Origin of the sequence: Paenibacillus sp. NPDC057967 (assembly GCF_042887015.1) — a bacterium.
In the GTDB taxonomy this organism is placed as follows: domain Bacteria; phylum Bacillota; class Bacilli; order Paenibacillales; family Paenibacillaceae; genus Pristimantibacillus.
Map to the genome: position 1 here is coordinate 457,900 of NZ_JBHVQB010000004.1, position 115,343 is coordinate 573,242.

Annotated in this window: 119 protein-coding genes and 1 other RNA gene (2 of these 120 only partly in view); 16 read left to right on the plus strand and 104 right to left on the minus strand. The window is 51.8% G+C overall.

Features of this window, described 5'->3' with window-relative positions; translation table 11 throughout:
• The 3 genes from ACFVSO_RS12640 to lpdA all read right to left on the minus strand — a co-directional run.
• On the minus strand, positions 1-667 hold the 5' portion of the coding sequence (locus ACFVSO_RS12640; protein WP_387473926.1) for an alpha-ketoacid dehydrogenase subunit beta. Its footprint begins 317 nt before the window's first position; only the first 667 of its 984 coding nucleotides appear in the window; its start codon is at positions 665-667; its stop codon lies off the left edge, out of view.
• The gene (locus tag ACFVSO_RS12645; RefSeq protein WP_387473928.1) at positions 667-1,701 is read right to left on the minus strand and encodes a thiamine pyrophosphate-dependent dehydrogenase E1 component subunit alpha; all 1,035 of its coding nucleotides are present in this window, start codon (positions 1,699-1,701) and stop codon (positions 667-669) included. Before ACFVSO_RS12645 ends, ACFVSO_RS12640 begins: the two co-directional genes overlap by 1 nt.
• A gap of 99 nt (positions 1,702-1,800) precedes the next feature.
• The gene (gene lpdA / locus ACFVSO_RS12650; RefSeq protein WP_387473929.1) at positions 1,801-3,228 is read right to left on the minus strand and encodes a dihydrolipoyl dehydrogenase; all 1,428 of its coding nucleotides are present in this window, start codon (positions 3,226-3,228) and stop codon (positions 1,801-1,803) included.
• Positions 3,229-3,443: 215 nt separating this feature from the next.
• On the opposite strand from lpdA, the gene ACFVSO_RS12655 reads away from it, so the two are divergent.
• The gene (locus ACFVSO_RS12655) at positions 3,444-3,737 is read left to right on the plus strand and encodes a DUF2627 domain-containing protein (RefSeq protein ID WP_387473932.1); all 294 of its coding nucleotides are present in this window, start codon (positions 3,444-3,446) and stop codon (positions 3,735-3,737) included.
• Positions 3,738-3,875: 138 nt separating this feature from the next.
• On the plus strand, positions 3,876-4,040 hold the full coding sequence (locus ACFVSO_RS12660; protein WP_387473935.1) for a hypothetical protein: 165 nt from the start codon (positions 3,876-3,878) through the stop codon (positions 4,038-4,040).
• A 17-nt stretch (positions 4,041-4,057) separates the two neighbouring features.
• Here ACFVSO_RS12660 and ACFVSO_RS12665 read toward each other — a convergent pair whose 3' ends face one another.
• The 27 genes from ACFVSO_RS12665 to ACFVSO_RS12795 form a co-directional block, all read right to left on the minus strand.
• Positions 4,058-5,044, minus strand: coding sequence for a GGDEF domain-containing protein (locus ACFVSO_RS12665; RefSeq protein WP_387473938.1), 987 nt, complete (start codon positions 5,042-5,044; stop codon positions 4,058-4,060).
• A gap of 364 nt (positions 5,045-5,408) precedes the next feature.
• Positions 5,409-6,221 carry a sporulation transcription factor Spo0A gene (spo0A, locus tag ACFVSO_RS12670; protein WP_387473941.1) on the minus strand — a complete coding sequence of 271 codons (813 nt, stop codon included), beginning with the start codon at positions 6,219-6,221 and terminating at the stop codon, positions 5,409-5,411.
• A 250-nt stretch (positions 6,222-6,471) separates the two neighbouring features.
• On the minus strand, positions 6,472-7,800 hold the full coding sequence (gene spoIVB, locus ACFVSO_RS12675; protein WP_387473944.1) for a SpoIVB peptidase: 1,329 nt from the start codon (positions 7,798-7,800) through the stop codon (positions 6,472-6,474).
• A 123-nt stretch (positions 7,801-7,923) separates the two neighbouring features.
• The gene (gene recN, locus ACFVSO_RS12680; protein ID WP_387473947.1) at positions 7,924-9,633 is read right to left on the minus strand and encodes a DNA repair protein RecN; all 1,710 of its coding nucleotides are present in this window, start codon (positions 9,631-9,633) and stop codon (positions 7,924-7,926) included.
• Between the two features lie 33 nt (positions 9,634-9,666).
• Positions 9,667-10,119, minus strand: coding sequence for a transcriptional regulator AhrC/ArgR (gene ahrC, locus ACFVSO_RS12685; protein ID WP_387473949.1), 453 nt, complete (start codon positions 10,117-10,119; stop codon positions 9,667-9,669).
• A gap of 22 nt (positions 10,120-10,141) precedes the next feature.
• Positions 10,142-10,606, minus strand: coding sequence for a hypothetical protein (locus ACFVSO_RS12690; protein ID WP_387473951.1), 465 nt, complete (start codon positions 10,604-10,606; stop codon positions 10,142-10,144).
• Between the two features lie 143 nt (positions 10,607-10,749).
• Positions 10,750-11,580, minus strand: a complete 831-nt coding sequence (locus ACFVSO_RS12695; protein WP_387473953.1) for a TlyA family RNA methyltransferase — start codon at positions 11,578-11,580, stop codon at positions 10,750-10,752.
• Positions 11,581-11,599: 19 nt separating this feature from the next.
• Complete coding sequence (dxs, locus tag ACFVSO_RS12700; protein WP_387473955.1) at positions 11,600-13,498, minus strand: 1-deoxy-D-xylulose-5-phosphate synthase; 1,899 nt, start codon at positions 13,496-13,498, stop codon at positions 11,600-11,602.
• Between the two features lie 114 nt (positions 13,499-13,612).
• Complete coding sequence (locus tag ACFVSO_RS12705) at positions 13,613-14,524, minus strand: polyprenyl synthetase family protein (protein WP_387473957.1); 912 nt, start codon at positions 14,522-14,524, stop codon at positions 13,613-13,615.
• A gap of 2 nt (positions 14,525-14,526) precedes the next feature.
• Positions 14,527-14,781, minus strand: a complete 255-nt coding sequence (xseB, locus tag ACFVSO_RS12710) for an exodeoxyribonuclease VII small subunit (protein ID WP_387473959.1) — start codon at positions 14,779-14,781, stop codon at positions 14,527-14,529.
• Complete coding sequence (xseA, locus tag ACFVSO_RS12715) at positions 14,771-16,135, minus strand: exodeoxyribonuclease VII large subunit (RefSeq protein ID WP_387473961.1); 1,365 nt, start codon at positions 16,133-16,135, stop codon at positions 14,771-14,773. The genes xseB and xseA overlap by 11 nt, the downstream gene beginning before the upstream one ends.
• Positions 16,136-16,138: 3 nt before the next feature.
• A complete protein-coding gene (folD, locus tag ACFVSO_RS12720) occupies positions 16,139-16,999 on the minus strand; it encodes a bifunctional methylenetetrahydrofolate dehydrogenase/methenyltetrahydrofolate cyclohydrolase FolD (protein WP_387473963.1) in 861 nt (286 codons plus the stop codon).
• Positions 17,000-17,089: 90 nt separating this feature from the next.
• The gene (nusB, locus tag ACFVSO_RS12725; RefSeq protein ID WP_387473965.1) at positions 17,090-17,533 is read right to left on the minus strand and encodes a transcription antitermination factor NusB; all 444 of its coding nucleotides are present in this window, start codon (positions 17,531-17,533) and stop codon (positions 17,090-17,092) included.
• Positions 17,534-17,768: 235 nt separating this feature from the next.
• On the minus strand, positions 17,769-17,999 hold the full coding sequence (locus ACFVSO_RS12730) for a DUF2273 domain-containing protein (RefSeq protein ID WP_387473967.1): 231 nt from the start codon (positions 17,997-17,999) through the stop codon (positions 17,769-17,771).
• A 13-nt stretch (positions 18,000-18,012) separates the two neighbouring features.
• A complete protein-coding gene (gene amaP / locus ACFVSO_RS12735; protein ID WP_387473969.1) occupies positions 18,013-18,570 on the minus strand; it encodes an alkaline shock response membrane anchor protein AmaP in 558 nt (185 codons plus the stop codon).
• 100 nt (positions 18,571-18,670) lie between these two features.
• Complete coding sequence (locus tag ACFVSO_RS12740) at positions 18,671-19,075, minus strand: Asp23/Gls24 family envelope stress response protein (protein ID WP_387473971.1); 405 nt, start codon at positions 19,073-19,075, stop codon at positions 18,671-18,673.
• Between the two features lie 117 nt (positions 19,076-19,192).
• Positions 19,193-20,566 (minus strand): acetyl-CoA carboxylase biotin carboxylase subunit, encoded by a 1,374-nt coding sequence (accC, locus tag ACFVSO_RS12745; RefSeq protein ID WP_387473973.1) that lies wholly within the window; start codon positions 20,564-20,566, stop codon positions 19,193-19,195.
• 44 nt (positions 20,567-20,610) lie between these two features.
• Positions 20,611-21,111, minus strand: a complete 501-nt coding sequence (accB, locus tag ACFVSO_RS12750) for an acetyl-CoA carboxylase biotin carboxyl carrier protein (protein ID WP_387473975.1) — start codon at positions 21,109-21,111, stop codon at positions 20,611-20,613.
• 176 nt (positions 21,112-21,287) lie between these two features.
• Positions 21,288-21,902: a SpoIIIAH-like family protein gene (locus tag ACFVSO_RS12755; RefSeq protein ID WP_387473977.1), complete on the minus strand. Its 615-nt coding sequence runs from the start codon at positions 21,900-21,902 to the stop codon at positions 21,288-21,290.
• A 211-nt stretch (positions 21,903-22,113) separates the two neighbouring features.
• A complete protein-coding gene (gene spoIIIAG / locus ACFVSO_RS12760; protein WP_387473979.1) occupies positions 22,114-22,743 on the minus strand; it encodes a stage III sporulation protein AG in 630 nt (209 codons plus the stop codon).
• A 26-nt stretch (positions 22,744-22,769) separates the two neighbouring features.
• Entirely contained in the window at positions 22,770-23,492 is a 723-nt protein-coding gene (gene spoIIIAF, locus ACFVSO_RS12765; RefSeq protein WP_387473981.1) for a stage III sporulation protein AF, read from the minus strand.
• Positions 23,493-23,574: 82 nt separating this feature from the next.
• Positions 23,575-24,804: a stage III sporulation protein AE gene (spoIIIAE, locus tag ACFVSO_RS12770; protein ID WP_387473983.1), complete on the minus strand. Its 1,230-nt coding sequence runs from the start codon at positions 24,802-24,804 to the stop codon at positions 23,575-23,577.
• The gene (gene spoIIIAD, locus ACFVSO_RS12775) at positions 24,801-25,202 is read right to left on the minus strand and encodes a stage III sporulation protein AD (protein ID WP_387473985.1); all 402 of its coding nucleotides are present in this window, start codon (positions 25,200-25,202) and stop codon (positions 24,801-24,803) included. Before spoIIIAD ends, spoIIIAE begins: the two co-directional genes overlap by 4 nt.
• A 9-nt stretch (positions 25,203-25,211) precedes the next feature.
• Positions 25,212-25,415, minus strand: a complete 204-nt coding sequence (spoIIIAC, locus tag ACFVSO_RS12780) for a stage III sporulation protein AC (RefSeq protein WP_119799452.1) — start codon at positions 25,413-25,415, stop codon at positions 25,212-25,214.
• A 15-nt stretch (positions 25,416-25,430) separates the two neighbouring features.
• Positions 25,431-25,949: a stage III sporulation protein SpoIIIAB gene (spoIIIAB, locus tag ACFVSO_RS12785; protein ID WP_387473988.1), complete on the minus strand. Its 519-nt coding sequence runs from the start codon at positions 25,947-25,949 to the stop codon at positions 25,431-25,433.
• The gene (gene spoIIIAA, locus ACFVSO_RS12790; RefSeq protein ID WP_387473990.1) at positions 25,946-26,980 is read right to left on the minus strand and encodes a stage III sporulation protein AA; all 1,035 of its coding nucleotides are present in this window, start codon (positions 26,978-26,980) and stop codon (positions 25,946-25,948) included. The genes spoIIIAB and spoIIIAA overlap by 4 nt, the downstream gene beginning before the upstream one ends.
• A 92-nt stretch (positions 26,981-27,072) precedes the next feature.
• On the minus strand, positions 27,073-27,339 hold the full coding sequence (locus ACFVSO_RS12795) for a YqhV family protein (RefSeq protein ID WP_182914208.1): 267 nt from the start codon (positions 27,337-27,339) through the stop codon (positions 27,073-27,075).
• Positions 27,340-27,474: 135 nt separating this feature from the next.
• Here ACFVSO_RS12795 and comA point away from each other — a divergent pair, with 135 nt between their 5' ends.
• From comA to ACFVSO_RS12810, 3 genes are all read left to right on the plus strand, one after another.
• Entirely contained in the window at positions 27,475-28,302 is an 828-nt protein-coding gene (gene comA, locus ACFVSO_RS12800) for a phosphosulfolactate synthase (RefSeq protein ID WP_387473993.1), read from the plus strand.
• 17 nt (positions 28,303-28,319) lie between these two features.
• Positions 28,320-29,033, plus strand: coding sequence for a 2-phosphosulfolactate phosphatase (locus ACFVSO_RS12805; RefSeq protein WP_387473995.1), 714 nt, complete (start codon positions 28,320-28,322; stop codon positions 29,031-29,033).
• 83 nt (positions 29,034-29,116) lie between these two features.
• Complete coding sequence (locus ACFVSO_RS12810) at positions 29,117-29,578, plus strand: DUF441 domain-containing protein (protein ID WP_387473997.1); 462 nt, start codon at positions 29,117-29,119, stop codon at positions 29,576-29,578.
• A gap of 88 nt (positions 29,579-29,666) precedes the next feature.
• Here ACFVSO_RS12810 and ACFVSO_RS12815 read toward each other — a convergent pair whose 3' ends face one another.
• The 5 genes from ACFVSO_RS12815 to ACFVSO_RS12835 form a co-directional block, all read right to left on the minus strand.
• Positions 29,667-30,920, minus strand: coding sequence for an aspartate kinase (locus tag ACFVSO_RS12815; RefSeq protein WP_387473999.1), 1,254 nt, complete (start codon positions 30,918-30,920; stop codon positions 29,667-29,669).
• Positions 30,921-31,137: 217 nt separating this feature from the next.
• On the minus strand, positions 31,138-31,695 hold the full coding sequence (gene efp, locus ACFVSO_RS12820; RefSeq protein ID WP_387474001.1) for an elongation factor P: 558 nt from the start codon (positions 31,693-31,695) through the stop codon (positions 31,138-31,140).
• A gap of 28 nt (positions 31,696-31,723) precedes the next feature.
• Positions 31,724-32,797, minus strand: coding sequence for a M24 family metallopeptidase (locus ACFVSO_RS12825; protein WP_387474003.1), 1,074 nt, complete (start codon positions 32,795-32,797; stop codon positions 31,724-31,726).
• A gap of 13 nt (positions 32,798-32,810) precedes the next feature.
• Entirely contained in the window at positions 32,811-33,263 is a 453-nt protein-coding gene (gene aroQ, locus ACFVSO_RS12830; protein WP_387474005.1) for a type II 3-dehydroquinate dehydratase, read from the minus strand.
• A gap of 90 nt (positions 33,264-33,353) precedes the next feature.
• Positions 33,354-33,866, minus strand: coding sequence for a YqhR family membrane protein (locus ACFVSO_RS12835; RefSeq protein WP_387474007.1), 513 nt, complete (start codon positions 33,864-33,866; stop codon positions 33,354-33,356).
• A gap of 200 nt (positions 33,867-34,066) precedes the next feature.
• Here ACFVSO_RS12835 and ACFVSO_RS12840 point away from each other — a divergent pair, with 200 nt between their 5' ends.
• Positions 34,067-35,035: a DUF1385 domain-containing protein gene (locus ACFVSO_RS12840; RefSeq protein WP_387474009.1), complete on the plus strand. Its 969-nt coding sequence runs from the start codon at positions 34,067-34,069 to the stop codon at positions 35,033-35,035.
• Positions 35,036-35,051: 16 nt separating this feature from the next.
• Entirely contained in the window at positions 35,052-35,369 is a 318-nt protein-coding gene (locus tag ACFVSO_RS12845) for a hypothetical protein (protein WP_387474011.1), read from the plus strand.
• Positions 35,370-35,433: 64 nt separating this feature from the next.
• Here the strand turns inward: ACFVSO_RS12845 and mntR are convergent, their stop codons facing one another.
• Positions 35,434-35,856, minus strand: a complete 423-nt coding sequence (gene mntR / locus ACFVSO_RS12850) for a transcriptional regulator MntR (RefSeq protein ID WP_387474013.1) — start codon at positions 35,854-35,856, stop codon at positions 35,434-35,436.
• Between the two features lie 226 nt (positions 35,857-36,082).
• On the opposite strand from mntR, the gene splB reads away from it, so the two are divergent.
• Positions 36,083-37,153 (plus strand): spore photoproduct lyase, encoded by a 1,071-nt coding sequence (splB, locus tag ACFVSO_RS12855; protein WP_387474015.1) that lies wholly within the window; start codon positions 36,083-36,085, stop codon positions 37,151-37,153.
• A 17-nt stretch (positions 37,154-37,170) separates the two neighbouring features.
• Here splB and ACFVSO_RS12860 read toward each other — a convergent pair whose 3' ends face one another.
• From ACFVSO_RS12860 to ACFVSO_RS12905, 10 genes are all read right to left on the minus strand, one after another.
• A complete protein-coding gene (locus ACFVSO_RS12860; protein WP_387474017.1) occupies positions 37,171-37,884 on the minus strand; it encodes a cytochrome c biogenesis CcdA family protein in 714 nt (237 codons plus the stop codon).
• A gap of 36 nt (positions 37,885-37,920) precedes the next feature.
• Positions 37,921-38,727, minus strand: coding sequence for a metal ABC transporter permease (locus ACFVSO_RS12865; RefSeq protein WP_387474278.1), 807 nt, complete (start codon positions 38,725-38,727; stop codon positions 37,921-37,923).
• Positions 38,711-39,436 (minus strand): ATP-binding cassette domain-containing protein, encoded by a 726-nt coding sequence (locus tag ACFVSO_RS12870; protein WP_475832703.1) that lies wholly within the window; start codon positions 39,434-39,436, stop codon positions 38,711-38,713. Before ACFVSO_RS12870 ends, ACFVSO_RS12865 begins: the two co-directional genes overlap by 17 nt.
• Positions 39,437-39,599: 163 nt before the next feature.
• A complete protein-coding gene (locus tag ACFVSO_RS12875; RefSeq protein WP_387474021.1) occupies positions 39,600-40,673 on the minus strand; it encodes a metal ABC transporter solute-binding protein, Zn/Mn family in 1,074 nt (357 codons plus the stop codon).
• 196 nt (positions 40,674-40,869) lie between these two features.
• Positions 40,870-42,855 (minus strand): methionine--tRNA ligase, encoded by a 1,986-nt coding sequence (gene metG / locus ACFVSO_RS12880; protein WP_387474023.1) that lies wholly within the window; start codon positions 42,853-42,855, stop codon positions 40,870-40,872.
• 429 nt (positions 42,856-43,284) lie between these two features.
• Positions 43,285-43,530, minus strand: a complete 246-nt coding sequence (yidD, locus tag ACFVSO_RS12885) for a membrane protein insertion efficiency factor YidD (RefSeq protein ID WP_387474025.1) — start codon at positions 43,528-43,530, stop codon at positions 43,285-43,287.
• A gap of 17 nt (positions 43,531-43,547) precedes the next feature.
• Positions 43,548-43,985: a Fur family transcriptional regulator gene (locus ACFVSO_RS12890; protein ID WP_387474027.1), complete on the minus strand. Its 438-nt coding sequence runs from the start codon at positions 43,983-43,985 to the stop codon at positions 43,548-43,550.
• A 74-nt stretch (positions 43,986-44,059) separates the two neighbouring features.
• On the minus strand, positions 44,060-44,284 hold the full coding sequence (locus ACFVSO_RS12895; RefSeq protein ID WP_387474029.1) for a hypothetical protein: 225 nt from the start codon (positions 44,282-44,284) through the stop codon (positions 44,060-44,062).
• Between the two features lie 39 nt (positions 44,285-44,323).
• The gene (locus tag ACFVSO_RS12900; protein ID WP_387474031.1) at positions 44,324-44,524 is read right to left on the minus strand and encodes a hypothetical protein; all 201 of its coding nucleotides are present in this window, start codon (positions 44,522-44,524) and stop codon (positions 44,324-44,326) included.
• Positions 44,525-44,691: 167 nt separating this feature from the next.
• Positions 44,692-45,120, minus strand: a complete 429-nt coding sequence (locus ACFVSO_RS12905; protein WP_387474033.1) for an Hsp20/alpha crystallin family protein — start codon at positions 45,118-45,120, stop codon at positions 44,692-44,694.
• Positions 45,121-45,253: 133 nt separating this feature from the next.
• Between ACFVSO_RS12905 and ACFVSO_RS12910 the strand changes: the two genes are divergently transcribed.
• The 5 genes from ACFVSO_RS12910 to ACFVSO_RS12930 are packed head-to-tail and all read left to right on the plus strand — an operon-like array spanning position 45,254 to position 47,123.
• Positions 45,254-45,487 carry a spore germination protein gene (locus ACFVSO_RS12910; protein ID WP_119799427.1) on the plus strand — a complete coding sequence of 78 codons (234 nt, stop codon included), beginning with the start codon at positions 45,254-45,256 and terminating at the stop codon, positions 45,485-45,487.
• Positions 45,484-45,684 (plus strand): spore germination protein GerPB, encoded by a 201-nt coding sequence (locus ACFVSO_RS12915; RefSeq protein WP_116044940.1) that lies wholly within the window; start codon positions 45,484-45,486, stop codon positions 45,682-45,684. Before ACFVSO_RS12910 ends, ACFVSO_RS12915 begins: the two co-directional genes overlap by 4 nt.
• A 38-nt stretch (positions 45,685-45,722) precedes the next feature.
• Positions 45,723-46,436 carry a spore germination protein GerPC gene (gene gerPC, locus ACFVSO_RS12920; RefSeq protein ID WP_387474036.1) on the plus strand — a complete coding sequence of 238 codons (714 nt, stop codon included), beginning with the start codon at positions 45,723-45,725 and terminating at the stop codon, positions 46,434-46,436.
• Between the two features lie 5 nt (positions 46,437-46,441).
• Entirely contained in the window at positions 46,442-46,663 is a 222-nt protein-coding gene (locus tag ACFVSO_RS12925) for a hypothetical protein (protein ID WP_387474280.1), read from the plus strand.
• Positions 46,653-47,123, plus strand: coding sequence for a spore germination protein GerPE (locus tag ACFVSO_RS12930; RefSeq protein ID WP_387474038.1), 471 nt, complete (start codon positions 46,653-46,655; stop codon positions 47,121-47,123). Before ACFVSO_RS12925 ends, ACFVSO_RS12930 begins: the two co-directional genes overlap by 11 nt.
• Positions 47,124-47,147: 24 nt before the next feature.
• Here ACFVSO_RS12930 and ACFVSO_RS12935 read toward each other — a convergent pair whose 3' ends face one another.
• From ACFVSO_RS12935 to glgB, 5 genes are all read right to left on the minus strand, one after another.
• On the minus strand, positions 47,148-49,109 hold the full coding sequence (locus tag ACFVSO_RS12935; RefSeq protein ID WP_387474040.1) for a glycoside hydrolase family 15 protein: 1,962 nt from the start codon (positions 49,107-49,109) through the stop codon (positions 47,148-47,150).
• Positions 49,091-50,554 (minus strand): glycogen synthase GlgA, encoded by a 1,464-nt coding sequence (gene glgA, locus ACFVSO_RS12940; RefSeq protein WP_387474042.1) that lies wholly within the window; start codon positions 50,552-50,554, stop codon positions 49,091-49,093. Before glgA ends, ACFVSO_RS12935 begins: the two co-directional genes overlap by 19 nt.
• A gap of 73 nt (positions 50,555-50,627) precedes the next feature.
• Positions 50,628-51,740 (minus strand): glucose-1-phosphate adenylyltransferase subunit GlgD, encoded by a 1,113-nt coding sequence (glgD, locus tag ACFVSO_RS12945; protein WP_387474044.1) that lies wholly within the window; start codon positions 51,738-51,740, stop codon positions 50,628-50,630.
• Positions 51,737-52,903 (minus strand): glucose-1-phosphate adenylyltransferase, encoded by a 1,167-nt coding sequence (locus tag ACFVSO_RS12950; protein WP_387474046.1) that lies wholly within the window; start codon positions 52,901-52,903, stop codon positions 51,737-51,739. Before ACFVSO_RS12950 ends, glgD begins: the two co-directional genes overlap by 4 nt.
• Positions 52,904-52,921: 18 nt before the next feature.
• Positions 52,922-54,829, minus strand: coding sequence for a 1,4-alpha-glucan branching protein GlgB (gene glgB, locus ACFVSO_RS12955; protein WP_387474048.1), 1,908 nt, complete (start codon positions 54,827-54,829; stop codon positions 52,922-52,924).
• 684 nt (positions 54,830-55,513) lie between these two features.
• On the opposite strand from glgB, the gene ACFVSO_RS12960 reads away from it, so the two are divergent.
• On the plus strand, positions 55,514-56,410 hold the full coding sequence (locus ACFVSO_RS12960; protein ID WP_387474050.1) for a helix-turn-helix domain-containing protein: 897 nt from the start codon (positions 55,514-55,516) through the stop codon (positions 56,408-56,410).
• 8 nt (positions 56,411-56,418) lie between these two features.
• Here the strand turns inward: ACFVSO_RS12960 and helD are convergent, their stop codons facing one another.
• The 6 genes from helD to ACFVSO_RS12990 all read right to left on the minus strand — a co-directional run bounded on the left by helD (position 56,419) and on the right by ACFVSO_RS12990 (position 63,210).
• Entirely contained in the window at positions 56,419-58,740 is a 2,322-nt protein-coding gene (gene helD, locus ACFVSO_RS12965) for an RNA polymerase recycling motor HelD (RefSeq protein WP_387474052.1), read from the minus strand.
• The gene (locus tag ACFVSO_RS12970; RefSeq protein ID WP_387474054.1) at positions 58,721-61,099 is read right to left on the minus strand and encodes a poly(ethylene terephthalate) hydrolase family protein; all 2,379 of its coding nucleotides are present in this window, start codon (positions 61,097-61,099) and stop codon (positions 58,721-58,723) included. Before ACFVSO_RS12970 ends, helD begins: the two co-directional genes overlap by 20 nt.
• Positions 61,087-61,878 carry an ABC transporter ATP-binding protein gene (locus ACFVSO_RS12975; protein WP_387474056.1) on the minus strand — a complete coding sequence of 264 codons (792 nt, stop codon included), beginning with the start codon at positions 61,876-61,878 and terminating at the stop codon, positions 61,087-61,089. The genes ACFVSO_RS12970 and ACFVSO_RS12975 overlap by 13 nt, the downstream gene beginning before the upstream one ends.
• A gap of 133 nt (positions 61,879-62,011) precedes the next feature.
• Positions 62,012-62,437 (minus strand): hypothetical protein, encoded by a 426-nt coding sequence (locus ACFVSO_RS12980; RefSeq protein WP_387474058.1) that lies wholly within the window; start codon positions 62,435-62,437, stop codon positions 62,012-62,014.
• A gap of 5 nt (positions 62,438-62,442) precedes the next feature.
• Positions 62,443-62,655: a DUF1540 domain-containing protein gene (locus ACFVSO_RS12985; RefSeq protein ID WP_387474060.1), complete on the minus strand. Its 213-nt coding sequence runs from the start codon at positions 62,653-62,655 to the stop codon at positions 62,443-62,445.
• A gap of 54 nt (positions 62,656-62,709) precedes the next feature.
• Positions 62,710-63,210 (minus strand): YpuI family protein, encoded by a 501-nt coding sequence (locus ACFVSO_RS12990; RefSeq protein WP_387474062.1) that lies wholly within the window; start codon positions 63,208-63,210, stop codon positions 62,710-62,712.
• Positions 63,211-63,394: 184 nt separating this feature from the next.
• On the opposite strand from ACFVSO_RS12990, the gene ACFVSO_RS12995 reads away from it, so the two are divergent.
• Complete coding sequence (locus tag ACFVSO_RS12995; protein ID WP_387474064.1) at positions 63,395-65,245, plus strand: S8 family peptidase; 1,851 nt, start codon at positions 63,395-63,397, stop codon at positions 65,243-65,245.
• A gap of 79 nt (positions 65,246-65,324) precedes the next feature.
• On the opposite strand, the gene rnpB is transcribed toward ACFVSO_RS12995, so the two are convergent.
• From rnpB to ACFVSO_RS13150, 31 genes are all read right to left on the minus strand, one after another.
• An RNA gene (gene rnpB / locus ACFVSO_RS13000) (RNase P RNA component class A) lies at positions 65,325-65,729 on the minus strand.
• Positions 65,730-65,796: 67 nt separating this feature from the next.
• The gene (locus tag ACFVSO_RS13005) at positions 65,797-66,918 is read right to left on the minus strand and encodes a Nif3-like dinuclear metal center hexameric protein (protein WP_387474066.1); all 1,122 of its coding nucleotides are present in this window, start codon (positions 66,916-66,918) and stop codon (positions 65,797-65,799) included.
• Entirely contained in the window at positions 66,894-67,667 is a 774-nt protein-coding gene (locus ACFVSO_RS13010) for a tRNA (adenine(22)-N(1))-methyltransferase (protein ID WP_387474068.1), read from the minus strand. The genes ACFVSO_RS13005 and ACFVSO_RS13010 overlap by 25 nt, the downstream gene beginning before the upstream one ends.
• Positions 67,667-68,503 (minus strand): hypothetical protein, encoded by an 837-nt coding sequence (locus ACFVSO_RS13015; RefSeq protein WP_387474070.1) that lies wholly within the window; start codon positions 68,501-68,503, stop codon positions 67,667-67,669. The genes ACFVSO_RS13010 and ACFVSO_RS13015 overlap by 1 nt, the downstream gene beginning before the upstream one ends.
• Before the next feature lie 85 nt (positions 68,504-68,588).
• Positions 68,589-69,722 carry an RNA polymerase sigma factor RpoD gene (rpoD, locus tag ACFVSO_RS13020; RefSeq protein WP_387474072.1) on the minus strand — a complete coding sequence of 378 codons (1,134 nt, stop codon included), beginning with the start codon at positions 69,720-69,722 and terminating at the stop codon, positions 68,589-68,591.
• A 35-nt stretch (positions 69,723-69,757) separates the two neighbouring features.
• Positions 69,758-71,587 carry a DNA primase gene (gene dnaG, locus ACFVSO_RS13025; protein WP_387474074.1) on the minus strand — a complete coding sequence of 610 codons (1,830 nt, stop codon included), beginning with the start codon at positions 71,585-71,587 and terminating at the stop codon, positions 69,758-69,760.
• Between the two features lie 65 nt (positions 71,588-71,652).
• Positions 71,653-72,120 carry a YaiI/YqxD family protein gene (locus tag ACFVSO_RS13030; RefSeq protein WP_387474076.1) on the minus strand — a complete coding sequence of 156 codons (468 nt, stop codon included), beginning with the start codon at positions 72,118-72,120 and terminating at the stop codon, positions 71,653-71,655.
• A gap of 91 nt (positions 72,121-72,211) precedes the next feature.
• Entirely contained in the window at positions 72,212-73,033 is an 822-nt protein-coding gene (locus ACFVSO_RS13035) for a pyruvate, water dikinase regulatory protein (protein ID WP_387474078.1), read from the minus strand.
• A gap of 40 nt (positions 73,034-73,073) precedes the next feature.
• On the minus strand, positions 73,074-75,155 hold the full coding sequence (gene glyS, locus ACFVSO_RS13040; RefSeq protein WP_387474080.1) for a glycine--tRNA ligase subunit beta: 2,082 nt from the start codon (positions 75,153-75,155) through the stop codon (positions 73,074-73,076).
• A 1-nt stretch (position 75,156) separates the two neighbouring features.
• Positions 75,157-76,035, minus strand: coding sequence for a glycine--tRNA ligase subunit alpha (glyQ, locus tag ACFVSO_RS13045; protein ID WP_387474082.1), 879 nt, complete (start codon positions 76,033-76,035; stop codon positions 75,157-75,159).
• Between the two features lie 332 nt (positions 76,036-76,367).
• The gene (gene recO / locus ACFVSO_RS13050) at positions 76,368-77,111 is read right to left on the minus strand and encodes a DNA repair protein RecO (RefSeq protein WP_387474084.1); all 744 of its coding nucleotides are present in this window, start codon (positions 77,109-77,111) and stop codon (positions 76,368-76,370) included.
• Between the two features lie 55 nt (positions 77,112-77,166).
• Complete coding sequence (locus ACFVSO_RS13055) at positions 77,167-77,316, minus strand: YqzL family protein (protein ID WP_387474086.1); 150 nt, start codon at positions 77,314-77,316, stop codon at positions 77,167-77,169.
• Positions 77,317-77,406: 90 nt separating this feature from the next.
• Complete coding sequence (era, locus tag ACFVSO_RS13060) at positions 77,407-78,330, minus strand: GTPase Era (protein WP_387474088.1); 924 nt, start codon at positions 78,328-78,330, stop codon at positions 77,407-77,409.
• Entirely contained in the window at positions 78,327-78,770 is a 444-nt protein-coding gene (locus ACFVSO_RS13065; RefSeq protein WP_387474090.1) for a cytidine deaminase, read from the minus strand. The genes era and ACFVSO_RS13065 overlap by 4 nt, the downstream gene beginning before the upstream one ends.
• 19 nt (positions 78,771-78,789) lie before the next feature.
• Entirely contained in the window at positions 78,790-79,155 is a 366-nt protein-coding gene (locus ACFVSO_RS13070) for a diacylglycerol kinase family protein (RefSeq protein WP_387474092.1), read from the minus strand.
• Complete coding sequence (gene ybeY / locus ACFVSO_RS13075; protein ID WP_387474094.1) at positions 79,155-79,652, minus strand: rRNA maturation RNase YbeY; 498 nt, start codon at positions 79,650-79,652, stop codon at positions 79,155-79,157. Before ybeY ends, ACFVSO_RS13070 begins: the two co-directional genes overlap by 1 nt.
• Position 79,653: 1 nt before the next feature.
• The gene (locus ACFVSO_RS13080) at positions 79,654-81,900 is read right to left on the minus strand and encodes an HD family phosphohydrolase (RefSeq protein ID WP_387474096.1); all 2,247 of its coding nucleotides are present in this window, start codon (positions 81,898-81,900) and stop codon (positions 79,654-79,656) included.
• 17 nt (positions 81,901-81,917) lie between these two features.
• On the minus strand, positions 81,918-82,889 hold the full coding sequence (locus ACFVSO_RS13085; RefSeq protein ID WP_387474282.1) for a PhoH family protein: 972 nt from the start codon (positions 82,887-82,889) through the stop codon (positions 81,918-81,920).
• A 6-nt stretch (positions 82,890-82,895) separates the two neighbouring features.
• Positions 82,896-84,089 carry a sporulation protein YqfD gene (yqfD, locus tag ACFVSO_RS13090; RefSeq protein ID WP_387474098.1) on the minus strand — a complete coding sequence of 398 codons (1,194 nt, stop codon included), beginning with the start codon at positions 84,087-84,089 and terminating at the stop codon, positions 82,896-82,898.
• A 19-nt stretch (positions 84,090-84,108) separates the two neighbouring features.
• Positions 84,109-84,387: a sporulation protein YqfC gene (yqfC, locus tag ACFVSO_RS13095; protein WP_387474100.1), complete on the minus strand. Its 279-nt coding sequence runs from the start codon at positions 84,385-84,387 to the stop codon at positions 84,109-84,111.
• 376 nt (positions 84,388-84,763) lie between these two features.
• A complete protein-coding gene (locus ACFVSO_RS13100) occupies positions 84,764-85,267 on the minus strand; it encodes a hypothetical protein (protein ID WP_387474102.1) in 504 nt (167 codons plus the stop codon).
• A gap of 56 nt (positions 85,268-85,323) precedes the next feature.
• Positions 85,324-86,325 carry a flotillin-like protein FloA gene (floA, locus tag ACFVSO_RS13105; RefSeq protein WP_387474104.1) on the minus strand — a complete coding sequence of 334 codons (1,002 nt, stop codon included), beginning with the start codon at positions 86,323-86,325 and terminating at the stop codon, positions 85,324-85,326.
• Positions 86,326-86,363: 38 nt separating this feature from the next.
• Complete coding sequence (locus ACFVSO_RS13110; RefSeq protein WP_387474106.1) at positions 86,364-87,767, minus strand: NfeD family protein; 1,404 nt, start codon at positions 87,765-87,767, stop codon at positions 86,364-86,366.
• Between the two features lie 116 nt (positions 87,768-87,883).
• Positions 87,884-88,327 (minus strand): GatB/YqeY domain-containing protein, encoded by a 444-nt coding sequence (locus tag ACFVSO_RS13115; protein WP_119799364.1) that lies wholly within the window; start codon positions 88,325-88,327, stop codon positions 87,884-87,886.
• Positions 88,328-88,342: 15 nt separating this feature from the next.
• Positions 88,343-88,516 carry a 30S ribosomal protein S21 gene (gene rpsU / locus ACFVSO_RS13120; RefSeq protein WP_005547957.1) on the minus strand — a complete coding sequence of 58 codons (174 nt, stop codon included), beginning with the start codon at positions 88,514-88,516 and terminating at the stop codon, positions 88,343-88,345.
• Between the two features lie 95 nt (positions 88,517-88,611).
• Positions 88,612-88,956 (minus strand): histidine triad nucleotide-binding protein, encoded by a 345-nt coding sequence (locus ACFVSO_RS13125; RefSeq protein WP_387474109.1) that lies wholly within the window; start codon positions 88,954-88,956, stop codon positions 88,612-88,614.
• 121 nt (positions 88,957-89,077) lie between these two features.
• Positions 89,078-89,368 carry a hypothetical protein gene (locus tag ACFVSO_RS13130; RefSeq protein ID WP_387474111.1) on the minus strand — a complete coding sequence of 97 codons (291 nt, stop codon included), beginning with the start codon at positions 89,366-89,368 and terminating at the stop codon, positions 89,078-89,080.
• 72 nt (positions 89,369-89,440) lie between these two features.
• Positions 89,441-90,055 (minus strand): hypothetical protein, encoded by a 615-nt coding sequence (locus ACFVSO_RS13135; protein WP_387474113.1) that lies wholly within the window; start codon positions 90,053-90,055, stop codon positions 89,441-89,443.
• 42 nt (positions 90,056-90,097) lie between these two features.
• A complete protein-coding gene (gene addA, locus ACFVSO_RS13140) occupies positions 90,098-93,970 on the minus strand; it encodes a helicase-exonuclease AddAB subunit AddA (protein WP_387474115.1) in 3,873 nt (1,290 codons plus the stop codon).
• Positions 93,971-93,974: 4 nt separating this feature from the next.
• On the minus strand, positions 93,975-97,484 hold the full coding sequence (addB, locus tag ACFVSO_RS13145) for a helicase-exonuclease AddAB subunit AddB (RefSeq protein ID WP_387474117.1): 3,510 nt from the start codon (positions 97,482-97,484) through the stop codon (positions 93,975-93,977).
• A gap of 39 nt (positions 97,485-97,523) precedes the next feature.
• Positions 97,524-98,894 (minus strand): class I SAM-dependent rRNA methyltransferase, encoded by a 1,371-nt coding sequence (locus tag ACFVSO_RS13150; protein ID WP_387474119.1) that lies wholly within the window; start codon positions 98,892-98,894, stop codon positions 97,524-97,526.
• 102 nt (positions 98,895-98,996) lie between these two features.
• On the opposite strand from ACFVSO_RS13150, the gene ACFVSO_RS13155 reads away from it, so the two are divergent.
• On the plus strand, positions 98,997-99,977 hold the full coding sequence (locus ACFVSO_RS13155; RefSeq protein ID WP_387474121.1) for a Na/Pi cotransporter family protein: 981 nt from the start codon (positions 98,997-98,999) through the stop codon (positions 99,975-99,977).
• 17 nt (positions 99,978-99,994) lie between these two features.
• On the opposite strand, the gene ACFVSO_RS13160 is transcribed toward ACFVSO_RS13155, so the two are convergent.
• The 16 genes from ACFVSO_RS13160 to spoIIP form a co-directional block, all read right to left on the minus strand.
• Entirely contained in the window at positions 99,995-100,426 is a 432-nt protein-coding gene (locus ACFVSO_RS13160) for an NUDIX hydrolase (RefSeq protein ID WP_387474123.1), read from the minus strand.
• Positions 100,427-100,535: 109 nt separating this feature from the next.
• Positions 100,536-101,927, minus strand: a complete 1,392-nt coding sequence (gene mtaB, locus ACFVSO_RS13165) for a tRNA (N(6)-L-threonylcarbamoyladenosine(37)-C(2))-methylthiotransferase MtaB (protein WP_387474125.1) — start codon at positions 101,925-101,927, stop codon at positions 100,536-100,538.
• Positions 101,928-101,932: 5 nt separating this feature from the next.
• On the minus strand, positions 101,933-102,727 hold the full coding sequence (locus ACFVSO_RS13170; RefSeq protein WP_387474127.1) for an RsmE family RNA methyltransferase: 795 nt from the start codon (positions 102,725-102,727) through the stop codon (positions 101,933-101,935).
• A gap of 17 nt (positions 102,728-102,744) precedes the next feature.
• A complete protein-coding gene (locus ACFVSO_RS13175; RefSeq protein WP_387474129.1) occupies positions 102,745-103,467 on the minus strand; it encodes a site-2 protease family protein in 723 nt (240 codons plus the stop codon).
• The gene (gene prmA, locus ACFVSO_RS13180; protein WP_387474131.1) at positions 103,468-104,457 is read right to left on the minus strand and encodes a 50S ribosomal protein L11 methyltransferase; all 990 of its coding nucleotides are present in this window, start codon (positions 104,455-104,457) and stop codon (positions 103,468-103,470) included.
• A gap of 117 nt (positions 104,458-104,574) precedes the next feature.
• On the minus strand, positions 104,575-104,784 hold the full coding sequence (locus ACFVSO_RS13185) for a hypothetical protein (RefSeq protein ID WP_387474133.1): 210 nt from the start codon (positions 104,782-104,784) through the stop codon (positions 104,575-104,577).
• A gap of 2 nt (positions 104,785-104,786) precedes the next feature.
• Positions 104,787-104,945, minus strand: coding sequence for a YfhD family protein (locus tag ACFVSO_RS13190; protein ID WP_387474135.1), 159 nt, complete (start codon positions 104,943-104,945; stop codon positions 104,787-104,789).
• A 97-nt stretch (positions 104,946-105,042) separates the two neighbouring features.
• Entirely contained in the window at positions 105,043-106,170 is a 1,128-nt protein-coding gene (dnaJ, locus tag ACFVSO_RS13195) for a molecular chaperone DnaJ (RefSeq protein WP_387474137.1), read from the minus strand.
• A 92-nt stretch (positions 106,171-106,262) separates the two neighbouring features.
• Complete coding sequence (dnaK, locus tag ACFVSO_RS13200; RefSeq protein ID WP_387474139.1) at positions 106,263-108,107, minus strand: molecular chaperone DnaK; 1,845 nt, start codon at positions 108,105-108,107, stop codon at positions 106,263-106,265.
• Between the two features lie 182 nt (positions 108,108-108,289).
• A complete protein-coding gene (gene grpE / locus ACFVSO_RS13205) occupies positions 108,290-108,859 on the minus strand; it encodes a nucleotide exchange factor GrpE (protein WP_387474141.1) in 570 nt (189 codons plus the stop codon).
• A 67-nt stretch (positions 108,860-108,926) separates the two neighbouring features.
• Positions 108,927-109,952 carry a heat-inducible transcriptional repressor HrcA gene (gene hrcA, locus ACFVSO_RS13210; protein WP_387474143.1) on the minus strand — a complete coding sequence of 342 codons (1,026 nt, stop codon included), beginning with the start codon at positions 109,950-109,952 and terminating at the stop codon, positions 108,927-108,929.
• Positions 109,953-110,157: 205 nt separating this feature from the next.
• A complete protein-coding gene (locus ACFVSO_RS13215) occupies positions 110,158-110,628 on the minus strand; it encodes an N-acetyltransferase (RefSeq protein ID WP_387474145.1) in 471 nt (156 codons plus the stop codon).
• A gap of 90 nt (positions 110,629-110,718) precedes the next feature.
• Entirely contained in the window at positions 110,719-111,891 is a 1,173-nt protein-coding gene (hemW, locus tag ACFVSO_RS13220) for a radical SAM family heme chaperone HemW (protein WP_387474147.1), read from the minus strand.
• Positions 111,892-111,966: 75 nt separating this feature from the next.
• Positions 111,967-113,784: a translation elongation factor 4 gene (gene lepA / locus ACFVSO_RS13225; protein WP_387474149.1), complete on the minus strand. Its 1,818-nt coding sequence runs from the start codon at positions 113,782-113,784 to the stop codon at positions 111,967-111,969.
• Positions 113,785-113,863: 79 nt separating this feature from the next.
• The gene (locus tag ACFVSO_RS13230) at positions 113,864-114,250 is read right to left on the minus strand and encodes a hypothetical protein (protein WP_387474151.1); all 387 of its coding nucleotides are present in this window, start codon (positions 114,248-114,250) and stop codon (positions 113,864-113,866) included.
• 6 nt (positions 114,251-114,256) lie between these two features.
• Positions 114,257-115,343, minus strand: the 3' portion of a protein-coding gene (spoIIP, locus tag ACFVSO_RS13235) for a stage II sporulation protein P (RefSeq protein WP_387474153.1). Its footprint extends 134 nt past the window's final position; 1,087 of the gene's 1,221 nt are visible here — the last part of the coding sequence; its start codon lies beyond the right edge, outside the window; it ends in the stop codon at positions 114,257-114,259.

Here is a 115,343-nt window from a genome sequence, read left to right on the forward strand (position 1 = left end):
CTTCTGCTGCCTGTTCAACAAATCGCAGCGGCATGCTGTAGCCGATTACTGTAATATCGTCGCCTTCACGCAGCACATTGGCTTTTCCGATCGGTACGATATAATCCTCTTCCGGCACTTCGCCGTTCACAAGCTTGTAGCACTTCTTGTTCTCGAAGAAGATAACAGGATCTTCGTCGCGCACGGCCGCCTTCAGCAGTCCCTTCGCATCATATGGACGGTAAGGCGCAACGATCTTGAGGCCCGGCGTACCGAAAAACACGGATTCCGGACATTGCGAATGATACAAGCCGCCGAATACGCCCCCGCCGATAGGCGCACGGATGACGATCGGACAGGTCCAGTCGTTATTGGAGCGATAACGGATCTTGGCCGCTTCGCTTATGATTTGGTTGGTTGCCGGGAACATGAAGTCCGAATACTGCATCTCTGCGATAGGCTTCATGCCATACATCGCCGCACCAATGGCTACTCCGGCTATGGCCGACTCTGCCAGAGGCGTATCCATGGCGCGCAATTCGCCGAACTGCTCGTGCAAGCCTTTGGTCGTCGTAAAGACGCCGCCTTTCACGCCGACGTCCTCGCCAAGCACGAACACATCCTCATCGCGCTCCATCTCTTCCTTCATCGCAAGCCTGATCGCATCAATATAATCCATGACGGCCATTAGCGCAGCCCCCCTTGCTTGTCATCATTCGCATAGACATGAAGCAGCGTCGACTCCGGCGTCGGGAATAGCGCCTTGTCGCCGTATTCCGTCGCATCGTCAAGTTCCTTGCGTATTGCGGCTTGCATCTCGGCTTCCAGGTCTTCATTCCAAATCCCGCAATCGGTCAAATATTGCTTAAACTGCGGAATGCCGTCCTTCGCCCGATGCTCGTCGACTTCTTCCTTCGTCCGATAAGCCAAATCATTATCCGAGGTGGAATGCGGCGACAAACGGTACATCATCGCTTCGATCAGGGTTGGACCTTCGCCAGCAATGGCGCGCTCACGCGCTTCCTTTACCACGCGGTAGACTTCAAGCGCATCGTTGCCGTCTACCCGGAACCCCGGAAATCCATAGCCGATTGCCCGGTCCGACACCTTGCCGCCCAATTGCTTGTGGACAGGGACGGAGATGGCGTATTGATTGTTTTCGCACATCAAAATAACCGGCAGCTTATGCACGCCCGCGAAGTTGCAGCCTTCATGGAAATCCCCTTGATTGCTGGAACCTTCGCCGAACGTCACAAAGCTGACGAATGATTTCTTCTTCATCTTGCCCGCCAGTGCAATGCCTACCGCATGCGGCACTTGCGTTGTCACTGGACTGGAGCCGGTCACAATGCGCAGCTTCTTATGTCCGAAGTGACCTGGCATTTGGCGACCGCCGCTGTTCGGATCTTCCGCCTTGGCGAATACCGACAGAAGCAGCTCGCGCAGCGTCATTCCTACCGAAAGAACAAATCCGTAATCACGGTAATACGGCAGGAAATAATCCTCCTCGCGATCCAGCGCGTATGCCGCAGCAACCTGTGCGACCTCCTGGCCGATACCCGATACGTGGAAGTTTATTTTTCCTGCACGCTGCAGCAGCAGCATTCTTTCATCAAATTTTCTTGCCTTAACCATTGTCGTATACATATCGATAGCTTGCTCATCGCTTAAACCCAATTCCAAATGGCGAGCCTTTTGACTTGCTGAAGATATTCCGGCCATTCAGGCATTCCTCCTTGTTTGCCAGCTATTATAACCTGGTACTAAGACCTTGTCATACTTATTATAACCGCTTTGCGGGCAAAAAGAAATCCGTCTTCCTTAAAACGCGATTGACTTCCCGTCAACCGCCAGCATCGCTTCCCCTAACGCCTCCGCCAAGGTCGGATGCGGATGCACCATAGCGCCCACTTCCCATGGCGCGGCATTCAGCCAGCCGGCCAGCGATGCTTCCGAAATCAAATCCGTCGCATGCGGCCCAATCATGTGGACGCCCAGAATATCATTTGTTTTGCGGTCGGCGATTACTTTCACAAACCCTTCTGCTTCGCCCAGCACAATCGCTTTACCGATCGCTTGGAACGGTACTTTCCCGATCTTGATCTCATGCCCTCTCGTGCGCGCTCCGTCTTCCGTCAATCCGTATGACGCAATCTCCGGACTGGAGTAGATGCATCTTGGGATCCAATGATCCGCTAACGAATGCGGCTTCCCTCCGCAAATATGGTCAATCGCATTCAGCCCTTCATGGGATGCTGCATGCGCTAACTGCACGCCTCCGATCACATCGCCAATGGCATAGATATGCGGCTCTGTCGTCTGGCCGAATTCATTCACCTCGATAAAGCCGTCTTTCGTCCGGATATCGGTATTCTCAAGTCCGATTCCTTCAACATTCGCGATACGGCCTACGGAAAGGAGCAGCTTATTCGCCGTCAACTCAACATCGCCATCATGAGTCGATGCTTTAATAGAGATGCTTCCATCTTCCGCTGCGAAACTCGATGTATCCAGCTGAACGCTGGTTAAGACGCGCACGCCACGGCGGCGCAGCGCCCTTGTAAGCTCCCCCGACACTTCCGCGTCTTCGCCCGGCAGCAGTCTTGCGCCAGCTTCTACAAGCGTCACGCTTACGCCAAAGTCCTGCAGCATGGACGCCCATTCGACGCCGATTACGCCGCCACCAACGATTAGAATCGACTCCGGCAGCGCATCCAGCTGCAAGGCGTCGTCGCTTGTCAGAATACGGTCGCCGTCAGGCGTCAAACCTGGTAGAGAACGAGGACGGGAGCCCGTCGCAATAATGAGGTTGGTCGAGACTACAGACTCCATCTCTCCATCCGCCAGCTCGACAGCAAGCGAACCGCTCTTCGGAGAGAAGATCGATGGGCCGATCACTCGTCCTTTGCCGCGAAGGATCTCAATCCCATGCTTTTTCATAAGCCCTTGCAGGCCGCGAAATAGCTGGTCGACTGTTGCCGATTTACGAGTCTGCACCTTCCCGAAGTCAAGCGATACCGCTCCTTCGGCTACATCGATGCCATACTGCTCCGATCCCAGCAACGTCCGGTATACCTCTGCGCTCCTCAGCAACGATTTGCTTGGAATGCATCCCTTATGTAAACAAGTGCCGCCCAGCTTGTCCATCTCGATGATGGCTACTTTCTTCCCAGCTTGCGCGGCACGTATCGCCGCTGTATATCCGCCTGGTCCGCCTCCCAGTACGGCAACATCTACTGTTATCGCCATTCCTGTCCCTCCATTAATGTCGTTCTATTATATGCCTGCCCCACTCTAGTATTCATGATAAGCAGGCGATGTCTGGTAGTTCCGCAGTACCATTGTACCCCTTTTTTCCGTTCATTTCACTGACTTGCAGTAAAATAGACACCGTGCGCAGAAAAAGGTATGATAGATACAACGATAAATTCACGACCGTACATAAGCAAGGAGATATCGATCGTATGAAATTAGTTCTTGTACGCTTTATTGCTGTTATTATGCTGGTTATTCCCGGCATTCTGGCCTGTTTCGGATTTCTGAAGATGAAGGATTCGCTGTTTTTCTACTTCTCCGATTTCGGTAACGAAGCTGTTACACCAAGCTTCGATTGGCTTACCTTTCTGCTCGGCCTCGTCATGTTCGCAGCCGGAGCAGGCTTTATCGGCGGCTGGATCTTCTTCCGCGACCGCAAACGCAATTATGTAGCTCCTCGATTCAAACAGAAGCGCCCTCGTCCGCCCAAGCCACAGGCTTAGCGTCGATGGCGCTTCTTTATTTTACAATGCGATGACGATCGCGTCCAATCTTTACATTTTTACAGAGCTCCATTGATTCATTCGTAACGATAGGAGCATACAATGGGTACATCGAGCAAGAAAGCGAGGTGAACCCACTTGAACATCGTATTCGACGTCCTGGTAGATGGCAAGAAGCAAGAGACATTGCGCCCGAATAAGCAGAAACTGCAAGACATCCGAGCTTTCGTAAAAGCGGAAGCAGCTAATCTGATTTCCAAATACGGACGCAACGTTTACTTAAATCGCAGATTTGAATATTAATTCAATCTGCGATTTTTTTATGGGCTGAGCACAAGGACCTTTTGGTTGGAACATACCTGATTTCTCCCATTTGCTTTTGCCTTGTACAGCGCTTCGTCTGCTTGCTCCATCAATTGCTCCCTGTTCGTATACGGGAAGGTTGCAACTCCGATGGATACCGATACATGAAGGCTTGTCCCGTCCGTCAGCTCAAATGAATGCTTGTTCACAGCCTGACGCATCTTCTCCGCAATGCCAAGCGCATGCTCATGCGGTGTATCATACAGTATGACGGAAAACTCCTCCCCGCCATTGCGGGATACTGTATCAAACGCCCTTGCAGTTTCCTTTAATATAAAGCCCATTTGTTTCAACACCACATCACCATTCACATGGCCATACGTATCGTTAACCTTCTTGAAAAAATCAATATCAATCAGCGCAATTGAGAGACATTCGCCCTTGGCCGCTGCAGTATGAAGCAAGGACTGAAATTTGGCGTCGAAGCTACGATTGTTGCTGAGTCCTGTCAAAAAGTCTACGGTTGCTTCCTTTTCGTTCCGTTTGAATTGCACATTCGCTTTATTGAGGAAATCGACCAGATAAGCTGTCAGCAAGCCGCCAATGGACATCATCACGACATAGGACACAATCGGGATAACGGATTGCTCTCCGACATTTATCATAAAGACGAGAGCCGTATACAAATTGCATATCAGGATGGAATACAGCCACTTTTTTCGGTATGAATAAGCTTGATAACATATTGCACCCACTGTGAGTGCAATGAGAATCGTATTGCTTGCCGCAATCACTGTGGATATGGTGACCTCGCCGAAAGCGAACAGCCGCATAGCCAGAATCATAATGGCTGCAACCAATGAAGAATAGACGCCTCCATACATGGCGGCAATAATGATGGCCAGCTGACGGAAATCCAGCAGCGTACCATTCATATGAACCGTGAAGCTCATCAAGAGAATACCGAGCAGTCCAGCCGCAACGCCAACCTTCCATATCATCATGGAAGAGAGTTTCTCCCCCAATTCAACTTTTTTCAATATTAGCTGGTTTGTAAAGAAGAGATAGGCCGTCACAATGGCTAAGTTAGCTACGAGGTCTTCGATGGTATCTACCAGTGTCAAATCTGCCTTCACCTTTCTGCGTATGAGATATCTGTACGATTATAGCACAGATTCCTAAAAAGGTAGCGCAATCGGATTTCCGGTCTAAAATGATAGATTCATCCCATAAGTTACATACAACAATGTAGAGACTTTAGCACAAAAAAAGCCACTTCTGCATTGGTTAAGAGCAACCAATCCATAAGTGGCTTTTTTTCTTATTCGGTGTTCATGAGTAATGAAACATTACTCAATCTTCATTCTTTCACGAAACTTTATGCTCAATTCTCAGCTTGTCGGCAACCATCGCGATGAATTCGCTATTTGTTGGTTTCGACTTGCTGATGTTGATCGTGTAGCCAAACAGGTGACTAATGGAGTCAATGTTACCGCGTGTCCAGGCCACTTCGATCGCATGGCGGATTGCGCGTTCAACGCGGGAAGGCGTTGTTTTGAATTTTTCGGCGATAGCCGGATATAGCGTTTTCGTAATGGCGCCAAGAATCTCAATATTGTTGTATACCATCGTAATGGCCTCACGCAAATATTGATATCCTTTAATGTGTGCAGGTACGCCGATTTCATGAATAATGCTCGTAATGTTCGCATCCAGGTTTTTGCCTTTGCCAAGCGGCACAACATTCGACTTAATTGTAGAAGATCCAGTGCTGTAGTTAGCAGATGTCGAGAATGCTGTATTGCTAACGAGTTGGCGAATACGATTTGCAAGGATATCCATATCAAACGGCTTCAGTATGTAGTAAGAAGCGCCCAATTGAACGGCCTTTTGCGTGATGTTTTCTTGGCCGAACGCTGTCAGCATAATGATTTTCGGCATGGGGGACAAATTCATTTCTCTCAATCGTTCAAGTACACCTAAGCCATCCAAGTGCGGCATTATAATATCAAGAATAAGAATATCCGGCACGTTCCTGGATTGTTCCAGGTGACGAATAACCTCTTCTCCATTATACGCGACGCCACTTACATGCATATCACTTTGTTCGGATATGTATTCCGATAACAAGTTGGTGAACTCCCTGTTGTCATCTGCTAACAATACTTCGATCTTATGCAAAGTCTAATCCTCCCTTAAATGATATTTATGTGTTGGTCCATTCGCTGTCTGAGTTTAAGTTTTCGACATCCAGAATAGAATTCCTTCTGTCGAAAATCTTTTTTCTTTATTTTTTTATTAGAGTTCGATATAATTAATAATTTATTGCATGAAACGAACAATTTCGGGATCCTTCGACACATACTTGTCGAATTGGGATAAGAAGAAACGTCTTCCGCGAACTTCCATTCGCAGAAGACGTTTTATCACATTAAGCCGATTTATCGTCAAAGCTTCCTGAAGACTTCATCAGAACGCCTGCGTCTTGCAGCATCCACTCAATGAAACATCCGTAACCGGATGACGGATCATTAACGAATACATGTGTTACTGCACCAACCAGCTTCCCGTCTTGAATAATGGGACTGCCGGACATCCCTTGCACGATTCCGCCTGTCTTACTCAGAAGACGCTTGTCCGTAATCTTGATGACCATCCCTTTGGTTGCCGGACCGGCTTGCTTGGATACATGCATGATTTCGATGTTGAACCTCTCCACTTTCTGTCCGTTGACCACAGTCAAAATTTGAGCAGGTCCTTCCTTGACATCTTCAGCGAATGCGACTGGCAATGCCTTACCGCTGTAGCTGTGGGTAGGAGCTTCATTCATCTTGCCGAATATGCCGAATGGCGTATTCCGTTCGATATTGCCTAGAACCCTGCTTTCCTTCACAAAATGAGCTCTCTTCTCGCCGGGTTCACCAGTCTGGCTCTTATTGATGGATGTTACGCTGGACTGCAGGATTTGTCCTTCTCCAACTTCAATCGGTGTTTGAGTGTCCATATCCGTTATCACATGTCCCAGCGCACCATATACGCCTTGATCAGGAGCATAAAAGGTGAGGGTGCCTACGCCCGCAGCAGAATCGCGTATATACAGCCCCAAGCGCCACGCTTTATCGTCTTCATCATAGACGGGACTCAGCTTCGTACGATTAAGCTGTCCTCCGCGCTTGTACGTTACCTCAAGCGGTTGCTTCAGGGCGCCGTACCGCTCACATAGCATACCCACTTTGTGGACTTCGTTCACAGGCGTTCCGTTAATGCTCATGATCAAATCGCCCAGCTTCAATCCGGCGGCTTCACCGGGAGACTGCTTCGCCCCATTGCGGTCCAACACTTGATGATGGCCTACGACGAGAATACCGGCCGATTTGACTTTCACACCAATTGTCTGTCCGCCGGGTATAACGCGAAGATCAGGCACTACATGAACTTTAATCGTTTTGAAAGGAATTTTACCAAATAATTTCACCTTCATGTTGGTCTGACCGCTTTGGCTAGGTTGCAGTGATAGCGGCTCGCTTAACTTAACGGATGTAGAATGTCTGGACATGCCGTTAACTTGAAGCATCTGGGGATCGACCGTGACCTCCGCATGAACGGGAACTCCAACTTGCAGTCGTTTCATTTGGCCAGAGAATAAACGAAGTTCATTCGGAAATGCGGCGAATTGTTGAAACGGGGTGGAGAAACCGATCAGGCAGACGAAGGACACGAGGATCAACCCTAACCATCGTTTCCGAGGATTGGAGTTCAATGATTTCACGCTCCCTGTCATTCCATCGCATGACGATAAAGGTTATGTCGCCATTGGCGTACCTTTAAGTTACCCTGCACCCCAGCTTTTATGTCCGCAAAAACATTCCCTGAAACCCTTCCTTTACGCCCCCTTCAAAGTATGAGCCAAATCAAGCATTTCCTGTGCATGATGTCTTGTTTTTTCCGTAACTTCCACGCCGCCCAGCATACGCGCCAGCTCGCCGATACGCTCTTGATGAAGCAGCTCCGCCACCGATGTGGAGGTGCGATTATGCTGAATTTGCTTGCGTATTTCGTAATGGTGATCCGACATGCAAGCCACTTGCGGCAAGTGAGTAATCGAGAACACTTGGCATTTTGCCGCGAGTGCAGACATCTTCTCAGCGATCGCTTGCGCAGCACGTCCGCTTACGCCGGTATCGACCTCGTCAAACACAAGCGTTGGAATTTGATCAATCTCAGCAAAGATGCTCTTAAGCGCCAGCATGATACGCGACATCTCGCCGCCTGAAGCAATCTTGTTCAGAGGCTTTAACGGCTCCCCCGGGTTCGTCGTCAGCATGAAGACCGCTTCATCCATCCCTGTGGCGTTCAGCTTCACCCGATCGTCTTCAACACCGTCAGCTGAACGATCCAATTTCACCTGGAATTTCGCCGCAGGCATTTGAAGCTGTTTCAACTCGCCCTCAATCGCATAGGAGAGTCTCTCCGCTGCATGTTGTCGCAATTGAGACAGTTCTTTGGCAAGCTTGACCGCTTGGGTAACAAGTACTTGCTCTTGTTTTTTTAGTTCCTCAAGCAATTCATCACGATTTTCAATTTTGTCGCGCTCAATAATCGTTTGCTCCAGATAAGCCAATATATCTGGTATAGTCTCACCGTATTTGCGTTTTAATCCGTTAATCATATCCAGCCGATCTTCAATCATCGCAAGCGCTTCAGGATCGGATTCAATACCGTCCCGATAATCCCTAAGCTGGAATGCGGCGTCCTCCGCCTGGTAAAAGGCCGATTGAAGCTGCTCAATCAATGGATTAAGAACGGCCGGATCATAGCTTTGAATATCGCTTAGCTTCGTAATAGCCCGGCTAAGCACATCTAGTCCCTTGCCTCCATAGACGAGCGAATATGCTTCGGATACGGCATCCATTCGTTTCTCAGCATACTGCAGCTTGCGGCGATCTTCCTCCAAGGTTTCATCCTCGGAAGGCTTTAAGTTCGAACTGGAAATTTCTTCAATCTGGAATCGGTACAAATCTAGCATTTGCACATTTTGCCGCGAATGGTCCTCTACTTCACGCAATGCATGACGGACACCCACTAATTCGCGATAGACCGTTCCATATTGAGCTTTACGGTCAAGAAGGAGGTCCCCGCCGAACAAATCAAGCCATTCCAGATGCTTGTCCGTACGAAGCAAGGATTGATGCTCATGCTGACCGTGAATATTGACGAGATGTTCACCAATGTCCCGAAGCATCGTAATGGTCACCAATTGTCCATTGACCCGGCTGCTGCTTTTCCCATGGGATGACAGCTCCCTGCGGATAACCAGCATCTCTTGCGGATCGTATTGTACGCCCAGTTGCTGCAATTGCTTCCACACAGGGTGCTGCGGGGAAAGATCGAACATGGCTTCCATCTCTGCCTTGTCGCAGCCGTATCTCACCATATCTGCAGAGCCCCGTCCGCCCACAATCAAGCTGAGCGCATCAATCAGAATAGACTTTCCGGCGCCCGTCTCGCCTGTCAGCACATGGAATCCATGATGAAAAGCAACATGAACCTCTTCAATTACAGCCAAATTCTTAATCGATAACTCACGCAGCATGGTTGATATCCTCCCTGTATGGTTTCTTCCTTGTTAGTTCATAACAGCAAGCAGCTGTTCCACAATAGATGCGCTTTGTTCCTTGGTGCGGCAAATAATCAAGATCGTATCATCACCGCAGATCGTGCCCATGACTTCAGGCCATTCCATATTGTCAATCAGGCCGCCAATTGCGTTCGCTGTTCCCGGCAGGCACTTTAACACCACCAAATTGTCTGTATAATCGATGTGCGTAAAGTGATCCAGCATAGCCCGCTTCAGCTTATGCACCGGATTCTGGCGCTGCTGCTCCATCGGCATCGAATATTTGTACCGACCCTCGCTCAGCGGCACCTTAACCAGCATCAATTCCTTTATATCTCTGGACACAGTCGCTTGCGTAACCTGCATGCCGGATGTCCGTAGCGCTTCTACAAGCTCTTCCTGCGTCTCAATTTCTCCACTCGTAATAATTTCCCTGATTTTGAATTGCCGCATACTCTTCATATGTAAGCATCCTCCGTCAATGTTAGTCGGCTATATCGAATGCAACTTTTCGTATTACGTTTTCTTTGGGATCCACATACAGCACGCCTGCGCAATCGGGCAGCAGCAGTGCATAGATCAGCAGTCTGTCCCTAAGCCCGCTCGCTGTCCAATCCATCGGCATACGCTCACGGGCCGTCTTCACGATATAAGTCAGATGATCCGACTCCGCAATATAATCGATGTAGATTCTTGTTCCCTTTCCAAGGGGCGCATCATCCAGCTCCACTGGAATCGGGATCACATGCTTGCCGGATACAACCCGGTAACCGTTCCGCTCCAGAAGCTGCACATGCTCGTCATCATCAGCAATTGCCCCGCCTTTGCCAAGCTTGACCTTATTCATGGTAGCCGGAGCGTGCAGCCAGCGGTAGAATGCCCCGTATAGCCAGATCGCTACCAGCACTCCCGCTATAGCCATAATCAGCCAATCGCCATACTTGTCCATCGTCGCCATACACCTCTTTGCATCGGTATCCATTAAGCGAACGTTTGTTTGTATTAGTGTATCAAATAACAGGCATTCCTGTAAAGCAAAAAGATGCCCAAGCAGTTGACAACTGATCGGCATCCTTCCTGGCTGCATGTTATTTATTTGTTGATCTTGAAGGTATCGTTCGCTTCTTTGACTATACTTCTTAGCCTGTCCGTATCCGGAGCTTCACCATCCGGTACACCGTTCCAAATCCAGTACGCCAAAAACTCGATGTTGCCTTCTCCCCCCGTTATCGGGGAGAACGTCAAGTCCTGCAGCTTGTACCCGATGGAAGCGGCATGATCAAGCACCGTCTCCAATACATCCAGATGAACGCCGGCGTCCCGTACAACGCCAGATTTGCCCACCTTCTCCCGGCCAGCTTCGAATTGCGGCTTGATCAGGGCAACAATACCTGCTCCCTCCGAGATCAATGTCGCAAGCGTTGGCAAAATCAGCTTCAACGATATAAAGGATACATCAATGCTCGCGAAGGTAGGAGAAGGACCTTCAAGCTGTTCCTGCTGCAAATAGCGGAAGTTCGTCTTCTCCATCACTTTGACCTGTTCATGGCTTCTAAGCGACCAGTCCAGTTGATTAGTCCCCACATCAATGGCATACACATAGGAAGCGCCGTGCTGCAACGCGCAATCGGTGAATCCGCCAGTGGAAGCACCAATGTCGAGCATGACACGATCCTTCATATCCAATTGAAAGCAGCGTATCGCCTTCTCCAGCTTTAGCCCGCCGCGGCTGACATAAGGATGGATTGCTCCCTTTACCTTAATGTCAGCCATCCTCGGAACCTTCATGCCGCTCTTATCGACGGGCTCATTGTCCACAAGAACCAGGCCCGCCATAAGTGCTTTCTTAGCTTTCTCTCTGCTGTCATAAAAGCCCCGCTCAACAAGCAAGACATCTATTCGTTCTTTCCCAGTGTTCGTCATAACTCTCCCTAGTTAACCCTTAAGTCTGTCCGGTTACCCGTTTAATTCTGCGCGGAAGCATGGAACGCAGCTCTGCTGCGACATGCTCGGCTGTAAGTCCGACTTCCTCCCGCTGTTGTTGGATGGAGCCGTGTTCAACAAAAATATCCGGAATGCCGATGATTTTGACCGGAACGTCGTAGATACCGTGCAACGAATAGAACTCCAGCACGGAGCTTCCAAAGCCGCCTTGCTGAGAGCCTTCCTCCAGAACAAGCAGACGCTTGCCGGATTCTGCGAAGGACAGCAGCATGCGCTCATCGAGAGGCTTAATGAATCTGGCATTGACAACGCCTGCGTTAATCCCTTCGCGCTTCAGCAGTTCTGCTGCTTGCTCCGCTACCTCGATCATAGGGCCAAGCGCCAAAATCTCGAATGCGTCGCCTTCACGCAGCGACTCCCAGGTTCCGATCGGAATCGGCGCCGGATCCGCATCAAGCGGAACTCCGATGCCGCTAATGCGCGGATACCGGATTGCGATTGGCCCTTCGTCATACAGAATGGCCGTCTTCATCATCCGTCTAAGCTCGTTCTCATCCTTCGGCATCATAATGACCAGATTAGGCACATGACGCAAGAATGCAATATCGTACACACCATGATGAGTCTCGCCGTCCGCTCCTACAAAGCCTGCGCGGTCGATTGCAAAAACAACATTCAGGTTTTGGCGGCAAATATCATGAACCACCTGGTCATACGCACGCTGCAGGAACGTCGAGTAGACAGCATACACAGGCTTTAAGCCTTCCATAGCCATTGCGGCGGATAATGTCGCTGCATGCTGCTCCGCGATGCCTACATCAATCATCCGTTTCGGGAATTTCTCTGCGAACTCCATCAGACCAGAGCCGCCCGGCATCGCAGGTGTAATGGCTACGACCCGCTCATCCTCGCTCGCAAGCTGGATCAGCATATCGCCGAACACCTTGGTATACATCGGAGGACCAACAGCTTTCACCATCTGGCCGGATTCAATCTTGTACGGCGAAGCGCCATGCCACTTGTGCGAATCCGCCTCAGCCGGCTTATAGCCCTTGCCTTTAACCGTCAGCACATGGACAAGCACCGGCCCAGGCATGGAATCCGCTTGCTTCATAATCTCCATGAGTCCATGAAGATCATGACCGTCCACCGGTCCCAGATAAGTCAGACCGAATTGCTCGAACAAAATACCGCTGACGAGCAAATACTTCAAGCTATCCTTGAATCGCTCGGCTGTCTTCGCCAGCTTGCCGCCTATCGCCGGTATTTTGTTCAGCAGCATTTGAAGCTCGTCCTTGGCCTTCTGATAATGGCGGTCGGTACGGATTTTGCCCAAATAATGATGAAGCGCGCCTACGTTAGGAGCAATCGACATTTCATTGTCGTTCAAAATAACCATCATATTGCGTTTCTCATGACCGATATGGTTAAGCGCCTCAAGCGCCATACCGCCCGTCAATGCGCCGTCGCCGATGACAGCTACGACACGATTGGTACCGCCTCTCAGGTCACGGCCAAGCGCCATGCCCATCGCCGCAGACAACGAAGTGCTGCTATGTCCGGCTTCCCATACGTCATGCTCGCTCTCCGAGCGCTTGACAAAGCCGCAAAGACCCTTGTACTTGCGGAGCGTGTCGAATTGATCCTTACGGCCGGTAATAATCTTGTGAACGTAAGACTGGTGCCCAACGTCGAATATGAATTTATCATCTGGACTATTGAATAAATAATGCATAGCCAGAGTCAGCTCTACGACACCCAGATTCGGCGCCAGGTGACCCCCGGTAACGGAAAGCTTCTCAATTAGAAATTGCCTGATTTCCTCGGCAAGCTGTTCCAATTGAGCAACTGTCAAAGCCTTCAAATCTTGAGGTCCGTTAATATGATCCAGCAGCACGTTGCTTTCCTCGCTTTCGAAAACAGCAGTTAAGCCGTCCTATGAACGTCTACATTTTACTTATTATAACATACGTCCGAGTTTATTCCCAAACTTTCGCCATTTTTCCCGGTATCAGTGATCCCGCTGCACCAGATAATCGGCAATTTGGAGCAATCTGGATGGGTTGGACAGACCTGCTCTCATCACCGCGGATTTCGCTTCCTCGGTTAGACGGTCTACAAGTGCCTTGCTCTCTTCCATGCCAACGAGATAAGGATACGTCACTTTTTGCTGGGTGACATCGCTATTCGTCTTTTTGCCAAGCTTGCTTTCATCGCCGATCAGATCCAATATATCATCTTGAATTTGGAAGGCGAGCCCAATATTGCGGGCATATAGAGTCAACAGTTCCAATTGAGACTCCGTAGCGCCCCCGATGCGAGCTCCGGATTTGACCGAAAAGACGACCAAATCGCTCGTTTTATGCAAATGAATGTATTCTAGTTCCTTCACAGTTGTCAGCCCCTGCTCACCCAGCATATCAGCCACTTGCCCGCCGACCATGCCGGAAGCGCCGGCCAACAAAGAAAGGTCCTCTACGATCGCAAGCGCTACATCGAGCGGCGCGCCTAGGCGAACGGACTGTGGAATGAGGCTGAACGCGTGCGTGAGTAGCGCGTCGCCAGCCAGTATCGCCATAGCTTCGCCGAACACTTTGTGGTTTGTCAGCTTGCCTCGGCGATAATCATCGTTGTCCATAGCAGGCAGATCGTCATGAATAAGCGAATATGTATGTATATATTCGACCGCGCAAGCGACCGGACGCGCTGCCAGGCGTGCGTCAGGCGAGCCATGAATCGCTTCGGCAGCCGTCATCACAAGTGCAGGCCGAATACGCTTGCCGCCCGCTTCAAGGGAATACATCATAGCCTCGCGAAGCGTTGCGGGAATATCCCACTCCCGTGGAAGAGAAGCTTGCAGAGCAGTCTCCACCTCAGATGCGCATTCCTTCAAATATTCTCGGATATCAACGCTAACGTTCAAGTTTATTCCCCTTTGTCTTCGTTTGCCGCTACAAACGTTTTTTTCTGGAAGCCTTGCTCGGACTCGACAAGAAGCTCGATCTTGCTTTCTACTTGTTCAAGCTTGCCGCCGCATAGCTGCGACAGCCTCATGCCTTCCTGAAACAAATCAATGGCTGTCTCCAGCGGAACGTCGCCGCTCTCAAGCTTAGCCACGATACCTTCCAAACGCACCATAGCTTCCTCGAAGCTTAGCTCTTCCTGTTTCTCAGCTTTCACTTCTCTCGCCTCCTTCAACCGATTCAACACGGCATACTAATCGGCCATTCATTAGCCTCACCTGCACCGCATCGCCGCTTTTTGTCTCGTTGACCGACTTAATCAGCCGTCCTGAATCGCTGTCGTAGACCAAGCTATAGCCTCTTGCCATTACTTTCAGAGGGCTTAAGGCATCAAGCTGACCCATAGCGCCATTCAGCCGCAGTCTGTGTTCCTTCAGCATCGAGGCCACTGACATCTCCAGTCCTCGTGTTACAATCGCAAGCCGCTTGGCCGATTGCTGCACAGTTGCTCCCGGATGCCGAGCAGACAATCTCGCTTGAAGATGAGACAATCTGGCGTCTTCCTTGGACAGTCTCTTATACATTCGCTGCTCGAGCTGCTCCTTCATCCGATCTAGCCGCTGAGCTTGATCCAGCATATACCGGCGGGGATGCAGGAAGAAAGGAGAGCGTCTGATGCGGGCAAGCCGTTCTTTCTCCGTGCTAATCGATCTCTGCATCGCACCAATGAGTCGCTGACTCATGCGTTCCCGCTGTTGCTTAAGCTCTGCAATATGCGGTACGGCAAGTTCGGCTGCGGCAGTCGGAGTCGCTGCCCGCATATCCGCTACAAAGTCGGCAATCGTAAAGTCAGTCTCATGTCCGACGGCGCTAATGACCGGAATTGCCGAAGCGGCAATAGCTCTGGCTACTGACTCTTCATTGAAAGCCCATAGCTCTTCCAATGAGCCTCCGCCGCGACCAACAATTAATACGTCGCAATCACCAAAACGATTCATTGCTTCAATTGCGCCGACAATCGAAGGGGCTGCTCCCTTACCTTGAACCAGGACGGGATATACATACACCGGTATAAACGGATACCTTCGCTGAATGGTCGTAATAATATCTCTCACCGCAGCGCCCGTAGGAGAAGTAATAACACCTATCGCCTTGGGATAGACGGGCAGTTCCCGCTTACGGGAACTGGAAAACAAGCCTTCGCTCTCCAGCTTGCCCTTCAATTGCTCGAAGGCCAGATATAAGCTGCCGATACCGTCAGGCTGCATCGCCATCACATAAAATTGATAGTTGCCGTCCCGTTCGTAGACGGAAATATTGCCGCGCGCCATCACTTTGGCGCCTTCCTTCGGTTTGAACGGAAGACGCACGTTATGAGAGGCGAACATGACACACTTTAAACGGCTGTCGCTATCCTTTAACGTGAAGTACATATGCCCGCTGGAATGGTGGGTGAAGTTCGAAATCTCGCCGCGAAGCCAGACATCGCCAAGCACCAGATCCGTCTCCAGCTTCATCCGAATATATTTATTGATCTCTTTGATGGAATAAACTTTGGGTTCTTTCCCCATTGTCTACACCTCGATTCCGTTAGCCCTTTTTGCAGCGGTAATGGTATTTTTCATTAGCATTGTAATCGTCATCGGACCTACACCGCCCGGAACCGGCGTAATAAAGCCTGCAGTATCCAGACAGTCATTATAGTCCACGTCTCCTGCAAGCTTGCCGTCTGGCAGACGATTGATTCCTACATCGATCACAACAGCGCCCGGCTTCACGTAACGGCTGTCAATCGCCTTCGCCTTGCCGATGGCAACCACCAGGATATCGGCTTGCTTCGCCAGCTCTTCCATGTTCGCCGTTCTGGAGTGACAGATCGTTACCGTAGCGTTCTCGCGCAGCAGCAGCATAGCTACCGGCTTGCCTACAATATTGCTGCGGCCAATGACAACGGCGTGTTTGCCTGAGAGGTCGACTCCGCTGCGCTTGATCAGTTCAATAACGCCTGCAGGCGTACAAGGAAGCAAGCTATCGTCGCCAATGGTCAAATTGCCAACGCTCTCCGGATGGAATCCGTCTACGTCCTTCTCCACGCTGATCGCGTCGATGATCGCTTTTTCATTGATATGTTTGGGAAGAGGCAATTGCACCAGAATGCCATTAATCGACGCTTGTTCGTTCAAACGGTCAATCAGACTCAAAAGTTCAGCTTCCGAAGCATCTGCCGCGAGGCGATGCACCTCGGAATAGATGCCAAGCTGCTGGCAAGCCTTTTCTTTGGACCCGACATAAACCATGGATGCCGGGTCATCTCCTACGAGTACGACCGCAAGTCCGGGAATGACATTATTATTTTTCAGAGCCGCAACTTCATCTACCATCTCTATCCGCATTTGGTCTGAAACTTTTTTACCTTCAATAATTTGAGCGCTCATGCTTGTAATCGTCCCCTTCATCTTTATCGTGTCTGATAGAATGAATTACCGAATGCCGCAGGCCTCTCCCATCTCTAAGCCTTCAACTGACTATGCCTTGAGCTCATCGATTTCTTGCAGCAGCTTGCCCAGAACACCGTTGACAAACTTACCCGATTCATCGGTGCCAAAATGCTTGGCAAGCTCAATAGCCTCGTTAATAGCCGCTTTTGGCGGCACATCGCTGCGGAATACCATCTCGTAACAAGCGAGGCGCAATACTTGACGGTCAACTCTGGACAGTCTGTCCACTTGCCAGCCCGTCAGAAATTGCTGTAGCATGCCATCGATTGCTTGTTTTCTTTCCAATACGCCATGCACCAGCTCGCGTGCGAAATCGTCCGTGCTTCTCGCTTCCTTCGGGTCCGCACCAAGCTCATTATCTTCGCGGAGCTCTTCCATCAACATATCGACCGCCTCAGCCGCCGTCACTTCATTCATTTCCATCTGATATAAACTCGAAATCGCAATTTCCCTAGCCAGCCTACGTTTCATGTGACCTCCACATCCGTTCATGCCAAAATATAGTTTGCAATGAGAAAACCTCTATCGAGGCCATTCATGATGAGCGACCGCGTTTAGAGGTGGATTTTATCGCCAAATAGAATTTATATATCCGCTAACCTCGGATAACTTACAACAAATTCTATTGTGGTAAAAAAACTATGATCTCCTCCCTGCCCCGAATTAGCGGCTGTCCGAAATCCGGAATACGGAGGAGACCACAGATTTAACGAAACGGGCGGAATCGCTCAAGCAGCGCGTACCATAATCGCTGCCAAGGAACAACCGGACCGTCTGATAGCTCTTTCTGTTTGCCAAACCAATAACCGACAAATACAAGAAGCGCTACAAAAAGCATATCCCAAAAGCCGAAAGCTAAATAGACAATACCGAAAAACAAACCGACTGCCGCGCCGATCAAACGTTTCCAGTAGATTCCCCAAAAATCCCTCCACATCGGTACGTCACCTCTATTCTACGCGGCTCTTGAATGTATTCGCCTGAATAACGTTAGCGACAAACACTGCGACATTAATGACCGGTATTCCCGTAATGTCTTCAATATGCGTTTTGACCGCACGTTGAATATCCTCCGTCAATGTCGGAATGGAATGCTCGCCGTCTACAACAGCTCTAAGCACAATCTCCAGTCCCGCATCCGAAGCGCGTACGCGCGCACGCAAATCCTTGACACCGCGCTGCTTAGAAGCTGCTTTCAGCGACAGGTTTTCAATGGTCTCGATCGAAATGCGGATATCGCCGAATTCCGTTCTCTGATCAATGGATTGTGAGGAAGCAGTTCCTCTTGCCAACGAGACGAAAAAGAAGCGCAGGCTGAGCACAAAGAGAATAACGCCAATTACGCCAACGGTGATGGAGACGGAATCATACCGATAGAAGTCGGTAAGCATATCAGATAACAATTCACGTGAAATCCAGCCAAAGGCCAAGCTCGCCATAAATACCGACACGGCTCCGATGACGATGCTGTATAAAAACAATAGTAGCTTGTCCACAACTTTTATCAAGTCAGCCATACCTCCCGGGGGACCGAATGAAAACCCCCTTGTGCCGAGCGGCATGCCCAATCACGAGGGGGTTGTACGAATTAAAGCTTGTTATTCATCTTTATTTGACGCGCAGCTGGGAATCGTCGTCCTCCAGCTTCTCTGCCGGCTTGAAATAAACGTCATGAATATGAACGTTCACTTCCACGACATGAAGTCCTGTCATCATCTCGATGGAGCGCTTCACATTTTGTTGAATCTGGGAAGCAATCTCCGGAATCTTGTTTCCGTATTGAATAATGATGGAAACATCAACAGCCGCTTCTCTCTGGCCTACTTCGACTTTAACGCCTTTTGACAAGTTTTTGCGACCCAACAGCTCCGCAATACCGCCTGCGAACCCGCCGCTCATCCCTGCCACACCTTCGACTTCAACCGTCGCCAGACCAGCAATAACCTCAATTACTTCAGGTGCAATCTGAATCGTACCGATGTCTGTTTTCTCAAATTCAGCTATCGTACTCATGTTCGTTGTACACCTCCCTAATGTTGCGTAGCTTAGCCCATGACCAAGCTGTGTTCCGCATCTTATTTCTATACTATAACATTCAGCCTGATTTATGACAAACGATTTGGACTTGTTTTACTCGACGCCCACAACCGCTGCCGGAGCGTTAATATCATGCTCCTCCAGGAACTTGATATCGAAGTCGCCCTTCACAAATGTAGGATGATTGAGCAGCTTCAAATGGAACGGAATCGTCGTCCGGATGCCCTCGATCGCAAATTCGGACAACGCCCTCTTCATGCGGGCAATAGCCTCCTCACGCGTCGAGCCCCACACAATCAGCTTAGCGATCATGGAGTCGTAATGCGGAGAAATCGTGTAGCCCGGATATACCGCACTGTCTACCCGAACACCCGCACCGCCAGGCGGCAAGTAGAACGGAATGTTCCCTGCCGAAGGCATGAAGTTACGCTCGGAATCCTCGGCATTGATCCGGCATTCGATAGCCCAACCATTAATGCTCAGGTCTTCCTGGCGGAACGAAAGCGGATTGCCTTCCGCCACGCTGATCATTTCTTTGATCAGGTCGACGTTCGTTATCATCTCCGTAACAGGATGCTCAACCTGAATGCGTGTATTCATCTCCATAAAGTAGAAGTTGCCGTCAGGGCTTAACAAGAACTCCAGCGTGCCTGCACCCGAATATTGCACCGCAAGCGCAGCACGTACCGCCGCTTGACCCATTGCGTCGCGCAGCTCAGGAGAAAGAATAGGACACGGCGCCTCTTCGACCAGCTTCTGGCGTCTGCGCTGCACGGAGCAATCCCGCTCGAACAGATGCACGGCATTGCCATGCTTGTCCGCCATAATCTGAATCTCGACATGCTTCATCCCGGTCAAATATTTCTCCAGATATACGCCAGCGTTGCCGAATGCCTTCTGGGCTTCCTGCTGAGCCGTTGTAATCTGGCTAATAAGCGTATCTTCGTCTTCGGCAATACGAATGCCTTTGCCTCCGCCGCCTGCAGTTGCCTTAATAATGACCGGATAACCGATCTCGCGGGCAACCTGAATTGCCTCGTCCATGCTTTCAATCAAGCCGTCGGAACCAGGGATGATTGGCACATTCGCTGTCTTCATCGTCAGCTTGGCAACAGCCTTGTCACCCATCTTGCTGATCGCTTCAGGCGAAGGACCGATAAATGTAATATTGCACGACTCGCAAATTTCCGCAAAGTCGGCATTCTCGGCCAAAAAGCCGTAGCCGGGATGAATCGCGTCGCATTCTGTAATCGTTGCGACACTCATAATGTTCGTTAAGTTTAAATAGCTATCCTTCGATGGAGTAGGGCCGATGCAATAAGCCTCATCCGCAAGGCGGACATGAAGCGAGTCGCGGTCCGACTCCGAATATACCGCCACCGTGCTGATCCCCAGCTCCCGGCAAGCGCGAATGATCCGTACCGCGATTTCTCCGCGGTTCGCGATTAATATTTTTTGGAATTTCACGTAGGAACCCCTTTCAGACGTCAGTTACCCAAACCGGGCTTTCGTTAGTCCGCTTTCACCAGGAACAGCGGCTGGCCGTACTCCACCAACTGACCGTTGGAAACCAGAACTTCCACGATCTCGCCATTCACTTCGGCTTCCAGTTCATTCATCAGCTTCATCGCTTCCAGAATACATACGACCGACTTCTCATGGACGCGGTCGCCTGTTTTCACAAATATATCCGCATCTGGAGACGGCGCACTGTAGAACGTGCCGACCATTGGCGATACGATTTGGTGAAGATCCGCAGCAGGCGCCTTGGCAGGTGCGGATTCCGCAGCGGCCGGTTGAACGCTAGGTTGAACGGCTGGCTGGGACGGAACTACCGCTACAGCAGGCTGTGAATATGTATGCGTAATTGGAGCCGCTTGCACATTCACCACTTCAGTTTTGCCTGGTTTACGGATGTGCAGACGCGCGCCTTCGTTTTCAATTTCTAGCTCCTGAACGGATGTTTGATCGACCAGCTTGATCAATTCTTTAATCTCGCTCAACTTGAACATGAACGTAATCACTCCTCTTCTTCACATAACGTTTAGTATTATACCATAAAAAGGCGTGAACACGAATCATTTTTTGGACAAGGTTAAATTACGGCATTCTGATCGAAAAAACTCCGTTCACCTTCGGCTATAGCCAAAGGCGAACGGAGCTTGCTGCCTGGCTGCCGTACCGAATGTTAGGGCTCCGGCACATATTGCACGGATACTTGGTTCGGGCTGACTTCCATAACAGTCATCACTTGGTCGATAATGCTGGCAGCTTCCTTCTTCTCCAGCTTTTCGCTGGTGACGACAACCTTGTAACGGTCATTCTCTTGCGAGACTAAGGCGATCTCATATTGCTTCATCAGCTCCGATTCTAGCGCTGTAATGCGTGAGTTCTTCTCTTCAAGCTGAGCAAGCTCGGTTGCCGCAACTGCCGAATCTTCCGAGCTAATGTTGCTCACATCTGCAAGCACGGTCATAATGCGGTTTTCTTCTTGGCTGTATTGCTGCTCTCTCTTCGCCAGCAAATCGCTGAAGATGCTGCCTTGGGCATAGCCTTCGCGTTCGATTTGCTCCAGAATTTTTTTGTTGGCCAAGCTGATGCCGTCCGAGTCGCCTTGCTGAACCTCATCCACTACAAACTGGCCTTTGTCTCCTCCGGCCACTTCCGTTACATTCTCGCCCGGCTTCTCCGACGACAGCTTATCGGCATCATTCAGATCCTGCGTGAACAAGTAGTAAGCGGACAGCACAACCATCAAGCTAAGCATGGACACAAGCCAAATCGTTTGTCTTTTGGTATTCATTAATGATTCCTCCTAAAAAGTTTTGTGGTTATATTCAGCGGCTAGCTGAATGGAACAAAAACTTGCTTCGTAAGCATCAACTAAGTTTTGTGGTTATATTCAGCGGCTAGCTGAATGGAGCAAAACTTGCTTCGTAAGCATCAACTAAGTGTGTTAATATTCAGCGACTATTACTTGCCCGTGTGTTAATATTCAGCGACTATTACTTGCCCTATTGCTTACTCGGCACAACCGAGATTCGGTTAACCGGAACGCTAAGCCCTTTTTCAACTGCGCTCGTTATGAGGCGTCTGACCGTTGCGTTTTCCGCCCCTTTGGCTACGATTAGAACACCTCGTATTCGGGGATTGATCGTTTTCGTAATGATGGGTTTTTGCTCACCGGATACTTCATACAAAACGACTTGACCATCCTTGCTGATCGACGTAATATGCCTCACCCCCCCGTTCCGATCATTCTCATCGGTAATCGACTGACTCTCGTTCTTGTGCCTCTCGACGACAATCTCTTCCGTCGAATCAACGGTAACCATCACATCAATAGATCCGACCCCAACAATCTTCTCCAGTATTTCTTTGAGACGAGTCTCCAGCGTACCTTCGACTAATTCAAAGGGAGAGCCCGGAGCAGCGTTGCGGTTCCAAGCTTCCGAAGCTTCTGGCGGAGGGTTCGGATCCTGGGCGGAAGGCGCTACATCCTTAAAGGGCAAAAATGAATTAAACAGCATCAGCGCAGCCCCGATTCCGCCAATGATAAGCAAGATCCTCAGCGTACGAACCCGCTTCGGCCCGCCTGGCCCGCCGCCTACCGCCGATTCCAAGCCTTCCAGCCATTTTGCCATTTCGACTCCCTCCCCTCCAGCTTTTTTCACTTGGCTGCTGATTCTCCGCTTGCCCTGATTCGGACATCGATTTTTTCAGCCCGGACTCCCCAGCCTCGCGTCAATACACCCTGCACAGCCGTCATTTCCTTCTTGTTAGGCGAGATAAAATCGTTTTTCTCAGTTGAGCCCGCGTTGCCATTCTTCACGTTGTCTCCTACCGTAATATCTACTGGCGCAACTGCTTCAATCTGAATCGGCTTCTGCCCCTTCTCATGCTCTGGACCCTCGTTACCGGCGCTACCCTTCAACGTGACCTTGACCGCTGAGATCTCCGGCGCTTCATTTTGTTTTTGCCGATCGCTCCAAGCTAAGGTGACGACTACTCGCTCGACCACTGCTCCCGTTTCGCTTGAGATGGCTTCCCCCATCGCTTCTTCCAGATTCGCTGCCGTCAGACGAGCAGCTTCTTCATGCCGTTTGGTCTGTATATCGTCCGCGCGGCGCTGAATGTCCTCCAGACTTGGCATCTGCACTTGCTTGCTCATGGATCTTTCATTCCAAAGCTCCATTCCGGCGTCCAGCCTATTCGTCATATCTGTCTGCAGCAGCCGCAAAATAGGCGAAAGAATAGTCAGCAAGATAAACAATCCGACGACGAGCCTGGCATACCGTTGCATCGATTTATTAGGAAGCAGCAGCTCTACAAGAACGGCCAGCAAGATGACGGCAATAATATCCCTCAGCCAGTCGCTCAACCAACCGATCACATTAAGCTCACCTCCTAAAAGATTTGCGGAGCAAATCTCACTTCGTAAGCATCGACTATGCGTAAATAAAACTTGCTCCGCTCTATCTCACCATAAGCGTTGCATTGCCGGCAGTCAGGATGATCGTCACCGCGAGGAAAAACATCAGGCTGACCGCTGCCAATGCGGCGAATACGAAAATCATCGTTTTGCCGATCGTCTGCAAGCAGTTGACGATAGGAGAATCGCCGAGCGGCTGCATCACGGCGGCCGATACGTTGTAGATGAGCGCTAGCGTTAAGATTTTCAGAGCCGGGAATGCGCTCAGGAACAACAGGATGATGACGCCTGCGAGTCCAATTGCGTTTTTTGCCAGCATTGAAGCAGAGATGACCGTATCCGCGGCATCGGAGAACATTCGGCCTACGACAGGAACGAAGTTGCCCGTTACGAACTTGGCTGCCCGCAGCGTGACGCCATCCGTTACAGCGCCGGTCGCCCCTTGAACGGAAATGACACCGAGAAAGATCGTCACCAGGACGCCAAGTGAACCGACTGCAACGTTTCGAAGCAGATTCGCCAGCTGGGTGACCTTGAATTTCTCCGTCAACGCGCTTGCGATATGCAGCACCGCGGAGAAAAACAACAACGGGAATACGAAGCTGTAGATAACCGTCCCCACGATATGAATCATAAAGATAATGAGAGGATGCAGGACCGATACCGTAACGACGCTTCCCATCGATGCCAGCAGTGTCAGCAGGAGCGGAACCATGGCCAGCATGAAGGCAATCATGCTTTCTATCGCATCCCTGGCATACCCGATTGCGACATGAAAGCTGTTAACCGCGATGATGACCAGCACCATGTAGGTGACGGAATAGGCCACCTTGCTGATGGAGTTTCGCTCGAATGCATTCTGCAATGTTTCCAGCACCATGCTGAATACTGTCAGCAGCACGATCGTAACCAGCAGCTTGCCATTGTACAGCACTTCATGCCAGAGGTATCGGAGCAGCCCTTTCAGCACATCGGTCAGCTTCAGCCCTCCGCCTGACAGCAGCATCTCGCTGAAGCTCGGAACCTTCTGGTCCGGGAAAAAGCCCCCATATTGCTCACGGAGCTTGTTCCAATAATCCTCGACAGGCTCTGTCTCCATAAGGCCCGCTTGTTCCTTCATCATTTCGTTGACGTCCGTTCCTGCGGGTTGCGGAGCTGCCGCGTAGCTGCCCTCCGCATTCACGCCGACCGGCAGGATCGACATGAAGAGCAGAAACAGCCATACGAGCAGTTGCAGTTTTGCGGCTCCGCCGGCACGCGCTTGCACCATCATGATCCGCTCCCCGCCGGCAGCAATCCCATTACGGTCTCGACGATGACGCTTATAATCGGGATGGCCATGACGAGAATAAATACTTTGCCGGCAAATTCTATTTTGGACGCGATGCTTTCCTGCCCTGCGTCCCGTACAATCTGGGCCCCGAATTCGGCAATATAGGCAATTCCGATAATCTTCAGAACCGTTTTCACATAAATCGAAGGAATACCAGAGCGGTTCCCCAGATCCTCAAGCACCTTGATTACCGCTTCTATCTTGCCGATTACATACAGGAAGATAAACAATCCCGTAAATGCCGCCAGAAGGAAAGCGAACATCGGCTTCTGCTCTTTGACAACCAGGATCAGCACGGTCGCCATCAGACCGAGGCCGACGATTTGTATCATTTCCACCGCGTTCACCTACTGGAACAGAAAAATCGTTTTGATTTCCTGGAACAAGTCATTCAGCAGCCGTACAACCATAAACAATACGACGACGAATCCGATTACGGTTACCCAATGCGCCATGTCTTCCTTCCCCATCTGCTTCAAAACGGAATGAATCATTGCAATAATGATGCCGATTCCAGCGATTTGAAATATGGCGCTGACATCCATGTTCATAAGTAGCGCACCCTCTTACACCATCAAAATGATGATCAGCACAGCGAGCAATGCTCCGAGACTTTTCCACATCTTTTCATAACGCCCTTGATCGTCTCTTGCCGCGTCCTCTTCTGACTTCAGTTGCAGCAGCGCAAGCCGCAAGTGCTTCATCTGATCTTCCTTGTCACTGATGCCAAGCGTTGATCCAAGCCGGAGCATGACCGCTTTTTCGCTAGCCCTCATCGAGGTTTCAATCCAGCATGCCTGTATGGACCTCTCCCAGCATTCCTGAAAGGACAAGCCTTCTTCTCCGTTCAGTTGCTCGGATGCGTTCCGAAACAGCGCGGCAATCGGCGCCGCAGAAGCTTCCGCCGTCCGCTCCAGCGCTTCTGGCAGGGGCGTATGACCGTAACCAATCTCGGTCTCCAGACGCTGCAGAGCATGAGCGAGCTGTCTCAGCTGCCTGGGCCGTTCCGCGAACTTCGCGGCTTGCTGAAAACCGATTAGTGTGCCGGCTACCAGGATTAGCACTGCGCCAATCAGCTTGATCATTGCTCCCTCCGGAAGGCCCCGGCCCCAGCCAGATTCATAACGGAAGGCTGTTCCCTGCTCTTGGCGCTGGAGGCTTGCTGCAACACACCCGCACTTATAATGCGGTGCATAATACCGTCCAGCGAGCGCTTCAGCTCTACGATATGGGCGAATGCCCCTTCCTGAATAAGCCTATACAACTCTGGTCTTCCTTTGGCATCCTGCACATCGAAGGCATGGGCGGTTGCGACGACGCTTACTCCTGCGTGGCTGGCCTCCCGGATCGCATCGATATCCTCAGGCCGTCCGATCTCATCGACGATCAGCACCTCAGGCGACATGGACCTCAGCAGCATCATCATGCCTTCCGCCTTCGGACATGCATCCATAACATCCGTTCGCGGGCCAACGTCGAAAGTCGGTATGCCTCTGACGCAAGCGGCGATTTCGGATCGTTCATCTACGATCCCTACTTTCTTGCCCGCGATAGCATCTCTCTCGATTCCTGTCTGGCTGCCGTAGCTAAGGGTTCTCGCGATATCCCGGATTAGCGTCGTTTTGCCTTGCTGCGGCGGTGCCAATATGAGCGTGGACCCTACGGTACCGCGTACCTTATCGATGAGCTTGGGCAATAGATGTGCAGCTGCGCCAATAACCTCTCTCGCAATCCGGATGTTGAAACCGCCAATATCCCGAATGCCGCGGACGCTGCCGCCATCGAGGATCGTGCGGCCGGCTAGTCCGATTCGATGTCCGCCCGATACGGTAATGTAGCCTCTTCTCAGTTCTTCTTCCATAGCATAGAGCGAATAATTCGTGATGCGCTCCAGAAGCTTGCGGCATTGCTCAGCCGTAGGTTTTAAGGAACCATCTGATTGAAGCTTCAAACTCCCGTCGCTCCCCACAAACCGATATCCCCCGCGATAGGAGATCTCAAGCGGACGATTCTCCCGTATGCGTATTTCCTCAAGCGATCCTTTTACGTCCGCCGGCAAACCATCCAGCAGCTTTTTTAGTTCCAGCGGCAACAAATGGGATACATGGGACAGCATGCTTCCTTCACTCCCCAATGTTTGTCTTATGTCGTTACATGTGTATGCTTGTCTGCTGGAATTATGAACGGATTTGCTAGATTCGCACTCTACTATTTTTTTAATATGCCAATCATCAGGCAGATAACGCCGACGGCTACCCACACAAACTTGGACGCCGACAGCTTGTCGGACAACCCGACAAGGCCGATGGTGGTCGTTGCGATCAGAATAATCGGGCCGACAAACGCGAGCGATGAATTTACGACAAGCGCTTTGTCGATCTGATTCATCCTGAGCATGATTAACGCTGCGCATATCTCGATACTGCCGGACAACAGGCGCAGCATCGCCATACTTAGAACGATTTTGTTAAGCAATGGATTGGACCTCCTTTCGTTCCATGCGCTTTTTGTATGTATATGCATGCTTGTCTCCAATTCATGCCGGGCACCTGCCCAGCGCCATCCGCATATAGTGGTTGGAAGATCAATCAAGCGAGGAGAACTGAGAACATGAAGAGTGCTGTACTGGACAACTGGCATCAGCTCTTAAGAGACCCTAGCGGCTGCAGAAGCGCGGACCGGCGACAAGGGCTTGGCAAAACCATGGTGATCGACAAAGGAATGGGCTTGAACGCCTTCACCGATTTCATTCAGACAGCGGGGCCATTCGTCGACATCGTCAAGCTTGGATTCGGAACCGCCGTCCTGTATGATCAGAACCTATTGCGCAAGAAGCTGAAGCTTGCTTCCGATTCCAATCTGATCATGATGCCCGGCGGCACGCTGCTGGAAGTTGCCGTCCAGCAAGGAACGGCCATGCCGTTTCTCGACAGAATCTGCTCGCTTGGCTTTACCGGTGTCGAAATATCCGATGGCACCATCGAACTGGACCGTATTCGCCGAACTTCGCTGATCAAGGAATGCATCAGACGAGGACTGTTCGTCGTCACCGAATACGGGAAGAAAGCGGCAGGCTCCGAGATTGATTCGGAGGAGCTTGCATTTACCGCCCACTGCGACTGGGAAGCCGGAGCAGAGATGGTGGCGGTTGAAGCCAGAGAATCGGGCGTCAACATCGGTCTCTTTGATGAGCATGGACATTGCAAGGAAAGCGTTCTTGAGGATGTGCTCGGCAAGGTCGACCACGCCGGGCGCTTAATGTGGGAGGCACCTCTGAAGAGCCAGCAAGCAGAGCTTCTGCTGCAATTCGGCGCTGGGGTTCATCTGGGCAACGTCGCTCCCGCTGAAGCGTTGTCGCTGGAAGCGATGCGCCGCGGATTGCGCGCGGACACCTTCGAATTCGGACAGCGGTCTGCCGATCCCGATTATATGATTTAAGGAGTGGAGAATAGATTATGCACGTCCAGGTAATATCCAGCGTGAACGAGGCCTGCTCTGCGAACTTTCATCACAAAACAGCCTTCGTCATCGATGTATTGAGAGCCACAAGCACGATCGTTACCGCTTTATCTGCAGGTGCCTCCAGCATCGTGCCAGCCGAGACGGTGATGGATGCCCGGTCCCTTCAGCGGCCGGAGGACTTGATGGGCGGAGAGCGCTTTTGCCGTAAAATTGCGGGCTTTGATCTCGGAAATTCGCCAAAAGAGTATCATGCGGATGCCGTGCGTGGACGCAGAATTATATTGACAACGACAAATGGCACAAGAGCCATTCATAAGTCTACTAAAGCGGAGAACATCATAGCCGCATCCTTGCTGAATGCGGCAGCCGCAGCGAAATATGCTCTTCATCTGCAAAGAGATATTGTCATACTATGCGCAGGCAGCCATGATGAATTTGCGATCGAAGACGGACTGTGCGCAGGTCTGCTCATCGAGGAACTGATGAAGCTAAGAGGCGGGAATATGGAGCTGGATGACTTCGGACTCGCGATGCATGCCTTATACCGGGATCGAGCTGCGGACATTCTGGAGACGCTGCTGCAAGGACAATCTGGCAAGAGACTGCTCAAGCTGGGATTAAGAGATGATATCGAGGCATGCGCCCGCGTGAATGTACTGGACGCCGTACCCTGTCTCTCAGGAGATCGCCTCGTCCTGCGCGACTAGTCATAACGGAGCGAGCCCGTCCATATAATGAGGTAGGCTGCTCCGACGGAGCGCCGCTTTGGACAGGATAGGAGCTCATTGCCATGGTTGGTGAACTGATTCTCGTCATTCTTATTCTAATAGGCGTTATTGGCCGCTCTCCCATCATTGCGACCGCGGCTTGCTTGCTGCTTGCGATCAAGCTTGTTCATCTGGAGAGATTCCTGCCCGCGATTGAGCGGCGAGGGCTTGAGCTTGGACTGCTGTTCCTGACGCTGAGCGTACTCGTTCCTTTTGCAGCCGAACGAATCCAATTCAAGGATTTCACTGCGGTACTTACCTCATGGCCCGGCATTCTCGCTTTGACTGGCGGAGCGCTTGCTACCTTTATTAATAGCAGGGGCCTGGATCTTCTGAAGATGGACCCGCAGATTGTCGTAGGTCTCGTGCTGGGATCGATTGTCGGCATCATATTGTTAAGAGGCATACCCGTCGGGCCGTTGATGGCAGCTGGCATAACAGCTATCTTATATAAAGTGTTCAAGCTGTTCGGGGGCTCCCCGTGAGCCGCCGTTTGCTTGTTCAGACAAAAGAGGGTGCCCCGCACAGGGACACCCTCTTATTCTTGTTCAAGTAAGATGTGAATAAGTCCGATTAACGACGCTCAGATGGACCGCCGACATAAGCTTGCTCGGTCGTATCTAGTCCATACGCCGTATGGAGCGCACGCACCACTTCATTAAGCGTCTCTGACGCAATCACACAGGAGCATTTGATCTCGGACGTGCTTACCATCTTGATGCTTACGCCAAGCGTTGAAATCGCCGAGAACATTTTAGCCGCTACACCAGGGTTGCTGACCATGCCCGCTCCGACGATCGAGACTTTCACAAGGCCGGATTCCGAAGTTGTCTCGCGATACGGCACAAGGGAACGCACGCCTTCAATCACTTCAATCGCTTTCTCTCTGTCGTCTCCCGACAGGGTGAACGAGAAGTCGGCTTTGCCGTCCTGGACACCGCTCTGAACGATAATATCTACGTCGATGCCGTTATTGGCAAGCGCGCCGAATACATTAGCCAGAACGCCCGGCACATCCTCCACGCCCATAATACTAATTCTAGCCACGTTTTTATCAAAAGCGATTCCGCGCACGACCACGCCTTGTTCCATGACCGCATCCTCCTTCACACTTGTACCTTCATTCTGCGTGAAGCTTGAACGTACAACCAGCTTCACATTGTAATGCTTCGCATATTCAACGGCGCGTGGATGCAATACCGCCGCACCCAAATTGGCCAGTTCCAGCATTTCGTCATACGAAATTTCATTCAGCTTGCGTGCGTTTTTCACGACACGGGGATCAGTCGAATAGACGCCGTCCACATCCGTGTAGATTTCGCATACATCCGCTTTGACGGCTGCGGCAAGCGCTACAGCTGTAGTATCGGAACCGCCGCGTCCGAGCGTTGTAATCTCGCCGTCTTCACTCATGCCCTGGAATCCGGCAACAACCGCTACATTCCCCGCTTCAAGCGCTTTAAAAATCCGGCTTGGCTCAATGTCGGTAATTTTAGCTTTTCCGTGAATCTCGTCCGTCTTCATCCCCGCTTGCCAGCCGGTAAACGACATAGCCTTCCCGCCTATCTGATGAATCGTCATCGACAGCAAGGCGATCGAAATCTGTTCACCGACCGTCATTAGCATATCCATCTCGCGATGGGGCGGATTGGGGTTCAGTCCCTTCGACTGATCAATCAAATCGTCTGTCGTATCACCCATGGCAGACACGACGACAACGATATCATTGCCTTCTTGCTGCCTTTCCACTATACGTTTTGCTACACGCTGCATTCTCTCCGGCGTACCCACGGAGCTGCCGCCAAACTTCATCACGATCAAAGACAAAGCTGTTTCACTCCCAACCTTGACATCTACATACAAGTTCATATTATATCACAGGAGACCTGCCCATGGGTATAGCTCCGCATAAAAACATTTCCGCCCTACCGCGTTATCGCAGAATAGCGCCCCCATACCTGGATCATGACTGTATGGTGCAAAAAAAGCCGCCCCAAGTCGCAATGCGACCTTGGAGACGGCTTGTTATGCCTTCGGCGTAAGATTACGCTCTGGAGATGTATTTGCCTTCGCGCGTATCGATCAGAAGCACATCGCCTTCGTTGATGAACAATGGAACTTGTACTGTAAGTCCTGTCTCAACCGTTGCGTTTTTCGTAGCGCCTTGAGCGGTGTTGCCTTTTACGCCCGGCTCTGTCTCTGTTACTTTCAGATCTACGCTGTTCGGCATTTGGATACCGAGGATTTCGCCTTGGTAGCTCGAGATGTTAACCGTCATGTTTTCTTTCAGGAAGTTAAGCTCCCACTCGAGCTGTTTCTTGTCCAGGTTGAACTGGTCGAACGTCTCGTTGTCCATGAACGTATATTCGGAACCGGAGTTGTACAGATATTGAACCGCTCTGTTCTCGATTATGGCGCGGCCGATTGTCTCGCCTGCACGGAATGTTTTCTCAACAACGTTGCCGTTGCGAAGATTTTTCAGCTTGGAACGTACGAATGCAGCGCCTTTGCCCGGTTTTACGTGTTGGAAGTCCAGGACGGTGAAGATATCGTTGTCTACTTGCACAGTCAAACCTGTCTTAAAATCGTTTACTGAAATCATTGCTGATTCCCTCCTGAATGAATAGTTCCTATCCCAGGCAGATGAGCTCCTTCGGAGATGAGGTTAATATTTTAATACCGGATTCCGTAATGACGATATCATCCTCGATGCGTACGCCGCCAAAGCCTGGGACGTAGATGCCGGGTTCCACCGTAACGGTCATGCCGGGGGTTAAAATCGTATCGCTTAGACGGGATAGTCTTGGCGCTTCGTGAACTTCCATGCCAAGCCCGTGTCCTGTACCATGCCCGAAGTGATCGCCGTAGCCATGCTTCGTAATGATATCGCGGCAGAGCGCGTCCGCTTCCTTGCCGGTCATGCCGGGACGGATATTCGCAAGCGCGTGCAGCTGAGCTTCCAGCACGATGTTGTAGATTTCTTTATGTTTGTCGTTCGGATTGCCGATGACAACCGTCCGGGTCAAGTCAGAGCAATACCCGTTGTAGTAAGCGCCAAAGTCGAGCTTCACGAATTCGTCCGTGCCGATGATGCGGTCGCTTGCCACGCCGTGCGGCAATGCAGAGCGCTCTCCGGAAGCAACGATGGTATCAAAGGATGAACTTGTTGCACCGTTGCTGCGCATAAAGACTTCCATCTCAAGCGCGACATCGGACTCCCTGATCCCGGTCGCCAGAACGCCAAGAATATGCTTGAACGTCCGATCTGCCAGATCCGCCGCATCCTGCATCACTTGCAGCTCCGCATCGTCCTTGATCATGCGCAGCTTCTCGACCAGCGCTGCAGCGGGCTTCAACTGGATGGTATTCAGCGTCTTGCCCCACTGGAGATATTCTCCGTAGCTCACATGCTCCTGCTCGAATCCGAGCGAGCTGATGCCGTCTTTCTCCAGAATCCCTCGAATATCATCAATCGGGCTTGTTCCATGCTCGATGACCTGGAATCCTTGAACCTGCTTCGCTGCCTGCTCGCGGTAGCGGAAATCTGTCAGGAAATAGTTATCCCCGGAAGTAATGAGTACAAAACCTGCCGAACCTGTAAAACCGCTTATGTAGCGTCTGTTATGTGGGCTTGCGATCAACAGTGCATCCAGGCCGTTCTCTTCCAGCAGCTTGCGCAGCCGCTCTACTCTTTTTGTCGTCATATCGCTCTCCCTCTCATTCCTCGCTGCTCTCGCTTCGAAGTTTGCGCACCAGCGCGTCCAGAGCCATCAGATACCCCGATGCTCCGAAACCCGCGATCTGCCCGAGGGCGATCGGAGCTACAACGGACACATGCCGGAACGCTTCTCTCTTATGAATGTTGGATAGATGCACTTCCACGATCGGCACCGAAATTGCGCTAAGCGCATCCCGGATCGCATAACTGTAATGAGTCCAAGCACCCGGATTAATAATGATGCCGTCCTCTTTCCCGTATGCGCTATGTATGCGGTCGATCATGTCGCCTTCATGATTGGTTTGGAAGCATGAGACCTGGACGCCAAGCTCATCTCCCTTGCTCTTGACCTGCGCCTCGATCGCGGATAGCGATTCATTGCCGTATACGCCAGGCTCGCGTATGCCAAGCATATTCAAGTTAGGACCATTAAGCACTGCGATTCTGAGCATGCCTGCACCTCCTGGGCGAACGATTGGTCAATCTCGTCGAAGATCACAAGACATTTTACCACAAATGTCCGCCCCTTGAGAAGTAACAACTCAGTTCTTTGCTCCCATCGGCTCGCGCGACACCTCGTCGGTAAATTCAAAGGCGATGGAATAGCCGATAAATACGCCCCATAGGGTCGATATGCATAGCTCTGTATAGATGGTGTTCCAGCCAATCTGCGTAAGCCATCCCATGAGCCCGATCAGCGGTCCGATGCCGGCGAACAAGACTACCCATACGGCGAGTCCATAGAAGATGCCCGGCCATGGTCCTTTCAGCCTGCCGAGCACAACTTTATAGAGAAGCGCCATCACAATCGAGAATACGATGTAAGCGGCAATACCGACAACATAGCCCCAAGCGGATTTCAAGAAAGAATGCCGGAAGAACGGTTCCAGCATATAGCCCGGAAGCAATGTCGTAAATCTCATCTCGTAGCACATCCACCGAAGGACGCCGAAAAATAATCCGGCAAAGAAACCAAGCTGAATGGAGTACAGCCATGGATTGGTCCGGTGGTGTTCATCCTTGTTCCTTCTAAGATGATCATGTGCATTGGCCATAGTGATCGCTCCTTTGCGCTTGTGTATAGCAAACCTTGTGCCGCTATTTTCTAGTATGCGACAAAGATTGGACCTGTAACCGCTGCACTTCGATCGCTCAGGGCATACTGCAAGGCTTAGCGACTCGCAATTAGACGTCAGATCAAGTACAATAGAAACAAGACTATTTTAGAAGAAATATCGAGGAAGGTGACACGCTTTTGTCTCAGGACCCACGTAATATTTATGGCGGACAAGCCGTCATTGAGGGCGTCATGTTCCAGGGCAAGCACGTGAATGTGACAGCCGTAAGACGCAAGAACGATGAAATCGTTTTTTACGAAGTACCCAGAACGACACAGCGATGGCTGACTCCTTTCAAGAAAATACCGTTCCTGCGCGGCGTCATCGGCATTGTCGAATCCAGCGCCAAGGGTTCCCAGCATTTGAACTTCTCGATGGAAGCCTATGCGGAGGATGAGACAGAGGAAGACGCGAAGAACGGCAAGCCTGTTGAGAAAGCCCCGCCCAAGGAAGAAAAGAAAAGCGGTCTGAGCGCCGGCATGATCGTCAGCGTTGCGGTCGCAGGCGTCCTGTCCTTTATCGCAGGCAAGGTCCTCTTCACGGGGGTGCCAGCGGCACTGGAAGAATTATTGTTCAGCGGGTTATTCGAAAGCTCCATCGGTCATAATTTATTAGAGGGACTTATCAAAATTATTTTATTACTGGCATACCTGTACTTTATATCCATGACTCCGCTTATTAAGCGCCTGTTCCAATACCACGGAGCAGAGCATAAGGTCATCAGCGCTTATGAAGCGGGCGAAGAACTGACAATACCCAATGTGCAGAAGTACAGCAGGCTGCATTACCGCTGCGGCTCCAGCTTTATGGTGTTCACGATTATCGTGGGTGTCGTGATCTACTCGCTGCCGATTTTTGTATGGCAAGGACTATGGGACCGCATTATTATCCGTCTTGCGTTGCTGCCTCTCGTTCTTGGCGTTTCTTATGAAGTGCTAAGATTAACAAACGCTGTACGCGAAGTACCTTTCCTGCGTTTCCTCGGCTACCCTGGCCTATGGCTGCAGCTGTTGACAACAAAAGAACCGAAAGACGAGCAGGTTGCCGTATCGATCGCTTCCTTCAACCGGATGCGCGAGCTGGACCAGCAAATGTCTAAATCTTAATAAAGGCGTGATGAGGATGTACAATCGTGGAAAAAGATGGAGCCCCGGCGCCATAATCATATTTGCTCTACTGGCAATCGGCATTGTCGTGGGCTTTGCGAGATTCGCGCTCTCCCTGATTTTGCCCATTGTCATCCTTGGCGGCATCTTTCTGCTCTACAAATACCCCCCGGCCTTCCTAAGCGGCCGGCGCGGCGGTAGCCAATCGCGAACGCATGTGACGCATAACCGAACTTCGGCTAAGCCAAAGCGTGATCGTCCGCGTTCGAAGACTGTCCCTTTCCGAGTAATCGAAGGCGGCAAGGATGACGACGACATGCCGAAATATCATTAATTGAATGTTTGATACAACAAAAGGTCAGCGGAACAAATTCCGCTGACCTTTTGTGTTATGTATCTTATTCTGTATCCAATTGGGAACGCAAAGCTCTCAAATCTGCCAGCCTGGATTCATCCCTGCGGAAATATTCCACCAGCGTCTCGATGCAAGTAATAGAATCCCAGCTCAGATGATGCTCAATACCTTCCACATCTTTATAGATATTATCGTCCTGCACACCGATAATCGTCAAAAATGATTCCAGCAGCTGATGACGGTCAACCAGCCGTTTCCCCATCTTTTTCCCTTTGTTGGTGAGGACCAGACCGCGGTACTTCTCGTATATGAGATAATTGTCCTTATCCAGCTTCTGAATCATCTTCGTTACGGAAGACGGATGGACCTCCAGCCCTTCGGCTATATCCGATACACGCGCGTAGCCCTTCTCATCGATGAGCTTATAGATTCGTTCCAAGTAGTCTTCCATGCTCGGAGTCGGCACCCAAGAACCTCCTTACCTTGCTTCATTACCCAATTGCTCGGCTTTACTCTATGTATCATACACTGTTCGATAGATCATCTGCAACCCGTCCGACAAATTTGGACGGCAATCTCAGCAGTTGGTGATCTTACCTGTTTACCCGGACCCTATATACGGAATCCTAGCTGATATCGAAATGATTCTTACGTTATTCAAACTACTCGATTTCTAATCAGGAGGCTTCTTCATGTCCCAACAAACATTATCCCGTCCTCCCCGAGTTGACCGAACGACTCTGTCCTTCGTGCCGGAGCTTGTTTATTTTGAACCGGCAGCGCTGGATTATCCCAAGGGCAAGCGAATATTTGAATGGGTAAAAAAAGAAGGCATTCCTTACCGTATGACCACTTCGCATAACCGTATCACCAACCTGCCCGGCGATTCCGAGCTGGAGCAATATAAAATCGCCAAGCGGACGCTCGTGGTTGGCCTTCGCAAGACGCTTAAATTCGATACATCCAAGCCTTCTGCCGAATATGCGATTCCAATCGCAACAGGCTGTATGGCTCACTGCCATTATTGCTATCTGCAGACGACGCTTGGCGCAAAGCCTTATATCCGCGTATACGTCAATATCGAAGACATTCTGGATGCAGCACAAGGCTATATCGACGAACGCGCTCCCGAAATTACGCGCTTTGAGGCTGCCTGTACATCCGATCCAGTCGGCCTGGAGCCCATAACGGGCAGCCTTCGTGAGCTCATCGAATATATGGGGCAGCAGCCGCTGGCCAGACTGCGCTTTGTCACCAAGTTTCATCATGTGGATTCCCTGCTGGACGCCAACCATAACGGCCATACGCGCATCCGTTTCAGTGTGAACAGCAAATACGTCATCAAACACTTCGAGCCGTCCACCTCCCGCTTCGAGCAGCGGATTGAGGCCGCTGCGAAGGCCGCCAAGGCGGGTTACCCGATCGGTTTCATCATTGCCCCGATTATATGGCATGACGGCTGGGAGGAAGGCTATGGGGAGCTGCTGGCAGCGCTGGATGCTGCTTTGCCTCAAGACGTCAGAGGCGACCTGACGTTCGAGCTGATCCAGCACCGATTCACGAAGACGGCGAAAGGCGTAATCGAAAAGCGTTACCCCAAAACCAAGCTCGAAATGGATATCGAAAAGCGCAAATACAAGTGGGGCCGCTGGGGACAGGGCAAATACGTCTACCCCGATGAACAAGCAGACGCGCTCCGCTTATTCATATCGGAGCGCGTCTTTGAACATTTTCCGGATTCCAAAATCGAATACTTTACCTAAATATTAAAACTTCAATATTAAAACTTCAAAAATTCCGGTGTAATTTGGTTGAGCCAAATGGTGATTTTGGTCATTTGATCCGTGAACAGCAGTACGCCCATCAGAATCATAACGCCGCCGCCGATCTTCATGACAATGCTGGAATACTTCAGAATCCAGCGAGCCGTGCCTAGGAAAAAGGCAAGAATAAAGAACGGAATAGCGAAGCCTAATGCATAGGCCGAGGTTAGGCCGAACCATGTGCCTGGCTCCGCTGCAGCCAACCCCAGAATAGCGGTCAACGCAGGTCCGATGCATGGCGACCAGCCTGCCGAGAAACCGATGCCGAAAATAAACGAGCTGAGGTAATTGACCTTCTTAGGCATCAGGTTCATTCTGCGTTCCTTCATTAGCAGCTTTGGCTGGAAGATGCCCATCAAGAACAGGCCCATCAATATGATCAGTATGGCGGATAATTGACGTATCAGTACGTTGTACTCGCTGAAGAACTCGCTGAATACATTCGTTCCGTATCCCAGCGTATAATAAACCGTGCAAAAACCGAGTACAAAAAACAGCGTATGCGTCATCATGAGCATACGTTTTTTGTTCGTGAGCTGAGCATCCTTCAATTCCGATACAGAGATGCCGGTTATGTACGACAGGTATGACGGATAAAGCGGCAAGCAGCATGGCGAAATAAACGAAGCGAAGCCCGCTCCGAACGCCAGCCAAATATTAATGTCTGACAAGATATGCACCTCTTTCGCGATACCTATTGGCTGATGCTAACCGCCAAGTCTCAGGGTGCGCCGGAACATAAGCAGCACAAGCAGAATCGCAATCAGAAGCAATACGACCGTTCCGCCTGGCGCCAGATTCCACACGCCTGCAATCATCAACCCCCCGATTACGGCCAACTCGCCGATCAGGACGACGGTTACGATGCTCTGCTTGAAGCTGCGGGCGATAATAAGGCTGCATGCAGCCGGGATCGTCAGCAAGGCAGATACAAGCAGTGCGCCTACGATCTTGATCGCTACGCTAATGACTAGTGCGGTAAGCACGCTAATCATAACATTATAGAATCGCACGGGCAAGCCGCTTACCGCTGCCGCCTCTTCGTCGAAGGACAGAAGGAACAACTCCTTCGCCTGCAAGCCGACAACAAGCAATACGACAAGCGTAACGCCCCCAATCGTATATAGATCCGTTCCATCCAGCGTATAGATGCTTCCGAACAGGTAGCTGTTCACATCCATGAAGCTGCGCCCCATTGTGAACAACAAAGAAGCCAGCGCGATCCCGCCTGACATAATAATGGCGAGCGACAGCTCCGCATAGGTCTTATAGGCTTTGCGGAGCTTCTCTATCGCGAAGGATGCGGCAATGGCGAATACAAGTCCCGCTGCAATGGGATAGACGCCGATAATATAGCCCAGCGCTACCCCCGCAATTGCCACATGGGACAAGGTATCCCCTATCATTGAGAGTCTCCTCAAAACAAGAAACAGTCCCATAAGCGGGGCGGTTATGCCGATTAACACGCCGCCAATGAGCGCCCTCTGAAAAAACTCGCTAGTTACGATCTCCAATGCCAACAACCTCTCTCCCGCTTTCCAATTGCTCCCGAAGCCCTCGCAAGCTATGCGCCAGGTTATGCTCTACGCAGTCTTGCGTATCATGCGAATGCCGGATATAAAAATTTAGTTTGCCCGATTTGGACGCCGGCTCTTGTCCCAGATAAGCCCGGATCATCTCCATGTCATGCGATACCATCAGAAACGTCATATTATGATGCTGATGCATATGCTTGATCATATGAAAGAAGCTTTGCTGCGTCTCGGCATCAATGCCTACCGTTGGTTCGTCCAGAATGAGCAGCGAGGGATTATTAATGAGCGCCCTTGCCAAAAATACGCGCTGCTGCTGCCCGCCGGACAATTGCCCGATCCGCTTCTCGGCCAGATCAGATATGCCCATCGCCTCAAGCGCATCCGCCGCCTTGACGTGGTCTGCTTTGCCGATCGGTCGGAACAAGCGCTTGCGTCCATACAGCCCGGACATCACGACTTCACGCACCGTTGCGGGAAACTGGGGATTAAGTGAATTTTTTTGCGGCACATAGCCAATCCGGTCCCAATCCTTGAATTTCTCCACAGGCACACCGAACAACCGGATTTGTCCCTCAGTGGGCCGAAGCAAACCGACGATCATCCGCAGAAGGGTTGTTTTGCCAGCTCCGTTCGTACCGATAAGTCCGATGAAATCCCGTTCCTTGACGCTGAACGATACATCCGTCATAACCGACTTATGCTGATAGGAGAACGACACGCCGTCTACGCCGACCACTTCGCGATGACAGCCTTGCGAACTCTCGTTTTTTTCGTTTGATAGAAGCATAGTACCTCTCCTTAGCGCAAAAAGGGAGCCATCCGGGCTCCGTTTTCGCCAACCTTAATTTATTCTATTGTAATGCCTTCGTCAAGTTTTGCAAATTGCTTTCCATTAGCGTCAGATAAGTCGCTCCGCTCTTCTCTTGTTCCTTCGTCAGACCTTCCAGCGGATTGAGCACCATCGTCTCCACACCAGCCTCGCTCGCCAGCGTCTTCGCCAAGCGATCCGACACCAATTCCTCGAAGAAGATATACTTGACGCCATTCTCCTTCACAAACTTTGCAATCTTCAGAATGTCCTGCGCCCGCGGCTCCGCATCCGGGCTAAGGCCCATGATTGCTGTCTGCGTAAGTCCATAGTCTCTCGCCAAATATCCGAATGCCTGATGCGATACGACCAGATTCTTCTGTGGTGCTTTCTCCAGCACCTCTGTGTACTTCTGGTCCAGTTGAACCAGCTCGTTCTTCAACGTTTCAAAACGTTCATTATAGTAGTCCTCATGTACAGGGTCCGTCTCAATCAAGCTGGTCTTCACGTTCTCAGCTAGTATAATAGACGATTTCGGGCTTACCCATGTATGGGGATCGATATCATGCGAATGTGAATGTCCTTCTTCTGCATCATGATCATGGTCATCGCTGTCATGGTCGTGATCATGGTCATCACCGTCATGATCGTGGTCATGACCCTCACCGCTAATTAACGCAATACCGGCGCTCATTTCCTTCGTCACGACCTTGCTGTCCTTCGAAAGGCCTTTCTGAAACTGATCAATCCACAATTCAAGTCCTGCTCCGTGATACAGCAGCAGCTGCGCATTCGACGCTGTGCTCAGATCCTTGCTCTTCGGAGTCCAGTCATGCGGCTCTACACCAGCTGCAATCAAATTCACGACCTCTACATGCTCCCCGCCAATCTCGCTTGCCAAATAATAGAGGGGATAGAAGCTGGTCACGACCTTCAGCTTGGGCTGAGTGGCTTCTCCCCCGTTGCCAGTATCATTGCTTGCAGTCTGAGAGGGCTCCGCCGACGGACTTGCCCCTTGATTGCTAGAATTGCCATTCCCGCATGCGCTCATTACAAGTACGACCGACATCAATACTACGAACATATTCAACCATTTACCGCGTTTACTTTTCAGCATGTGTATACTCTCCGATTCTCTTTATAGTAATCGTTATGATTACGTTTAATATTATACGTCCGCCTATTTACTCTGTCAACCAACTTTTCGAATGCCAGCACCAATCAGCTGCTTACTTACAAGCCATACGCCAAAAAAAGCCGTTCCATACCTCCTATTCAGGAAGCGGAACGACTTTTTCAAATTCTGTAAGCTGTTATTTCACAACGGCGCCGTTCGGCATGCCATCCGGCACTGTCGCAAGCGTTAACTGATCGTCATGAGAAGCAGCCAGAATCATGCCTTGCGACATCTCCCCGCGCAGCTTAACGGGCTTCAAGTTCGTGACGCAGATAACCTTGCGCCCGACAAGCTCCTCTGGCTTATAATACTTGGCAATGCCCGATACGACTTGGCGCTGCTCATAACCAAGATCCAGCTGGAGCTTCAGAAGTTTATCCGCCTTCGGCACCGGCTCCGCAGCCAGTACCTGGGCTACGCGAAGTTCTACTTTGGCGAAATCGTCGATGCCGATCTCTTCCTTATCAGAGGGCTCCGGTCCGTCGCTGCTGGCAGGCGCTGCTGCCGGCGCTTCCGTCTGGCTCGCCGCAGGTGTGCCTCCACTCATTGATGAAGCGATGAATGCTGCCTCTTCCTCCGTCTCCAGACGCGGGAAGATCGGCGTACCTTTGCTGACCGTCGTGCCGCCCGGAGTTCTTCCGAACGTGCGCATGCTGTCCCATGAGGTCAGCTCGCCTTCCGCAAGGCCCAACTGGCGCCACATTTCACGAGGCGCATGAGTCAGGAACGGCTGCAGCATGATGGAGATGAGGCGCAGCGACTCTGCAAGATGATGCATAACGGAAGCCAGCTCCGCAGATTTGGCTTCATCCTTCGCCAACGCCCACGGCTGTGTCTCATCAATATATTTGTTCGTTCTGCTGACGAATTGCCATAACGACGTCAGTGCCACGGAGAATTCCATACGCTCCATCGCATTTTCCACCGACGTAATCGTTTCACCGGCAAGCTGCTGCAAGCTGGAATCAAACGGTGTAACCGGTCCTGCGAACGGAGGGATATTGCCCTCAAAATATTTGCCGATCATCGCCACCGTTCGGTTAAGCAAATTGCCGAGATCATTGGCCAAATCGAAATTAATGCGCTCGACGAAGTTCTCCGGTGTGAATGCGCCGTCAGAGCCGAATGGCACTTCACGCAGCAGGTAATAACGAAGCGCATCCAGACCGTAGCGGTCGATCAATACAACGGGATCAACGACTGTACCTTTGGACTTCGACATTTTGCCTTCCTTCGTCAGAAGCCAGCCATGCGCAAACACTTTCTTCGGCAGCGGCAATCCAAGCGCCATCAGCATGATCGGCCAATAGATTGTATGGAAGCGGACGATTTCCTTGCCGACCAGATGAACGTCAGCCGGCCAGAATTGATTGTACTTCGCGTCCTTTCCTTCCTCGCCGTAGCCAAGCGCGGTAATATAGTTGGACAAAGCGTCGATCCATACATAAATGACATGCTTAGGATCACCAGGCACCTTAATGCCCCAATCGAAGGTTGTGCGGGAAACCGCCAAATCCTCCAGGCCAGGCTTGATAAAGTTGTTGATCATCTCGTTCTTGCGGGATTCCGGCTGAATGAAGTCCGGATTGTCCTCATAGTGCTTCAGCAAGCGGTCTGCGTATTTGCTCATCCGGAAGAAATAGCTTTCTTCCTTCACCAGCTCCACCGGTCTGCCGCAATCTGGACAATTGCCGTTCACAAGCTGACGCTCAAGGAAAAACGATTCGCAAGGTGTACAATACCAGCCTTCATATTCGCCCTTGTAGATGTCATCCTGCTCCAGCAGCTGCTTGAAGATGCGTTCGACAACAACCTTATGGCGATCCTCCGTCGTGCGGATGAAATCATCATTCGAAATTTCCAGCTTCGACCACAATTCCTTGATGCCGACAACAATGTCGTCCACGAACTGCTGTGGCGTCTTGTCCTTCTCCTTCGCCTTGCGCTCGATTTTCTGACCATGCTCGTCCGTCCCGGTCAAGTACCATACATGATATCCGCGAAGACGCTTGTAACGGGCCATTGCGTCACCGGCAACTGTCGTATAGGCATGGCCGATGTGCAGCTTGTCGCTCGGGTAATAAATCGGTGTCGTAATGTAAAATGATTTTTTGTCAGACATCTTCCTATTCCTCCTGCCGCCTTCTGGCGATTGTTCTGGAAAAAACGCAAAAAACTCCCGTCCAACATGGGACGAGAGTTCATACTCACGTGGTACCACCCAAATTCCGGCTGCGCATCTTTCCCTTGCCACACAACCCAATCAAGGTTGGTGCAAGGCCGCACTGCCGCTTCGTAGGCCGTCTGCCGACGGCATGCCCTTAACGCGGACGTTACGCCGCTCCCTTACCGGACTGATCATTCTCCGGCTCGAAAGCAGTGCCTCCCGGACCATCTTCCAGCTTCGCTCCTTGCCGGCTTGCACCATGACGCCCGGCTCTCTGCATAGGACTGCTCCGCTGTACTCATCCATTCATTGGCATGAAGCTATTTTATAAAATATACCCAATCTGCTCCCCGCCTGTCAAGGCGGCATGCATCCAGCCATGGATTACTTTCCGCTCCGGTCCGCGGAAGCTGGAAGCTTCTCTGGAACCGGATCGAATCCTCCCGGATGGAAGGGGTGGCATCTGCCGATCCGCTTAGCCGCCAGCCAAGCACCCTTCGCCGCTCCATGCACTTCGATCGCTTCCAGCGCATAGGCGGAGCATGTGGGGTAGAACCGGCAGCTCGGCGGCTTTAACGGCGAAATATACTTACGGTAGACATGAATAGGCGCTTGCAGCGTTCGCCTCATGAATCGCCGCTCCGGCTTCATGCCTCGCTAGCCGCCGCTTCTTCCTGCTCGCATGATTTGCAATATCCGAACACCTCGAATTTATGCTTCACCACGCGGAAGTCCTGAGGAACTGCGGTCTGCTCCATCGGACAGAAAGTAATGGGATACGTATGCCCGCATTGGAGGCAAATCAAATGATGATGATGATGCTCTTCCCTGCAATGCAGCTTGAACTTCACACCTTCCTCGAACACAACCTGCTCCAGCACGCCAAGCTCCTCCATAACGCGCAGGTTTCGGTAGACGGTATCAAAGCTGAGACCGGAATAGGTTTTCCCCATATATTCATAGACATCTTTTGGCGATAGGTAACCAGGCGTATCTGCGAACAGCTTGGCCAGCGTCTTTCGCTGATCCGTTACCCGCAGCCCACGGCTCGACATTCGCCCGACGATTTCTTCCATTGTATGCATAGCCGAACCTCCGAATTTGAAAGTTTCTATCTTCCATAATGCCGAAAAAAAGAGCTCTCGTCAATGAGAGCCCCTTATCCGTTCACCTTCATATTGATTACAAAGCTGGCGCACATCGCAATAAACGTCAAGATGCTGACCACGCCCATAACCGCCCGCCGGCGTTTCAGCGTCCCGATTCGGTCTGCTCCCGCTCCCTGCAATTGGCCCTGGGTAACAAACCGATGCATAAATAAAAACACGATAATAGATGCCACAAATAACATATTTGTGATAAACCAAACTGCAGTCCAGTACAAGTCCATACCCCCGGTTCTTCGTCTTAAGCTTCGCCGGCTCTAGGCATACCATCGATTCAATACGTACATGAATACGCTGAAGCTGACGATTGCACCCGCAAAACAAAACCATCCGTACTTGAACCTTTGCTGGAACATGCGCAGAATGCCCAAGCTAAGAAGACCGAATACAAGCAATATAAAGACGACTCCCAATATAAATAGCGAAGGAGACACGCTGCTTACATCAACTAATGACACGTCGACACTCCCTTTGCGAGACAATATGTATATTCCAATAAGTTATTATAAGGGAAAGCTTGTCCGTTAGCCAGCAGCAAGAGGGGGGAAAAACGAACTTTTTCGTGACAAAATAAGTAACGCAGGCTCCCAGCAGAGCCGACTTCCGCTCCCGTTCACCTGCGCCGCTATGGCCAATAGATGGAATGCTCATGATAGGTTCGGCTCATCGGCCGCTTCCGCAGCTTCACATGCAAGGTTCCGCCCTTTACTGCAGCCTGGCAGATCCTCGGCTTGACAAGCTTCGGCAGCTTTATGATTTCATGCTTCCCGCCGGGCAGTCCGTCAATGCGCAGCGCATCCTCCTTCACCCTGAGTCGCAGCAAGTCTTTGTCACATCCAGGTGGCAGCTTGAACTTGACGCCAATATATAGCTTCGATTCCGTAGTCTGCGCTGCCTTCGTACCCGTCATATGTCCCGCAACATCCGGAAGCGCCTTCGTCATCATCCTTCTCACGAACTTCTCGACCCAATCGGGCTCGCGGAGCACCTCGAATCCCCGGGGCAGCTGTTGTCCTTCCATCCAGCGCTCCAGATCATCCCAGTTCGATGCCATAGGGTATTCCTCCTTCCCCATTCCCTATACCATATGCCATCGCCTGGCAGCAGGATACTTGATCCCCATTCACCTCTGGGCGAATGCCGTCATAAGATACGATATCCAAGAAAATTTGCGGGGAGTGAAGCTCATGCCAGCTGTTGTCGGATTTGTCAAAATCGTAAGCGTCGGTTCTGCTTCCATCGTCCAGTTCGGAGATACATTGCAAGTCACACCATCCAGCAATACGAAGACCTATGCCGGTTCAGGCTCCTTCTTGACAGGCAGCCTAACCAATTCCAACAATGCCGTCAGCTCTACCAATTCCATTGACCCCGATATTCAGGACAATACCAATGTGCCGAACGGAGCGAATCTGGTATGAGCTGGACGATAAACCAGACGATCACGATTCACCAGATTCGGGTAGACAGTGTATCCAACAGTTCCGTTCTGCAGATCGGAAGCGCGGGAGCGATTCGCTCCCTCTCTCAGCTGTACAATACAGGCGGATTCACAGGTCCGGCCCCCATGCTGGAGGAGAATCCGCTGTCCTTCGTGCCGCTTCCCAATCCGGCTTAACTTTGAAGCCCGCCGCAAGATGAGAGGAGATGGATCGGATGAAAGATGAAAGCCAGCTGTCTCCGTGGCAGGCATGGTCCTTCGAGGTGATGAAGAAGCTGAAGTCTCAGCAGGAGCGGATTGAAAGGCTGGAATGTACAGTTGACGATCTGTGTAACCAACTGAAGAAGCTTGAATCCAAGCCAGCTTACACCATCGAGAACATCCAATACCACTTCGATCAGCTCAAGGTCGAGAAGCTGGAAGGGACGCTGAACATCGGCATGTCTTTACCCGATACCGACGCTTTCGGGAAGGAAGAAGGCAACGGAAACAACGGCGGCAATGGGAGCAATGGCGGTTCCGGCAATATTGATCAATTTTCCGTCGGTCAAGGCAGCGGCAACGTCTTTCCGTCAGCCGGTCCTGCTATCACGCCGCCACCCGAGTCTTACAATACGATCTATCGTCGGTTAACCCGATATCTCGATACCGAAGCTCACCAGATCCTGCAAAAGCATGAGAAGGAGCTGGATTTGCCGCTTGATCCCTATCATCGGCGGATTATTCTGGAGGATGTCCGGAAGCAGATGCCTACGCGCATTCAATTTTATTGGCAGATGCAGACGAAGGACAGCACCGATACGGCTGGATTATATCCCGATCTCATCGCAGATCGCGTTTTTGACAAGACCAAGCGCGATGCAGAGACCGCTATTGACGCCTATATGAGAAGCTTGAAAGCGGGCAATCCAATGAACGGAGGCGCTTAACCATGCTGCATTTTCATGTAACGAATCATTCGTTGGCTGTCGGACAGATTGACGTGCTTGGCATATCCAGTTCTTCTATGTTCCAGGTAGGCGATACCGATTGTGTAGCGCTGTATTCCATGTTCGATACTCCGCCCGAATCGGTCGTTGTCGGACCGCTGGCTCCGCTTCCCGAGCCTGAAGGCGCGCGGGAAGCGATCGGTGAATCCAATGTCCATGCGTCATAGCGAAGGAGCCAGCTGTATACATCATCCAACTCGTTCGTCACAGATCGGTGCGATCTGCATCATCAGCGCTTCATCCTCCACCGCCGTCCAGTTCGGCGACCGGCGCCGAACGGATGCGCGGCTGATGGCGCTTGCCGTGCAGCGGAAGGAGGATCACGCGAGGTCCGGGGATGTATACTTCGAATCCTACCGTATTTTCTCAAGGCCCGATCCCATCCTGGTCGATCCCGCTTTCGATAAGGGGCGTGTCATACGAATGAGCCGCACCAACTGTGATCCCTGTATCAGCGTTGGCTTCATCCGCATTATCGCTGCAGGCAATTCCTCCAGCATCCATATCGGGAACGGCCATTGCGTAACCGGCAATTCCCGCATCAAGCACATCCGGCAATATCCGAAGGAAGGCATCGCAGAGTCCGGCATCTCAAACCAACAGCAACCGGCCATGGCATCGCCATAGCCGGTTGCTTCATGTTCCGCCCCTTTAACGGGAGAGCTTGCGATACTTCTCTGTATACTTGCACACGCTTTGCACGAGGGTCGCATGGGACCAGGTGAGCGGTGCGACAGATAACGGCGTACCGTCATAAGGATTTAGCTGTTCCGGCAGCATGCCGCTTGAGAGCGCATGGCTCGCGACCCACTCCAGCGTCCTCCGCGGCTCCTCCAGCTCCTCCAGCGAACTTGCGGCATCAATCTCGAAGTTGGCAACCCAGAGCGTGCATATGATCCACGGATTGCCCGGCACCTTCTCAATATCGCCTGATTGCTGGAAATAATAGTCGTTCGTATACCGGGCGATCCCCCCTACTTCCGTCTTCACACGCAGGTCGTGCTTGATTGCCTTCATTGTCTGGGCAACACGGTAATCATCCACAGGCAGCACGCCGAACTCGAATACGCCGAACAAGCTGCTCTCCAGCGTCATATCTTTGACCCAGCGGTTATCCTTCTGGATCAATCCGCGTGCGAACCTTCCCGTCTCCTCATCCCACAGATGGGTCAGAATGCCGTGCTTGATCGTCTGGGCCGTACTCTTGTAATGATCGCTCCGCTCATAATCGCCGAATAAGTCGGTGAAGAATGACGCCGCCATCAGTCCGCCATAGACAGAGGCAGCCGTATAGGTCCAGATGCCATACCGCTCCTCCCACAGATCGTAGCTCGGCCTCGGCAGTGACAGCGAATGCTCGATATATTCGCTCAGGAAGGAGGCCGACTTGCGGATCAGGCTGCTGTAGAGCGACTGGGGAAGCTCAATGACGCCGTTGCGGGAGTAGTCCTTCCAGAGCGCGAACAGGACAAGCGCCGTCTCGTCTTCCTGAATCGGAATCCGCTTGCTGCCTTGAACGATGTAAGGATGCCAGCTGGAGCCTACCGTTCCGTCCGGATTGTACTTGTGGTACAAGTAGCCGTCAGGCGCCAGCGCTGTGGCGCAGAAGTGGAAGAATGGGGCGATTACGCTCTGATAGCCGGCCATCGACATCGCATCCGCAATTAACGCCCCGTCCCTTGGCCACATATAACTGTAATGGTCGCGGTTGTACTGAAGGATGTCCGTATCATTGGCCGCAAGAATGGCCCCTCTTTCATCCACCTGCGTACGGACTAGCAGCAGGCTTTGCTTGAACATCTTCACCACTTGGGACGGGAGGTCGCCGAACTCCGTCTCGGCTCGTCTCAGCCAATGATTCCAGTACACCACCATCCGGCTTAGCAGCTTCTCGGGATGATTCTCCTGCACATAGTGGTCAAGCTCTTTCACTTCCTCCAGATTCCGGCCAATCGACATCCAGTAATAGAACGTTTTCTCCGAATGTCCTTCCACACGCGAGCGGAAGCTGATTGTGCTGTCCACCGAGCCCTGCGCAATCGTATTGCCCATCAGCACGCCGTCCTCCGCATCGCGCCATGTGCCCTCCGCCGACTGAAACCGCTTGATGCCGGTCGAATATTGCATCATACCCCCCTCGTCGGAGAAGCCGTTGAACATGAAGTAGTTGGAACGCTTATAGTGATAAAGGGTATGGTTATCAGGGTAATAGACAGCGGTATCTCCTACCTCCGAACCTTCAATCATGAGATCCTGGTGGAAGAACAGCCGCACTTCCCTGGCTTCATCACGCTTATTGCGTACCAATACGCGCTTGATATAGATGCATTCCCGCTGATGAATGCCGTCGTTCATATGGAGCTCTACGCCAAGCCCCTCATTCCTGGCGGTAATATTCGTCACGAGCGATTCTTCGATATAATCCAGATCAAAACGCCATTCCGGCTCATCCAGCCACGAAAACACGCCTTCCACCCAAATGCCAAGACGGCAGTAATGTCCTCCGACATGGTTAAGCTGACCTACATAGGGATAATAGATGTCGCGAATGAAGCAATGCTGGTCCAAATTCAGAAGCAGCTTTCCGTTGCCGATTACAAGATGACGGGCCATGGTTCGTTCTCCTTTCGCTCAGTCAACAATCGCGCATACAGATTGATATAAGCCTTTGCGGAGCTGTCCCAGCTGTAATCCATGCGCTCCCCGTTGTCCACAATGCGCTTCCAGACCCCTTCCTGACGGTACAGCGCCAGCGCCCTCCTGGCTGTATACAAAAAGTCATGCGCATTATAATTGGCAAAGCTGAAGCCATTGCCTTCACCAGTATATTCATTGTAAGCCTGGACGGTATCCCTGAGCCCGCCCGTTTCCCTTACGATAGGAACGGAACGGTACCTCAGCGCAATCAATTGGCTCAGTCCGCATGGCTCAAACTTCGATGGCATCGCATAAAGATCGGAGCCCGCATAGATGCGCCGGGCCATTCGATCGCTGTAGCCATGCCAGAATACCGCTTTGTCCGGATGCTTGCGAGCTGTTTCTCTGAACAGCTCTTCGTAGCTCCATTCACCGGAGCCGAGCACCACCAGTTGCACCTCCTCCTGAAGCAGCTCGTCTAGCGTAGCTGCGATCAGATCGAAGCCCTTCTGCTCCACCAGCCTCGATACGATGCCAATAAGCGGTGTATCCGCCGATGCTGGCAGGCCCAGCTCGAGTTGGAGATCCACTTTGTTCTTGCGTTTGCGTGACAGAGAGCTCCGATAGGGCGTATGCAAGACCGAATCGTTCATAGGATCGAACAACTCTACATCAATGCCGTTAACAATACCCGTCAAATCACCGCTTCGATGGCGAAGCAGCTCCTCCAGCCCTTCGCCGTAGTAGGCGGTCTGGATTTCCGAGGCGTACGATTCGCTAACGGTCGTCAAGAGATCGCTGTAGACTAAGCCGCCTTTCATGCAGCTGGCCGCCCCGTGAAATTCTAGACTCTCCGCCGCGAACATATCATCTCCGGCCCCCGTCAGCTCCTTCATCAGCTCAATGCCGAATAAGCCTTGATACTTCAAATTATGAATCGTGAACACCGATTTCACATAAGCCCATGCAGGATCAAAGGCATATCTCGTGCGCAGCAGAAACGGAATAAGTCCCGTTTGCCAGTCATGGCCGTGCACGATATGCGGTTTGAAATCCATATAGCGGGCAGCTTCCATCACGGCAAAGCAAAAAAATACGAACCGTTCCGCATCGTCGCCATAACCATAGAGTCCTCTGCGTCTGAAGTAATATTCGTTGTCGATCAGATAATAGACAACCCCGTCAATGACGGCGGTCAGCAGACCGCAATATTGATTTCGCCAGCCAAAGGATACCTGGAAAGAGGCAACAAACGTAAATTCAGACAAGTATCGCTCCGGTATTTCTTCGTACTTCGGCATTATGACTCTGACATCCAGACCTCTTTTGTTAAGCGCTTTGGGCAGCGCGCCGGCCACGTCCGCCAAACCTCCGGTCTTGGCAAGCGGCACCGCCTCCGATGTTGCGATCAGCACATTCATCCGAATGAACGCCTCCTATCCGGTCAGCAGGGGCTTATCGCAGCACGTCAGCTCCAAGCCCGCCGCAGCCGTGCTATATCACCCGTTTTTTCCCTGCCAAAAACGGTGTGCCTTCCGTACCTCGCAAATCGCGATTTTCTTCTACCAGCACGTCTTTGTCCAAGATACAGTTCGTCACAAAGCTGTTCACTCCGATTCGTCCGTTCTGCATAATTATGCTGTCCTTGATGAGCGCGCCCTTCTCCACATGCACGCCTCGGAACAAGATGCTGTTCAGGACAGTACCTTCGATCCTGCAGCCGTTGGCAATGAGCGAATTGGATACGCGGGAGCCCGACGAGTAACGGGCAGGCGGCTCATCCTTGACCTTCGTATAGATGGGGCCTGGCTGGTTGAACAGCTCCTTCCACACCTTCGGCTGCAGCAGCGACATGCTGTGATCATAATAACTGGATAGCGTATTGACTACGCCCAGATAACCTTCGTACATATAGCCATGCACCTTCAATTGGCCTAGCCGCGAGAAGATCGCATGCCGCACCAGATGGTCCTGGCCCTCTGCTAGTGAAGTCTCGACCAGCTCCATAAGCATCTCCTTGCGCATGACGTACATCTCCATCGAGACGATATCGCTGAGCATGCGTCCATAATGATCCTGGATGGACGTAATCCGTCCATCCTCCGCCATCTTCACCTTGCGCGCTTTGCCCGGAGACGGCTGGGTCTCCCGCTTGCATACCACGGTAATATCGGCTTCTTGCTCCAAATGATGGCTGATGACCGCTTCAAAGTCTACGTTACACACCATATGGCTGCGCGTAATGACGACGTATTCCCACGAGGACCGCTCGAAGTAATCCCGGTGCTGGTAGAAGTGGTACAGGTCTCCCCTGCTAATTTCCTGAATATCGTCCGTTGCCGGCGGAAGGATGAACAGCCCGCTTTGACGATGCTGCAGATCCCAATGCTTGCCCGAGCCCAGATGGTCCATCAGCGACCGGAATTTGGTATGAGCGAATACCGCCACTTGGCTAATGCCGGAATTGACCATGCTGGAGAGGGCAAAGTCAATCAGCCGGTATCTGGCTCCGAACGGAACGGTAGCCAGGCATCGGCTCTGCGTCAGCCGCTCCAGCTCGTCTGTCTCATGGATCAGATTAATAACGCCAAGCACCTTATGCTTCATGACGGCTCCACCTCCAGCAGCTCGTGATCGGCAGCGACATATTGATCGACCGCCACAATTGTAATCGCATCATCCATGGGATCGCCGATCGTGACTCCTGCTTGTATAACGGCGCCCTCGCCGATAATGGCCCGATGAATCCGAGCCCCTTCTCCGATGCGGACATTGGGCATAATGACAGATTCCGAGATGTAGCTGCTCTTCTCCGCGTGCACCCCGAAGAACAACACCGAACGGTCCACTGTCCCTTCCAGTATGCAGCCTTCCGTGACGAACGAAGAGGTTACTTGTGCAGACTCGGTTGTTAATTGCGCGGGCATATTCGGGTTAACCGAGTAGATCCGCCACTTGGGATCGTAGAGGCATAGCTCCGGCTCATCGGCGATCAGGTCCATATTGGCCTCCCACAACGATTCGATCGTCCCGACATCCTTCCAATACCCTTTGTATGAATAGCAATGCAGGCGAAGTCCGTCCCGCATCATGGCCGGTATGACATCCTTGCCGAAGTCATGGCTGGAGACGCGGCTCGCCTCGTCATAGATCAAATATTTCTGGAGCAGCTTCCAGGAGAAAATATAGACGCCCATAGACGCGATATTGCTGGTCGGATGTTTTGGCTTCTCTTCGAAAGCCGTGATCCGGTCCTCATCATCGACATGCATCACGCCGAATCGGCTGGCCTCCTTCCAGTCCACGGCTATTCCCGCTATCGTGACATCCGCTCCGCATCGCTTATGATGCTGAAGCATCAGCTCATAATCCATTTTATAAATGTGATCGCCCGAAATGACGAGCACATACTCCGGATTGTACCGCTCTATAAAGGCCATGTTCTGATAGATGGCATTGGCTGTGCCTTTATACCACACCCCGCCCTTTTGCTTCATGTACGGCGGCAGGATGGTCATTCCCCCATCTCTGCGGTCCAGTCCCCACGGACTGCCAATGCCGAGATACCGGTTCAGCTCAAGCGGCTGGTACTGGGTAAGTACTCCGACGGTGTCAATGCCTGAATGGGCGCAATTACTAAGCGTAAAATCAATAATGCGGTATTTGCCGCCAAAATAGACAGCAGGCTTGGCCAAATCTTTGGTCAACACCCCCAGCCTCTTACCTTCGCCTCCTGCTAGCAGCATAGCGATCATTTCCTTACGGCCCATGGACACCAACTCCTTTGGTTATAATGTGTCCCCCGTGCGAGGTGCAAGCAGCATGAAGGTATAGGGGGGAAGATGAATCGAGATGCTCTGGTCTTGGCCATGCCAGCTGACGTCCTCCGTGCAATAGCCGTTCGGCTGTGCCGACGCAGCGGCGCCTGACAGGATTCCTCCGCTATGAATCCGAATTTCATACTCGCCCGGATCGGGTACGCCGATACGGTAATCGCGATAATCGCGGTTAGAGAAATTGGCAATAATAACAGAGAAGCTCGATCGGCCGCGACGGATAAAGGATATGACAGATTGCTGCGCATTATGAACGTCGATCCACTGGAATCCTTCCGGTTCCGCATCCTTCTCCCACAGTGAGGGAAGGGAGCGGTACTCATTATTAAGGGCTCGCACATAGCCGAGCATGTCTCTGTGGCTGTCATAACCGAGCACCATCCAGTCCAGCATATCGCCGTCCTTCCACTCGTCGAATTGTCCCCATTCACCTCCCATGAAGAGTAATTTTTTACCCGGGTGGGTCATCCAGTAGCCGTAGAACAGCCGAAGCTGAGCAAATTTCTCTTCGTAGCTGCCAGGCATCTTGTTCAGGAGCGAGCGCTTGCCATGGACCACTTCATCATGCGAGAGCGGCAAAACATAATTTTCGGAAAAGGCATAACATAAGGAGAATGTAATGAGATGGTGATGATGCGGTCTATCATTCGGGTGGAGCGACATATAGCGAAGCATGTCATTCATCCAGCCCATATTCCATTTGAAGTTAAAGCCGAGTCCCCCTTGATAGGTCGGGGAGGTTACGGCAGGCCATGCGGAGGAATCTTCCGCCAGCATCAAAGCGTCGGGGTAGTAGTGAAATACCATCTCGTTCAATCGTTTGAGGAAGCGAAGAGCATCTAGGTTGTCTCTTCCGCCAAATTCGTTGTAGGTGTGCATGTGAGGCGGCTTATCCATATGCAAATTCAGCATATTGGCGACTGCGTCAACACGCAGGCCGTCGATGTGGTAAAGGTCCATCCAGAAGAGTGCACTCGAGATCAGGAAGCTGATCACTTCCCGGCGTGAGAAATCAAAGGCAAGCGTGCCCCATAACGGCAGCTCCGCCCGGTTCGTATCATAACCTTCGTATAGTGGCGACCCGTCGAACAGGCGCAAGCCATGATCGTCCTTGCAGAAGTGTCCGGGCACCCAGTCCAGGATGACGCCCAGGCTATGCTGGTGGCAGGCATCCACGAAGCGCATCAAGCCCTTGGGGCTGCCGTAGCGGCTCGTCGCGCTGTAGAAGCCCGTAACTTGATAGCCCCAGGATTGATCGAGCGGATGCTCAGCGAGCGGCATCAGCTCGATATGGGTATAGCCTAGCTCCGCGACATAAGGAACCAGCTCATCAGCCAGCTCCTCGTATGTATAAAAAACTTCTTTCCCTTTAATCTTCCACGAGCCCGCATGAGCTTCATAGATCAGAAGCGGGCTGGCGTATGGCGTATGGCGGCTCTTATGCAGATTCCATTCACGGTCATTCCAGTCGAAGCCCCCAAGAGACGTTACGACGGAGGCTGTCCCCGGCCGCCTCTCGGAGCTGAAGGCATACGGATCGGCTTTCCTGATTGGTGTGCCGTCTTCGGTGACCAATTCGTATTTGTACAGTGCTCCCTCCGTCAAATGAGGGATGAACAGCATATGCACGCCCGTAGTGCCGATTCGGCGCATGACGTGACCGCTCCCGTCCCAGCCATTAAAGCTGCCGATGACCCTTGCTTCTCTAGCGCTGGGAGCCCATACCGCAAACCGGACGCCGGCTATGCCGGACGCTTCCGCAAGATGCGCTCCCATAAACCGGTAGCTGTGATAAGACGATCCGTGGTTGAACAAATAGACGTCTTCTTCGGACAAGCCGACAAGCGCCGCTTCTGCCATGCGCAGCTTCACCTCCGCTGGAAAAAGGATTTACGCTCATTATACATGCTGTCGTGAAAATAAAACAGTCTGTTTTCATAAAAACTAACCAAAAAGAGAAGGTATATGTCACAATACCTCACTTTTCGACGTAATTTTAATGAAATCTTTACATTACACCAAATTCATTACCCGTTGGATGTAGTAGTGTTTCGAGCAATATCCTTTCGAAACGGCTTCTTCATCACAATTGACCCACTTGCATTCGATAGATTTCTTCACACGTCGGGGTCTAACCATGTTAGGGTCCCCATGTCTTAACATACGTTGATGATGCATGGCGCAAAGCCCCTTCGCTTTTACCGGCTTCATGCAATCTTCAATGCTGCAGCTATTCACTCGATGTTCCTCCCTGTTGTATGCAATGCTAGTCATGCGACATCGCTGCTTAGCGGCTCGAAATTAATATTAGCGGGAAATGTGTACAGAATAAAGCTGACTGTAGTCCCATTTCAAGGGATAAAGACAACCCAAAACACCTCATGCTATCCGTAAGCCCCATTTCGGCGCTGAAGTTTAAATAATTAAACATAATGTAACTCTGTTGGTTGTGTCTGCCTGTGCCGACCTTGTGAACCGATAGGCGGTATCATATACTTTAATTCAATTATATACGAGAAACTGGTAAATAGAGGGGGGTCATTTTTGTCTGTTCATCAACAACTGTTTCATTTATTGAACCAACCGATGCTCATCTTGAAGGAACATGACGGAATTGTTCAGGTGGTAGATGCCAATGAAGCGTTTATGAAGCTGACCGGATACCCTCTGCCCCATCTGCAGGCGACGAAGAGCCAGTATTTGAAAAGCCAATACGGCATTGATTTGCAGAAACGCATCGTAAAGCGCGAAATCTTGATGCAGACTAAACGCAAAAACGAATTAGCTGTCCGGATCGAGCAGATCCCGCTTCCCGCGCAGACGGATGATCCTTGGATCCGGGCCTTCCTCATCTTTGAGGACTTGACTGCGTACAAGTGGATTGACCGTCAGCTCGACAAAGGCAAGGTACTCATCAGCGGAGTTGTCGACAAGCATCTGCATATCCGGTTTCTGCGCGACAATATGGCGCCGCTCCTGTTCGAGCCGGACACCACAATGGAGGATGAGACCCTTCTGCAATTCATCGCCGAGAATGAACGCCCGCGCATGATGGAGATCCTCCAGGAAACCTCCCGGCTGCAAAAGGAACAAAACGTAACCATTCATACAAGCAAATTAAGCGGAATCGAGCTGGAGCTGGAGCTGACTTATTATCCTGTTTTGGACAGCTTCGGTCATTGCAGCGAGCTGGCCTTTGTCGTATGGGACCTCCGTCCTGCCAACGATCAAGCTGTCGATTCCGCCACGAAGCTGAAAATATGGATGGCCAAGCGCGATATGTCGGCGGGTCACCTCGCTGCATCCACCGGCATTTCCTTGCAGACGATCTCCAAGCTGAGGAACGGAAAAATCGAAAAGCCCCAGAGGCTCACAGCAGAGCTGATCGCCTCGGAGCTTCGTGTGGATGTCCATCACATATGGCCTTCCATTCGCAAGTAACGCCTGAACTACGCCTTCAGAAACGGAGTAAGCTGTCCTGTGTAGCAGAGATGCAGCTCATGCATAGCGCGAGTGCATGCTGTATAGAACAACTTCCTCTCACTTTCCCGCGAATAGACTTGTTGCGATGCGTCGCTAATAATGACGCCGTCGAACTCTACGCCTTTTGCCAAATAAGAAGGAATAATGACATTTCCTTTCTCGAAGGTTACCGTTTCTTTTTCGATCAGTCGAAGCCCTGGGTAGACCGGCGCCATTTGCTCGCTGATTCGCTTAGCCTCCTCAGCCGTCTTGCAAATGATAGCAACGGACTCATACCCCGCTTTCTCCAGCAGCCGCAGCCGCTCGGCGATTACAGCCGGTAATGCTTCCTGAGAAGCGGCTTGCGTGAATGTCGGCTCCACTCCGTTCCGGTTGAAAGGCTCAATGCGTTCGCCGCCTTCGATGATGCGGCTGGCAAACTCCACGATTTGCCTGGTTGACCGGTAGCTGCGATACAAGGTAATACGCTCGGTCTCCCCTTGCTCGAACAAAGCGCTTATCGTATGGAATATTTCACCCGTACCCGAATGGGCGAAGATCGATTGATTAAAGTCTCCAAGCAACGTGAATTTGCTGTTTGGGAACAACCGTTTTAAATACCGGTACTGGAACTCCGAGTAGTCCTGGGCCTCATCGATGAACAGATGTCTCACTGTCGTATGCGTGCGGAAGCCTTCCAATTTTTCTTTCAAATAAGAATAGGGGGTTGCATCCTCGTAAGGCATAATCCCAGCCTCCAGCCGCTCCAGCGTAATCGCGCTTATACGGCTCCATTCACCGGAGAGGCTATTTCCCTTCACTGCCGCTGCATTAGGGCGGTAGAGCGCCTTATAGATGGCTGGAACGTCGAGGAACGCGCCTTGCTTCACACGGCGACGCAGCTTTTTGAACTTCTCCTGGACCATTTTGGCCGCCAAGTAATTGCGCTCGGAGTCAAAATCATCATAAGAATGCTCGGTAAATTTATTTTTTCCCCTTAGCTCTTGATAAGCCAGGGCATAGCTTTCATTGTCAAGCAGCTCAATCGCTTCATCTACCCATTTCTTCTTCTGCTCCAGCTTGGCAAGACTCGTTAATTCCTTAAGCAGCCAGATGCTTAGAGATCGAAGCCGGTTCGGGATCGAGATCGTGCGATCCATTTCGTAAAACTTCTCTGCCATCGCTTTGCCTCTAATGAGCGTATGCCCCCGGAAGACGATAGACTTAAATACAAGGCCAGATTCGCCAAGCTGCGCTACATACCGGTCCATCAGCTCCATATAGTCCGCTTTCGACTTCAGCCCAATTCCGTCCAAGCGTGCGCGGTAATCCTTATCGGTCATCGCCGTAAGCGTATATTCCATTTGGGTGAACGGATCTTCCAGGGTGAAATCTCTGCCGATCCGATGCTCCAGGTATTGCTGGTAAGTTGTCTGATTCATATTTTTCTCGCCAAGCTCTGGCAATACCGTCGATACATAGCTATTGAACATCGGATTGGGCGAGAACAGCACAATTTGGTCTGCGCTAAGCACACCCCTATATCGGTACAGCAAATACGCAACACGCTGCAGCGCTGCGGATGTTTTCCCGCTGCCCGCCGCACCCTGCACAATAAGCAGTCTTGCGCGCTCGTTGCGGATGATCGCGTTCTGCTCCTGTTGAATCGTGGCCACAATCGTCTTCATGGCTGCATCGGAGCCACTGCCCAGCACCTCTTGCAGCAGCTCATCGCCAATCGTGACGCCAGTATCGAACATGCTTCGAATGACGCCGCCCCGTATCATATATTGCCGCTTCAGCGTCATCTCGCCGCGTATGGTGCCGGCTGGCGTCTCATAAGAGACCGGCCCTGGCCCATAATCGTAATAGACGCTGGATACTGGCGCCCGCCAGTCGTAGATCAAATATTCCTCGCCAGAATCATCCAGCAACGATCCTACGCCCAGATAAATCACATCCGGCTTTGCTCCCGGATCAGCTTCATCGATAAGATCAATGCGGCCGAAGTAAGGGGATGTCTTAAGCCGCTCCAGCGTAGCCAGCTGTTCCGTCATATGACGATGGCTTCTCTCCCGCTCCGACAGCAGTTCAGCCTGCTGCTTCATGCTGGCATACGTTTCCGCTGTCTCGGCTGAGTCCTCAAAATTCACCGTGACATCATCCCAGAAATCGCGCCGGATGTCGACAATCTCACCCCGGATGCCGCCGGTTTTTTCCTTTAATGTCTCTATTCTATCTCGAATCAATCCTGTCAGGTTGTCTACGCGAGCTTGTTCTTCATTGTGGTCATTTTCGATATTCGACATAGGAACCTCCTCTAGGCAAAAATCCGATATCATCCAGCATTACCTTGCCGCGCTCGCTTTGAAAGCGGAACTGGATTCCGCTAATTTCTTGCGGCGTAAGCGGCTCGCTGTCTTCATCCGTTTCTTCATCCGACGAACCAAAAAGCTCGATAGGGATAATAAAGGTCTGATAGACGGCTTCTACCGGATTTCGATACTTGTTGTTTTTAACTCTGTCCTCCAGAAATCCCATCTTCAAAAAAGAAGTGTATGCGGGCTCCGGCACGCTCATGAATTGTTCAAGCTCAACCGACAGCACTTCACCGGAGTCGGTCGTCAGCACAATCTCGATGCTTGGCAGCGGCGGAAGCTCTGCTTCTCCATCTATTGCGGGAGATTCATCGCGATCCTGCGCTGCATCACCGGCATCCTCGGGCAATCCCTCTTTTTCTTTCTCCTCCGATACCAGATCCCATTCCAGATTAGACAGGGAGAACACGAGGCTGCCTTCCTCCACCTTCTCCAGCTCATGGACTGCGGCTAATGACAGCTCCAGCTCATAGATGGCCCCCGGCTCTTCCCATTGCAGCGACATGCCCGACGTCCCCTTCGTATTGCCATCCCGGTCTTTAGGCTTCTCCTTCTCTCCGGCTACCATCCCTTCGTATGCGGTCTGGCCGATAAACCGGTTAAACGCATCGTAGTGGACGAACCGAACAAAATCAGCCCCTTCATAGCGGCTCACATAATCGGTTTGCGGAAGCCACTGAAGGCCGGACCGATAATCCTGGAATAAAGCTTTATACTCCACGCGGTCATGCAACGTTGCCTCCAGAAAGGCGGAAATAAATACTTTGGCAATCTCCCGCTGGTCCTCCGGATTCATCAGGTTTTCCTGGTTGAGCAGCAACCCTCCCGGCAATCGCTCGTCCATCGTTCCCCAATCGGTGTTGAACTGGCTGTGATTGGCATGAGAGAGATACAGCTGAGCCTTGAAACGATCCGATTCTCCGCTGAATGTAACGCGGCTATATTGCCGCTCGCCATAGAAGTTGTTCACATCGGCATCCATGGCTCCTTGGATCGTAAAATAGTTCGTATCGCGCAGCTGAGCCGATTTATCGTCTACACGCTTGTCCGTCGGCGCAATCGCGACCACAGACTGAATATGAATATCGCGGATGCTGTTCAAGGACTCATCCTCTGCGAACCAGCGCTCTGAATCAGCCGCAATCGCGACAGCTTGGCCGCCGCGTGAATGGCCAATCAGACCGATCTTGTCCCAGTCGACCTTGCCAGCAAACGGCGTTTCCTTGTCAGCTGCCAAGGTCTGAATTTGCTGGAGATGCTTCAGCAGCAGCCAGCCGCGAATTTTCATATCGTCATTGGGCAGGCTTGACCATACCGAATAGTTCATATAATTGGCGTCTACCGATACGGCGATCATCCCCCGGCTGGCCAGCAGCTCGCCCAGGTAGGCGTACCCGCCGTCGGAGAAGTACTCCATCAGATGATTGCCATGCACAATAAGGACAAGCGGAAAAGTCCCCTCTCCCACAGGCATCCATACCCGGCCGTTCAGAGGAAGATTATGCTCATCGAATCCCCAAAACCAGGTCTTGAGCTTAGACCAGCTTGTTATATAATCGGAAGCATCGATTGACCCCGTCACGACCTCGACATTCTTGCCGAACACATCGCGATGCTTGTCTTGCCCGCTTCCATAGTTAAAGGATTGGACGCTGTATTTGCCAGCCTCGGCGGGATTCTCCGCATCGATTAGCGCTGGCTCTACAGAAGGATCCATGCGGTCCTGCGAAGCCGCCTCGACGCGTTCCGGCTGCTTGGCCGGAGCGGGCCAGCCCGAATAGAACGGCACGGATGCAATCAGCATGGCAAATGCGATAGTCAACGCAGCCTTGGCGGTACGCGGAACCTTCAGGTTCAGCACAAAACCGAACAACAGTCCGACGATCAACGCAGCTATTGCATATGCGGCGCCAAACAAAATAGAAATCATCGTGCCCAGTTCAGTGAAAAAAAGAACGACTGCGCTCTGAGCACCTGTGTACAGCACATATGCCGTCAGCTTTCGAGGAAGCGGCACATACAGGTAGCTCAGAAGCGACGACACTACATAACCGAGCAGCGCCATGAGCATTGCATTGGCCGCCAGGAATAGCAACAGATCGATCCACACCCCTAAACCGGTCGGCATGCCAAGAACAGCAAGTGACATGGATACGGAGCTGAACAGCATACATATACCGCCGGCAAATCGGGTAACAAAGCCTTCACGCTTCAGCCGCTGGGCATGGCGGCTCTTGAACCAGCTCGCTGCTTTGCGCGTGCGCGAACGCGGCTCTGTTATAGGGTCCATGCGTTCCCCTTCACTGAAAGCCAATATCGCCCAAATTGATTCTCAATGTGAACCGGCACGTCAAAAAACGTACCCATTCCCTCCGAAGTCATCAGGTTTTCTGTTGTGTCCGATGCGTAGACCTGACCTTTTTTCAACAGCAGCGTCTTCGTAAAGCACGGCAATATCTCTTCCACATGATGGGTAACATAGATAAGCGTAGGCGCATCATCTTGCTTCGCAATGGCGTCAATCATGGACAACAGGCTTTCCCTCGCAAATATATCCAGACCCGTGCATGGCTCGTCCAGAATAAGCAGCTTCGGAGAATTCATCAGCGCCCTGGCAATCAGCACACGCTGGCGCTCGCCTTGAGACAAGGTATCATAAGTGCGTGCTGTAAAGGATGAGCAGCCTAAGGAATCCATCAGCGAGCGAGCGCGCTCTATATCCTCCTCCTCCAGCTTATCGTATACGCCGATGGTGGAGAACTTGCCGCTTAGTACGATATCCAGGGCTGTTTGGCTGCCATACAGCCTCTGCTGCAGCGATGTGCTTACCCAACCGATGCTTTTGCGCAGCTCGCGCAGATCGTATTCACCAAAGGTATGACCCATGACGCTGATTTTGCCGCTGGTAGGCCATATGTACCCGTTTATCATATTTAAAAGTGTCGTTTTACCAGAGCCGTTCAGTCCCAGCAGGCAACAATGCTCACGCTCGCCCACTTGCCAGCTCACATTATTCAGGATCATGTCGTCACCGCGTTCCCATGTCACATGGGATATATCGATTATCATCGTTTTTCCCCTCCCGCTTCTCTTTCTCGCAATCATGGATATCTATTCTATCAATATCATACACCGAATACCAGCTGGCGTAAAAGATAGGCCCCCCCGATACCGGAGGAGCCTTGCATCATCTTTATGATGGCTACGTTAAAGCATAATAAAAGGGAACGATGACCAAATTAAGCACGACTGCGATCAGACCTAGCGTCATGGACCAAGCGCCAAGCGCTTTTGCCCCTTGACGATACGCGATAAAACCAAGCACGGCAGATGTCACGCCCATCAGCACCGGCCAGATAAACCAGGACGCAATAGCGAATACAAGCGATACCCAGCCAAGCGCATAACCATTGGATTCCGTTACGGCATCCTCACCGTCACGCTCGTGACGGCTTGCGATACGCTCGGTATGCGTCACCGGCATACCGTAAGCGAAATCGGCGCCCATCTCTTCATTGACATTCGCCATTTGATTGGGCTGTCCGCTGTTGGTTGGCGCGAAGTTAGCTTCCGTTTCCTTCTCGGAAGACCTGCGGTATTCCACTTCATTGTCTCTGTTCCGATCCATCCCAATCACTCCTTTGGCTTAAAGGTGTGGCAGCACGTAGCAGCGGATTCCGTCGCTTGGTCTTGATGGAACAGACCTAATTCATCACCGGCAAATTCCACTTGGAACGAGCCTTTGGCATGCTGGTCGATATCGATCATAATTTCTCTTGCGCCGCAATTATTGCCTTCTTCCCAGAAGCTGCAATTGGCAACGCTGCAAGATACGCCCTTCGGCATAAAAAATCACCTCCGCTACACATTGTTCCTCGTGCGGAAGTGATTCATTCTGCCTTATTTTGAGCCTTGCATACGGCGCTGGGTCATATAGTCGCTTTCATAATACGCCAGGTCGTCGCGGAGCTCTTCGAACACCTTCGATACCCCCAGCACGATATTGCGCGCTTCTCGTATCGGCTTGAATCTGAAGCGGATGGCGTCCTGGCCGGTGTAGGCGTAACGGCCGTCTTCCGAATAACATTCATTTTTAGGATAGAAGAACGCATTGACACATTGGTGGTACGCTTCATACAGCGCACGCTCGCCAAATTCCATATCGAAATTAGGTCTTCTGAGCAGAACACCCAGTTTTTCTACCGAAACTTCAGAATATACGAGCAAATGACGAAGGTCAGCAAGCAATCCTTTATAGAAGATCGTGGCATCTTCTCCGCCGTCTTCGCCTGTCAGCTGGGGTAAGGAGTAGTCATTGAGAAACGGTTCCAGCTGCGCAACCGCTCCTTTTAATTTTTCGCGTGTGGATTCAGCTAGCGCTTTAACATTTGTCGATGGCATGGTGGTAGATCCCCTTTCCTAATTCCAAGCAAAAAAACTATATCAACACACATAGTACCACAAATTCCAAGGAAACGGTACTGGCGTTTCACGAAATGGCCGCATAATTTGATCCCTTCATTCGGAATCTAAGAAGGACATGAATTGAACCACTTTGAACACATTGGAATATGGAGGATGCAGCATGCGAAAATCTTGGATAGCCGCCTTTACACTTATAGCGTTAGCGGCGCTGCTTATTCCCGCAGCGCCATTCTATGCCCCTCCGAAAGAACAGGAGGAGCCATCCCAGCCCGCCCCGCTCTCCGTTCATCATGAGCAGAAGCACAAGCTGGCCGCCTTGCAGAACGACATGAACGCAACGGCTCTGCTTGTTGCAACGGAGACCGCTAAGGACTTCCGTAATATTATGAACGCAGGCGGCGAATCCGAAGCGAAAGCTCTCCAGGCGATGGACAGCCTGCTGAAGGAGCACTCCCACATCGGATACCTGGATTGGATCTCCGCTGGCAAATCACATCACAAGGGACAACTGCCGCCAAGCAAGAGCAACGAATCCCATTCTTATGCGCAAGAAGCCAGCTCTCACGTTGCGAAAGGCGCAACCTATGAATCGCCTCCGTTCGAAGGCAAAGACGGAAGCCGTTATATCGTGTTAGGTGTGCCTGATGAGCAGCATCCTGGAACCGGCGTAGTCGGCATCGTCAAACAGGATATTATCAAGCAGGTGGAAATGCATCAGAAACGGAATTTGCGGCTCATTCCTTATCCAGCGGAAGGCAACTACCGGATCGAATCCGTGAAGCCCAACTCGACAGTCGATACCACCGTACGCACAGGCGAGGATAACGGCAATGCGAGTCATTATCATATCCGCGATGTCGTCGTTCATTTCAACCGCGACTTGACCGAGGCGGATATGAATCGTATTCGCAAAGACATCAATTTTGAATCCATGCAGCAGATTGGCGATACTTTCGTATTCCGTTCCAAGTCGCTGGAGACCAAAGCGCTCATGCAATATTTTAAGCAGAAATGGAACCCGCATTACACGGAGCCTCATTATCTGTACTTGACGAATGAAAATGCCGGAGCTGCGGCCGACCCGATCATTCCGAATGATGCGCTCTACTCCAAATATCAATGGAATTTGCCTTCCATTGAAACGGAGAAGGGCTGGAACGTCTCCAAGGGCGATGAAGGCGTCATTATCGCCGTCCTTGATACAGGGGTCCAAAGCAGTCACCCCGATCTACAAGGCAAGCTCCTCAGCGGCACGAACATCGTCGATAAAAACAAGGCACCGGACGACGACGTCGGTCACGGCACACATGTCGCCGGCATTATCGGGGCATCCGTCAATAATGGCGAAGGGGTAGCTGGAATTTCCTGGTACAACAAAATTATGCCGGTCAAGGTGCTGGACAGCAGCGGCGCTGGCTCCACTTATTCAGTCGCGCAAGGCATTATCTGGGCGGTTGACAATGGCGCCAAAGTCATCAACATGAGCCTAGGCAACTATGCCCAAGCCGATTTCCTGCATGATGCGATCAAATACGCCTATGAACGTGATGTCGTTCTGATTGCGGCGAGCGGCAACGATAATACCGAGCGGCCTGGATATCCGGCAGCTTATCCGGAAGTATTCGCCGTAGCTGCGACCAATAATAATAAAGAGAAAGCTTCCTTCTCCAATTACGGCGATTATATTGACGTTGCGGCGCCAGGCGACAGCATCGCAAGCACGTATCCCGGCAGCCAATACGCCGCATTGTCCGGCACATCCATGGCCAGTCCGCATGTTGCTGCGCTGGCGGGCTTGATCCGATCCGCTAATCCGTCGCTGTCCAATCAAGAAGTGATGGAAATTATGCGAACATCGGCCCGCGATCTGGGCACAAGCGGCAAGGACATCTACTTCGGATATGGCGAGATCGATATTGTGAAGGCACTGAATGCTGCGACCAGCTATGGCGGTACATTGCAGACGTATCCCAAGCAAGTGAAACGCCGCCTTGACTCTATCCTCAAATAGAAAAACAGTAAACGCAAAGAGGCCGTCTGTCATCCGACAGACGGCCTCTTATACATGGTTATGAATGTTAGAATTCCGTGCGGAAAGCTTGCCGTAAGCCGGGTTCTGTACTTCTAGTGGTATGAACGGGAACGACCCTCCCACTGTGAAGCGACAATCATCTATCTAGGCCATACATTGCTGCATGGCTCCAGCAACCAACCCGGACGCGCCTCGGGCTAAGGCTGCAGCCTCGAAAGCTGCCGCGTCCTCTCGGTCTTGCTCCAGATGGGGTTTACCAGGAACGCAGTCACCTGCGCTCCTCGTGGTCTCTTACACCACGGTTCCATCCTTGCCTGTGCATGCCTTGCGGCAGCCATCGGCGGTCCATTTCTGTGGCACTATCCTTCAGCTCGCGCTGACTGGACGTTATCCAGCATCCTGCCCTGTGGAGCCCGGACTTTCCTCTCGCAGCCAAGCTGCCAGCGATTGTCTGTCAAACTTTCCGATGCACGATTTAGTATACAAGGTTTGAGGCGAAAGCTCAACCCTGATTTATTGCCAGTTCAGGGTCACACAAAGGTGAATGGTTCTGTTGCAAGCTTAGAGGCTGCAGTTACCGTATCCGATTTGCTATCCTTCAGCTTGGCATTTAGCCATTCCGCCACTTTTTCCTTCATCACTTTCTCGATATTGTGGCCGGCATCGATGATCGTCATGCCTGCAGCAAGCGCATCATGGGCCGTATGGTAATCAATATCTCCTGTTACTAATACATCTGCTCCGGCAAAAATGGCGTGCCTGACGTAGCGAGCACCCGATCCGCCAAGGACTGCTGCCTTGCGGATGGGATGATCAGCTGGACCGACAATACGCAGCATCGGAACTTCAAATGCCGCCTTAAGCCGCAGCGCAAGCTCGCCAAGCGTCGTCGGTTCTTCCAGCTTGCCTGCACGGCCTAGACCAAATGATCGGCCCCTCAGATCAACCGGATACAGATCATAAGCTACTTCCTCATACGGATGTGCCTTCAGCATAGCGCTAACCGTCTTGCGATGAATGCTGTACGGGACAATAATTTCAATACGCACTTCATCTACGCGCTCCAGCTTGCCTTCGCTTCCGATGAATGGCTGCGTATCCTCGCCTGGTTTGAACGTTCCGGTTCCTTTGATATTGAAGCTGCAGTTGCCATAATTGCCGATCTCTCCTGCTCCGGTACGCCATATCGCTTCCAGCACTGCCTCATGATGGCTCTCCGGCACAAAGACAACCAGCTTATACAGCTTATCCGTATGAATTTCTTCCAGACAAGCGCGTCCATCTGCTTGAATACCGATCTGATCAGCCAGCCAGTCGTTGACACCGCCGTCTGCCACATCCAGATTCGTGTGGGAAATATATACGGTAATATCATTTTTGATCAGCTTCTCATATAGCTTGCCAGCAGGCGTGGATGTATCCAGCTTCGCGAGCGGGCGATAGATAATGGCATGATGCGCAATAATGAGATTAGCGCCTTCGGCAATTGCCTCCTCGACCACTTCATCGGTCACATCAAGCGCAACCAGCACTTTATTGACCGTCTTGTTCAGCGTACCCAGCTGCAAGCCGATCTTGTCATTCTCAACCGCGTAATGCTTGGGAGCCAGCTGCTCCATATACTGTACTATTGTAGCTCCGTTGGCAAACATCCCAGCACCTCCTCGATCCGTCTAATATCTCGCTCGAATTGTGTTTTCTTCAAAGCGGATTCCGGAAGCTCCGAACCGCTTAACTGTCTGCATATCCGCTCCAGCTTCTCGATCTCAAGCCTCCACTTCTCGATTAAGACCGCAGTTGGCTTGCGAAGCAAATGAGGACCCATACGCACCAAAAGTCCCTTCAGCTCTCCTCTATCCCAATCAAGCGGCAAAAAAGAACCGTCATATAGCTCCTCATTGGATGCTGCCGCATGATCCGCACGTCTGGCATGCAATACCTCATAGATCTTCCCGTCTTCCTCCAGGATCGACTCCTCGCACAGCATCCAGCCTTTCCCGAGAAGCCACAGCCGCACCTCGTCTTCTCCGACGTTCGGCTGCAGCACCAGCTCCGTGACGCCTTGCAGCTTGCCCGCCTGATCGCCTGCTTCCAATATCATGCTCATCAAGCTGCCACCCATGCCTGCGATCGTGACACTGTCGGCTTCACCGCCGCTTAGCACCGACAGGCCATCTCCCTTGCGAACCTCAAGGCGCTGCTGCAAGCCCGCATCGGCTGCGCCTTTTCTAGCAGCCTGATACGGTCCTTCGTTAAGCTCACCAGCAATCGCTGTCGGGACTTTCCCGCTTTGCAGCAAATAAATCGGAAGAAGAGCATGATCGGAACCAATATCCGCTACTCGATTGCCTGGCGTAATATAGTCTGCAATTCGCTGCAGACGATTTGATAATTTAATCATTATGCTACCCACACCATCCATTGCTTGCGCAAGGCGAAGAGGAGTCCTCCGCCGATTGCGATTTTAATAAGAAGCTGCACTTGCAGCCAAGCTGAATTATGTACAACAACGAGCGTATACAGCTCAGGCATAAACCATGCCAGCGCGCAAGTCACGAACAATATGGCGGATACCGGCTTTGTCCATCGGTGGAAGAACCAGCAGCTCCAGCCAAACAGAATAGCAAGCGGCAGCCAATAGAGCTGAACCTCGTACCATGCCGGATCTTGCGTGAAACGGGAAAGCAGCCAACCATAGACAAGCAGAGCAGTCAGCCAGCCGCACAAATGCAGACCGTGTATCCGGGCTTTGATGCCGTATATGATCCAAAACAGCGCACTAAGCGATGCCATCCCCATCTTCCAGCCCCAATGCATGAGGCCATGCAGATCAAGAATATGCAAGCCGCCTCCCAGCATCGTTAGCATGCCGATGCTCGTCAGCGTCAAGCCAACCGCTTCGTGACGCGCCCGGAATCGGTTCCCTATCCATAGAAAAGCAGCTACAACGCCAATTACTACGCCAATTTGCATTGCGGGATGAAAACGGCTAAAATAAAGCACAACGAAGGAAATTAAGGTAAAAGCACCAAATGTAAGCAACCATTGCTTGCCGGTCGCCTTCTGAACGGCTGCGATGGCTTTCCCTACTGCATGTGTGGAAGGCTTTGCCCTCGGTTCTTCTTCGGGGTCCGCATACAGGTTCAGCAGAAAATCGCAGTATTGATCTGGAAGAAGCTTGCTTCTTCGCCAATGATCAATTTCCCTTACAATGATTTGCCTGCGTTCTTGATTCATTTCGTCGGCTTCCTCTCCGTCTGAATACGTCGCTCATTGGAAAAAAGACCTCGCTGCTTTGAGCAGAAAGGTCATAAGAACTACTTTATTCTAGGAAATCTTTTAATCGTTTGCTCCGGCTTGGATGGCGAAGCTTGCGAAGCGCCTTGGCTTCGATCTGCCTAATCCGCTCGCGCGTTACACCGAATACCTTGCCGACTTCCTCCAGCGTTCTGGTACGTCCATCGTCAAGCCCAAAGCGAAGGCGAAGCACATTCTCTTCACGCTCCGTCAGCGTATCCAGCACATCCTCCAGTTGCTCCTTCAGAAGCTCGTACGCAGCCGCGTCGGCTGGAGCGAGCGCTTCCTGATCCTCGATAAAATCGCCCAGATGCGAATCGTCCTCTTCACCAATCGGTGTCTCAAGGGATACCGGCTCTTGCGCAATTTTCATAATTTCCCGTACTTTTTCCGTGCTAAGCTCCATCTCAACCGCAATTTCTTCCGGTGTCGGTTCGCGCCCCAGCTCTTGAAGCAGCTGACGGGAAACGCGAATGAGCTTATTAATGGTCTCCACCATATGAACAGGGATACGAATCGTACGTGCTTGGTCCGCAATTGCACGAGTAATCGCCTGTCTGATCCACCATGTCGCGTACGTACTGAATTTGAAACCTTTTTGGTGGTCGAATTTCTCGACAGCCTTGATCAGGCCCATGTTCCCTTCCTGGATGAGGTCAAGGAACAGCATACCTCTGCCTACATAACGCTTGGCGATGCTGACAACCAGACGCAGGTTCGCCTCAGCCAGTCTGCGTTTCGCTTCTTCGTCGCCATTCTCGATCCGAATAGCCAGCTCGATCTCATCGTCGGCGGATAAGAGCGGGACACGGCCAATTTCCTTCAGGTACATCCGTACCGGATCGTTGATTTTGATGCCCGGCGGAAGAGCCAGATCGTCATCGAAGTTGAAGTCGTCTCCTCCTTCGCGCTCCCCTTCCTCATTGTTCACCCGAAGCGGATTTTCCTCTTCATTCTCATTCAATACTTCAATGCCCAAGTCGTCCAGCTGCTCGAAAAACTCGTCAATCTGTTCTGGGTCTTGATCAAAGGGAGACAACTTCTCCATAATTTCTTTATACGTTAAGGAGGATCTCTTCTTGCCAATTTCAATCAGCTGATCCTTGACATGATCCAGCCTTTGTTCGGTATCTAATTCAGTATGTTGATCGTTCGCCATTTCCGACTCCCTCCTCCCTAGAACCAATCATGAAGTCAACCTTTAAGCTGTCTCTCTAGGGTTATAATCTCAAGACCTAATCGCGCTGCCCTCATGGTGTCGCCAGCGCGCTCGGCGCGCACCATTTCTTCCTTCTTGCCTTCAATCTCACGAAGCCTCGGAACCTTCAGCACCGTATCGATATAAGCATCCATTACGTTTTCGTCGAAAGGAAAGTCACTATCCATCATTAAGATGGAGGAAGCCGTCTCCTCTAGACGATCATCATGCAATGACTCGATAAACCGGGCGGCATCCGGCTCGTATCCGCCTGCATAATAAGCGTATAAATAAGCAGCAAGCGCTGCGTGATCCTCTACATTAAAGGAATCGCCAATCCGTTCATGTACGGCTCCAGCCACATCGCGATCCCGCATCATGACATGCAGCAATCTCCGCTCCGCGTACGTGTATGCCGGCAGAAGCTTAGGCGCCCTAGACGTACGGCGCTTTTCATTCCTACCATTATTCCACGAATTGTCGTTATTATCCCCGAGGGGTTTCTTTTTTTGCTGTTCCATCCGGATGCTGTGGCAATCCTGCTTCAGCGCGTCCAGCGAAATATCGAACTCCCGGGACAATTCCTTCAAATACACTTCGCGTTCCGTAGAGGAGTCAAGTCCGGCCACGATTTCTACCGCTTCCATCAGATAGTTTTTACGACCCTCTTCTTTTAGCAGTATATGGTTTTTCCTTGAATATATAAGCTTAAATTTTGTAACGGAGACGGGCTCGTCCACGATTTCCCGCATATACGCTTCCGGTCCGTATTCACCTATATACTCATCTGGATCCTTGCCTTTCGGCAATATTGCGATCTCTACCTTCAGCCCAGCCGCCTCAAGCATCGGAATAGACTTGTATGCGGCCGCTTGTCCAGCGTCGTCGCCATCGTAGCAAAGCAAAACCTCCTCGGCATGTCGCCTCAATATGGAGCAATGCTCTTCCGTTAATGCCGTACCCATCGTCGCAACGCCGTTCTTGACACCGGCGTTCCATGACTTGATGACGTCCATGTAGCCCTCGAACACAACAACTTGCTTGCTCTTCCGAATAGCCGGTTTCGCATAATGCAGGTTGTAAAGCGTTCTGCTTTTCGTGAACAGCATCGTTTCGGGTGAATTGAGATACTTCGGCGAACCGTCGTTAATGATACGTGCAGCAAAAGCCGTTGCTTTGCCGTTGCCATCCCATACCGGAAACATAATTCGTCCGCGGAATCGGTCAACATAACCGCTGCCGTCATTTTTCGCCGATAACAAACCGCCCTTCTCCATAAGCGCCGGGTCGAAGCCTCTGCCCGTCAAAAACCGGGTAAGCACATCCCACTCGTCAGGCGCAAAGCCGATCATAAAATGATCAATGAGCCGATCCGACATGCTTCGCTCCCGCAAATATTGCTTGGCCCGGTCTCCCTGCTTCGTATTGTTCAGCAGGTAATGATAAAATTTGATGGCCAGCTCATGTGCTTCTACGATTTTTTGCCGATTCGGATCCTGGGCTTGCGCTTTGCCGCTCTCAGAAATCCAGGTAACGGGAATGTCCGCTTCCTCCGCAAGTATCCGGACCGCCTCGGGGAACGAGTAACCCTCGATCTCCTCGACGAACCGTATGACATTGCCGCTCTTGCCGCAGCCGTAGCAATGGAAAATCTGCAACTCCGGCGTAACGGTGAATGAAGGGGTTTTCTCCGAATGAAACGGACATAACCCCTTCATGTATTTGCCCTGCTTCGTAAGATGAACGTATTTCCCGACCGTTTCTACGATGTCATGACGCTTGCGAACCGCGTCTATAACTTCTTCCGGTATTTTACCGTATGTCATCGTTCATCACACCTTCATCCAGCAAGAGAACGCTATAGACTTTAGTAGGTCCTAAATAATATTCGCTAAACGTCATGGTTCTCCTGCTCGATTTTCAAAAGTTTTGTCATCTTTTGTTGAAACGCATCTCGATCGTCTTGCGTCATCGCGCGAGGCCCCTTTGTACGGCCCCCGCCGCGCCGCCACTTTGCGCTTTCATGTCTGCGCTCCATCAAATAGTCAATATTGGCGTCCGTATACTGCTCCCCTCGAGACGACAGGACAACGGCGCCCTTGCCCAGCACCATGCAGGCAAGTCCAAAGTCCTGAGTCACCACAATATCCCCGGCCGAGACGTGGTTAACGATATACAGATCGACGGATTGACTGCTCCGATCGACCTGTACAACCCTCACGCCTTCGCCCGGCTCCATACGATGGTCGTATGAAGCGACCATCCATACGGGAACGCCATATTCTCTTGCCGCAGCGACGATTTCCGTTTTCACCGGACAAGCGTCGGCATCTACCACAATAGTCGGTTTTTTGCTCATTAGGATCATCACCGCTCGATCTGCATACTGCATCTGCCACTATATCTATTATATACGGCGGCTTCGGGAAAAAATCCTGCTCGCGCAGCCATCAATGGCTTCGGACATATTCCATGATGAGACTAGCCGTCTCTTCAACTGCCCGATGCGAGACATCAATGACGAAACAATCCAGCTTGCTCATGATGTCCTCGGCGTACCGCAGCTCTTTCTCGATCCGGTCTGTCGTAGCGTATGCAGCTGTATTAGGCAAACCCAGCGCCTTCAGACGCTCCTTCCGAATGACGTTCAAGTAGGAAGTATTGATCGTAAGTCCAATAATCTTTTGCTTCGGAATCTTGAACAACTCATCTGGAGGCTTCAGCTCCGGTACAAGCGGCACATTCGCCACCTTATACTTCTGATGGGCCAAATACATGGACAATGGCGTCTTCGACGTCCGGGAAACACCAACCAATACGATATCAGCCTTCAGCACGCCGGAGGTATCTCTTGCATCATCATATTTGACTGCGAATTCGACAGCTTCGACCTTGCGGAAGTAATCGGCGTCCAGCACATGATTAAGTCCCGGCTCTTGTCTGGACTTGCGTCCCGTCTTCTGCTCCAGTGTCTCAATGAAGGGACCGAGCAAATCAATGGCAGCAATGCCGCTGTCTTCCGCAAGCCGCTTCATGCCTTCACGGAGATGCGGCATGACCAGCGTGTACAGGACGATTGCCTGCGCGAGCTTCGCTTGCTCCGTAATTCGCTGCAAGGCGGATTCGTCCGTGATGAAAGGGGTTCTTCGAATCTCCGCATGGATCGGATGGAATTGCGCGATTGCGGCGCGAACGACCAGCTCGCCGGTGTCGCCTGCCGCATCGGATACAACATAGACAATCACTTCCGGCCTATGGCTTGCTTCCGTCATCTTCCCTCATCCTTTCCTTTGGCATTAAGAAGAGCTTGTATTACCAAACCAGCTTCGAGAAATCTGCGACTTGCGCGATATCGTCTGCGATGCTCTTCAGCGTCGCCAGTCGGTTGTCGCGAACCTTCTCGTCTTGTGCCATAACCATTACACTATCGAAGTAAGCTTGAATCGCAGGCTTCAGTGAAGACAAGGATTGAAGCGCTTCTTCCATATTTCGTTCCGCGATGGCTGCCTGGCAGGCATCACGCTGTGCAAGCCATGCCTCGTACAGGCTGCCCTCCGCGCTCTCCGCGAATAATGATGGCTCAACCTTATCCGTTGTTGCTTTAGATGCAAGATTGCTAACCCGGTTGAACTGCTCTACAACCAGCTTAAATTCCGCTCTCGACTCTTCCGCCGTAGATGCCGCTACTGCCGAAGCGCGATTCGACGTCTGAACCAGATCATCGAAGCCTGCCGCCATGACCGCATCAACAACATCGTAACGATAACTTTGTTCGGACAGCCAGTTTTTCACCCGAAGCGCAAAGAAGTCGTTCAATTCTTTACGTACGTCGGCCTCGGAACGTTTCAATCCTCTTTCTTTATGCACATTCAGCGCAATATCGTACAGCTCCGTAAGCTGAAGCTTGAAATCGAAAGCAAGCAAAATATGAACGATGCCTGCCGCTTGTCTGCGCAATGCATAAGGGTCCTGAGAACCCGTCGGTATAATACCGATAGAGAAACAACCGACGATCGTATCGATTTTGTCCGCCAGACTGACGATGGCGCCTGTTACTTCGGAAGGAACCGCATCTCCGGAAAATCTTGGCTGATAATGCTCGTTAATCGCCTTGGCTACTTGCTCGCTCTCGCCTAGCTTGCGCGCGTAGTCCTCGCCCATGATGCCTTGCAGCTCAGGGAACTCGTAAACCATTTGCGACACTAGGTCAAACTTGCATACTGATGCCGCACGGGATACTTGCGAAGCTGCTTCTTGCCCGATGGCAAGCTTGCTTGCGATCGTCTCAGAGACGGCTGTAATCCGGCGCACCTTATCGGCAACTGTACCCAGCTCTTCATGATAGACGATGGACTCCAGCTTGCTGTTCGCACGCTCGATCGTCAGCTTATGGTCTTCCTCATAGAAGAATTTCGCATCGGACAGCCTGGCGCGAAGAACCTTCTCGTTGCCTTTGGCAACCAGCTCGATAGAGCGAAGATCACCGTTGCGCACCGTGACGAAGTAAGGAAGCAGCTTGCCCTGCTCATCCAGCACCGGGAAGTAACGCTGATGCTCTCGCATGGAGGTAATTAGAACTTCCTGCGGGATATGAAGGAACGAAGGATCAAACGAGCCGTATAGCGCATTCGGATACTCGACGAGGAACAATACCTCTTCCAGCAAATCCTCCTTAACGGCAATTGTCCAGCCCTTCTCTGCTTTAAGCTCATCCAGCTGCTTCAGAATAAGCGCCTCACGCTCTTTCACATCGACGATGACATGCTGCTCGCGCAGCGCTTCACGGTATTGTCCGGGTTCCCGGACTACAGCGTCAACACCCAGGAAGCGGTGGCCGCGCGAGATGTTACCGGTCGGCACGCCTGTAATTTCAAACGGAATAACATCCCCTCCGAACAAAGCGACCATCCAGCGAATCGGACGAACGAAACGAAGCTCGTAGCTGCCCCAACGCATGTTTTTCGGAAAGGACATGGACGTAATCAGATGGCTTAAGCCTTCAGGCAGCAAACCAGCCGTCTCGGCTCCGATGCTGCTTTTTCTCGCATAGACGTACTCAACGCCAGCCAGCTCCTGAAAGTAGAACTGCTCGGGCTCTACGCCCTGGCTTCTGGCGAAGCCAAGCGCAGCTTTGCTCCAGTTGCCCGCTTCGTCTTGTGCGATTTTACGGGAAGGGCCTTTTGCTTCTTCATTGCTGTCCGCCTGCTTCTCCGCAACGTCCTTCACCAGCACGGCAAGCCTTCTAGGTGTTGCAAAGGCCTCGACCTCACCATGCGGGATACGGGAATCTGCAAGCCACTTCTCCGTCTTATCCTTTAGTTGGTTCATAGCCGCCCGCACAAAACGCGCCGGCACCTCTTCCAATCCGATTTCCAGCAACAGATCCTTTGCCATCCTATTCCGCTCCTTTCTTCAGCAACGGGAAGCCAAGACGCTCGCGTTCTTCCAGATACGTAGCCGCACACGCTCTGGCCAAGTTGCGAACTCTCGTAATATAACCCGTTCTTTCCGTAACGCTGATTGCGCCGCGCGCATCCAGCAAATTGAACGTATGCGAGCATTTCAGCACATAGTCATATGCTGGGAACACCAGATGATGCTCCATCGTTTTTTTGGCTTCCTCTTCGTACATGTTGAACAAAGTGAATAGCATAGCTGTATCCGACGTCTCGAACGTATACTTCGAATGCTCGTACTCCGGCTGCCGGAATACGTCGCCGTAGGTTACGCCATCCACCCATTCCAGATCGAATACATTTTCTTTCTCTTGGATATAGGAAGCAAGACGCTCCATGCCGTACGTAATTTCGACCGCAACCGGATTGGCGTCAATGCCGCCTACTTGCTGGAAGTACGTAAATTGCGTAATCTCCATGCCATCCAGCCATACTTCCCAGCCAAGGCCCCAAGCGCCAAGCGTCGGGGATTCCCAGTTGTCTTCGACAAAACGGATATCGTGATCCTTAGCGTCAATGCCCAGACGCTTAAGGCTCTCCAGATACAGCTCCTGAATATTGTCTGGTGAAGGCTTGAGAATAACCTGGAATTGATGATGCTGATACAGACGGTTTGGATTTTCGCCGTAACGTCCGTCTGCAGGACGACGTGAAGGCTCCACATAAGCCACATTCCATGGCTCAGGGCCGATCGATCGCAAGAAGGTCATCGGATTCATCGTACCCGCGCCTTTCTCTACGTCGTATGGCTGGACCAAAATGCAATTCTGTTCCGCCCAAAACTGCTGCAGCGTCAAAATCATACCTTGAAAATTCATTCGGCTCGACTCCTTTTTCGTTTTTTGTCCAATCAGGACTCTGAGCAACTTATGTATTGGCAGCGGCATGCAAAAAACTCCCGGCCTCTACGTCTGCTCACAGACGTAGGGACGAGAGTTGTCATTCCCGCGGTTCCACCCTACTTGGCTATCTTGCTATTACAAGACAACCCGCCTTAGTTCGATCGGACTCCGGAGCGCCTTTCATCATGAATGTCCAACCGGGCTTCCACTCTCCCCGGCTCGCTGAGCATGTCGACTATTCAAGATTACTTTCTCCATCATTGTCCGCTATTCATAATTTACTATTGTATTCATCTCGGTTGCAAAAGTCAAACTAATTTATCAAGCTGATCAAGGAAATTACGAGATTTTAGCTGCAAGCCAAGCTGAATATCCATCAGCTGGCGCATAACATGCTTTAACTCCAGCTTCGTCTCCGGCTTTACCGCGATGGAGCCCAGTCTGCGCATGTCCAGCTTATTGAACAATCTGAGCAGCTTGTACGCTCCTTCGCTCAACATTGAAGCTGATGGATCGCGATTGCCGCATCTTCCGCACAGAATGCCCCCGCCTTGCGCTGACAAGCGAAAAGGACCTACCCGATTTCCGCATGATATGCATTCCTCCATCTCTGGCGCATAGCCGGCCAGTGTCAATATTCTCATCTCATACAAATGAGTCACAATCTGCGGATCTTTCCCGGCATCCATAGCGGACAGGAATGCCTTCAATTGCTCAAAATGAAAACCCGTGGGCTCATCATCCTGAATAATACGATCTGTCATCTCTGCCGCATAAGATGCGTATGCGGAGAGATCCAATTGCATACGCAAATCATGGTGAGATTCAATGATCTCACCATGATTAAGCGTTCCGAGGCCCTGGCTTCGAAAATATTGGTATTCGCCGTATGTGAAGGGCTGTGCCAGCGAAGAATGCCGGCTCTTCACTTTTTTGGCGCCGCGGACAAGAACGCCCGCTTTCCCGTTTGTTTTCGTCAGCAAAGTGACAATCTTATTGCTTTCCCCATAATCCATGCTGCGAATGACGATTCCTTCTACCCGATAAAGCATCCCTTCGTCTCCCCCATGAAACGAGCCCTAACAGGCCGCCTAGGCTGCCCTAGTCTTACTCCAATTCTTCTCCCGCCAGCTCTTCATCCAAGCCCTCTGCAGCGCTTGGATGGGCGGATAATCCGTGCTGATCCATTTCCTTATAAAGCATGAAGGATTCGACATCCCCGGTCAACGTAAAATACTTCCACGAAAAATCTCGCATACGTATTCATCCCTTTCGCCTCGGAAATGCTGCTGCTCCAGACATTATAGGATGTGACAGTTCGGGGTCCCGTATCCTTAGCAAAAAACGTCAGTCGTGACGGAAGCCAAGGTCCTTGAGCACTCGATCCTGATTCCGCCAGTCCTTCTTCACTTTCACCCATAGCTCCAGGAAGGTGCGGGAACCAAGCAGCGCTTCAATATCCCTCCGCGCTTGCTTGCCCACTTCTTTCAGGAAGTCGCCGCGCTTCCCGATAATGATCCCCTTCTGAGAATCGCGCTCCACGAAGATGACTGCTCCGATGTAGACAACGCCATTCTCCTGGACTTTCATATCTTCAATCGTGACCGCAATGGAATGCGGAATCTCTTCACGAGACATATGAAGAATCTTCTCCCGGATAAGCTCAGCGCAGACGAATTGCTCCGGGTGGTCCGTAATTTGATCGGCTGGATAGTATTGCGGGCCTTCTGGCAAGTAACGGCTGATCTGCTCCAACAGCGTGTTTACGTTATTGCCGTTCAATGCCGAGATTGGCACAACTTCCGCAAATTCGTACAGCTCGTTATACTGCGCAATCATAGGCAGCAGCTTTTCGGGCTCTATCTTATCGATTTTGTTCATGACCAGAAATACCGGGGTATTTACTTTTTTGAGCTGCTCGATAATGAAACGGTCGCCGCCGCCGATTCCTTCGGATACATCAACCAGGAATAGCGCCGCCTCTACTTCCTTCAGGGCGCTCTCCGCAGTCTTCATCATATAATTGCCCAGCTTGGACTGCGGCTTATGAATACCTGGCGTATCCAGAAATACGATTTGCGTATCCTCTGTCGTATAGACGCCATGAATTTTGTTCCGTGTGGTTTGCGGCTTATCCGACATGATCGCTATCTTCTGCCCGATCAAATGGTTCATAAGTGTCGACTTGCCTACGTTGGGTCTTCCGATTATGGCTACGAAGCCGGAGCGAAATTTGTTTCCGCCTTTAGTGTTACTGGTAGATTGATTCATTGATCTAGTTGTTCCTCCTTATGAAGCGATGCGGGCGTGAAAGCCCCTGGCAATAATTCCGATACAGTCGCGATCGACCAGTCGCCTTTTGTATTCCCCATAATAACCGGCATATCAGGCGGGCAGAGCTCCACCAATACTTGGCGGCAAATGCCGCATGGCGAGATTGGTCCTTCTGTTGCCCCAATAACAGCAATAGCCTTGAACGTACCTGCTTGCTTCCCATCGGCAATAGCCCGAAACAGAGCGGTACGCTCAGCGCAGTTCGTGGGACCATATGCGGCATTCTCGACGTTGCAGCCCTCGTGCACATGACCGTCTGCATCCAGCAATGCTGCGCCAACTTGAAATCTCGAATAAGGCACATAAGCGCGCCGCATTACTTCCTCGGCGGCGCGCATGAGCGTTGTATAGGATTGAGATAGCCCTGTATATTCCATATGTTACAAATCTCCTTCCCTACGAAGCGAATAACAGCCGCCACAAGGGCGGCCCCATAATGATGACACCAATAGCAATTGCGCCGATTGTCCCCGCAAGCACTGCGCCTGCCGCTGTATCTTTGGCTGCCTTGGCAACGGGATGACGCTCCGGGCTTGCCAGATCCACTGCTTGCTCGATGGCTGTATTAACCAGCTCCAGGCTAATGACCAAAGCTATTGCGAACAGGATAAGCACCCACTCAACAGCCGATAATGACAGCAGCCATCCAAGTCCAATGACTAGGACGGCAGCTATACAATGAATTTGCATATGACGCTGCGTACGGATGGCGAAGCTGATTCCGGAAATCGCGATTCCTACGCTTCTCAAGAATTTGACCATTATCTGGTCAAGCCCGCCTTCTGAAGAACGGCCTCCTGCTTGGCAGTCATAACCGCTTCGGACTCCTCATCCTGATGATCATAGCCAATAAGGTGCAGAAATCCATGAACGAACAAAAATCCGACCTCTCTCTTAAGTGAATGACCGTAATCCTCGCTTTGGGCAACCGCACGCTCCACGGAAATAATAATATCGCCTAACATGCCCGATATAGGGTCCGGCTCATCCTCGCTTTCCACTTCAAAGATGATATCCAGCTCGTCCGTACCTTCATCCTGCATCGCAAAGGACAATACATCCGTCGGTCGGTCAATTCCTCTATAATCGCGATTGAGAGCATGAATGCCCTCATCATCGATAAACGTTAACGTCACTTCGCCTTCCGACATCCCTTCGGCTTCTCCTGCGAGCTGCAGCAGCTCAGTCAGGAGGCCGATCCATTCTTCCGGTATATCGATCTTATCTTGCTCGTTGCTGTAATCCAATTGCAAGCTCATGCTAACTTGTCCGCTCCTTCGCCTTCACGTCATCCGGATATTCGATCCGGGAGTGGAAGATCCCGATAATGCTTTCCTTCAACGAATGTGCGACCTTGTCCAATTCTTTCATAGTCAAATCGCATTCATTATATTGATTGTCATCCAATCGGCTTTTAATAATTTTGTTAATCATCGCTTCTACATGCTCCACTGTTGGATTGCGCAAACTGCGGACCGCCGCCTCAATGCAATCCGCGATGCCGACAATAGCAGCTTCCTTGGATTGCGCCTTGGGACCCGGATAACGGAAGTCATTTTCCGTAAAGTTAGGCTCGATGCCCTGCTCCTCCGCTTGCTTAAGCGCCTTGTGGTAGAAGTACTTCAATGACGTTGTCCCATGATGCTGCTCGGCAATATCCCGAATCGGCTTCGGTATATTATGCGCCTTCAGCATTTCCGATCCGTCTTTGGCATGAGCAACGATAATTGATTTGCTTAGCTTAGGGTCGATCGTATCATGCGGATTCTCGATATTGGTCTGATTCTCGATGAAGTAGTTCGGTCTCTTCGTCTTGCCGATGTCATGATAATAGGAGCCGACTCGGCACAGCAGACCGTCCGCCCCGATCGACTCGGCCGCCGCTTCCGCCAAATTGCCTACCATGACGCTGTGATGATACGTGCCAGGCGTCTCCGTCAGCAGCTTGCGCAGCAGCGGATGGTTAGGGTTCGACAGCTCCACCAGCTTCAGCGCGGACAGGATGCCGAACGCAACCTCGAAGAACGGCATAAGGCCGATGACAAGGACGGCTGTCAGCAACCCGCTTGCAAACGCAAAGGACAGCGAGTAGATAAACGGTATCCGGTCCAGTTGTTCAGACATCAGCAGGATAGCTGCTACAGCGCATGATCCAAATAAGCTGACCATAATCCCGGCTTTCAGAATAGCTGATCGTTGGCTTGCCCGATGGATAGCGAATACAGCTGCTAGAGATACGACCATAATAAAAAATCCGAATCTGAAATCGAACAGCTGGCTGGAATGCGTATTCAGGATCACGCTGCCCATTATCGCAAAGATGAACGAACCAATAATCGCTAAATGCATGTCCAGCAGTAACGTGATCAGCATCGCACCCAGCGCGGCTGGCGCCAAATATCCTACATATGAGGCATTATCCGTCTGCGTAAAACCGATAATCTGAATCGTAATCGTATTGATCAGATAAATCAACCATAACATAAGCAGCTGAGCGTTACCGTAACGCGGCTTCAACCCATTGATGCTGCCCGATTGATAAAGATAGACGTAAATAACAATAATGAACATCAGGGAAAGCATAAGCAAGCCCATTTGAGGCCAATAATGCTTCTTATCCTGCAGCAAATTCGAATCCGATAACAGCTTGTACAGCTCCGGTGTAATCGTCTGACCCCGTTTGACGAATATATCGCCTTCCTTGATCACGACTGGCGGCGTATTCTGCTTCGCTAATACCCGCGCCTCTTCCGTCGCTTCCTTATCGAGAAATTTGTTCGGCATAATCGCAAACCGCGCCAACTCTTGCACAATTTCCCTTGCGGTCCGGTTAGAGAGGGAGCTCGCATTGACCAGCTCCGCCACCTGTGTCCGTGCCGTTTCCGCTTCCCTTAATTGCTCGGTCATCAGCTTCTTGACGATATTCATGGCTACGATACGCATCTCGATCAGCTGCTCGCTCGTCAGCTGCGGCATCTTGTAGAACGTTTCTTCCGGAATGACATACTTCTGTTCCTTCGCTACGGTAGACATTTCCTCCAGAAGCGTATCGGAATATGTACCTTTGCCCTTATTCAGCTTGACGAACGTATCGATATGCTCGTTATAGCGGCCTGGTATTTCTCCGCGATATATTTCGATCTTATTCTGATTCGTGACCTGATCGTCCATATTGAGCTGCTCGATGCGGTACAAAATCTGCTCGACCAGCGCTTCGTTTTTCAGGACGACGATAGGATACACATCCTCGATCCGGTTGGCCGCCTCTTCCTCAGCCTGACGGGTAGCTTTATCGTCCCTGATCTGGAAAGGAGCCTTGATGTCCTTCTCGCTGACTGAACCTTCCGCTATATCATACGTCTCCGGTATGACATGCGGCGCAAGACTAATATAGAATAGCAGCACGAACATGGCCATGAGCGTCCATCTTACAGCAGGACTTTGTCTCCAGCCTTGCAGCCTGGCTGATTTTACGGTGGCCTGCTTGCTTGTCCCGTTCTGGTTCATGCGGCTATCCATCCTCTCTAGGCTTTATTCTCGGCATGCACATCATACGCCATAATAATCTTCTGAACGAGGGAGTGACGCACAACATCGTTTTCGGTGAAATAAATAAGCCCGATCTCTTCGATCCCCTTCAGGATACGCTGCGCTTCAATGAGGCCCGACGTCTTGCCCCTTGGCAAGTCGATCTGCGTCACGTCGCCCGTAATGACCATCTTGGAGCCAAAGCCCAGACGTGTAAGGAACATCTTCATCTGCTCAGGCGTCGTATTCTGCGCCTCATCCAGAATGATAAAGGAGTCATCCAGCGTTCTGCCGCGCATATACGCCAGCGGAGCGATCTCGATCAGGCCGCGTTCCATTGCCTTGACCGTCTGATCTGGTCCAAGCACATCATGGAGCGCATCATAGAGCGGTCTCAAGTAAGGGTCTACCTTCTCTTGCAGATCACCTGGCAAAAAGCCCAGATTCTCACCCGCTTCCACAGCGGGACGCGTCAACACAATACGCTTGACGGAGCCTTCCTTCAATGCGGCAACAGCCAGTACGACAGCCAGATAGGTTTTGCCTGTGCCTGCCGGGCCTATGCCGAACACAATATCTTTTTTCCTTATCGTCTTTACGTAGTGACGCTGTCCAATTGTCTTGACCATGATCTTTTTGCCGCGGAAGGTCGTTGCTACTTCTTTCTTGAAGAGATCCAGCAGTTCCTCCGCTTGCATGGTGCGAGCCAGCTCCAGCGCATAAGCGATATCACGTTCCGTCGGGTTATAGCCGCCGCGAACGAGCTGCAGCAGCACGCGGAACAATTGCTCCAGTGATTCTGTTTCCTTCACGGGGCCAGTAATGACAATCTCGGCTTCGCGCGTGGCGATCGTCGATTCGACGCTTTCTTGCACAAATCGCAAAAACTTATCCTGAGGCCCGAAAACAGCTAAGCCTTCAGCAGCATTCTCGAGCGGAACTTTTACTGTAGTCGATTCATTTTGCAACAATACTCAGTCTCCCTGCATCTGGACTAATGGCATTTCTGTGACCAATGACTGCTCTACTTCAAAAAGAACTTTCATATAAACTTTACCATTGTCAGCCTCTTCATGCAAAACAATTTCATCGACGATGACGGCATCCCGGCCTGCTTTTTCGATGACATCCGCTTTGGCTTGCAGCAATCCGACGCTTTTCGCTTCCTCCACGGTAAGCGTCCGCTCCTGCAGCTCCGTCTCCATGACCGTTTCTTTCATTCGGCCGATCGGCAGAGACCATTTTCTCCAGGAAATGCGTTCCTCATGCGTAATCGTCTCCGAATGCTCGTACTCGCCCCCTCCGAATCCGCTCACCTGAAGCCCTCTGGAACCCAGTACCGCATACCACTTCGACTTTTTCTCGCCTGTGTATACCTTCACCTGCTGGACAAGAGGCGCCTCCACCTTAAATTCGTACCAGACCAGGCCGCGTACGATTCCTTTGGCGACCACCACCTTGGAATTCGTCTCGGAGCCGATCAAGCCGGAGATGAGGGTCTGTCCCTTTTTGACGCGCGTATTTTTCTTCACGACCGCTTTGCCCGCTTCCGCAATAATCTGCGTCACGACACCATCTGCGGTAGCCACCAAATGGCGGGGATTTTGAAGCAACGGCGTTTCAGGCAGCGTCATCTCGACAACCTGAATGCGAACCTTCGTCCCTTTTTTCTCCACGCCGACCCAGGTTGTGCCTGGCAGCGAGTTGACCAGCTTCTTGGAGATGATGTCCGCATCCTGCAGCCTGAAGGACCATTGCATCGGGTAAAGTCCTTCCTGCTTGGCTGCTTGCAGCACCTGCTCGTCCGTCAGCTTCACATTGCCCTCGACCTCTACGTTCCATACGAGCGAGGAGAGCATAAAGATCATCGCAAAAAACAAAACGATGCCGACGGAGAACCAGATTCGCTTCTCGGCTTTCACAAGCCAGAAGGGCAGACCTATGCGTTTCGTGACATGGGCCCGGCAGCCTGTCTCTTTTAAATACGGACGAAGACGAAAAAAGTCGCCAACTGATAGTTCAAATTGCAGCTTACCTTTGCTTGTCCAACGAATGGCGGACAGGCCAAGCCCGCCTGCCATCGCCTTGTTCACGAGCTCCTCAGGCTTGCCGCCCCTCGTCTCTACCACAACGACACCCTTCAACCATAATACCCCTTTTTCCCTCACAACGTTCTCCCCCTATTCATTATGGAAGCAACTGTATATTAGTAATCACGCCTTCGATGAATACTTCTTCCGTCCATATTGTCCGAATGACCAGCGAGCTGCCGGTTACCTCCAGCTCTCCCTTGCTCAAAGCCAGTCTCAGGCGGTCGCTGGAAAAGTGGACGACGCCACGATGATTTTCGATATAGAGCTGCCTGTCGCCAATCATGGTAAGCCGGGGAAGGTCATATACGACATCTTGAGGCATATCAAGCAGTTCGGCCGTCAGCTTATGAAATTTCCGTTTCAGATGTCGCATGGATTGAATGAGCCCCTCCTCAAAGGTTTGCTGGAAGCAAACCTAGCTTCGTAAGCAATAGCTTAGGTTTTCGGAGAAAACCTGGCATCGTAAGCATGAGCTTAGGTTTTCGGAGAAAACCTGGCATCGTAAGCATGAGCTTAGGTTTTCGGAGAAAACCTGGCATCGTAAGCATGAGCTTAGGTTTGCTGAAGGCAAACCTAACGACATAGCGTCGAAAACATAGCTATGACGTTATAGATGTGCTATACCAAAATATGCTCGGTGCAGGCTAATTATGTGATTACTGATGAAAAACGGGGGATTGGCGGATTGAAGCAAAGGCAATAAAAAAAGACCCTCAATCCCATAGAATGGAACGAAGGTCTTATTCAGCTTATGATCGGCGATACGGTCGCTTGCCCTTAGGCGGTCCAAGCACCTCCGACCAGATAAATGCATTGCGAAGATCCTCCTTCGCAAGCCCTTTGGTTGGACTGGCAATCATCCCGCCATCGGGATTAGAAGCTCTTCTAGGGGCAGATGACGGACGAGTCTGGCGCGTCGGCGCAGATGCCCTATACTGCACGGCAGGCCGATTGTCGGCAGACTGTTGGGCACGGGGGAATGCATCTACCTCCTGCTCCTCCGTTTTCGCCTGCGTGCGGTAAACCGTGTCAGAACGCTCCTGAAGCACTGGGCGATTCTGTTGCAACACCGGCCGCGCTTGCTGCTCCGGAGTCCGCTCTTGCGGACCGTCATTTCGCGGTTCCCCGCCGAAGTCCGGCATTCCCCCTGGAGGTTTGCCTTTCTTCCCGGAGTTGCTGAACAATCTGGCTACAAAAAATAATGCAATCAAAATGAAATAAAAGTTTTTGGTCAAAAACTCAATGATATCCACGTTGCTTCACCTCCATAAGACAGCTCGCCATTGATAAGGCTAAGCTCTCGGCAGCTTTAACGTCCGTCTTCCCCATCGGTCAGACCATCCGCTTCGCCAATGGAAGATCTCATTTTTGTATCCGCTTCGATGTTTTTCAAGTTCATGTAGTCCATGACGCCAAGCTTGCCGCTTCTGAGCGCTTCTGCCATGGCAAGCGGAACCTGGGACTCAGACTCAACAACTCTTGCTTCCATCTCCACGACCTTGGCTTTGTTCTCCTGCTCCTGCGCAACGGCCATTGCTCTGCGTTCCTCAGCTTTCGCCTGAGCGATTTTTTTATCGGCTTCGGCTTGTTCCGTTTGCAAGTGGGCGCCAATGTTTTTGCCTACATCCACGTCCGCGATATCGATAGACAGGATTTCAAATGCCGTACCTGCATCAAGGCCTTTACCTAGCACGGTACGCGAGATTAGATCAGGATTTTCCAATACATCTTTATGGGAATTCGACGAGCCGACCGTTGTAACGATACCTTCGCCTACGCGGGCAATGATCGTTTCTTCGCCGGCGCCGCCGACGAGTCGATCGATGTTGGCACGAACCGTTACACGCGCTTTAACTTTTACTTCAATACCGTCTTTTGCAACAGCTGCAACAGTAGGCGTCTCAATCACACGCGGGTTAACGCTCATTTGTACGGCTTGCAAGACATCACGGCCTGCAAGATCAATAGCTGCCGCACGCTCGAATTGCAGTGGAATGTTGGCACGTTGCGCTGCGATTAGCGCATTGACGACCCGGTCGACGTTACCGCCTGCAAGAAAGTGACTTTCCAACTGATTAATGTTTAGTCCGAGGCCAGCTTTGGTCGCTTTAATAAGCGGGTTGACAATTCGGCTCGGAACGACCCGGCGCAATCTCATGGCAACCAGCGTAATAATGCTAATGCGTACACCGGACGCGAGTGCGGATATCCAGAGCATGAATGGGAAAAAGCTCAGGAATACCGAAAGCAAAATAATGACCAATACGGCGATAATCAAAAACGATACAACAGGATCCAAATCAGCGAACATATCGATAACCTCCATTTCCCCCTACTAGCAGGGGACCATTATATTTCATGCTTAACTTCTTTCACAACAACCCATGTTCCTTCGGCCTTGGTTACTACAACCGGTTTGCCCGAATCGATAAATTCTCCCGTCGTCACGACGTCGACACGTCTATCTCCGATTTGTGCGGTCCCCGAAGGGCGCAGCGTTGTCAGGGCTATTCCATGCTTTCCTACTAGTGAATTCTGGACATCCGCTGACAAATAACCTTCTTCCGTACCCAATTTGTCTCTCAGTATAAATTTGTTCCAGACGCCCCGGCCTTTATTGGTTCTCGCGAATAAAGCTACGATGACCGCAGCCGCTGCAACCGCAACGCCGAGTGAAATAAATCCGGTCTTCGGATTTGGCGCCGACATCACGACTGCAGCTATAAGCGATGCGCTGCCAAGCAGTCCCAGGATGCCGAAGCTTGGTACAAATAACTCAATCACCATTAAGATGATACCTATGATGAACAGAGCCATTGATTCCATGCCCGCCAGTCCCGATACATAGGAGCCGAAGAAAAAGAGACCGAAGCATAGCAATCCTATGATGCCCGGAGCGCCGAAGCCAGGTACTAACAGCTCAATTGCAATGCCTGCAATACCGAGAATAAGCAAAATCGTCGATACGACGGGACTAATCAGGAAGCGTGCCACTTCCTCCGCTACGGAAGGATTGATTTCGATCATCGCACGATTGTCCAGCCCCAGCCATTTGACGACATCCTCCACACTATTGGCCGTAAGCTCGGAATATCCCACCTTCTCCGCTTCGGAAGCGGACAGGGACAATATTTCTCCAGGCTTCTTCTCCCGGCCAATCGTATCTGTCATATCAACGGCAACAGACTTGTCCACCATGGCCGCAGCGATATTGGGGTCTCTGCCATGCAGCTTCGCTGCTTCCGTCATCTGTCCCACCCAGAACGATATCGTCTTGGGATCTTCCATGAGCGTCCCGCTTCCGTCTACGACGGCAGCTGCTCCGATTGTACTGCCCGGCTGCATCGCAATATGATTGGCATTCAGCGCGATATACGTTCCTGCCGATACCGCCTTGGCCTCCACGAATGCGGTAGTCGGAATCGGACTGGTGCGAATCAGCTCTCCGATATCGCTTGCACTGTCGACGCGGCCGCCAAGCGTATTCACGACAAGCACAATATGCTCAGCCTTCGCTTCCTGTGCCTCCTTGAAGGCTCTCTCTAGGAAGGAAAGCAGTCCCTGCTCCACCGTCTGCTTCACAGGCACGATGACGACAGCCGTTCCGGCATCGCCCTGTGAAGTGGTCTCCTGGGATGAAGCAAGCGCAGCGGGAAGCATGACTGACGTTAACGAAATGGTAAGTACAGCTATAAGCATCAAAGGAAGCAGAAGCGTCTTTGTATGCAGCCATATTCGTCGTTGTTTTACCATTGGCGTCCTCCTTTTTTCGAGATAGTATTCCCTGTATTACGTAACAATGTTCGATTTGTTTCAACAATTAGAAAAAAACACCCCAATAAAGGGGTGTTTTGTGTCCGCATCGTATGCTATTGCAGAAATTGCATAACTGCTTGATTTACTAGTTTACCGTCTGCGCGTCCCTTTGTCTTAGGCATGAGGGCGCCCATCACTTTCCCCATATCGGCTTTGGAAGAAGCACCGAGTTCATGGATGGTCTGCCTTACTATCTCTTGAATCTCTTCTTCAGTCAGCTGCTCGGGAAGGTATTGACTAATAATTTCAATTTCTGCTGCAAGACCTGTTACCAGATCATCACGGCCGGCTTTTTTAAATTCTTGGAGGGAATCTTTACGGATTTTGATTTCACGACTCAATATATCAAGCACTTCATTATCTTCCAGGGGTCGCTTTAAATCAATCTCCAAGTTTTTCACTGCCGCACGCATCATACGAATTGTGGTCAGCTTGAACTTGTCCTGACTCTTCATGGCTTGCTTCATATCGTCGGTCAATCGTTCGCTCAGGTTCATTATGCAAGGCTCCTCCTAAAACTTTCTCTTACGCGCAGCCTCGGACTTTTTCTTGCGCTTTACACTTGGCTTTTCATAATGCTTGCGTTTTTTCACCTCAGCGAGCACACCGTCTTTAGCGATGGAACGTTTAAAGCGGCGAAGCGCAGCATCAATAGTTTCGTTTTTGCGAACTTTAGTTTCAGACACCAGTTTTCCCTCCCTCCGAAACAGACCGTCCAGAGCTATAACACGGTTTATCAAACTTCATTATAAAGTAAACTAAAACCCAGTGTCAACTTCCGTTAGGTTGCAATTAATGCGCCAAGCTTCTTACCGCCCAGCAAGTGGATATGCAGGTGGTAGACGACTTGCCCGCCATCGCTGTTCACGTTGTTAATCAGGCGGTAGCCCGCCTCCGCAATGCCTTGCTCCTTGGCGATTTGCCTGGCAACGGCAAACAGCTCTCCGATCAATTCGTTATCCTCATCCGCGACATCGTTCATCGTCGGAATATGTTTTTTCGGGATAATCAATATATGTACGGGAGCCGCCGGCTGAATATCCTGGAACGCCAGCACACGGTCGTTTTCGAACACTTTTGTCGACGGGATGGAACCTTCAACGATTTTACAGAAAATGCAGTCCATTTTTCTTCTACCTCCTCACCATTTCCTACCTACTATCATACAAAAAAAATGAGCGCTAGTCCAATGCAAGAACGCCGAACATGGGCAAGCCCATGTTCGGCGCAAATCGTACGGATATTTACTAGATAAAAAACGGCAATAAAGAAAGAGCAAGCAAGCCCCCAAGCGGAAATCCTCTGCGGTAAAAGCGCCTGCGAGGGTAGAATCCGCCGTAGCCGTAACCGCCATAAGGGAAAAACGCTCTTTCGTCCCCCGGACAGAATGGAACCGCCAGATACACGTTTTCCTCATCTACGCTTTCCACGATTCCGTCATGATATTGGCCGTCGTTAGTTTGAATCACCACATAGCGGTTAAGATGTTTCTCGCAAACATTTTTGTTATGTGTCAAATGTTGATTGACGTTGCTCATTGTCATCAGCCTCCGTTACAACATCCTATGCAGCGGTAGGCGAATGGCTACTAAGCAGGCCATTAGATTTTTTTAAGACCCGGCGTAGTCCTTAAGCGCCTTCTGAAGCTCTGAGGCAATATCAATCCAATCATGGCCGCCCGTCAGACGGACCATTGAGTTGCGGTCGCCCTCCATCGCATAGTGGAACGCGGACATCAGCTCGGTGAGGTTCACAAAGGACGACTGTGCTTCGCTCACTGCTGCACGCTCGGCTTCTGACAATGCTCCGCTGCCCGCCCCAATGCCCTGCAGCATCGCCTTTAGCTTCTCCTCATAGGCATCGTAAGTCTCGGAAGCATGACTGTATGCCGCGGAATCAATTTCAGCCGCTTGCGCCATCAGAACGGCCAATCCCGCCTGCTCTCGGTCCACGCTGATGTTGAAATACTTGGCTGCCAGTCGGGCCAATCCCGGCTCTGTGTCTGCGCGCTGCTGGATCTCCTCCATGTACGCACTCCAATGGGCAAGCTGCTCCTGCCCCTCTTTAAACCCATGGAAGATCATTTCTCCGGTACGTACGATATCGCCCCGCGTATGCTCGATGTGTTTGGTATAAAGCAAGATGTTGCCCATTAAGCTAAAGACGAGTAAGACGAGCGTGATGGGCAGCGCCCAAGAGCGCTTGCCGTTTTGTTGCTGTTCCAAGCTTCTCCCTCCCGAATTAACGTTGACAGCTTTCGGTCCGTATTACAGCTTGATTACCGTGGAGCCGTCAAAGAAATAAACATATTTTTCGTCAACCTTTCGCTTCAGCACCGCCTCGATCGCCTCGGCATACAATTCCAGCTGGAAGCGATGCCGTTCCGCTGCCCGCTCCCAATCCTTCCTATAGACACGATCCGTCTTGTAATCAAGCAGCGTAATGCCGTCTTCGTCTTCGAACAGGCAGTCAATCACGCCTTGAATCAGAATCGGCTCGTCGTCCAGTTCGCTGTCATGCTTGCCATAAACCCGGCTGGCGGGGAACATGCAGCTGAACGGAACTTCCCTTCTGACCCAGTCCGCCCGAACGAGACGCTGGCCAAGCTCGCTCTCATAGAAACCAAGGATCGTATCTGCATCGATCACTTCCGCCTGCTTCACGGTCAGCAGCCGCTTCGCCACCATCGCCGCGAGCGTCGCCTCGATGACGCTCTTGTCCACCGTGCCTGCCGCCGGGACATGCTGCATGAGCAAATGATGAACGGAGCCTTTCTCCGCCGCAGTCAACGACTTCTCCTCCATAAAGGAAGGCCTGCGCAGACGCAGCGTATAGCCCCCTGCACCGTCTCTCTCGTCTCCTGGCATGCGATTAGCCTCTTGCATGCTTGAGACTTCCTGGGCCGCTTCAAGCGTCTCAGCGTCCTCCAGAGGCTCTGCATGCAGCCTTTTCATTTCCGTAACGGAGGTTTTTGCCGCTATGCCTTGCGACACCTGATGCGGATAGGTCCATTCCATGCGAGCACGAAGCTCTGTGTCAACTTCCGTATCCTCAATGAGCGCAAGCGATTCAATCGCCTCCATGCGCAGCTGATTGATTCCAGGCTCCTCTGCAAGCTCTTCCTCCAGAGTAGCCGCAGCTTCGATGCCAAGCAGGACAGCAGGCACAATCCCGCTTTCCCATTGATCGATACCGATCGATACAGTCCGGGCCGCCAGCTCAGCCGGACTCCCTTCCGTCTCAGCCGCCAGCTTCCGCACCACAAGCGGACCTACCCAATCCAGATAAGACCGCGCCGAAGCGACATGATAGTCCGTAACTTGTCCCGACTCATCCAAAGCGGATAACCAGCGATTCATCGCTTTGACCGAATCGGATACCGTTCCGACCAGAAACATTTTCTCCTTCGGTCTGGTCAGCGCTACGTAAAGAATCCGCATCTCTTCCGCCAGAAGCTCCATCTTCAGCTTCTTTCTGATGGCCAGAAACGGCAGGGTAGGATAGCTGATCCGCAGCTCAGGATCGACGTAGCGGGGACCAAAGCCCAGCTCCTTGTGCTTCAGAAACGATGTTCGCGTATCCTGCTGATTGAAGAGCTTACCCATACCCGCGACAAAAACTACCGGAAACTCCAGGCCTTTGCTCTTATGAATCGACATGATGCGGACAACGTCCTCGCCTTCGCTTGCTGCGCGAGCGGTTCCCAGATCGCCGCCGCTCTCCCGCATCCGCTCGATAAACCGGAGGAAACGGAACAGTCCGCGGAAGGACGTCGATTCATACTGCCTGGCACGGTCGTGAAGCGCCCTTAGATTCGCCTGCCTTTGCGTACCGCCCGGCAGCCCGCCGACAAAATCATAATAGCCGGTATCGCGGTAAATGCGCCAAAGCAGGTCTGCCAGCGATCCTTGCCTCGCCTCCGATCTCCACCCTTCCAGTCGCTCCAGAAATCTCGCAAGCTTCAGTCTGGCGCTCTCCGGCATGCTTTCGCTGCCCGCCGCATGCAATAGCGCGTCGTAGTAGCTGGAATTGACGGATTGGATGCGGATACGTGCCAATTCCTCGGCCGTCATGGAGAACACCGGAGAACGAAGCGTCGCCGCCAGCGGAATATCCTGATGCGGGTTGTCAATGACGCGCAGAATCGACAGCATCGTCTCCACTTCCGTCGCTTCGAAGTATCCGCTGCTCAGCTCCGCGTAGGCTGGAATTCCTTTAGCCTGCAGTTCCTCGATCAGAATCGGAGACCACTGCTTCGTCGCCCGCAGCAAAATGACGACATCTCTCCACTCCATCGGTCGGTAGCTGCCGCTTTTCCCGTCATAGACCTGGTACCCGCTGCCCACCAGCTCACTGAGCTGTCCGGCGATCCATCTTGCTTCTAGCTGGGCGACATTCAGCTCTGCCAGTTCCTCTGCCCGCTGCAACGCGTCCTCTTGTTCTTCGCCAAATGATTCGTCTTCCCCCAAAATCCCCTCATCGGCTACGCCCGATCCGCGGTCCAGCACAGCGAATTGAACATTGCAACTGCCTGGCTTCTCCGGTTCAGGGTATGCGGCTCCTGCGACAAGCTCCGCTCTGTCATCGTAGTCCATCTCGGCGACGTTCTCTCTCATGATGCCGCGAAATACCCCATTTACACCGTCGACCACTTCACGTCGGCTCCGGAAGTTACGTGCGAGATCGATTCTTTGCCCTGAGGAACTTGCGGAATCATGCTGCTCTTGTAAATTGGATTGCGTGCGATAGGCTTTGTATTTGGCCAGAAATAGATTGGGCTCCGCCAGACGGAATCGATAAATACTCTGCTTCACATCTCCTACCATGAAGCGGTTGCCGCTGCCGGGACGTTCGATTAAGGAAACGATCGCTTCCTGCACCATATTGGTGTCCTGGTATTCGTCCAGCAGAATTTCGTCGAACATCTGCTGATAGTCCAGAGCCGCGACGGACGGCACGATTTGCTCTGGAGTGGAAGTCGCATCTCGAAGAATGCGCAGGCAATAATGCTCCAGGTCGCCGAAATCAAGAAGGCCCTTCGCCCGCTTCGCAGATTCGTACCTTCTGCCGAAATCTATGACCAGATCGGAGAGCGTGCGCATGAGTGGTGCCAACGCCACAAGCTCCTCCAGAAACTGCTCTGCATCGCGACCGAATAGTTCATTCGCAAGTCCGCTCACCAGCTTCTTTGCATTTTCCCGCAGCTCTTTCGTCTGCTCCTGAAGCGACTTGTCGTAATCATCGCCACGCACCGCTTTCAGCTTCCCGAACGCCGCCGCCCTGAACGGAGCCGCCCAGTAGCGCCAGCCGGTTGTCTGCACCGTGTCACGGAGCCCCTGCACCATGAGCAAATCTTCCTCCAGCGCACCAGCGTATGGAGCAGGACCGGCAGGTCGATTCGCCAGCTCCAGCGCTTGCCGCAGCTGGGCAATCGCGCCATCGAGACCAAGCAAGGCGTCTTCTTTCAAGCTGACAATCCAATCGCTTGCTTCCAGTTCAACCAGGGATTCAGCCTCGAAGGCGCCAGCAGTCTGGGATAGCCACAGCTCGGGCCAGGGATGGCTTTGGGCGAAGTCATACAGACCCTGTACAAGCTGATACAGCGGCTCATCTCCGCGCTCTCCTCCGTAACGGTCCGCCAGTGTCAGAAAGTCGCCGCTGCCCTCCGCTTCACCGCTGTACCGATGCTCGAACAGCTCGTCCAGGACGTCAAGACGCATCAGCTCACTTTCGGTTTCATTCGCAATCCGAAAGCCGGGATCAAGTCCGATAAGCGGATAATAACGACGAATGACATCCAGACAGAAGGAGTGGAGCGTTGTAATGGAGGCGCGGCCCATTAATGCCAGCTGCCTTCGGAGATGCTCGTTCTCAGGGTCCGCTGCCAGCCGCTTCTCCAGCGCCTGGCGTATACGGTCCTTCATCTCTGCGGCAGCCGCTTTCGTAAAGGTAGCGACCAGCAGCCGGTCGACGTCCGTGCTGAGCGATATTTTGCGAATAATGCGCTCCACGAGCACCGCTGTTTTGCCGGAGCCCGCCGCAGCTGCGACCAGCACATTCCTACCGCCCGTCACAATGGCTTCCCACTGGTCATCCGTCCATGTGCTATCCGCCGGCTTCGGCGCGCGCTGCATAGTCATCGTCTTACCCCCCCTCAAGCTGGCGCCAAGCGTCCTCTCTGGACGATTTCGTCAGTTTTTTGTAGTCATTGCCTTGGAATAGCGGATCGAATTGGCAGACAGCCTTATAATCGCAAAACTGGCATGGCGATTTCGCCCCCAGGCGGTATGGCTCAATCGAGACGTCACCCTCCATAATCGTTCCGCCAATTCGGCTGATCATGCCACGGACAGACCGCCTCAACGTCGTCCATTGATCAGGCGTCACAACGGATGAGCTGCTATAGAAGCTGCCGTCCCGCTTCAGCGCAACCGGAAGCAAATCCGAATAACCGGCATCCAGTTCTCCGTCCATCAGCCTGGCTACCTCGGCGTCAGCCGTTAACAGCCCTTTTGTTTTATAGCGCTTCAAGATCTGATTCGGCACTTCCTCGGCTGACAAGCTGTTCGATAAGGCGAGCAAGGGGTTATGCACATGAAAGTACAAGACACCTGCTGGAGACGCAGGCTGGCCTAACCAGCCCTCGGCATGCGTAATCAATACATCCAGATAGGTAAGCATTTGCAGTGACAGGCCGTGCACGACTTCCTCCAGCTTAAGCGCCGTGGCGCTGGACTTATAATCCAGCACGCGCAGAAGCAGCCCCTCTTCCGTCTCCGCGGCATCGACGCGGTCAATCCGGCCGACAACCTCCATCTCCGTTCCATCCGGCAGGGGCAGCACCAGGGAAGGCAACGTGCCCCCAGGACCGAAGTCCAGTTCCGTAGCGACCGGCTGGAAGTGAGCCCGCTTCGCATGCTCGCCGAGAATAACCGCGGCCTGAGCTACAATTTCCTTCAGCTTGCGGGCGATGAATTGGAATCTGCCGCTGCTCAGCAGAATCTGGGATTGCAGCTTGGGCGCAATCTCATCCACCGTCTTTGCAGCCGCAAGCTTTACATCTTCCCGGGTAAGCCTGCCCCAATTGCCGCCAAGCGAGCTTGCCAGCTTGCTGAGCGCAGCGTGGAACAGCTGACCAACATCAGGCGCCTCCAGCCGATACAGCTTCCGCTCCCGAAGCTTGAGGCCATGGATGGCAAAGTGCTGGAACGGACAAGAGACGAATCGCTCCATTCGAGAGACGCTAACGGTCATCCGCTCGCCATACAATTCCCTCGCCAAGGTTACCGGCAAGCTGCTCTCCCGGTTATGATAGGTCAGCGATCCGGATAAGAGCTGCAGCTTCGGCTGCCACTCCGGCCGTGCGACATACCAGTTGTACATATCCCACCAGAACGGCGCGATCCTTCCGCCTTGCTGCCAGCTTCTAAGCGCGGCAATCAGATGGGTCAAGGTGCGGCCGGGATGCTGCACATATTCTTTCTGCTCCTCAGCAGGCATGCTCTCAGACGGCTCTGTCCCGATTCCGCGCGTCGGCAAGCCGGGGAATAAGCTCCGAATATTCCGGATGATCTCGGAAGGCAGCAGGCTTTTGCCCTCTTCATCAGCCTCGGCCCAGCTAATCCATAGCAAGTCGCTAGGCGTAGTCAGAGCGTTATAGATCATAAATCTCTCATCCAGCAGCCTTCTGCGCACGCTAGGCGCCATCTCCATGCCTTCCGCCACAAGCGTATCGCGCTCAGCCTCGGTCAAGATGCCGTCCTCATTAACTCGCATAGGCATAATGCCATCATTGGCTCCCAGCACGTAACAAGCCCGTATCCGCCCTGACCGGGTCCGGTCCATGGAGCCGACCAGCACCTGGTCAAGCGCAGGCGGCACGGCTGCCAGCTTCAAGCTGTCAAGCCCTGCCTCGACCATGCCGGCGAACAGCTCCGGAGATACCTTCTCGTCTCCCGCCAGTTCAACAAGCTGATCAAGCAGGACCATCACGCTGTCCCACAGCTGTCTGTGAGCCCGTCCGCGCTGGGCATTGCCACGCTCCATATCCTCACGGCTCCAGCGCTCCAGGCGGTCTGCCGCATCACAGTGTTCCAGCAGCTTGTACAACGCCTCACACATCTCCCGTATGCTTGAAGCTTTGCGAATCTCCTCCTCGAATCTCTTCAGCAGAGGAATGATAGCGTCTCTCGCAGCTGTCGCAATATCGAACTCCTGTTGCGCCTTGGCCGACACCTTCGTCTCCATCTCATCTTCTTCCTCGAGCGAGAGAGACGCTATTGGCTTCCAGCTCCTTGCGTCCAGCCACTTCCATCCGTCAATCCCCGCGGCCAACACATAATTTTCCAGTCTGTCGAACCAGTCTCGTGGCAAGCTTCCGTCCATCGGGAACAGCATCTCGGTCTTGACGCAGCGGAATACAGCATCGTAATGCCATCCGTTTAACACCGTTTCCAGCGCGGAACGAATAAATTCCACCAGCGGATGGTGATGGGCCTGTTCCTTCTGATCGACAAAATGAGGGATGCCGTAATCGTCCAATATGAGCGACAAATAATCGGCATAATCGTCCGAATTGCGGGTAAGAATAGCAATTTCTCTCCAGCGCAAGCCTTGGTTTCGCGCGCGTGACCTGATATCGCGGGCTACCGCCTCGACCTCCGCTCTTCTGCCCGAAGCAGACAAGAGCCTGATCCCGTCGCCAGCGGGAGTGCTCTGGCGGCCGCTTAGCATGGGCACCCGCTTGTCGTAATGCTTCTCCAGGTGAGCCAGCAAGGGACTTTCGCTGTAGCGATGCGGAATGCTGCCTCCTCCATTCATATCCAATACCGGAAGGACCTCGATGTCATGGGCTTCCGCCAGCTCCATCAGCCTGATACACGTCTCCGCTGCAGGATGAAACAGATCAAGCTCATGCGGCCGCTCGCCGGCGCCGTAATGGCGGTCCAGCGTAAGCGTGACATTCACTTGCTTGGCATGCTTCATCAAGGTACCAAGCGCTTCGTACTCCGTTGGCGTAAATCCGTGGAAGCCGTCCACCCACAGGCAAGCATCCTTCATGGAGGGAGCTTCAGAATAGCTGTGCGACAAATAAGCCAAATAGTCCTCAGCGTCCACATAGCGGCCGGCAAGACTGGCTTCCATCTCTTCATAAATCAACGACAGATCATGCAGCTTGCGGTCCAGAAGACCCTCTTGACGCTCTTCGCCGCTCAGGCCGGCATCCAGCTTGCGCAAGCCTTCCGCATCTACACCGTAGCGCTTCCACTCTGTGAGAAGCTCGGACAGCCTCTCGATGAACCCCGCTTGCTCAGCACCGCTCTGGTAGAGCTGCAGCCTGGAGGATAGACGATGAACGATTTTATACAGGAGCATTGATTTCCCCGTATCGCCGATCGGCACGAGAGCCGTGCCGCCTGTTTCTTGCATGACCCGGAAAGCAAGCCTTCGGAAGCTTAACGCTTGGGCTCTGAGCGAACCCCGCAATTCTCCGCTGCGAAGCAAGGTATATTCGCTCTGGAACGTCGCTTGCTCGGGAACGAGCATAATGAGCGGAGGGCCATCAGGCTCTCCACGCAGCTGCTCTCTTATCTCATCCTGACAATAGGTTGTCTTGCCGGTACCGGCTCGTCCAATAATCAGTCTTAGCGGCATATGCTCTCCTCCCTTGTCTTCCCGAGCCTGCGGCTCGTTCTACTTCGCAGCCGATCTGCTTCTCACTTCGAAAATCGCAAATTTCAAATAATGACCTTCATCAACGCCAAGCAGCTGAGGATGATCTTTCCCCGCAGCTCTCCATTCGACGAGGCGCAGAATCTTGCCTGCATCAATCGCCGCTTCGTGAATCGTCTCCAGGAACAAGTCCGGGCGCATGTGATACGAGCAGCTTGCCGTCACCAGATAGCCCCCCTCATTCACAAGCTTCAATCCTTGCAGATTAATATCCTTATATCCTCTGCAAGCACCGGCTACCGCATTTCTTGTCTTGGCGAAGGCAGGCGGGTCCAGAATAACGACATCCCATGTGCGGGCGGTCTGCTCCAGCTTCTTCGATGTGTCGACGCCGCCTGACGCACGCAGCTTCCGCTCCTCCAGTCCTTTCGCCTGCTCTCTCAAATATTGAAATGCATCCGCTACGACGAACTCTACGCGATCAGTGAATCCGTTTCTCTCCACATTGCGCTTCGCAGTATCAATCGCATGCTGCGATACATCCAGACAAGTTACCTTTTTGGCTCCGTATTGGCAGGCATGAAGCGTGAAGCTGCCTGTATGGGCAAAACACTCCAGAACCGTCGCGCCATCCCAATAAGGGAATGATACGGTCTTGCCATTCGCATTCACAGGCACAAGAGCATCTCCGCCGCTCGGATCTTCCGCAAGCTTGATGCCGCTTCTGGCGCCCCAGCCCTTCATAAGCGGCGCAATGGAAGCCCGGTTCTCTCTCTGATCGAAGAAATAACCGGTTTTCTGTCCTTCCACGATATCGACCTCAAGCTTCAAGCCGTTCTCTTGGATCTCGATAATAGGCGGGCATTCTCCGTACAAGACACCCTTCCGCTCTTCCAGACCTTCCAGGCCGCGAACGCTAACATCGCTTCGTTCATAGATCCCCTTGGGATCAAACACCTCAACAAGCGCAGTAATGAGCGCCTCTCGAACGGCATCCATCCCCAGCGTCAACAACTGGACCACAAGCACTTCGCCGAAGCGATCAACGATGAGGCCAGGCAGCTGATCCGCTTCTCCGTATACAAGCCGGCAATCGCGATCCGCCACGAACCGCTCACGATGCTCCTTGCATCGTTGCAGCTTCTCGACGAAAAAAGCTTGATCCATCACTTCAAGCGGATCATAAGAGACGATTCGCACCGTAATCTGGGAACGGGGATTCCAATAGCCCGTAGCCAAGTACCGACCCTGATGGTTCACAACATGAACCAGGCCGCCAGCTTGGGCCTCCCCTTCCAGCTTGTCAATCTCGCTTGCGAACACCCAAGGATGGCCTTGCTCGATTCTTTTTTTACGCGCCTTGTTCAGCACGATTCTAGCTTGCTCTTTCACCGTTCAGTCGTCCTCTCTATGTATAAGGCTTGTCATGCCTGTCTCGCTTGCGGCATAACCATAACTATATCAATTCTCAGCATGCAGAAGGAGAGCCTGGACATGATTCAATCCATTGTCGTACCTGTGCTGCTCGGTTTTGCCGTCTTTATGTGCGGCATGAAGCTGATGGAGCTTGCCCTGCACCGGCTTGCAGGCCCCTATCTCTCTCAAGCGCTGCAGCGTACGACCAAAACACCGCTGCACGGTCTTGCAGTTGGTACCGTATCGACCGCGTTTTTACAGAGCAGCACCGCCGTCACTGTCATCTCTATTGGCCTCGTAAACGCCGGACTTCTCTCATTCCCGCGTACGCTAGGCATAATTCTGGGAACCAACATCGGCACTTGTCTAACAACGGAGCTGATCGGTCTCAATATTCAGTCGTTGTCTACCCCGCTGCTGACGGCTTCCATTGCTGTATGGCTCCTCACTGCGCTATTAGGCGAAGTGAGAATTTGGCCGCGGCTTGGCAATCCGCGCTGGCTGGAGCCGGTTCGTTCTGCCGCTGTCGCAGTATGCGGATTCGGGCTGCTGCTGGCCGGCTTAACGCTTATGCAGACGATCGGACCGGCTGTTCAAGAAAGCGCCATGTTCGACTGGTTCATCGATAAAGCCGCCACCGGCGTATGGTGGGGACTGGCAGCCGGAGCCATATTGACCGCCGCTATTCATAGCAGCGCCGCCGTCATCGGGCTCGTGATGGGTTTCGTCACCATCGGCGCCATGCCGCCGGAGCTGGGCGTTGCCCTTGTACTTGGAGCCAATATCGGTACATGCGTAACCGCACTGCTCGCCTCCATCGGCGGCTCCAGATCCGGACAATACGTTGCTTATGCCCATACGATTCTGAACATTGGCGGAGCGCTTCTGTTCCTGCCGCTTATCAGCGAGCTGACCGCTGTATCCGACTGGCTGTCTCATTCTCCAGCCTCGCAAATTGCCCATGCCCAAACGATCTTCAACATCGCTTGCTCCGTGCTGGCACTTCCGCTGTGCTATATGAGGGCATGGCGTCGTCTCGATACGATTGAGCTTCATTAACCGGGTAGCTCAGCGGATCAATGGACGGACAATCCAAGAAGCTGCAGTGCGCCTGCCACAATCCGGTGATTGTTGTCATAGCCGGATTGCTTTTGGCGGCGCCATGCTTCCATCGGCTCGAACCAATCGACGCCGCGAATTTCCTCCACCTGCGCCTGATGCTTGCCGCCAACTGCTTCGACAAGATAATAATGAACTTCTTTGTTCACCGTACCGTATTCGGCATGCTCGTACTGGTATTTGATTTGGTCGATCGGGGCGACGATTTTGCCTTCCAGCCCGGTTTCTTCGGCAATCTCCCGGAGAGCGGTCTGCTCTACCGTCTCGCCTGCTTCCATCTTGCCCTTCGGAAGCGACACTTTGCCGTAACGGTCCTGAATGAGCTGTATTTGGAGCAGTCCTTGCTCATTGTGGCGGAACACGACTCCACCCGCTGAAATTTCCAACATGTCTATTCCCCCTAGCAACATTTACGCATTAGTATATGCAGCAAAGGATTCCTTCATCTTTTCACCCTCTAACGTAAAAAGAATAGGGAATCCCGCTATAATCTCATCGTTAAGCTCGCAGCGCCTCTGGACGCTCATAGACAAAGGATTCCGTCTCCTGCTCCTGAGAAGTCAGTCTGGAATCCAATACGCGCAAGAACTGGCCGCGGCACTCATTCACTCCCGCTTCCGTTATTTTCACGCGGCATAGCTGTCCGATCATCTCCTCCGTACCGTCGAAGATGACTTGCAGGTAATTGTCTGTATAGCCCATGACAAGACCTTCGCCAGGCGCGCCTTTGTATTCGCGCTCCGGAATCACGTCCAGGACAGTGCCGACATATTGCTGCGCATACTCCAGCTGCATCTTCTCGGACAGATCGATCAGTTTGTGGACGCGCTCGTTTTTAACTTCTTCATCCACCTGGTCGTCCATGCGTGCTGCTGGCGTACCTGTTCTCTTGGAGTAAGGGAAGACATGCATCTCTGCGAATTTCAGCTCCTCCATGAAACGGAAGCCCTCTTCGAACATCTCATCCGTCTCGCCCGGGAATCCGACAATGACGTCCGTCGTAATGGCAACGCCCGGCATCGCCTCATGCAGGCGCTTAATCTTCTCGGCGAATTGCTCCGTTGTATATTTCCGGCGCATCCGCTTAAGCACGGAATTCTCTCCTGCTTGAAGCGGAATATGCAGATGACGGCACATTTTGCTGGAACGGTTCAGCACTTCAATCATGGCGTCGTCAATCTGGCTCGCTTCGATCGAGCTGATTCGAATACGCTCCAAACCCTCGATTTTGTCCAGATCCCATAGCAAGCTCGTCAAATTGTAATTTTCCATATCGTCGCCGTATCCGCCGGTATGAATGCCCGTCAGAACGATCTCCTTATAGCCCGCAGCCACAAGCGCCTTCGCTTGCTCAAGCACGCTCTGCGGCTCACGGCTGCGCGACAGGCCGCGCGACCACGGAATGATGCAGAACGTACAGAAGTTGTTGCAGCCTTCTTGAATTTTCAGGAAGGCACGCGTGCGTTCCGCAAAATCCGGCACATCCAGCTCCTCGAAGCTGCGTGTCTTCATAATATTGCGCACGGCATTGACCGGCTTGCGGTCATCCTGAATTTGCTTCACGAACGTCATAATCTTGTCCCGGTCTTGCGTGCCAATGACAAGATCGACACCCTCAATAGCCATAATTTCTGCAGGAGATGTCTGCGCGTAGCAGCCTGTTACCGCAATAATTGCGTCTGGATTGCGTCTGATCGCTCTTCGGATAATTTGACGGCTCTTTTTGTCTCCTGTATTCGTAACGGTGCATGTATTGATCAAATAGACGTCCGCCGTGGTCGTCTCAAAATCAACCTGCTCGTATCCCTCATTTTTGAATAACTGCCAAATCGCTTCCGTATCGTAGAAGTTTACTTTGCAGCCCAGTGTATAAAACGCGACTGTTGGCATAGTGGTCACGCTCCTCCCATTTCTCCAGATTCATATAGCAGGCAGGTCAAGCCAACCAGCCCCGCTGTCTCCGTCCTTAATATTCGCTTGCCCAGTCCGGCCAATCTTGCCCCAGCCGCCTGCGCCTCCTCCGCTTCGCGCTCTGTGAAGCCGCCTTCGGAACCGACGATCAGCAGGATCGAAGGCTCCTTTCCGCTTGCGGATTCCGTTTCCTCTTCACACTCCCGCTTCCATGCCCGGACAACGTCTCCAATGCCCTGCCCATGCGCGCGATCACCTTCCCGCTCATAGCAAAACAGAGCCAGATCGTATTCCGGGATGCCAGCAAGCAGCTTCTTCCAGCTTGCAAGCGGCAGGATAGACGGAATGCGGTGACGATGCGACTGCTCCGCAGCTTCCTTCGCGATCTTGCTCCAGCGCTCCAGCCGCTTCGCTTCCTTCTTGGCATCGTACTGGACGATCATCCGCTCCGATTCGAACGGAAGGAACGCAACCGCTCCAATCTCCGTCCCTTTCTGAATCACCAGCTCCATCTTGTCGCCCTTAGGCAAGCTCTGGGCGATCGTGACTGCCCATGCCGGCTCGCTGTCCGGAGCAAGCAGCTCCAGCACTTCCGCTTTCACTTCCTGGGGAGTTGCCTCGCGCACAACCGCAAGAGCCGAACGGCCGGAGCCGTCGCATGCGATCAATTGGTCATCCGCCTTCATGCGCATAACGCGCGCTGCATGATGGGCGTCCTCGCCCGTTATCGTAATGACGCCGTCCCTGAACTGCTCCGGCGCTACAAAATATCGTTGCATAGACGTAAATCCATCCTTCATCTTAGCATGTTTTGACCACTGAAATCCATTGCAATGTCATACCAATTAAGCGGCGAGAAGATGCCGTCAAAGAAATTAATGAGTCCTAAGAAAATCGGCCCTTGCAGGCTCAAAATCGGATCGAGCGTCACCGCGCGCAGCGGCGGAATGAAAACAAACAGCAAAAAGATAATCATCGCCCAATGAATATTTTGTTCGATCTTGTAACGAATGCGCAGCGGCAGCAATTCGGCTACAATGCGGTAGCCGTCTAGCGGAGGCAGCGGGATAAAGTTAAAGACGAACAAAAGCAAGTTAATAATAATTAAATACCAAAAGAAATGGACAAGCGCCATATATACGCCATGCGAAGCGGAATACAGCAGACCTGTTTCATGCAAAATGTAGAAAATCAACATCCCGACAAAGGCCATCAGCAAATTGCTGAGCGGACCAACGGCCGAGACGATGATGCTCATTAAGCGGCGATTCTTGAACTTGCTTGTGTTGACGGGCACCGGCTTGGCCCAGCCGAAACCGGCCACCAGAAGCAGGATAGAGCCAAACAAATCCAGATGCACCATGGGGTTAAGCGTTACTCTGCCTTCCTTGTAGGCCGTATCGTCCCCGAATTTGTATGCACTGTAAGCATGTGCGAACTCATGAACTGTAAATACGAGCATAAGCACGATCACTATAAACGGTAGGTCTTCAAGGGGAAACCATAAAAATCGCTCCATTTATCCCTCCTGCGGTTTTTCCGCAACAAAGGCAATCCAGTCCTCGTCGCGGCGTTTTTCGACGATGCGGAAGCCGGAAGCGATCAAGCCTTCCTCCACATCCGTCTCTTTATTTTTGTACACTCCAGAAGCAATATAGATTCCGCCCGGCTTCAGCGATTGATAGACATCGTCGATGAAGAGCAGGATAATCTCGGCCAGTATGTTGGCTACGACCAGATCGACCGGTACAGTCACGCGCAACCCGCTGGCTCCATCGGAAGCAGCTTCGCCGGCTTTCAGTACGCCAAGCAAATCGCTAAGCTTGACTTCCACTTGATCGGACAAGCTGTTCAGACGTACGTTTTCTGTCGCACTGGATACCGCAACCGGGTCCAGATCAAGTGCAAGCACACCCTTCACACCTAAACGGCATGCTCCAATTGCGAGAATGCCGGAGCCAGTTCCGACATCGATCATTTCTTCGCCGCCCTTGACGACGGATTCCAGCGTCTGCAAGCATAGCGCGGTCGTCGGATGCGTGCCCGTACCGAAAGCCATGCCGGGATCAAGCTCGATAATCCGTTCTCCTTCTCCGGCCTCGTACTCTTCCCAAGTAGGCTTGATTGTCAACGTATCCGATACCCGAAGCGGCTTGAAGTATTGCTTCCAAGCCGTAGCCCAGTCCTCATCGTCCACTTCAATGGCTTCATATGTCACAACGCCTGTATCAATATCGAATTCTTTCAGTTCCTCAACCCTTGGCTTAAGAGCATCAATCAGTTCAACTGTATCTGTTCCTTCAGGAAAATATCCTTTAATTACGGCCTGGCCTTCCGGAATATCGTTAAGCGGCAGCTCGTACCATTGTCCGAGGGACGTGTCGCGCGGCTTGTTCAAAGTGCCGGACTCCTCGATCGATACGCCTCCCGCTCCCATTTCATGCAAGAAGTTAGAGATCATCTCCGTCGCTTCTTCAGTTGTACCTATTGTGATTTCATGCCATTTCATATGTAATGCCTCCCAAATATCAAAAATGCCTATCCTCTATTGTACACCAATCTCAGGGCGATGCACAAAAAAATGACGCAAAAAGCGGTCTGCTTCTTGCGTCATTTCTCCATTTAGTCAATCTTGCTGCCCTGACGTTATGCTCCCGCCAACTTGTTCGATCAACCTTATTGCACGGTCCGCCAACGTATCCTCGATCGTTGCGGTAAGGCGCCTTTGCGCATACAGGCCGTCTACGTCGACAACACGAAGCGCCTGCAGCTTATGTAACGCCTCCATGGCAGACTGCTCGTCTTGGAACGATGCATGAATTTCTACAGTTGACATGTTTATAGCTCCTGCGCCCGCTCGTCCGCTTCCTTCGCACGCTGCTGGGCCTTACGGTCCGCTTCGTCGGCAAGCTCCTCCGAGAATTCCACATCTTCGTTTTTACCGGTAGGCAGCTGGCCGAAATTCACATTTTCCAGCTCATTATGTTCATTTGTCATGCTGAATCACTCCTTCTCATCCATTATGCGATTTCGTTTTTCACCGCTTTAGCATGCGTGGCCGGAAGTGAATCTATGCACAAAAAAACGTTCCGCGCTATTCGCCGCGGAACGCCTTTTTCATTTTATCAAAAATCGACTCATGATGTTCGCCTTGCTCGCTAGTCGATTCACCGGACAATCCGGCAAACTGACGAAGCAACTCCTTCTGATCATCGGTCAGACTAGTAGGCGTTACAATCGTTACCTTGACGTGCTGATCGCCCGTCCCATAACCCCTAAGCTTCGGCACGCCTTTGCCCTTAAGCCTGAAGTACGTACCCGTCTGAGTGCCGGCAGGAATCTTCAGCTTCACCTTCTCTGTCAGCGTAGGAATCTCGATCTCATCACCCAACGCAGCTTGAACGAACGTCAGCGGCACTTCGCAATAAATATCATCGCCCTCGCGCTCGAAGAACTCATGGGACTTCACACGAAGCACAATGTACAGATCGCCCGCTGGTCCGCCTCTGAGGCCGCCTTCACCTTCGCCGGACATGCGGATTTGCGCACCGTCATCCACACCAGCAGGAATGTTGACTTTAATACGCCGTTGCTTTTTGACTTTCCCTGCGCCATGACAAGTTCCGCATTTGTCGCGGATAATGCGTCCCGTACCGGAACAATTCGTACACGCCCGGCGGTTGACCATCCTGCCGAATGGCGTATTTTGCACAACCTCTTGTTGTCCGCTTCCCCGACAAGTCGAGCATGTCTCAGGTTTCGTGCCTGGTTTGGCGCCGGAGCCGTGACAAGTATCGCAAGATTCCGTTCTCGGAATCGTAATCTCTGTTTCCTTGCCGAAGACGGCTTCCTTGAATTCCACCGTCATCGTATATTGAAGATCGTTGCCGCGCTGCGGCGCATTCGGATCGCGGCGCCCGCCGCCTCCGCCAAAGAACATATCGAAGATATCGCCGAAGCCGCCAAAATCCGCGCCGCCTGCTCCACCCATACCTTGGTTCGGATCGACATGTCCATACTGGTCATAGGTCGACCGTTTGCCGTCGTCGCTCAGCACGTCGTACGCTTCCTTCACTTCCTTGAACTTCGTTTCTGCATCATCCGCCTTGTTCACATCGGGATGATATTGCCTGGCAAGCTTGCGGTATGATTTCTTAATATCTTCCGCGGAGGCATCCTTGCCGACACCCAGCACTTCATAATAATCGCGTTTGTTAGCCATCCGATCTCACCCCCGCTACCATTTGTTGTATTGACGCACGAAAGGAGGTCAAAGACAGGGCAAGCCCCTCTTTGACCCCTCGCCAGTTGTTCTTACTTCTTGTTATCGTCGACAACTTCGTAGTCTGCGTCAACTACATTGTCCTTGCCTCTTGTACCCGCTGCATCGCCTTCAGGCGCGCCTTGATCTGCGCCTGCTTCTTGAGAAGCTTGCTCATACAGCTTAACAGACAGCTGTTGTACGATTTCCGTCAGCTCGGCAGTAGCCGCATTGATTTGCTCCAGATCTTCCGTGGCAAGCGCTGCTGTTACTTTTTCTTTCGCCGCGTTCGCTTTTTCGATCTCGGAAGCATCCACTTTGTCGCCAAGGTCCTTCAACGTTTTATCCGTGGAGTACACGAGTTGATCCGCCGCGTTTTTCGCTTCAACCAGCTCTTTGCGCTTGCGGTCATCTTCCGCATTCAGCTCGGCGTCCTTCATCATTTGTTCGATATCAGCTTCGCTCAAGCCGCCTGAAGATGTGATTGTGATTTTTTGGCTCTTGCCAGTGCCCTTATCCAACGCAGATACGTTAACGATACCGTTCGCATCAATATCGAATGTGACTTCGATTTGAGGCACGCCGCGCGGTGCTGGCGGAATATCGCTGAGTGTGAAGCGACCAAGCGTTTTGTTGCCTGCCGCCATGGAGCGCTCGCCTTGCAAGACGTGAATCTCAACACCTGGCTGATTGTCAGCATAAGTGGAGAACACTTGCGATTTGCTTGTCGGAATGGTCGTATTGCGGTCGATCATCTTCGTGAACACACCGCCTGCTGTCTCGATTCCGAGCGATAGAGGCGTTACATCAAGGAGAACGACATCCTTCACATCACCAGTCAATACGCCAGCTTGAACAGCTGCGCCAAGGGCAACCACTTCATCAGGGTTAACGCCTTTATGCGGATCTTTGCCTGTAAGTTTCTTCACGGCTTCTTGTACAGCTGGAATACGAGTCGAACCGCCTACAAGTACGATTCTATCGATGTCATTTGCAGTCATGCCGGCATCGCTCAAAGCCTGACGAGTCGGGCCCAGCGTGCGCTCTACGAGAGCCGCGGACAATTCTTCGAATTTTGCACGAGTCAGGTTCATCTCCAAGTGCTGAGGCACCCCGTCAACCATCGTGATGAACGGCAAAGAAATAGTAGAAGTCATAACGCCGGAAAGCTCTTTTTTCGCTTTCTCAGCCGCATCTTTTAGACGCTGTACAGCTGCTTTGTCTTTGGAAAGGTCGATGCCTTGATCTTTCTTGAATTCAGCTGCCAGGTAATCAATGATGACTTGGTCGAAGTCGTCGCCACCCAGCTTGTTGTCGCCGCTAGTCGCTTTTACTTCGAAGAAGCCGTCGCCCAGTTCCAGAATGGACACGTCGAATGTGCCGCCGCCAAGGTCATAGACAAGAATCGTTTGGTCTTCGGATTTCTCCATACCATATGCAAGCGCTGCAGCAGTTGGTTCGTTGACGATACGCAGAACTTCAAGACCAGCGATTTTGCCCGCATCTTTTGTCGCTTGGCGTTGGCTGTCGTTGAAGTAAGCCGGAACCGTAATAACGGCTTGTGTAACCGTCTGACCCAAATAGGCTTCAGCGTCAGCTTTCAGCTTTTGCAGTACAATTGCCGAAATTTCTTGCGGCGTAAATTCTTTATCGTCGATTTTCTCCTTATGGTTGGTACCCATATGGCGTTTGATCGAGATGATTGTGCGATCTGGATTCGTGATCGCTTGGCGTTTTGCCGTCTCGCCGACAACACGCTCTCCGTCTTTCTTGAAGCCGACAACGGACGGCGTCGTACGGTTGCCTTCCGGATTTGGAATAACAACTGCTTCGCCGCCTTCCATAACGGCTACGCAAGAGTTCGTAGTACCCAGGTCAATACCGATAACTTTGCTCATGGTTTATCCTCCTAAAAAGTTTGTGATTTTATAAACGAATATTTCGTTTATTGAAGCAAACTTGCTTCGTAAGCATCATCTAAAGTTTTGTGATTGGAGCCGCGATTAGCGGGTTAAAGCAAAACTTGCTTCGTAAGCATTAACTTAAAGTTTTGATTCTTCATCTATAGCGTCGCAGCTCGTTAGCCGCTAACTTTAACCATCGCAGGACGAAGCACTTTCTCCTTGAGCATATAGCCCTTCTGTACTTCTTCTACGACGATGCCTTCTCCATACTCATCGCTTTCCACCTGCATAATCGCTTGGTGGAATTCCGGATTGAACGGTTCGCCTACCGCATTAATCGGCTTCAAACCTTCCGAATCCAGCGTTTGGCTAAGCTGGCGGAATATCATATCCACGCCTTTAGCTAACGATTCATAATCACTATTGGCGCTGGATGCGGCAATCGCGCGTTCGAAGTTATCTACAACCGGAAGCAGTTGCTCGATCAGCTTCATAGATGCGTATTGTGCCAGTTCTTCTTTTTCTTTCATTGTGCGGCGGCGGAAGTTGTCAAAGTCCGCTTGTACGCGTAAGTAACGCTGTTGCGATTCCTCGGCTTGCTTCTCCAGTTCAGCGTAACGCGGGTCCTCTGTCCCCTCTGTGTTCGCTTCTTCCGTCTGAGCGCTTTCCTCGGCCCCATTCTGAGCTTCAACAGCCTCGTCTAATACGGTATCCGTTGTTTCGTTATGTGTTTCTTTTGCACTCATTTGTTTCACCTCCTCATAAAATTGCCTTCTTGCAGCAAAGAAAATCCACTAAGCAATTCCATGGATCTTATCTATACCACCGGCTAAGCAAGACGCTCATATCTTTGGATATTAAGTCAAGCATGCTTATCACTTTGCCATACTCCATTCGTGTGGGGCCCAAGATGCCGATTGTACCAAGCGATTCCCCATCAATGGAATACGTTGCCGTAATCAAGCTGCAATCGCTGATTGCCTTATGGTCATTTTCTGTTCCGATCCTCACTTGTATTCCGGAAGGGAGAGAAGAGAACATTTTCATAATGGTGGGCGTCTCATCCAGCAAATCCAGGATCGTCTTCACCTTGTCGACATCCTTGAATTCGGGCTGAGTCAGCATATTCGTCGCGCCGCTCATGAATACGCGCTGCTCGTCATCGTTCTGAAGCGCGCTGTCCAGCACGCTAATCAAGCTTTCATAATGATCGACATGACGCTCCAGCTCCTGACCGACCTCGCTATACAGCTTCGCCTTGAGACGAACAAGCGGTACGCCGACCAGCTTTGTATTCAGAATGTTGACGACCTTCTGCATATCGTCCATATTCAGCTCCGGCGGAACCGTTATGGTACGATTCTCCACATGGCCTGTATTGGTTACGATAATTGCAACTGCAGACGACGCATTAAGCGGAACTAGCCCAAAATGCTTCAAAGACGTATGGAACAGCTCCGGTCCGAGCAGGATCGACGTATAGTTGGTCAAGCTCGACAGGACAGTCGCTGCTTGCTGAATGACCTGCTCCATCTGGCTCATTTTCTCTGTGACGAATGACCGCACAAAGCCAAGATCATCTTCCTTCATTTCCTTAAGCTGAATCAAATGATCAACATAATAGCGATAGCCTTTGGTGGAAGGCACTCGACCTGCGGACGTATGGGGCTGCTCCAGGAAACCCAGCTCCTCCAGGTCCGCCATTTCATTCCGGATTGTAGCCGGACTGAACGCGACGTCGCCACGCTTGGATATGCTTCGCGAACCAACAGGTTCAGCCGAACGAATATAATCATCTACGATGGCATGCAATATCATACGTTGTCGATCCGTAAGCATTCCAATTCCTCCCCGTTTGTAATCCACTATCCCTCTGTTGACCCATCGTTAGCACTCAACTCCAATGAGTGCTAATCACTAATACAAAAATACCAAACCAGCTTTGTCATTGTCAAGTCGGTTCGGTATTTTTCAGCTAACATTTTCATTTGAACTTTATTTTTTATAGAATCGATTATTCAATCATTCCATGATTTCAGTACGTTTACGCCAATTCCCTGAGTACAGCAATCTCGTCGCATGCATGCTGTTTCGGGCAGTTCACGCAATCTCTCCAAACCTTCTCCGGAAAAATTTCTTTCTCCACAATCTGAAATCCGTTCCGCTCGAAGAAAGGCACGGCATACGTCAGCGCCATTACTTTCGTAATGCCTTGTTCTTTGGCTTGCTCCAGCAGCTTATCGACCAGCTTGCTGCCGATACCAAGGCTCTTGTATCCATCCGTAATGCCTAGCGACCGAATCTCCACCAAGTTGTCGCCAAGCTTGGTAAGCGCCCCGCATCCGACAACCTCTTTGCCTATTTCAGCTACGACGAATGTATCTACTAAATGGGCCAGAACTTCGCGTGATCGAGGCAGCATAACACCCTTGTCGGCATAACCCTGAATTAATTGATATAACGTCTCCACATCATCCGTCGTTGCTGTCCTGCATAACACTTCCACTGCTTGCATAACTGCCTCCACCCCCGCATGTTCCCGATTCCATGTTCGTTTTGAATATGAATAAATATACATCAAAACGTATTAATACACAAGCGGAATTTATCCCTCTACGGTAATAAAGGCGCCGAACACTTCATTGCCCAGTAGAACACCCTGATCAGTCAGTCGATACACGGTATCGCCATCCGTCTCCAGTCGTTCCAGCAGCTTGCTGCCAAGCAGTTTATGGATGATTGAACCAAAGCGTTCCTCTAGCTTGTGTCCCGGGAATTGCTCTGCAAACTTGGACGTCTTAACCCCTTCAAGCAGCCTTAAGCCAACCATCATAAAGTCTTCCATCGCTTCAGCTTCCGGAATATCATACACCTCAAGCCGCGGCAATCGTTCGCGGTTAGCCTCAATATAAGGCTGTACGCCCTTCAAATTGACATGTCGTGTTCCCCGGGCGTAGCCATGGGCTCCAGCGCCAAGCCCGTAATAAGGCTCATTGCGCCAGTACGTGGAATTATGCCGGCTCTCGTAACCCGGCTTGGCAAAGTTGCTGATCTCGTAATGGCGGTAGCCGTTTTCCTTCAGCTTCTTCATTAATAGAAGAAACATGTTGAACTCCTCTTCCTCAGGAGGCAGCGGGAGCTCGTTACGCTCATACAGCTTATGGAACAGCGTGTTCTCTTCCACCTTCAGGCTGTACAGCGAATAGTGTGGCAAACCAAGCGCCATCGCACGGTCTACACTGTCGGACAGATGCTCCAGCGTCTGTCCCGGCAAGCCGAACATGAGGTCGATCGACAAATTATCGAACCCGGCTTTGCGCGCATTGTCCAAGCTAAGATAAACATCGTCCACATTATGGATTCTGCCGATCCGCTCCAGCAACCCATTGTCAAAGGATTGGACCCCAAAGCTGATCCTGTTCACACCGCCGCTGCGCATCGCCTGAAGCTTTTCGAGATCCGTTGTACCCGGATTGGCCTCCATCGTCACTTCTGCATCATCCGCTATAGGGAAATGCTTGAACACCGCTTGCAAAAACCGCTCCATCTGCGGAGGAGTCAATACGGTCGGCGTGCCTCCGCCTACGAACACCGTCTCAATGCGCTCCGGCGGAAGCGAAGCTACCGTTCGCTTCATCTCCTCCTCCAGCGCATCCAGGTATTGATCGACAGGCTGTCCCTTCAGAATATAAGAGGTAAAATCGCAATAATGACATTTGTTCGTACAGAAAGGAATGTGTATATAAAGCGCCTTCGGAGCCGCTTGCAATCTGTTCATCCTGCTCTCTCCTTCCTTCTACAAAAAACGAAGGAGAGCGTTCGCTCTCCCCCGTGAACGTATTTAACGTATCGTTTAATCTTCGTCGATTTTCAGAACCGCCATAAATGCTTCTTGCGGAACCTCGACGCTGCCTACCTGCTTCATCCGCTTCTTGCCTTCCTTCTGCTTCTCAAGCAGCTTGCGCTTCCGGCTGATATCGCCGCCATAACACTTGGCAAGAACGTTTTTGCGCATCGCCTTGACGGTTTCGCGCGCGATAACCTTGGTGCCAATGGATGCCTGTACCGGCACCTCGAACATCTGGCGCGGAATAAGCTCCTTCATCTTCTCACAAATAAGCCGTCCGCGATGATAAGCCTTATCCCGGTGAACGATAACCGACAAGGCATCGACTTGCTCGCTGTTCAGCATGATGTCCATCTTCACGAGGCTCGACTTGCGGTAACCCGACAGCTCATAGTCGAATGAAGCATAACCTTTTGTTCTGGACTTTAATTGGTCGAAGAAGTCATATACGATCTCCGACAGCGGCATATCGTACGTAATCGTGACACGGTTCGCATCCAGATACTCCATATTGATGAAGTCGCCGCGTTTGCCTTGGCAAAGCTCCATGATTGTGCCTACATAATCGTTCGGGACGATGATGGAAGCCTTTACGTACGGCTCCTCCACATAATCCAGCTTGCCCGATTCCGGGTAGTTGGACGGGTTATCGATATCCATCGTATCGCCGTTCGTCAACGTAACTTTATAGATAACGCTTGGCGCGGTAGTGATGAGCGGGATATTGAACTCACGCTCGATGCGTTCCTGAATAATCTCCATATGCAGCAGTCCGAGGAATCCGCAGCGGAATCCGAAGCCGAGTGCCGTGGACGACTCCGGCTCGTAACGGAGTGATGCGTCATTCAGCTCCAGCTTCTCAAGCGCATCCCTAAGGTCATTGTAGTCCTGCGTCTCAATCGGATAGAGACCGCAGTAAACCATCGGATTGATCCGGCGATAGCCTGGAAGCGGTTCAGGCGCCGGACGCTTGGCATCGGTCACCGTATCGCCTACGCGTGTATCCTTCACGTTCTTGATGCCTGCGACGACAAAACCAACGTCCCCAACGGACAGTTCGTCTACAATTGTCATGCTCGGCTTGAACACGCCTACCTCGATGACATCGAACTCTGCCCCCGTCGCCATAAATCTGATCTTCTTACCTGCGCGGATGTGCCCGTCAACGACGCGGACATAGACAATTACGCCTTTGTATGCATCATAGTGAGAATCGAATATAAGTGCCTTCAAAGGCTGATCCGGATCGCCGTTAGGTGCGGGCACCTTTGTTACGACTTGCTCCAATATTTCTTTAATGCCGATACCGGCTTTGGCCGAAGCGTGTACCGCATCGCTTGCGTCCAGTCCAATCACATCTTCGATTTCTTGCTTCACCCGATCCGGCTCGGCGCTCGGAAGGTCGATCTTGTTAATGACGGGCAGCACTTCGAGATTATTGTCGAGCGCCAGATATACGTTGGCCAGCGTCTGGGCTTCAATCCCTTGCGCTGCGTCAACTACGAGAAGCGCACCTTCGCATGCAGCCATGCTTCGTGACACTTCGTATGTAAAGTCGACATGCCCAGGCGTGTCAATCAGATTGAGCAAATATTCCTCGCCATCGTCAGCACGGTAGCTGAGACGAACCGCCTGAAGCTTAATCGTAATGCCACGTTCACGCTCCAGATCCATCTTGTCCAGAACCTGCGCCTGCATTTCTCTGGAGCTTAATGCTCCGGTAAATTCCAATATCCGGTCCGCAAGCGTTGACTTGCCATGGTCAATATGAGCGATAATGGAAAAATTTCTTATTTTCTTCTGCCGGTCACGAACGTCAGTCATGCTTGAGCCCCCACACATTCCAATAATTCCAATCATTCCTCCTATTATACCAGTTCGAAGGAATGTCAGCAATGAAGGTTTAGTTCATCCAGCCGTCGAACAGACCCACAACAAAGCGAATGCCCTTGCTGGATGCTGATTGCAGCAGACCGGATGTCGAATCGGCAAGCTTGTTGACAGCCGGCTGGCCATTCTCGCTTGGCATGCCCGGCAAGCGTGTTCCCTCTCCATCATAACCGTTGCCGTATGCGATACGCCGGATTTCTTCAAGCTCCCGCTCCAGCTCAGCAATTCGCTTGTCCGTCTCCGTTACATATTCAGCCGTGCCGGATCCGACTGTATACTCCTCGCCGTCGATCGGGCCGTAGATGCGCTCAATCCCCGTATTCGACATCTCAAGTCCGAACATGACCAGCAACGCAATCGCGCCTCCGATCGCAAGCCACTTCCAAGCGTTACCTTTCATGGCCGTCTACTCCTTTCCCGATACTTTCTCCGCATCCCAATAGATCGATGAGATCACTTCCGCCAAAGCATCTGCTGTCCGGTAGCATTCCTCAAGCGTATTCTCGATTCCGCCGATTTCGATCAGTGCGCTTTCAGGAGCCAACGATTGGTTATACTCCGCATTACCCGTAGTTTTCCCCCATATTCCCCTAGAAATACCGGGATACTTTTTCTCGAGTGCATTATGAATCTTGGTTGCAAAAGCTTCGTTTTCTTTCCAATTCGGATTTTTATTACCGATGACAAAATAAACTTGCGCATAGCTTGTTCCTTCAATCTCCGTTGTCGTATATTTGCGTTTTTGCGAGTCCCGGTGAAGATCGAAGAACAGCTTGAGATCGCTGCTGCTGGCCATCGCTTCTTTCACCGTTTTTTTGGAATATTTGTAGCTGTAAGCATAATTAAAGCCTTTGACGGTTGAAGGATAATCCGTATCGGAGTGCAGAGCGCCTATGCCTTCCTCCTCCAGCTTCTCTGCCAGCCGCTTTCCTACCAGTGTTATGTTTTTCGTCGTGGAGCTGACGTCCTTCGTGTCCTTCCCCAGCTCCGGCAGCCATGATTCGCGATTATGGGTGTGGTAGATAAAGGCTACTTTGCTTTTGCCGGTATCAGGCTTGTCCGATGGAGCCGGCGGCGTTGGATCAGGCGACTGCTCCGGTTCTGGCGAAGGCTCTTCCTCAGGTCCTTCTGTCGCTAGAGGCGGTTCGTCGTCTTCATGAGCGCCGCTTGCAGGATCGATAATAGGAAGATGATCCTGCGGACCATTGTTCGTATCGGTCCCTACTCCCCTCCGAATGAGGAAGGAATCATTATGCATACCGGGCAGCTCCGCAGAAAGAATACCTGACGGATCGTTCGGATTAATGCTCGTCAGCGTGCGCATCAGGAAGGTGCTGATCTCCCTGTTCGTGAATGAGTCCGATTCCAGGCCGCTATGGAATGCAGGCATCTCCATCTCCATCATATCCCCGAAAAAACCGCTCGAAACCGCAGCTGAGAATCCTTTCATCGAATGGATAGGCGAGCTCGTCGATTGCTGATGAAGAATACCC

Coding starts and splice junctions, on each gene's coding strand:
- ACFVSO_RS12645 (WP_387473928.1), bottom strand. CDS start 1,701: ATGGCCGGAATATCTTCAGCAAGTCAAAAGGCTCGCCATTTGGAATTG.
- lpdA (WP_387473929.1), bottom strand. CDS start 3,228: ATGGCGATAACAGTAGATGTTGCCGTACTGGGAGGCGGACCAGGCGGA.
- ACFVSO_RS12655 (WP_387473932.1), top strand. CDS start 3,444: ATGAAATTAGTTCTTGTACGCTTTATTGCTGTTATTATGCTGGTTATT.
- ACFVSO_RS12665 (WP_387473938.1), bottom strand. CDS start 5,044: ATGATGATATGGAAGGTTGGCGTTGCGGCTGGACTGCTCGGTATTCTC.
- recN (WP_387473947.1), bottom strand. CDS start 9,633: ATGCTGCGTGAGTTATCGATTAAGAATTTGGCTGTAATTGAAGAGGTT.
- ahrC (WP_387473949.1), bottom strand. CDS start 10,119: ATGAAGAGTATGCGGCAATTCAAAATCAGGGAAATTATTACGAGTGGA.
- ACFVSO_RS12690 (WP_387473951.1), bottom strand. CDS start 10,606: ATGGACAAGTATGGCGATTGGCTGATTATGGCTATAGCGGGAGTGCTG.
- ACFVSO_RS12695 (WP_387473953.1), bottom strand. CDS start 11,580: ATGACGAACACTGGGAAAGAACGAATAGATGTCTTGCTTGTTGAGCGG.
- xseA (WP_387473961.1), bottom strand. CDS start 16,135: ATGGGGAAAGAACCCAAAGTTTATTCCATCAAAGAGATCAATAAATAT.
- folD (WP_387473963.1), bottom strand. CDS start 16,999: ATGAGCGCTCAAATTATTGAAGGTAAAAAAGTTTCAGACCAAATGCGG.
- nusB (WP_387473965.1), bottom strand. CDS start 17,533: ATGAAACGTAGGCTGGCTAGGGAAATTGCGATTTCGAGTTTATATCAG.
- ACFVSO_RS12730 (WP_387473967.1), bottom strand. CDS start 17,999: ATGTGGAGGGATTTTTGGGGAATCTACTGGAAACGTTTGATCGGCGCG.
- ACFVSO_RS12740 (WP_387473971.1), bottom strand. CDS start 19,075: ATGAGTACGATAGCTGAATTTGAGAAAACAGACATCGGTACGATTCAG.
- accB (WP_387473975.1), bottom strand. CDS start 21,111: ATGTTCAAGTTGAGCGAGATTAAAGAATTGATCAAGCTGGTCGATCAA.
- ACFVSO_RS12755 (WP_387473977.1), bottom strand. CDS start 21,902: ATGAATACCAAAAGACAAACGATTTGGCTTGTGTCCATGCTTAGCTTG.
- spoIIIAG (WP_387473979.1), bottom strand. CDS start 22,743: ATGGCAAAATGGCTGGAAGGCTTGGAATCGGCGGTAGGCGGCGGGCCA.
- spoIIIAE (WP_387473983.1), bottom strand. CDS start 24,804: ATGATGGTGCAAGCGCGTGCCGGCGGAGCCGCAAAACTGCAACTGCTC.
- spoIIIAC (WP_119799452.1), bottom strand. CDS start 25,415: ATGAACATGGATGTCAGCGCCATATTTCAAATCGCTGGAATCGGCATC.
- spoIIIAB (WP_387473988.1), bottom strand. CDS start 25,949: ATGATCAAGCTGATTGGCGCAGTGCTAATCCTGGTAGCCGGCACACTA.
- spoIIIAA (WP_387473990.1), bottom strand. CDS start 26,980: ATGCTGTCCCATGTATCCCATTTGTTGCCGCTGGAACTAAAAAAGCTG.
- comA (WP_387473993.1), top strand. CDS start 27,475: ATGAAGAGTGCTGTACTGGACAACTGGCATCAGCTCTTAAGAGACCCT.
- ACFVSO_RS12805 (WP_387473995.1), top strand. CDS start 28,320: ATGCACGTCCAGGTAATATCCAGCGTGAACGAGGCCTGCTCTGCGAAC.
- ACFVSO_RS12810 (WP_387473997.1), top strand. CDS start 29,117: ATGGTTGGTGAACTGATTCTCGTCATTCTTATTCTAATAGGCGTTATT.
- efp (WP_387474001.1), bottom strand. CDS start 31,695: ATGATTTCAGTAAACGATTTTAAGACAGGTTTGACTGTGCAAGTAGAC.
- ACFVSO_RS12825 (WP_387474003.1), bottom strand. CDS start 32,797: ATGACGACAAAAAGAGTAGAGCGGCTGCGCAAGCTGCTGGAAGAGAAC.
- aroQ (WP_387474005.1), bottom strand. CDS start 33,263: ATGCTCAGAATCGCAGTGCTTAATGGTCCTAACTTGAATATGCTTGGC.
- ACFVSO_RS12835 (WP_387474007.1), bottom strand. CDS start 33,866: ATGGCCAATGCACATGATCATCTTAGAAGGAACAAGGATGAACACCAC.
- ACFVSO_RS12845 (WP_387474011.1), top strand. CDS start 35,052: ATGTACAATCGTGGAAAAAGATGGAGCCCCGGCGCCATAATCATATTT.
- splB (WP_387474015.1), top strand. CDS start 36,083: ATGTCCCAACAAACATTATCCCGTCCTCCCCGAGTTGACCGAACGACT.
- ACFVSO_RS12870 (WP_475832703.1), bottom strand. CDS start 39,436: ATGACGGATGTATCGTTCAGCGTCAAGGAACGGGATTTCATCGGACTT.
- ACFVSO_RS12875 (WP_387474021.1), bottom strand. CDS start 40,673: ATGCTGAAAAGTAAACGCGGTAAATGGTTGAATATGTTCGTAGTATTG.
- metG (WP_387474023.1), bottom strand. CDS start 42,855: ATGTCTGACAAAAAATCATTTTACATTACGACACCGATTTATTACCCG.
- yidD (WP_387474025.1), bottom strand. CDS start 43,530: ATGAGGCGAACGCTGCAAGCGCCTATTCATGTCTACCGTAAGTATATT.
- ACFVSO_RS12890 (WP_387474027.1), bottom strand. CDS start 43,985: ATGCATACAATGGAAGAAATCGTCGGGCGAATGTCGAGCCGTGGGCTG.
- ACFVSO_RS12905 (WP_387474033.1), bottom strand. CDS start 45,120: ATGGCATCGAACTGGGATGATCTGGAGCGCTGGATGGAAGGACAACAG.
- ACFVSO_RS12910 (WP_119799427.1), top strand. CDS start 45,254: ATGCCAGCTGTTGTCGGATTTGTCAAAATCGTAAGCGTCGGTTCTGCT.
- ACFVSO_RS12915 (WP_116044940.1), top strand. CDS start 45,484: ATGAGCTGGACGATAAACCAGACGATCACGATTCACCAGATTCGGGTA.
- gerPC (WP_387474036.1), top strand. CDS start 45,723: ATGAAAGATGAAAGCCAGCTGTCTCCGTGGCAGGCATGGTCCTTCGAG.
- ACFVSO_RS12930 (WP_387474038.1), top strand. CDS start 46,653: ATGCGTCATAGCGAAGGAGCCAGCTGTATACATCATCCAACTCGTTCG.
- ACFVSO_RS12935 (WP_387474040.1), bottom strand. CDS start 49,109: ATGGCCCGTCATCTTGTAATCGGCAACGGAAAGCTGCTTCTGAATTTG.
- glgA (WP_387474042.1), bottom strand. CDS start 50,554: ATGAATGTGCTGATCGCAACATCGGAGGCGGTGCCGCTTGCCAAGACC.
- glgD (WP_387474044.1), bottom strand. CDS start 51,740: ATGAAGCATAAGGTGCTTGGCGTTATTAATCTGATCCATGAGACAGAC.
- ACFVSO_RS12950 (WP_387474046.1), bottom strand. CDS start 52,903: ATGGGCCGTAAGGAAATGATCGCTATGCTGCTAGCAGGAGGCGAAGGT.
- glgB (WP_387474048.1), bottom strand. CDS start 54,829: ATGGCAGAAGCGGCGCTTGTCGGCTTGTCCGAAGAAGACGTCTATTTG.
- helD (WP_387474052.1), bottom strand. CDS start 58,740: ATGTCGAATATCGAAAATGACCACAATGAAGAACAAGCTCGCGTAGAC.
- ACFVSO_RS12970 (WP_387474054.1), bottom strand. CDS start 61,099: ATGGACCCTATAACAGAGCCGCGTTCGCGCACGCGCAAAGCAGCGAGC.
- ACFVSO_RS12975 (WP_387474056.1), bottom strand. CDS start 61,878: ATGATAATCGATATATCCCATGTGACATGGGAACGCGGTGACGACATG.
- ACFVSO_RS12980 (WP_387474058.1), bottom strand. CDS start 62,437: ATGGATCGGAACAGAGACAATGAAGTGGAATACCGCAGGTCTTCCGAG.
- ACFVSO_RS12985 (WP_387474060.1), bottom strand. CDS start 62,655: ATGCCGAAGGGCGTATCTTGCAGCGTTGCCAATTGCAGCTTCTGGGAA.
- ACFVSO_RS12990 (WP_387474062.1), bottom strand. CDS start 63,210: ATGCCATCGACAAATGTTAAAGCGCTAGCTGAATCCACACGCGAAAAA.
- ACFVSO_RS12995 (WP_387474064.1), top strand. CDS start 63,395: ATGCGAAAATCTTGGATAGCCGCCTTTACACTTATAGCGTTAGCGGCG.
- ACFVSO_RS13005 (WP_387474066.1), bottom strand. CDS start 66,918: ATGTTTGCCAACGGAGCTACAATAGTACAGTATATGGAGCAGCTGGCT.
- ACFVSO_RS13010 (WP_387474068.1), bottom strand. CDS start 67,667: ATGATTAAATTATCAAATCGTCTGCAGCGAATTGCAGACTATATTACG.
- ACFVSO_RS13015 (WP_387474070.1), bottom strand. CDS start 68,503: ATGAATCAAGAACGCAGGCAAATCATTGTAAGGGAAATTGATCATTGG.
- rpoD (WP_387474072.1), bottom strand. CDS start 69,722: ATGGCGAACGATCAACATACTGAATTAGATACCGAACAAAGGCTGGAT.
- dnaG (WP_387474074.1), bottom strand. CDS start 71,587: ATGACATACGGTAAAATACCGGAAGAAGTTATAGACGCGGTTCGCAAG.
- ACFVSO_RS13030 (WP_387474076.1), bottom strand. CDS start 72,120: ATGAGCAAAAAACCGACTATTGTGGTAGATGCCGACGCTTGTCCGGTG.
- ACFVSO_RS13035 (WP_387474078.1), bottom strand. CDS start 73,033: ATGACGGAAGCAAGCCATAGGCCGGAAGTGATTGTCTATGTTGTATCC.
- glyS (WP_387474080.1), bottom strand. CDS start 75,155: ATGGCAAAGGATCTGTTGCTGGAAATCGGATTGGAAGAGGTGCCGGCG.
- glyQ (WP_387474082.1), bottom strand. CDS start 76,035: ATGAATTTTCAAGGTATGATTTTGACGCTGCAGCAGTTTTGGGCGGAA.
- recO (WP_387474084.1), bottom strand. CDS start 77,111: ATGCTTTATCGGGTAGAAGGAATCGTCATTCGCAGCATGGATTATGGG.
- ACFVSO_RS13055 (WP_387474086.1), bottom strand. CDS start 77,316: ATGCGAGATTTTTCGTGGAAGTATTTTACGTTGACCGGGGATGTCGAA.
- era (WP_387474088.1), bottom strand. CDS start 78,330: ATGAATCAATCTACCAGTAACACTAAAGGCGGAAACAAATTTCGCTCC.
- ACFVSO_RS13065 (WP_387474090.1), bottom strand. CDS start 78,770: ATGGAATATACAGGGCTATCTCAATCCTATACAACGCTCATGCGCGCC.
- ACFVSO_RS13070 (WP_387474092.1), bottom strand. CDS start 79,155: ATGGTCAAATTCTTGAGAAGCGTAGGAATCGCGATTTCCGGAATCAGC.
- ybeY (WP_387474094.1), bottom strand. CDS start 79,652: ATGAGCTTGCAATTGGATTACAGCAACGAGCAAGATAAGATCGATATA.
- ACFVSO_RS13080 (WP_387474096.1), bottom strand. CDS start 81,900: ATGAACCAGAACGGGACAAGCAAGCAGGCCACCGTAAAATCAGCCAGG.
- yqfC (WP_387474100.1), bottom strand. CDS start 84,387: ATGCGACATCTGAAACGGAAATTTCATAAGCTGACGGCCGAACTGCTT.
- floA (WP_387474104.1), bottom strand. CDS start 86,325: ATGTTCGCTGATTTGGATCCTGTTGTATCGTTTTTGATTATCGCCGTA.
- ACFVSO_RS13110 (WP_387474106.1), bottom strand. CDS start 87,767: ATGGTAAAACAACGACGAATATGGCTGCATACAAAGACGCTTCTGCTT.
- ACFVSO_RS13115 (WP_119799364.1), bottom strand. CDS start 88,327: ATGAACCTGAGCGAACGATTGACCGACGATATGAAGCAAGCCATGAAG.
- ACFVSO_RS13125 (WP_387474109.1), bottom strand. CDS start 88,956: ATGGACTGCATTTTCTGTAAAATCGTTGAAGGTTCCATCCCGTCGACA.
- ACFVSO_RS13130 (WP_387474111.1), bottom strand. CDS start 89,368: ATGAGCAACGTCAATCAACATTTGACACATAACAAAAATGTTTGCGAG.
- addA (WP_387474115.1), bottom strand. CDS start 93,970: ATGACTATGCAGCGCGCGCCGAAGCCGGCGGATAGCACATGGACGGAT.
- addB (WP_387474117.1), bottom strand. CDS start 97,484: ATGCCGCTAAGACTGATTATTGGACGAGCCGGTACCGGCAAGACAACC.
- ACFVSO_RS13155 (WP_387474121.1), top strand. CDS start 98,997: ATGATTCAATCCATTGTCGTACCTGTGCTGCTCGGTTTTGCCGTCTTT.
- ACFVSO_RS13160 (WP_387474123.1), bottom strand. CDS start 100,426: ATGTTGGAAATTTCAGCGGGTGGAGTCGTGTTCCGCCACAATGAGCAA.
- mtaB (WP_387474125.1), bottom strand. CDS start 101,927: ATGCCAACAGTCGCGTTTTATACACTGGGCTGCAAAGTAAACTTCTAC.
- ACFVSO_RS13170 (WP_387474127.1), bottom strand. CDS start 102,727: ATGCAACGATATTTTGTAGCGCCGGAGCAGTTCAGGGACGGCGTCATT.
- ACFVSO_RS13175 (WP_387474129.1), bottom strand. CDS start 103,467: ATGGAGCGATTTTTATGGTTTCCCCTTGAAGACCTACCGTTTATAGTG.
- prmA (WP_387474131.1), bottom strand. CDS start 104,457: ATGAAATGGCATGAAATCACAATAGGTACAACTGAAGAAGCGACGGAG.
- ACFVSO_RS13185 (WP_387474133.1), bottom strand. CDS start 104,784: ATGTCAACTGTAGAAATTCATGCATCGTTCCAAGACGAGCAGTCTGCC.
- ACFVSO_RS13190 (WP_387474135.1), bottom strand. CDS start 104,945: ATGACAAATGAACATAATGAGCTGGAAAATGTGAATTTCGGCCAGCTG.
- dnaJ (WP_387474137.1), bottom strand. CDS start 106,170: ATGGCTAACAAACGCGATTATTATGAAGTGCTGGGTGTCGGCAAGGAT.
- dnaK (WP_387474139.1), bottom strand. CDS start 108,107: ATGAGCAAAGTTATCGGTATTGACCTGGGTACTACGAACTCTTGCGTA.
- grpE (WP_387474141.1), bottom strand. CDS start 108,859: ATGAGTGCAAAAGAAACACATAACGAAACAACGGATACCGTATTAGAC.
- hrcA (WP_387474143.1), bottom strand. CDS start 109,952: ATGCTTACGGATCGACAACGTATGATATTGCATGCCATCGTAGATGAT.
- ACFVSO_RS13215 (WP_387474145.1), bottom strand. CDS start 110,628: ATGCAAGCAGTGGAAGTGTTATGCAGGACAGCAACGACGGATGATGTG.
- hemW (WP_387474147.1), bottom strand. CDS start 111,891: ATGAACAGATTGCAAGCGGCTCCGAAGGCGCTTTATATACACATTCCT.
- lepA (WP_387474149.1), bottom strand. CDS start 113,784: ATGACTGACGTTCGTGACCGGCAGAAGAAAATAAGAAATTTTTCCATT.
- ACFVSO_RS13230 (WP_387474151.1), bottom strand. CDS start 114,250: ATGAAAGGTAACGCTTGGAAGTGGCTTGCGATCGGAGGCGCGATTGCG.